Source organism: Desulfosporosinus metallidurans, assembly GCF_001936615.1.
Taxonomy (GTDB): Bacteria; Bacillota; Desulfitobacteriia; order Desulfitobacteriales; family Desulfitobacteriaceae; genus Desulfosporosinus; species Desulfosporosinus metallidurans.
This window is the reverse complement of record NZ_MLBF01000003.1, coordinates 57,672-173,014: the sequence shown is the minus strand read 5'-3', so window position 1 is coordinate 173,014 and position 115,343 is coordinate 57,672. Positions and strand designations below refer to the sequence as shown.

The 115,343-nt window shown below is 46.5% G+C and carries 108 protein-coding genes, 1 pseudogene, 1 riboswitch and 1 other annotated feature (2 of these 111 cut by a window edge); of the genes and pseudogenes, 105 read left to right on the top strand and 4 right to left on the bottom strand.

Annotation, left to right across the window (positions count from 1 at the left end):
- The 78 genes and pseudogenes from DSOL_RS03530 to DSOL_RS03145 all read left to right on the top strand — a co-directional run.
- A protein-coding gene (locus DSOL_RS03530; RefSeq protein WP_075363504.1) for a GNAT family N-acetyltransferase crosses the window boundary here: on the top strand, nucleotides 1–118 show its 3' end. The gene continues 404 nt to the left of window position 1, outside the view; 118 of the gene's 522 nt are visible here — the last part of the coding sequence; the start codon falls outside the window, past its left edge; its stop codon occupies nucleotides 116–118.
- Between the two features lie 260 nt (nucleotides 119–378).
- Nucleotides 379–1,872 carry a TldD/PmbA family protein gene (locus DSOL_RS03525; RefSeq protein WP_075363503.1) on the top strand — a complete coding sequence of 498 codons (1,494 nt, stop codon included), beginning with the start codon at nucleotides 379–381 and terminating at the stop codon, nucleotides 1,870–1,872.
- Nucleotides 1,869–3,188: a metallopeptidase TldD-related protein gene (locus tag DSOL_RS03520; protein ID WP_075363502.1), complete on the top strand. Its 1,320-nt coding sequence runs from the start codon at nucleotides 1,869–1,871 to the stop codon at nucleotides 3,186–3,188. The genes DSOL_RS03525 and DSOL_RS03520 overlap by 4 nt, the downstream gene beginning before the upstream one ends.
- Nucleotides 3,189–3,396: 208 nt before the next feature.
- On the top strand, nucleotides 3,397–4,158 hold the full coding sequence (locus DSOL_RS03515) for a histidinol-phosphatase HisJ family protein (RefSeq protein ID WP_075363501.1): 762 nt from the start codon (nucleotides 3,397–3,399) through the stop codon (nucleotides 4,156–4,158).
- Nucleotides 4,159–4,170: 12 nt separating this feature from the next.
- Nucleotides 4,171–4,662, top strand: coding sequence for a hypothetical protein (locus tag DSOL_RS03510; protein ID WP_075363500.1), 492 nt, complete (start codon nucleotides 4,171–4,173; stop codon nucleotides 4,660–4,662).
- 75 nt (nucleotides 4,663–4,737) lie between these two features.
- Nucleotides 4,738–5,433, top strand: coding sequence for a hypothetical protein (locus DSOL_RS03505; RefSeq protein ID WP_075363499.1), 696 nt, complete (start codon nucleotides 4,738–4,740; stop codon nucleotides 5,431–5,433).
- Nucleotides 5,434–5,526: 93 nt separating this feature from the next.
- Nucleotides 5,527–5,886, top strand: a complete 360-nt coding sequence (locus DSOL_RS03500) for a YlbF/YmcA family competence regulator (protein ID WP_075363498.1) — start codon at nucleotides 5,527–5,529, stop codon at nucleotides 5,884–5,886.
- A gap of 166 nt (nucleotides 5,887–6,052) precedes the next feature.
- Entirely contained in the window at nucleotides 6,053–7,225 is a 1,173-nt protein-coding gene (gene bshA, locus DSOL_RS03495; protein ID WP_075363497.1) for an N-acetyl-alpha-D-glucosaminyl L-malate synthase BshA, read from the top strand.
- Between the two features lie 88 nt (nucleotides 7,226–7,313).
- A complete protein-coding gene (locus tag DSOL_RS03490; RefSeq protein WP_075363496.1) occupies nucleotides 7,314–8,234 on the top strand; it encodes an AAA family ATPase in 921 nt (306 codons plus the stop codon).
- Nucleotides 8,212–9,567, top strand: a complete 1,356-nt coding sequence (locus tag DSOL_RS03485) for a vWA domain-containing protein (RefSeq protein ID WP_083642288.1) — start codon at nucleotides 8,212–8,214, stop codon at nucleotides 9,565–9,567. Before DSOL_RS03490 ends, DSOL_RS03485 begins: the two co-directional genes overlap by 23 nt.
- Nucleotides 9,568–9,883: 316 nt before the next feature.
- Complete coding sequence (locus tag DSOL_RS03480; RefSeq protein ID WP_075363606.1) at nucleotides 9,884–10,054, top strand: DUF362 domain-containing protein; 171 nt, start codon at nucleotides 9,884–9,886, stop codon at nucleotides 10,052–10,054.
- Between the two features lie 223 nt (nucleotides 10,055–10,277).
- Nucleotides 10,278–10,706: a Fur family transcriptional regulator gene (locus DSOL_RS03475; protein WP_075363494.1), complete on the top strand. Its 429-nt coding sequence runs from the start codon at nucleotides 10,278–10,280 to the stop codon at nucleotides 10,704–10,706.
- Between the two features lie 359 nt (nucleotides 10,707–11,065).
- Nucleotides 11,066–13,192 carry a glycoside hydrolase family 2 protein gene (locus tag DSOL_RS03470; RefSeq protein WP_075363493.1) on the top strand — a complete coding sequence of 709 codons (2,127 nt, stop codon included), beginning with the start codon at nucleotides 11,066–11,068 and terminating at the stop codon, nucleotides 13,190–13,192.
- A 33-nt stretch (nucleotides 13,193–13,225) separates the two neighbouring features.
- A complete protein-coding gene (locus DSOL_RS03465) occupies nucleotides 13,226–14,293 on the top strand; it encodes a methionine synthase (RefSeq protein WP_075363492.1) in 1,068 nt (355 codons plus the stop codon).
- A 139-nt stretch (nucleotides 14,294–14,432) separates the two neighbouring features.
- Entirely contained in the window at nucleotides 14,433–14,630 is a 198-nt protein-coding gene (locus tag DSOL_RS03460) for a DUF1858 domain-containing protein (RefSeq protein WP_075363491.1), read from the top strand.
- A gap of 404 nt (nucleotides 14,631–15,034) precedes the next feature.
- Nucleotides 15,035–15,526 carry a LysM peptidoglycan-binding domain-containing protein gene (locus DSOL_RS03455; RefSeq protein ID WP_075363490.1) on the top strand — a complete coding sequence of 164 codons (492 nt, stop codon included), beginning with the start codon at nucleotides 15,035–15,037 and terminating at the stop codon, nucleotides 15,524–15,526.
- Between the two features lie 334 nt (nucleotides 15,527–15,860).
- A complete protein-coding gene (gene lpdA / locus DSOL_RS03450; RefSeq protein WP_235838675.1) occupies nucleotides 15,861–17,243 on the top strand; it encodes a dihydrolipoyl dehydrogenase in 1,383 nt (460 codons plus the stop codon).
- Nucleotides 17,244–17,570: 327 nt separating this feature from the next.
- The gene (mraZ, locus tag DSOL_RS03445; RefSeq protein ID WP_170871429.1) at nucleotides 17,571–18,002 is read left to right on the top strand and encodes a division/cell wall cluster transcriptional repressor MraZ; all 432 of its coding nucleotides are present in this window, start codon (nucleotides 17,571–17,573) and stop codon (nucleotides 18,000–18,002) included.
- 16 nt (nucleotides 18,003–18,018) lie between these two features.
- On the top strand, nucleotides 18,019–18,951 hold the full coding sequence (gene rsmH / locus DSOL_RS03440; protein WP_075363489.1) for a 16S rRNA (cytosine(1402)-N(4))-methyltransferase RsmH: 933 nt from the start codon (nucleotides 18,019–18,021) through the stop codon (nucleotides 18,949–18,951).
- Nucleotides 18,952–18,980: 29 nt separating this feature from the next.
- A complete protein-coding gene (locus DSOL_RS03435) occupies nucleotides 18,981–19,463 on the top strand; it encodes an FtsB/FtsL family cell division protein (RefSeq protein WP_075363488.1) in 483 nt (160 codons plus the stop codon).
- 52 nt (nucleotides 19,464–19,515) lie between these two features.
- Nucleotides 19,516–21,570 carry a penicillin-binding transpeptidase domain-containing protein gene (locus DSOL_RS03430; protein WP_075363487.1) on the top strand — a complete coding sequence of 685 codons (2,055 nt, stop codon included), beginning with the start codon at nucleotides 19,516–19,518 and terminating at the stop codon, nucleotides 21,568–21,570.
- A gap of 104 nt (nucleotides 21,571–21,674) precedes the next feature.
- On the top strand, nucleotides 21,675–23,159 hold the full coding sequence (locus DSOL_RS03425) for a UDP-N-acetylmuramoyl-L-alanyl-D-glutamate--2,6-diaminopimelate ligase (RefSeq protein WP_075363486.1): 1,485 nt from the start codon (nucleotides 21,675–21,677) through the stop codon (nucleotides 23,157–23,159).
- Complete coding sequence (locus DSOL_RS03420) at nucleotides 23,140–24,561, top strand: UDP-N-acetylmuramoyl-tripeptide--D-alanyl-D-alanine ligase (RefSeq protein ID WP_075363485.1); 1,422 nt, start codon at nucleotides 23,140–23,142, stop codon at nucleotides 24,559–24,561. The genes DSOL_RS03425 and DSOL_RS03420 overlap by 20 nt, the downstream gene beginning before the upstream one ends.
- Nucleotides 24,562–24,576: 15 nt before the next feature.
- Nucleotides 24,577–25,584: a phospho-N-acetylmuramoyl-pentapeptide-transferase gene (gene mraY / locus DSOL_RS03415; RefSeq protein ID WP_075363484.1), complete on the top strand. Its 1,008-nt coding sequence runs from the start codon at nucleotides 24,577–24,579 to the stop codon at nucleotides 25,582–25,584.
- Nucleotides 25,585–25,616: 32 nt separating this feature from the next.
- Nucleotides 25,617–26,993: a UDP-N-acetylmuramoyl-L-alanine--D-glutamate ligase gene (gene murD / locus DSOL_RS03410; RefSeq protein ID WP_075363483.1), complete on the top strand. Its 1,377-nt coding sequence runs from the start codon at nucleotides 25,617–25,619 to the stop codon at nucleotides 26,991–26,993.
- Nucleotides 26,994–27,007: 14 nt separating this feature from the next.
- Nucleotides 27,008–28,102 carry a stage V sporulation protein E gene (gene spoVE, locus DSOL_RS03405; RefSeq protein ID WP_075363482.1) on the top strand — a complete coding sequence of 365 codons (1,095 nt, stop codon included), beginning with the start codon at nucleotides 27,008–27,010 and terminating at the stop codon, nucleotides 28,100–28,102.
- Between the two features lie 16 nt (nucleotides 28,103–28,118).
- Complete coding sequence (gene murG, locus DSOL_RS03400) at nucleotides 28,119–29,228, top strand: undecaprenyldiphospho-muramoylpentapeptide beta-N-acetylglucosaminyltransferase (protein WP_075363481.1); 1,110 nt, start codon at nucleotides 28,119–28,121, stop codon at nucleotides 29,226–29,228.
- Between the two features lie 140 nt (nucleotides 29,229–29,368).
- Nucleotides 29,369–30,229: a hypothetical protein gene (locus tag DSOL_RS03395; protein WP_235838674.1), complete on the top strand. Its 861-nt coding sequence runs from the start codon at nucleotides 29,369–29,371 to the stop codon at nucleotides 30,227–30,229.
- Complete coding sequence (gene murB, locus DSOL_RS03390; RefSeq protein ID WP_170871428.1) at nucleotides 30,144–31,016, top strand: UDP-N-acetylmuramate dehydrogenase; 873 nt, start codon at nucleotides 30,144–30,146, stop codon at nucleotides 31,014–31,016. Before DSOL_RS03395 ends, murB begins: the two co-directional genes overlap by 86 nt.
- 153 nt (nucleotides 31,017–31,169) lie before the next feature.
- Nucleotides 31,170–32,429: a UDP-N-acetylglucosamine 1-carboxyvinyltransferase gene (gene murA / locus DSOL_RS03385; protein ID WP_075363479.1), complete on the top strand. Its 1,260-nt coding sequence runs from the start codon at nucleotides 31,170–31,172 to the stop codon at nucleotides 32,427–32,429.
- A gap of 188 nt (nucleotides 32,430–32,617) precedes the next feature.
- A complete protein-coding gene (locus DSOL_RS03380; protein ID WP_075363478.1) occupies nucleotides 32,618–33,343 on the top strand; it encodes a cell division protein FtsQ/DivIB in 726 nt (241 codons plus the stop codon).
- A gap of 18 nt (nucleotides 33,344–33,361) precedes the next feature.
- Nucleotides 33,362–33,691 (top strand): small basic family protein, encoded by a 330-nt coding sequence (locus DSOL_RS03375; protein ID WP_075363477.1) that lies wholly within the window; start codon nucleotides 33,362–33,364, stop codon nucleotides 33,689–33,691.
- 219 nt (nucleotides 33,692–33,910) lie between these two features.
- The gene (ftsZ, locus tag DSOL_RS03370; protein WP_075363476.1) at nucleotides 33,911–34,975 is read left to right on the top strand and encodes a cell division protein FtsZ; all 1,065 of its coding nucleotides are present in this window, start codon (nucleotides 33,911–33,913) and stop codon (nucleotides 34,973–34,975) included.
- Nucleotides 34,976–35,050: 75 nt separating this feature from the next.
- Nucleotides 35,051–35,242: pseudogene (locus DSOL_RS03365) on the top strand (ATP-binding domain-containing protein); the annotation flags it as partial.
- A gap of 127 nt (nucleotides 35,243–35,369) precedes the next feature.
- A complete protein-coding gene (locus DSOL_RS03360; RefSeq protein ID WP_075363475.1) occupies nucleotides 35,370–36,344 on the top strand; it encodes an HlyD family secretion protein in 975 nt (324 codons plus the stop codon).
- A gap of 15 nt (nucleotides 36,345–36,359) precedes the next feature.
- Nucleotides 36,360–37,013, top strand: a complete 654-nt coding sequence (locus DSOL_RS03355; RefSeq protein WP_075363474.1) for an HlyD family secretion protein — start codon at nucleotides 36,360–36,362, stop codon at nucleotides 37,011–37,013.
- A gap of 15 nt (nucleotides 37,014–37,028) precedes the next feature.
- Nucleotides 37,029–38,654, top strand: coding sequence for a DHA2 family efflux MFS transporter permease subunit (locus DSOL_RS03350; protein WP_139314371.1), 1,626 nt, complete (start codon nucleotides 37,029–37,031; stop codon nucleotides 38,652–38,654).
- Nucleotides 38,617–39,087 (top strand): MarR family winged helix-turn-helix transcriptional regulator, encoded by a 471-nt coding sequence (locus DSOL_RS03345; protein WP_075363473.1) that lies wholly within the window; start codon nucleotides 38,617–38,619, stop codon nucleotides 39,085–39,087. The genes DSOL_RS03350 and DSOL_RS03345 overlap by 38 nt, the downstream gene beginning before the upstream one ends.
- 358 nt (nucleotides 39,088–39,445) lie before the next feature.
- Nucleotides 39,446–40,816, top strand: coding sequence for a methyl-accepting chemotaxis protein (locus DSOL_RS03340; RefSeq protein WP_075363472.1), 1,371 nt, complete (start codon nucleotides 39,446–39,448; stop codon nucleotides 40,814–40,816).
- A 273-nt stretch (nucleotides 40,817–41,089) separates the two neighbouring features.
- A complete protein-coding gene (locus DSOL_RS03335) occupies nucleotides 41,090–42,004 on the top strand; it encodes a sigma-E processing peptidase SpoIIGA (RefSeq protein ID WP_075363471.1) in 915 nt (304 codons plus the stop codon).
- A 2-nt stretch (nucleotides 42,005–42,006) separates the two neighbouring features.
- The gene (sigE, locus tag DSOL_RS03330; RefSeq protein ID WP_075363470.1) at nucleotides 42,007–42,732 is read left to right on the top strand and encodes an RNA polymerase sporulation sigma factor SigE; all 726 of its coding nucleotides are present in this window, start codon (nucleotides 42,007–42,009) and stop codon (nucleotides 42,730–42,732) included.
- Nucleotides 42,733–42,788: 56 nt separating this feature from the next.
- Nucleotides 42,789–43,562, top strand: a complete 774-nt coding sequence (gene sigG / locus DSOL_RS03325) for an RNA polymerase sporulation sigma factor SigG (RefSeq protein WP_075363469.1) — start codon at nucleotides 42,789–42,791, stop codon at nucleotides 43,560–43,562.
- A 199-nt stretch (nucleotides 43,563–43,761) separates the two neighbouring features.
- A complete protein-coding gene (locus tag DSOL_RS03320; RefSeq protein WP_075363468.1) occupies nucleotides 43,762–44,037 on the top strand; it encodes a YlmC/YmxH family sporulation protein in 276 nt (91 codons plus the stop codon).
- A gap of 170 nt (nucleotides 44,038–44,207) precedes the next feature.
- A complete protein-coding gene (gene pgeF, locus DSOL_RS03315; protein ID WP_075363467.1) occupies nucleotides 44,208–45,029 on the top strand; it encodes a peptidoglycan editing factor PgeF in 822 nt (273 codons plus the stop codon).
- Between the two features lie 68 nt (nucleotides 45,030–45,097).
- Nucleotides 45,098–45,787, top strand: coding sequence for a response regulator transcription factor (locus tag DSOL_RS03310; RefSeq protein ID WP_075363466.1), 690 nt, complete (start codon nucleotides 45,098–45,100; stop codon nucleotides 45,785–45,787).
- Nucleotides 45,788–45,793: 6 nt separating this feature from the next.
- Nucleotides 45,794–47,161 (top strand): HAMP domain-containing sensor histidine kinase, encoded by a 1,368-nt coding sequence (locus tag DSOL_RS03305; RefSeq protein ID WP_075363465.1) that lies wholly within the window; start codon nucleotides 45,794–45,796, stop codon nucleotides 47,159–47,161.
- Between the two features lie 17 nt (nucleotides 47,162–47,178).
- Complete coding sequence (locus DSOL_RS03300) at nucleotides 47,179–48,117, top strand: biotin/lipoyl attachment domain-containing protein (RefSeq protein WP_075363464.1); 939 nt, start codon at nucleotides 47,179–47,181, stop codon at nucleotides 48,115–48,117.
- A gap of 64 nt (nucleotides 48,118–48,181) precedes the next feature.
- Nucleotides 48,182–48,880: a YggS family pyridoxal phosphate-dependent enzyme gene (locus DSOL_RS03295; protein WP_427854371.1), complete on the top strand. Its 699-nt coding sequence runs from the start codon at nucleotides 48,182–48,184 to the stop codon at nucleotides 48,878–48,880.
- 27 nt (nucleotides 48,881–48,907) lie between these two features.
- Nucleotides 48,908–49,345 carry a cell division protein SepF gene (locus DSOL_RS03290; RefSeq protein ID WP_075363463.1) on the top strand — a complete coding sequence of 146 codons (438 nt, stop codon included), beginning with the start codon at nucleotides 48,908–48,910 and terminating at the stop codon, nucleotides 49,343–49,345.
- A 15-nt stretch (nucleotides 49,346–49,360) separates the two neighbouring features.
- Nucleotides 49,361–49,639, top strand: coding sequence for a YggT family protein (locus DSOL_RS03285; protein ID WP_139314370.1), 279 nt, complete (start codon nucleotides 49,361–49,363; stop codon nucleotides 49,637–49,639).
- A gap of 1 nt (nucleotide 49,640) precedes the next feature.
- The gene (locus DSOL_RS03280; protein WP_075363461.1) at nucleotides 49,641–50,438 is read left to right on the top strand and encodes a YlmH family RNA-binding protein; all 798 of its coding nucleotides are present in this window, start codon (nucleotides 49,641–49,643) and stop codon (nucleotides 50,436–50,438) included.
- 11 nt (nucleotides 50,439–50,449) lie between these two features.
- The gene (locus DSOL_RS03275; RefSeq protein WP_075363460.1) at nucleotides 50,450–50,911 is read left to right on the top strand and encodes a DivIVA domain-containing protein; all 462 of its coding nucleotides are present in this window, start codon (nucleotides 50,450–50,452) and stop codon (nucleotides 50,909–50,911) included.
- An 88-nt stretch (nucleotides 50,912–50,999) separates the two neighbouring features.
- Nucleotides 51,000–51,467 (top strand): hypothetical protein, encoded by a 468-nt coding sequence (locus DSOL_RS03270; protein WP_075363459.1) that lies wholly within the window; start codon nucleotides 51,000–51,002, stop codon nucleotides 51,465–51,467.
- A gap of 45 nt (nucleotides 51,468–51,512) precedes the next feature.
- Nucleotides 51,513–51,721 (top strand) — a binding site (T-box leader).
- 121 nt (nucleotides 51,722–51,842) lie between these two features.
- Nucleotides 51,843–54,614, top strand: a complete 2,772-nt coding sequence (gene ileS / locus DSOL_RS03265) for an isoleucine--tRNA ligase (RefSeq protein WP_075363458.1) — start codon at nucleotides 51,843–51,845, stop codon at nucleotides 54,612–54,614.
- Between the two features lie 127 nt (nucleotides 54,615–54,741).
- Nucleotides 54,742–54,848: riboswitch (glycine riboswitch) on the top strand.
- Nucleotides 54,849–55,022: 174 nt separating this feature from the next.
- Complete coding sequence (gene gcvT, locus DSOL_RS03260) at nucleotides 55,023–56,120, top strand: glycine cleavage system aminomethyltransferase GcvT (RefSeq protein WP_075363457.1); 1,098 nt, start codon at nucleotides 55,023–55,025, stop codon at nucleotides 56,118–56,120.
- 81 nt (nucleotides 56,121–56,201) lie between these two features.
- The gene (gene gcvH / locus DSOL_RS03255; protein WP_075363456.1) at nucleotides 56,202–56,588 is read left to right on the top strand and encodes a glycine cleavage system protein GcvH; all 387 of its coding nucleotides are present in this window, start codon (nucleotides 56,202–56,204) and stop codon (nucleotides 56,586–56,588) included.
- A gap of 1 nt (nucleotide 56,589) precedes the next feature.
- Nucleotides 56,590–57,930 carry an aminomethyl-transferring glycine dehydrogenase subunit GcvPA gene (gene gcvPA / locus DSOL_RS03250; RefSeq protein ID WP_075363455.1) on the top strand — a complete coding sequence of 447 codons (1,341 nt, stop codon included), beginning with the start codon at nucleotides 56,590–56,592 and terminating at the stop codon, nucleotides 57,928–57,930.
- Nucleotides 57,927–59,387, top strand: a complete 1,461-nt coding sequence (gene gcvPB, locus DSOL_RS03245; RefSeq protein ID WP_075363454.1) for an aminomethyl-transferring glycine dehydrogenase subunit GcvPB — start codon at nucleotides 57,927–57,929, stop codon at nucleotides 59,385–59,387. Before gcvPA ends, gcvPB begins: the two co-directional genes overlap by 4 nt.
- Before the next feature lie 105 nt (nucleotides 59,388–59,492).
- The gene (gene lipS1 / locus DSOL_RS03240) at nucleotides 59,493–60,374 is read left to right on the top strand and encodes a LipS1 family lipoyl synthase (protein WP_075363453.1); all 882 of its coding nucleotides are present in this window, start codon (nucleotides 59,493–59,495) and stop codon (nucleotides 60,372–60,374) included.
- Nucleotides 60,371–61,366: a LipS2 family lipoyl synthase gene (lipS2, locus tag DSOL_RS03235; RefSeq protein ID WP_235838673.1), complete on the top strand. Its 996-nt coding sequence runs from the start codon at nucleotides 60,371–60,373 to the stop codon at nucleotides 61,364–61,366. The genes lipS1 and lipS2 overlap by 4 nt, the downstream gene beginning before the upstream one ends.
- Nucleotides 61,363–62,175 carry a lipoate--protein ligase family protein gene (locus tag DSOL_RS03230; protein WP_075363452.1) on the top strand — a complete coding sequence of 271 codons (813 nt, stop codon included), beginning with the start codon at nucleotides 61,363–61,365 and terminating at the stop codon, nucleotides 62,173–62,175. Before lipS2 ends, DSOL_RS03230 begins: the two co-directional genes overlap by 4 nt.
- Nucleotides 62,176–62,305: 130 nt before the next feature.
- Entirely contained in the window at nucleotides 62,306–63,037 is a 732-nt protein-coding gene (locus DSOL_RS03225) for a 2-phosphosulfolactate phosphatase (protein WP_075363599.1), read from the top strand.
- A 230-nt stretch (nucleotides 63,038–63,267) separates the two neighbouring features.
- Nucleotides 63,268–63,846 (top strand): phosphate propanoyltransferase, encoded by a 579-nt coding sequence (pduL, locus tag DSOL_RS03220; protein WP_075363451.1) that lies wholly within the window; start codon nucleotides 63,268–63,270, stop codon nucleotides 63,844–63,846.
- Nucleotides 63,847–64,148: 302 nt separating this feature from the next.
- Nucleotides 64,149–64,508 (top strand): DUF5665 domain-containing protein, encoded by a 360-nt coding sequence (locus DSOL_RS03215; RefSeq protein WP_345788356.1) that lies wholly within the window; start codon nucleotides 64,149–64,151, stop codon nucleotides 64,506–64,508.
- A gap of 21 nt (nucleotides 64,509–64,529) precedes the next feature.
- Nucleotides 64,530–65,189, top strand: coding sequence for a TraR/DksA C4-type zinc finger protein (locus tag DSOL_RS03210; protein ID WP_075363450.1), 660 nt, complete (start codon nucleotides 64,530–64,532; stop codon nucleotides 65,187–65,189).
- Nucleotides 65,190–65,430: 241 nt separating this feature from the next.
- Complete coding sequence (lspA, locus tag DSOL_RS03205) at nucleotides 65,431–65,895, top strand: signal peptidase II (protein ID WP_075363449.1); 465 nt, start codon at nucleotides 65,431–65,433, stop codon at nucleotides 65,893–65,895.
- 28 nt (nucleotides 65,896–65,923) lie between these two features.
- Nucleotides 65,924–66,943, top strand: a complete 1,020-nt coding sequence (locus DSOL_RS03200) for an RluA family pseudouridine synthase (protein WP_075363448.1) — start codon at nucleotides 65,924–65,926, stop codon at nucleotides 66,941–66,943.
- Between the two features lie 176 nt (nucleotides 66,944–67,119).
- Complete coding sequence (pyrR, locus tag DSOL_RS03195; protein WP_075363447.1) at nucleotides 67,120–67,680, top strand: bifunctional pyr operon transcriptional regulator/uracil phosphoribosyltransferase PyrR; 561 nt, start codon at nucleotides 67,120–67,122, stop codon at nucleotides 67,678–67,680.
- A 216-nt stretch (nucleotides 67,681–67,896) separates the two neighbouring features.
- Nucleotides 67,897–68,832, top strand: coding sequence for an aspartate carbamoyltransferase catalytic subunit (locus DSOL_RS03190; RefSeq protein ID WP_075363446.1), 936 nt, complete (start codon nucleotides 67,897–67,899; stop codon nucleotides 68,830–68,832).
- Nucleotides 68,819–70,129, top strand: coding sequence for a dihydroorotase (locus tag DSOL_RS03185; protein ID WP_075363445.1), 1,311 nt, complete (start codon nucleotides 68,819–68,821; stop codon nucleotides 70,127–70,129). The genes DSOL_RS03190 and DSOL_RS03185 overlap by 14 nt, the downstream gene beginning before the upstream one ends.
- Before the next feature lie 59 nt (nucleotides 70,130–70,188).
- Entirely contained in the window at nucleotides 70,189–71,301 is a 1,113-nt protein-coding gene (carA, locus tag DSOL_RS03180; protein ID WP_075363444.1) for a glutamine-hydrolyzing carbamoyl-phosphate synthase small subunit, read from the top strand.
- Between the two features lie 2 nt (nucleotides 71,302–71,303).
- Complete coding sequence (gene carB / locus DSOL_RS03175) at nucleotides 71,304–74,477, top strand: carbamoyl-phosphate synthase large subunit (protein WP_075363443.1); 3,174 nt, start codon at nucleotides 71,304–71,306, stop codon at nucleotides 74,475–74,477.
- 112 nt (nucleotides 74,478–74,589) lie between these two features.
- On the top strand, nucleotides 74,590–75,414 hold the full coding sequence (locus tag DSOL_RS03170) for a dihydroorotate dehydrogenase electron transfer subunit (RefSeq protein WP_075363442.1): 825 nt from the start codon (nucleotides 74,590–74,592) through the stop codon (nucleotides 75,412–75,414).
- Nucleotides 75,401–76,321, top strand: a complete 921-nt coding sequence (locus tag DSOL_RS03165; protein WP_075363441.1) for a dihydroorotate dehydrogenase — start codon at nucleotides 75,401–75,403, stop codon at nucleotides 76,319–76,321. Before DSOL_RS03170 ends, DSOL_RS03165 begins: the two co-directional genes overlap by 14 nt.
- An 82-nt stretch (nucleotides 76,322–76,403) precedes the next feature.
- The gene (gene pyrF / locus DSOL_RS03160) at nucleotides 76,404–77,132 is read left to right on the top strand and encodes an orotidine-5'-phosphate decarboxylase (protein ID WP_075363440.1); all 729 of its coding nucleotides are present in this window, start codon (nucleotides 76,404–76,406) and stop codon (nucleotides 77,130–77,132) included.
- Between the two features lie 21 nt (nucleotides 77,133–77,153).
- Complete coding sequence (gene pyrE, locus DSOL_RS03155; protein WP_075363439.1) at nucleotides 77,154–77,771, top strand: orotate phosphoribosyltransferase; 618 nt, start codon at nucleotides 77,154–77,156, stop codon at nucleotides 77,769–77,771.
- 428 nt (nucleotides 77,772–78,199) lie between these two features.
- Nucleotides 78,200–79,681, top strand: a complete 1,482-nt coding sequence (locus DSOL_RS03150) for an alkaline phosphatase family protein (RefSeq protein ID WP_075363438.1) — start codon at nucleotides 78,200–78,202, stop codon at nucleotides 79,679–79,681.
- Nucleotides 79,682–79,699: 18 nt separating this feature from the next.
- Nucleotides 79,700–80,554 (top strand): DMT family transporter, encoded by an 855-nt coding sequence (locus DSOL_RS03145; protein WP_075363437.1) that lies wholly within the window; start codon nucleotides 79,700–79,702, stop codon nucleotides 80,552–80,554.
- A 132-nt stretch (nucleotides 80,555–80,686) separates the two neighbouring features.
- Here the strand turns inward: DSOL_RS03145 and DSOL_RS03140 are convergent, their stop codons facing one another.
- From DSOL_RS03140 to DSOL_RS03130, 3 genes are all read right to left on the bottom strand, one after another.
- Nucleotides 80,687–81,850 carry a phosphoglycerate dehydrogenase gene (locus DSOL_RS03140; protein ID WP_075363436.1) on the bottom strand — a complete coding sequence of 388 codons (1,164 nt, stop codon included), beginning with the start codon at nucleotides 81,848–81,850 and terminating at the stop codon, nucleotides 80,687–80,689.
- Between the two features lie 20 nt (nucleotides 81,851–81,870).
- The gene (gene serC / locus DSOL_RS03135; RefSeq protein WP_075363435.1) at nucleotides 81,871–82,953 is read right to left on the bottom strand and encodes a 3-phosphoserine/phosphohydroxythreonine transaminase; all 1,083 of its coding nucleotides are present in this window, start codon (nucleotides 82,951–82,953) and stop codon (nucleotides 81,871–81,873) included.
- A 589-nt stretch (nucleotides 82,954–83,542) separates the two neighbouring features.
- On the bottom strand, nucleotides 83,543–85,387 hold the full coding sequence (locus DSOL_RS03130; protein WP_075363434.1) for an Rqc2 family fibronectin-binding protein: 1,845 nt from the start codon (nucleotides 85,385–85,387) through the stop codon (nucleotides 83,543–83,545).
- Between the two features lie 151 nt (nucleotides 85,388–85,538).
- Here DSOL_RS03130 and DSOL_RS03125 point away from each other — a divergent pair, with 151 nt between their 5' ends.
- From DSOL_RS03125 to DSOL_RS03075, 11 genes are all read left to right on the top strand, one after another.
- Nucleotides 85,539–88,277, top strand: coding sequence for a calcium-transporting P-type ATPase, PMR1-type (locus tag DSOL_RS03125; protein ID WP_075363433.1), 2,739 nt, complete (start codon nucleotides 85,539–85,541; stop codon nucleotides 88,275–88,277).
- Nucleotides 88,278–88,414: 137 nt separating this feature from the next.
- The gene (dapF, locus tag DSOL_RS03120; RefSeq protein WP_075363432.1) at nucleotides 88,415–89,251 is read left to right on the top strand and encodes a diaminopimelate epimerase; all 837 of its coding nucleotides are present in this window, start codon (nucleotides 88,415–88,417) and stop codon (nucleotides 89,249–89,251) included.
- Nucleotides 89,252–89,291: 40 nt separating this feature from the next.
- A complete protein-coding gene (locus DSOL_RS03115; RefSeq protein ID WP_075363431.1) occupies nucleotides 89,292–90,464 on the top strand; it encodes an LL-diaminopimelate aminotransferase in 1,173 nt (390 codons plus the stop codon).
- 240 nt (nucleotides 90,465–90,704) lie between these two features.
- The gene (locus DSOL_RS03110; protein ID WP_075363430.1) at nucleotides 90,705–91,583 is read left to right on the top strand and encodes a YicC/YloC family endoribonuclease; all 879 of its coding nucleotides are present in this window, start codon (nucleotides 90,705–90,707) and stop codon (nucleotides 91,581–91,583) included.
- Nucleotides 91,584–91,596: 13 nt separating this feature from the next.
- On the top strand, nucleotides 91,597–91,872 hold the full coding sequence (gene remA, locus DSOL_RS03105; RefSeq protein ID WP_075363429.1) for an extracellular matrix/biofilm regulator RemA: 276 nt from the start codon (nucleotides 91,597–91,599) through the stop codon (nucleotides 91,870–91,872).
- Between the two features lie 9 nt (nucleotides 91,873–91,881).
- Entirely contained in the window at nucleotides 91,882–92,490 is a 609-nt protein-coding gene (gene gmk, locus DSOL_RS03100) for a guanylate kinase (RefSeq protein WP_075363428.1), read from the top strand.
- Nucleotides 92,487–92,693 (top strand): DNA-directed RNA polymerase subunit omega, encoded by a 207-nt coding sequence (gene rpoZ, locus DSOL_RS03095; protein ID WP_075363427.1) that lies wholly within the window; start codon nucleotides 92,487–92,489, stop codon nucleotides 92,691–92,693. Before gmk ends, rpoZ begins: the two co-directional genes overlap by 4 nt.
- A complete protein-coding gene (coaBC, locus tag DSOL_RS03090; protein WP_075363426.1) occupies nucleotides 92,694–93,890 on the top strand; it encodes a bifunctional phosphopantothenoylcysteine decarboxylase/phosphopantothenate--cysteine ligase CoaBC in 1,197 nt (398 codons plus the stop codon). It abuts the gene before it with no gap.
- A 163-nt stretch (nucleotides 93,891–94,053) separates the two neighbouring features.
- Complete coding sequence (gene metK / locus DSOL_RS03085) at nucleotides 94,054–95,244, top strand: methionine adenosyltransferase (protein ID WP_075363425.1); 1,191 nt, start codon at nucleotides 94,054–94,056, stop codon at nucleotides 95,242–95,244.
- Nucleotides 95,245–95,447: 203 nt separating this feature from the next.
- Nucleotides 95,448–96,734 (top strand): phenylacetate--CoA ligase family protein, encoded by a 1,287-nt coding sequence (locus tag DSOL_RS03080; protein WP_075363597.1) that lies wholly within the window; start codon nucleotides 95,448–95,450, stop codon nucleotides 96,732–96,734.
- Between the two features lie 14 nt (nucleotides 96,735–96,748).
- Entirely contained in the window at nucleotides 96,749–97,150 is a 402-nt protein-coding gene (locus DSOL_RS03075) for an ACT domain-containing protein (RefSeq protein ID WP_075363424.1), read from the top strand.
- A 252-nt stretch (nucleotides 97,151–97,402) separates the two neighbouring features.
- Here the strand turns inward: DSOL_RS03075 and DSOL_RS03070 are convergent, their stop codons facing one another.
- Nucleotides 97,403–98,650, bottom strand: a complete 1,248-nt coding sequence (locus DSOL_RS03070; protein ID WP_075363423.1) for a solute carrier family 23 protein — start codon at nucleotides 98,648–98,650, stop codon at nucleotides 97,403–97,405.
- 360 nt (nucleotides 98,651–99,010) lie between these two features.
- Here DSOL_RS03070 and priA point away from each other — a divergent pair, with 360 nt between their 5' ends.
- The 16 genes from priA to hslO form a co-directional block, all read left to right on the top strand.
- Nucleotides 99,011–101,281, top strand: a complete 2,271-nt coding sequence (gene priA / locus DSOL_RS03065; protein ID WP_075363422.1) for a replication restart helicase PriA — start codon at nucleotides 99,011–99,013, stop codon at nucleotides 101,279–101,281.
- A gap of 126 nt (nucleotides 101,282–101,407) precedes the next feature.
- Complete coding sequence (gene def, locus DSOL_RS03060) at nucleotides 101,408–101,860, top strand: peptide deformylase (RefSeq protein ID WP_075363421.1); 453 nt, start codon at nucleotides 101,408–101,410, stop codon at nucleotides 101,858–101,860.
- 106 nt (nucleotides 101,861–101,966) lie between these two features.
- The gene (gene fmt, locus DSOL_RS03055) at nucleotides 101,967–102,929 is read left to right on the top strand and encodes a methionyl-tRNA formyltransferase (RefSeq protein WP_075363420.1); all 963 of its coding nucleotides are present in this window, start codon (nucleotides 101,967–101,969) and stop codon (nucleotides 102,927–102,929) included.
- Between the two features lie 36 nt (nucleotides 102,930–102,965).
- Entirely contained in the window at nucleotides 102,966–103,655 is a 690-nt protein-coding gene (locus DSOL_RS03050; protein WP_075363419.1) for a zinc metallopeptidase, read from the top strand.
- A complete protein-coding gene (gene rsmB, locus DSOL_RS03045) occupies nucleotides 103,648–105,006 on the top strand; it encodes a 16S rRNA (cytosine(967)-C(5))-methyltransferase RsmB (RefSeq protein WP_075363418.1) in 1,359 nt (452 codons plus the stop codon). Before DSOL_RS03050 ends, rsmB begins: the two co-directional genes overlap by 8 nt.
- Before the next feature lie 21 nt (nucleotides 105,007–105,027).
- Entirely contained in the window at nucleotides 105,028–106,095 is a 1,068-nt protein-coding gene (rlmN, locus tag DSOL_RS03040; protein ID WP_139314369.1) for a dual-specificity RNA methyltransferase RlmN, read from the top strand.
- Nucleotides 106,096–106,097: 2 nt separating this feature from the next.
- Nucleotides 106,098–106,889, top strand: a complete 792-nt coding sequence (locus tag DSOL_RS03035) for an FHA domain-containing protein (RefSeq protein ID WP_075363416.1) — start codon at nucleotides 106,098–106,100, stop codon at nucleotides 106,887–106,889.
- Between the two features lie 23 nt (nucleotides 106,890–106,912).
- On the top strand, nucleotides 106,913–107,362 hold the full coding sequence (locus tag DSOL_RS03030; protein ID WP_075363415.1) for an FHA domain-containing protein: 450 nt from the start codon (nucleotides 106,913–106,915) through the stop codon (nucleotides 107,360–107,362).
- A complete protein-coding gene (locus tag DSOL_RS03025; RefSeq protein ID WP_075363414.1) occupies nucleotides 107,343–108,062 on the top strand; it encodes a Stp1/IreP family PP2C-type Ser/Thr phosphatase in 720 nt (239 codons plus the stop codon). The genes DSOL_RS03030 and DSOL_RS03025 overlap by 20 nt, the downstream gene beginning before the upstream one ends.
- A gap of 4 nt (nucleotides 108,063–108,066) precedes the next feature.
- On the top strand, nucleotides 108,067–109,350 hold the full coding sequence (locus tag DSOL_RS03020; protein WP_170871427.1) for an FtsW/RodA/SpoVE family cell cycle protein: 1,284 nt from the start codon (nucleotides 108,067–108,069) through the stop codon (nucleotides 109,348–109,350).
- A complete protein-coding gene (locus tag DSOL_RS03015) occupies nucleotides 109,350–110,765 on the top strand; it encodes a peptidoglycan D,D-transpeptidase FtsI family protein (RefSeq protein ID WP_075363413.1) in 1,416 nt (471 codons plus the stop codon). Before DSOL_RS03020 ends, DSOL_RS03015 begins: the two co-directional genes overlap by 1 nt.
- The gene (gene pknB / locus DSOL_RS03010) at nucleotides 110,765–112,549 is read left to right on the top strand and encodes a Stk1 family PASTA domain-containing Ser/Thr kinase (protein ID WP_075363412.1); all 1,785 of its coding nucleotides are present in this window, start codon (nucleotides 110,765–110,767) and stop codon (nucleotides 112,547–112,549) included. The genes DSOL_RS03015 and pknB overlap by 1 nt, the downstream gene beginning before the upstream one ends.
- Nucleotides 112,550–112,587: 38 nt before the next feature.
- A complete protein-coding gene (gene rsgA / locus DSOL_RS03005) occupies nucleotides 112,588–113,481 on the top strand; it encodes a ribosome small subunit-dependent GTPase A (protein WP_075363411.1) in 894 nt (297 codons plus the stop codon).
- Nucleotide 113,482: 1 nt separating this feature from the next.
- Entirely contained in the window at nucleotides 113,483–114,151 is a 669-nt protein-coding gene (gene rpe, locus DSOL_RS03000) for a ribulose-phosphate 3-epimerase (RefSeq protein ID WP_075363410.1), read from the top strand.
- The gene (locus tag DSOL_RS02995; RefSeq protein WP_075363409.1) at nucleotides 114,144–114,800 is read left to right on the top strand and encodes a thiamine diphosphokinase; all 657 of its coding nucleotides are present in this window, start codon (nucleotides 114,144–114,146) and stop codon (nucleotides 114,798–114,800) included. Before rpe ends, DSOL_RS02995 begins: the two co-directional genes overlap by 8 nt.
- A gap of 240 nt (nucleotides 114,801–115,040) precedes the next feature.
- A protein-coding gene (gene hslO, locus DSOL_RS02990; protein WP_075363408.1) for an Hsp33 family molecular chaperone HslO crosses the window boundary here: on the top strand, nucleotides 115,041–115,343 show its 5' portion. 579 nt of this gene lie beyond the right edge of the window; the window shows 303 of its 882 coding nt (coding positions 1–303); its start codon is at nucleotides 115,041–115,043; its stop codon lies off the right edge, out of view.

Sequence of the window (115,343 nt, the reverse complement as noted above, 5' to 3'; positions counted from 1 at the left end):
TCTTGGCCTAGCTGTGAGCAGTCATAATCTTAGAGCACTCCATCTTTATGAGAAGTTTGGATTTGCCGAGGAACGAAAGCTGATGGTCAAACAGCTTGAAATAACACACCTAAACTAAAAAAGCTTGCGACGATTTATTCGTCGCAAGTGAAGTAAAGAGAGGAGTGGGGAATGTAAAAAAGTAATGACTATTAAACTATTTAAATTGTGTCCCGTGGCTTTCCTATTTATACAAGCCTCGGGATATTTTTTTCTAATATCCTTCGGCCAAGGCTTGAGATAATACAGGCAAGGATTTGAGATCTCAACGACGTGTTAGGTTTATTCTCCTCGTGGTATAATAGCCATATTGCATTGTCGAGTACAAGGAGGGTTATTGTGGAACAGAAGGAAATTCAGGCGTTAGTCCGCCTTGTGTTGGCGGAGGCCCAGGATTTTGAGGGTTATATCGTCGTAAGGGCTCAGTCCCGTAGGGAGTGGGGTATGCGTTTAAGTAACGGAAAATTTGAACGGGTGTCAACAGGCGGGGATAGTGGTCTGGGCGTTCAGGCTTTTACGAAGGACGGGACTTCGGGATTTGCCACATCTGACGTTATAGAGGAAGGGGTCGGGCGTAGACTGGTTGAAAAGGCTATACGGTTAGCTCGTAGGAATGAAGGGATTGGGACGAAACAGAATCGTCGGATTTGGGAGGCCCCACTGCTGCAAGAGGAGGGGGTAAGTCCTGCCCAAAAGGTTTTCGGAGAAATTCCCTTGGTGGAAATTGAGGAGATGGTAATGACCTTGCACTCCAGTCTACGTGGTGTTTATCCAGAGGGAGTCTGGCAAACGAGTTATCGTCAAGTTGAAGAGGTGTGGTGTATTGGACGCACAGATGGGACACTGGTGTCGTATGTTGTTCCCAGAGCGGTATTGATGCATCAAGGTACGGTGCGGGATCAGGGTAAGGCTCAGAGCACTTTGATTCATCGCAGTGGGATGGACGCCACCGTGCTTTTTGAAGAGTTAGCGGATCATGCCTTAGAGAGAAAAGCGGTGGACCGGGCAGAATTTGCTAAAGCTGTCTGTGATGCGCCCCAGTTGCCGAGCGGTCATTACCCTCTCATCATCGATTATGGGCTAGCGAAGGGGCTGGCGCACGAGGCCTTTGGGCATGCCGTAGAGTCGGATCATATGAATGAGTCCGTACTGGGTGAAGAAGGAAAACTGCGTAAAGGCCTGCGAGTGGCTAGGCAGGGTGTCAATATTATTGATGGTCCCCTCGTCGGTGACTGGGCATATCAACCTTATTCAGCCAATGGACTTCTCAGAGAAACTGTAACTATTGTGCGGGATGGGATATTGGAAGCGGGTTTGGGGGATATTTTCTCGGCGGGTGAAGCAGGAATGCCTGTGACTGGAGCCGGGCGGGCGGAGAATTATGGAAATATTCCCTTGCCTCGAATGAGCAATATTCGCTTACTTGTTGACCGCATGCTTCCTCTATCTCCAGCGGAGCATCTGATGGATGAAGTGAAAACTGTGCGTGAAACCCTCTTAAAACACGGCGAGCTACGTGAGGGGGAGAAAAATCTGCTTCTTTTGGGGTATCGTGGTGGTCAAGTTAATCCTAAAACAGGAGATTTTGTCTTTCAATGTGACGGAATTATCGATGCATCTGATCCGAATTTGCCAATTTATCAGCCTTCAATTTTTAGTGGGAAAATTCTCTCCGCTTTAGAAGCGATTCGTGGGGGACTCGGTGAGGGGTGTTACGATGCCATAGGAACTTGCGGAAAAGGTGGACAATCTGTTCCGTCAAGCGGTGGAAGCCATCGTTACCTGTTAATGGACGCCGATCAACAAGTCAGTTTGGGAGGAGAACGCGGATGAAACTTGTCGCACAATTAGAGGATCTTCTCTACCAGTCTCAGCATGCCCCCAAAAAAGAAGAACTGCGGTTATCTGCCTGGCGAATTCTGGTTCATGAATCAGAGGCGGTGTCTCTTGGTATAAAGGATAATTCGCCGGGGGGTGTCTATACTCCACCAAGTTATCGTCAGGGCGAAAGCGGCGAGGTATTTCTAGTTTGGGCAGATGGAAAATGCAGTCAGTCTATGGTTCAGTTGGCAAGCACCAACGATTTGGGGTATTGGCAGCGTGAATTAGAACAGTGGAGGCATGCTTCCTATGAAGACCCCGATGGGGCGCATATTCCTCTTCCAGAATCATTGCCACTTGTAGCCGTTGAGGATCGGATAATACAAAAAATTATCGAAGGGGATGATAAGGTTTTATTTGATCAAGTCAAGCGTTGGTTGACAGATAAACCCTCAAAAGCTAAGATGACGGGAAGCATCCAAGCGGCATGGGGCTACAAGCATGTTAGAACTTCGACAGGACTAGCCGTTACATACCAACAATCTCAATTTGTATCGTGGTTTTCGTTAGATAGTTTGATTGGAAGCGGGTTTGCCAAACGGAGGCTTATTCGGCCGGAAGAAGAGTTGGGTTTATGGTCCCTTACCATGGAGCGGTATGAGGAATTGAAGAAAGAAGCTTCGCCGGTGGGCCCCCATACTCAAGTGATCTTTTCCCCTTCGATGACGGAGGAAATGTTAGGCCAGTTTATTTTACCGAATTTTTCTGGAAGTCGGGTGATCGAAGGGCAGGGTGCCTTTTCCAAGGAGAGTTTTCTTGAGCACACTAGGGTATTTCACCCGCAATTCTCCTTGACTATTGACCCACTTCGTCCCTTAGAATTGGGGTCGTATCTGGTTACGTCTGAGGGAGTACCTGCGGACCGCACCATGTTGGTGCGCGACGGACAACTTCAGACTCCTTTTCTGCGGGTTAAAGATGCGGTGCGCTGGGGAGCCAAACCTACAGCTCTTTCGCAAGGGACGGCGGGACTTTACCTCAAGCATCAGGCTGAGGTGCCCTGGCTGGATGCTTTACAGGGTGTGGATGATGGGGTTCTCATTTTATCTGTGCTAGGATTACATACACAAGATGCGGTCTCAGGGTCGTACTCTCTCAGTGCACCCCACAGTTTGCGTATAGTGAAGGGCCAAATCGTAGGACGAACGGATGTAAAATTAACGGGCAATTTCTTTGCTGATTTGGCTGCACCGACCACGAAAACGGCATTGTCTGACCTTGATACACATCCTTATCTGCTCATCGAAACGGGTGTACAAACTCTTTGATTTGACCCGCCGAGTGGTGAACGCTAGCACAAAAAGACGGTTCTACACGAGCGCATCCTCATATTAACAGCAGTGTACTCGTTTTAGCTAAAGCTGAACATCGAGACTTCAGTGGGGTTGTGCGAACAGGTGCGCCTCAGGACACAAATTCATAAGGTGTAAACGGGGAACCTGTCCCCTTGTTTCAGTAGGGAGGAATTAATTAGAGATGTTAGATTTGCATGTTCATCTTCTCGGGCATAACGATCGGGAAGCAAACCGGGAAAACATTCGAGCTTTTTTGGATGAAGCATCTAAGCGGAAATTAAAAGAAATTGGGTTCGCTGATCATGACTATTATTGGGATCAAATGAACTTTCCTTTGATCCGGGAAGTTGCAGAAGACTATCCTCATCTAGCCGTACGAATCGGTTTAGAGGCGGAATATCGTCCGAATGAAGAAGGAAGAATCAGACACTTACTTGAACAGTTTCCGTTCGATTTCGTCATTGGTTCAATTCACGAGATTGACGGATGGATTTTTGATATTCCAGAAGAGGAATATATGCATCGGAAGAAAGAAGCAGATGAGTTGTACAGCGGGTATTTTGACGTGGTGACGCGGGCCGCGAGAAGTGGTTTATTTACGACAATCGGACATTTTGATCTTATCAAAGTTTTTGGGGTTCGGCCAAGCACAGACATCTTAGTCCTTGCTGATGAGGCTTTGACTAGTGTTGCTGAGCATGGCTTAGTTTTGGAAGTAAACACAAATGGTAGGTATAAGCCGGTTCAAGAATTTTATCCGGAGCAACGATTGATGGAGGAAATTCAGCGGCGGGGGATTAATTTTACATTCGGTTCAGATGCCCATTGTGCAGCGGTTGTTGGTAGGGATATTGATGAAGCACGTCAGTTGTTGCGTCAGATCGGGGTCCGTTCGGTCGTCGGATTTGCAAGCCTAGACAAAGTAAGCTATCCATTGGATTAGGGGGGACGTGCTTTGTCAGATTTGCTCGACGAAAAATGGCTCATTGAAGAAAGTGCTGCTCTGGCGTTAGTAGAAACATTAAATCTCCAACAGGGGACGAACTATGAAATCTTAAAGCATGCGGATCGACCAGATATTGTGATTGAAAACAAGCTGGATGGTACACTCCTGGGTGTTGAGGTAACGCACCTTTTTTACGATTCAGAGGAAGCACGTTTGGTTTTCGGACGGTCTCGTGAACAGGGTCATCCCCCGGAATACATTGAGGAATATATTCGACGTCTGAATGCTTTGTTGCAACAAAAGAGCGAGAAAGCTAAAGGATATAATCACGAGTATCCCCTTGCCCTCTTAATTAGAGTAGTTTCGCCTGTTTTCCATATGTACGATTTTAAGGCTTATGCATCAAGAATTGTTGTGCCTCCTTCTGATTTTCAGATTATCTGGTTGTTGTTTTATGACTTTAGGAAGCGGCGTTGGACTCTGTTAGAACAGTTGCGCTGAGACTTGGGATAGACTTTACACTCCGGTGAAACACTAATTAAAAAGTGTGAGTCGGTTTGTGAAGGAGATATGCTCATGCCTTGGATTGAAATCGAACTTTCTCCTCGTGCAGAATGGAATGAAGATGGCCTTGAGGATTGGGCATTAGCCTTGGGAGCCTTTTTAACGGAAAAAGGGACTGGGTTAAATCCAAAGATCCGCATGTTGCCGGGGTATCATGTGCTTCAATTGGGGGAAGCGGGAATTGGAGAACTCACGTTATGCAGCTCTGAGCGGCTTGTTCTTTTGGACGGATTAGCGTTAAAGGGTAATGTTGAATGTGATTTTGCTCGTTTTGTGGTACGTTTCGCCTGTCAAATGGGGGCTGTTGGAGTTTGCGTCACCAGTGCTAGTTCTTCCGACAGAAACTTCTGGCGGAAGCTAGGCGGGATTATGAAGCCGGATCCTGTTCTATTAGAAGGGTCCATTCAGCAAGAGAAAGTTGCCATAAAACAGCTTGCGAAATTTAGTTTGCTGGTGACGTATGAGTGTAAGCCGGTACTTTGCTTAGAACCGATTGCATGTAATGCCCATGCTCCAGGGCCGATAAGCCTAGCGCAACGTCGATTGGAAAAAATATATGGCGGAAGTCCCCTGGGATTTGCCAGTCGCCTAGCTGTTCATTGCCCTTGGACTGTTAGTCGAGAGCAATGGAATGATTTGCTGTGTTTTAGTCGGTTACAGGCTTTTGATCTGTTGGAAAGGATGGTTAATCCCTTGCAGCCCATCTAAGTTTGGAGTGCGGTGATTTGTCTGACGACGTAAAATTTTATATAATGAAACAATAATTAGAGATAGGTTAGGGACAGAGGAGAGATAAAGGATATGGTTGCTAATGACTTGGCCCATGAATTGGCACGTACATTAAAGGAATCAGACGAATTCAAACAGTTTAATAAGTCCAAAGAAAAAGTAATGAGTGATACTAATAATCACAAGATGGTCCGCGAGTTTCAACTGAAACAATGGGAGATTCGCGAGGCACAAATGATGGAACATGAGATTAGCGAAGAAAAGCAGCAAGAGCTTGAACGATTATATAGTTTAGTAAGTATAAACCCAACGGCAAGGGAATATCTGGAGGCCGAATTTGAAGTTTCACGCATCGTCAATGATATTCAAAAAATTATTGGGGAGGCAATTCAAGACGCAATGCCGATTGGATTTGAGGAGCTTTCTCTCTGAACGTTAGCCTTTGGCTGGCACTCTTAGAAGAAGGTGAAACGTGTGCAGAATTGGAGTTATGATGTCATGGTCTTTGGGGCCCATCCGGACGATGCAGAAATTGGTGCTGGTGGCCAGTTGGCATCCACGATCTTTGGAATATCTAGATTAAAGAGGGTGCGAATAGATGAAAATCGGAATGGTTTGTTACCCGAGCTATGGGGGGAGCGGGGTTGTCGCAACCGAGCTAGGGTATGCATTGGGCGAGAGAGGGCATGAAGTGCATTTTATTTCCTCGTCTCGACCCTTTCGCTTACATCGATTTCATGAGCAACTATTTTTTCATGAGGTAACGGATGTAAGTTATCCATTGTTTAAAACAGCGCCCTATACATTGTTACTTGCCAATAAAATCGTCGAAGTAGCGAATTATGTCGGGTTGGATGTCATACATGCCCATTATGCAATTCCCCACAGTATTAGTGCGTATTTGGCCAAACAAATGATGACTAGGACGCTTCCATTGGTGACGACGCTGCATGGGACAGATGTCACTTTGGTGGGTGCGCATGAAGAGTTTTTTCAGTTAACTCGTTTGGCACTGCGGGTTAGTGATCGTATTACAGCTGTTTCCCATGCGTTGGCAAGAGAAACTGTAGAGACCTTTGGGACCGTGGATCAAGGGATTGAAGTTATCCCAAATTTCATTGATCCTAAAGTTTACTTTCCAACGGAAGGATTGTTGCGACGATGCAGGAAATATTTTGCTCCTCAGGGAGAAAAACTATTGGCTCATATTTCTAATTTCCGGGAAGTAAAAAGGGTTGTGGATGTTGTCAATATCTTTGCTCGGGTGGAGAAAGTCGTGTCCTGTAGGCTTTTATTGGTCGGAGATGGGCCGGAGATGAACCGGGTTGAACGGGAGGTGTTACGGCTCGGCCTGGAGGGAAAAGTTCAGTTTCTGGGAAAACAGGAGAGCGTTCAAGAGATTTTACAGATGGTAGATGTCTTTATTCTTCCTTCGGAACAGGAAAGCTTTGGCCTAGTGGCTCTTGAGGCGATGGCTTGTGGGGTTCCAGTGGTTGCCAGCCGGGTTGGAGGACTACCTGAAGTGGTTCAACACGGAAAGACAGGGTATTTGGCGGACGTCGGGGATGTCGAAGGAATGAGTGAGGCAGTGTTGAAATTATTGACCAATGACCTGCGGTACAAGGCCTTTTCTGAACAAGCTGTGAAATGGGCACGAGAAACATTCCCAGTTGAGCGCGCGGTGATAGGGTATGAATCTGTCTACCAAGAAGTATGCGAACACAGAAGTCTGAGGTCAGAGGCCGGAGGCCGGAGACCAGAAGGTGAATAAGATACAAGACACCTCGTGTGCCGTTCTTTTAGTTGCACGTATTTCTAGGAAAGTTTCTTTCTGACAGGTAAAATGGAGGAGGAGTTAGATGGCTAACCGGATGACGCTAGATCAGTTTGAACATGATTTAGAAGTAAGCGGCTATATTACGGAGCGGGATGATCGGATCGCGCTAACTGCATATTTAGCAACTGAGTTAGGCAAACCACTTTTGGTCTCTGGACCAGCAGGGGTGGGCAAGACGGAAATTGCCAAGGTGTTAAGTCAAAGTTTTGGCGCCCCTCTGATCCGCTTGCAGTGTTATGAAGGGCTAGATGAGACGAAAGCACTCTACGAATGGAACTATCAACGTCAACTTTTGAAGATTCAAATGGGACGGGAGCATCTGCAGGAGGAAGACCTTTTTTCTACAGACTATTTGCTACCCCGTCCTTTGTTACAGGCCCTGATGAGTGCAGAACGGACAGTGTTGTTAATTGACGAAATCGATAAGACGGATGCGGAATTTGAGGCTTTTCTTTTTGAATTTTTAGGGGAGTTTCAAGTGACTATTCCCGAGATGGGGGCGATCAAGGCCAAAGAGCGCCCGATTGTAGTTTTAACGTCCAATGGCGAACGGGAGCTTTCGGATGGGTTAAAGAGACGATGTGTTTTCCTTCATGTGGAGCCGCCTTCTGTCAATAAAGAAGTCCGCATTCTTCGAGCCAAAATTCCAGATTTGCCGGAACGATTAGCGTTAGAAGTGGCACGAGCGGTTAACGTGCTTAGGGAACGTCTCGCTTTGAACAAAATTCCTTCCGTATCAGAGACGATGGACTGGGCCAAGGCGTTGCTCGTGATGGGGAAGACTGGCTTAGATCCGGCTTGGGTCGAGGCGACATTGACTTTGCTGTTAAAGAGTCAGGATGATGTAGAACTTTTCTATCGGGAGATGGGGGCAGAACGTTTGCTTTTTGAGTCAAGCAAAGTGGGACAGGGAGAAAGGCATGTCCATGGAAAACAACAATGAAACGAGAGTAAGTGAATTAGATCGACACATCATAGAATTTGTTCAATTGTTGAGGACGGTCGGCCTTAAAGTCAGCCCTTCCGAAATTTCTGATGCGATGGAAGGAATTTCTCTGATTGGTTTGGTGGACAGAGATAGGGTTGAGGGTGTTCTGCAGGCGACATTAGTTAAAGACATTCAACACGTATCTGCGTTCAAAGAAGCCTTTCGAGCATATTTTGCGACACTAGAACAAAAAGAGGCGTGGCAGAAGGAGGTAGCCCAGAAAGCGACCCAATGGAATGAACAGATGGAACGTACACGCCAGGATCTGCGCTTTCAGGAAAACGAGTTGGATATTACTGAAGAACAGCGAGCTGTTTATGCCAGTCTCCCGGAGGAGGACAAACAACGGTTACGCGATTTTTTGGAAAAGTCGTCCAATGGGACTAGAAGCGGAGTTCCTGTGGATCGTTCTTATCAACCTATGGTTGAACGAGTTCTCCGTGGGTCTCTAGAGTATTGGCGTAAGAAGTTAAACGAAGATGATCCGATTCTATCTCCCGGGTCCACTGATGGTGTTTTCTCTGAAGTGGAACGCGCACTTCGCGAGAGGGAAGTTGAGGTCTTAGGTCGGGATTTAAAGAAGATTTCTCATGAAGAATGGCCGGAGGTCATACGCTTGATTCGTCGCCTCAGTCAACGACTTGCAAGTCAAGTGACGCGGCGCTACCGAGCTGATCGCAGGCGGGGTGGCTTGGATATGCGCTCGACATTACGAAGAAATTTACGCTATGGTGGGGTGCTCGTGGAGCGAAGCTATCGTAGCCGCCGCAAAGGACGTCCTAAAGTTATCTTGCTTTGCGATATTTCAGGGTCTATGCTCAAATACACGGAGTTTATCTGGCAATTTGTCTATGGACTTTCTGCCGTTGTCAGCGGGATTAAAACCTTTGCCTTTGGGGAAACTCTTATTCCGTTAAACGGGAAGTTTAAGAAAGGGCAAACCTTCGAAGCAATGGTTAAAGAAGCCCTCCTAGTGACGGGAAAAGAATGGGGGGGAGGGACTAATTTAGCGAATGCCTTGGAGGGCATGCAAAAGAAGTTTCCCGATACTCTTTCCAAACAAACTCTTTTGCTCATCGTCAGTGATGCTCAGACTCTGGAAGGAGAAAAGGCTGCAGCCTTATTGAGTGAAATCCATCGCCATGTCCGCCAGGTGCTCTGGTTGAATACACTTCCTGAGCGCCGTTGGCAGGAGACCCCCTATGTTAAAGCATTTCTTCCATCTTGCCAAATGTATGAATGCTACACTCTGGGTCACTTAACTCAGATTTTGAGCAAGCAATTCTAAAATAGATTGTGTTTATTTTCCGGCCCAAGTGAGCATACTATAAGTGTAAATTATTTGTACAGAAACACACAAAGTATGGGGGGAAGCTAATGCTAGAAAAATGTCGTGCTTGTGGTTTTGAACATGAAGATTTAGACCACATTATTTTTCGACGAAACCATGTGAGTAATCGCGTTTTGCCTTATTGCTCACATTGTCTGCGTCGACTTTATCAAGTTCCATATCGACCAGAACGGGATTTCTAATGATTTGCTTGCCTTTTCTCTGTAGCTTTGGTATATTGATTCCGAAGTTTGGAGAAAAGGGGATGTTTTACATGGCATATGTTATTAACTCGGAATGCATTAGTTGTGGTGCCTGCGAAGGGGAATGCACAGTTTCTGCAATTAGCGAAGGGGACGATCGATACGTTATCGATGCAGAACTTTGTATCGATTGCGGTTCATGCGCTAGTGTTTGCCCAGTTGAAGCACCAAATCCAGCGTAATCAATTAACTTGATATGCTCGTAAAAAAGGAGAGTTTAAACTCTCCTTTTTTAGTACCAATCCAACGGCTGGTCAGTACCACAGATGAATGAAGATAGTTGTTATAACGTCAAAAAAGAGGAAAATAATCATCTTTCGTTTTTCAGTGTTGACTAATTTCGTATTTTAATTTAAAATCTAATTAACAATTAGTTTAAATACAGACGATGAAAGGGATGCGGACATGGATGCAATTGGAATTCTTAAACAATTAAAGGATAAAGGCGTTCGTTTTACACCGCAGAGGCAGGCAATCTTGGAATTCCTGCTGGAAACTGAGTCTCATCCCACGGCAGATGAAATTTATCACCATGTAAAGGCAAAATTTCCTGGAGTGAGTCTGGGGACGATTTATAATACTCTTAAGATGCTAAAAGAGCATGGGCATCTTCTGGAGTTGTCATATGGAGATATGTCTAGCCGTTTCGATGGAAACCCTCAGAACCACTATCATATTGTATGTTCAAAGTGTGGTAAAGTGGCCGATTTCCATCGCCCACTCCTTGATTTAGATCAAGAAGTGACGGAAAAATCGGGGTTCTTAATAATGGGGCATCGCATGGAATTTTACGGAATTTGCCCAGAGTGCCAAAATGATGAACCCTTGAATTAGAAAGTAATTTTAGGTAACGCCCATTGGGTAACTTGGTTCTAGGCGCCAGTTCCCAGTGGGTTTTTTTATACCAAACAGAAAGTATAAATTTCGGGTGGCATAAGTGCAACTAAGGCGACCGCCTTCGCTAAGGCTGCAAGAAGACTAACTCGTGCGAAGACAGTGTCTGCAAGAAGGGCTAATCCGTGCGAAGACAGTGTCTTCGTGGGCGCTAGCCAAGTTTTCTATATGAACTGCAAGGATTTTCAAATTCTATCACGAATATATCTATAAAGTTTTAATTTGAAAAACAGCAATTTTCATGATCCATTTTTGTCCAAAGGGACATGGAAGTCTGATAAATAAAGAGGGGCCGTCTTATGTTCAATCGTCGGTTAATGATCATTATTGCATTATTTATAGTAACAATAGGAGCACTTTGGTGGTACTGGCAGACCCCTTCAGGAGAGTCTCTTCAAGCTGGACAGAGCGTGATCAGCACGACACGGTTCACCAAGAATTTGAATGGAAGCTGGGATCAGTTCTCTTCACTGCGCCAGGCTTGGACAACGGAATCTGAACGCGCTCAAGGGAAAAATGATCAATCCTTTTTAACAAGAGGGCGGTCGTTGAGCCTCCCTTCAAGTGAGAGATTTACAGTGGTTGCTAAACGGATACGGGTCCCGGGAGAATGGAGTTCTAGGACCATGCTGCTTACATTTAATGGAGTGTTAGGGCATGCGAATGTTTACTTGAATGGGATCGGAAGCAGTCAGAAAGTCGGTGAATTCGAAGGAAGCGGTGGTACAGACGGACTAGAGATTCCAGCCAAGGCGTTTCGCTATGGAGAGGATAACATTTTGGTGGTTGAACTGGCTGGGAGTGCAGGACAACGTGCCATGTTTTTGGGGTCCGCTTGGCCGACATCGGGGTATATTACGGGTGAAATTCGATTAGAAGCGGTGGTGGAAACGACATTAGCTCTACCACAAGTGAATGTTGCTTGGAATGAGACGACTGCGCAGGTAACGGTCAAGACAAATTTGATGCATCACGGTTTTTCGCAGGAGGGACCATGGACAGTCTATGGTATGCTCTCTGATGGTTCATCTGGGGTAGCTGAACAAACCCTTACGGTACAAGCTCAGGAAGATTCAGATCGTCAACCTGTGACGTTGACCTTTTCTGTTCCAGATGCTCGGCGTTGGACAATGCAAACCCCTTTTCTCTATCAGCTTAACTTAACGGTGACAAATAGTAAGGGGGACCTTGATGAGTTAGCACTGCCCTTGGGTCTCCGATCAATCGCTCTAACAGCTGGGAAGTGGGTCTTGAATGATCAAGTGATCCCAATCCATGGGGAGGCTTTAACCCCGCAAGAGGAATATCGGCTCCGACATGATGGACAGTTGGAATCTTGGTTACAATCGAAACGGAAAAAGGGGATAAACCTAATCTATTTTATTGGACAAATCCCTGATGAACTCTGGTTACAAGCTGCAGATCGAGTGGGTATGGGTTTATGGGCTGAATTACCCGTTGAGTTGATCCCTTCCAGCCGACTTCCTCAACCGGAAGCTTTTCAAAAAATTGTCGGCGAGAAAATGCTACACCCCTCGTTGTGGGCTTGGACTGTGGGCAAGGGGTTAGATACGGACCCCTTGGCCCAAACATATTTCCAGCAGTCTAAAAAAGAGGTTCAACCCGATTTGGCTTTTGCCCTTAGTACATCTCCTGCGGTTCTCACGGGACTCTCACCAGAGCAGTCACTTTATATTCAGGGAAACAAGATTCAAGGAGCATGGGGGCAAGTGACAGTCGAGAACCCTTTACCCTCAAAGGTTAGTTGGCTCAAGGAACCGATGGTTGCCAGGACGTGGGCTTCGCTCATGATTTTCCTGTTTTGGATGAATATTCGGTCGGTAACCTGGCGTTACAAAGAAATTTGTGCCAGAAAACCAAAACGCCAAGTACGTAGGGCATGGTTCTGGGATGGGTTGTTCGTATTGGCCCGCGAAGGAATGCTGGCTGGGTTGATTACTTCCGGAATCTTCCGCATCCCAATCCATTTTAGCCCCTGGTTCTCGTATCTATGGCCCGGGATTGAATTGATACAGGCGCAGTCCCCCTGGTTAATCTGGATGATGTTGGGTGTTCTGTTCATGCTTATTCGGTTGCTTCAGGTTGGTGTGGTAGCTCCACATATGCCGGATGCCCCAGATGCGGTCGGACTTGTTTATTGGTTGGAAAGGCGCTATCTCTTTGCTGTAATTATTGCAATTGGGTGGGCTTTGTTGCCCTGGGGGGTTCCGATCTATATTCCAATTCTCGGTTATATAGTTCTTGTGAGTTTGTTTCTGCCCATTCGCATTCGTGATATCCGGCGCGTTGGAGGGCATTACCTCCCATTCTTCTGGGTGCCCGGTATATTGGCTGGTATGCTATTGGTTTGGGTTTCTTTTCACTTTGCAGATTGGTTCTATTTGTGGCATATGTTAAGGCCTTAAAAGTTTATTTTATTAATAGGAAGAGGTTAAGTTATGCAAAACGAAGGTTTTAAACCTCATTTTCTCGCTACAGGGGTTGGTAGTGTACCTCAAACGAACGGTGAAGATGCTTTGGAGTTAATTTGGAAAAGTGTTCCGCTTGCCCCACATTGGCCTCAACTTCCAGGACTCGGAGCAGAAAGCTCGTTTGTGGGGCAATATCTCAACGCCCTGATTGAGACGGGAGCTATTGCCGATCTTGCAAATCCAAAGTTTCAAATCGAGGCGACGGATTGGGTAGAGCGGATGACGACGTTTTATACGCTCTATTTAGAAGCCATTGAGGGGGATGAACAAGCACTGGAACGTTTCGGGTTCAGCGCTCAGGGCGGAGAAGGGTTTGAGGCGTTCTGTCGTGACCTTGAACGTCATGGAACAAGGGATGCTGTGCTACTAAAGGGACAGGTCAGTGGTTCGTTGACACTGGGAATGCAAATCACGGATAAAAGCAGACGGTCATGCTATTATGATGATACCCTCAGAGATATGCTGGTTAAAACTCTTGCGGTGCATGCTGAGTGGCAGACTAAACGACTCCGGAAATTTGGGTTACCTGTGTTGATGACGATCGACGATCCAGGGCTTTATGCTTTTGGGGCATCAACTCATGTTACATTAAATAGAGAGCAACTAATCGCAGAGCTGAATACGATTATCGATGGGATTATCCGCCAGGGTGGAATTCCGGGGGTGCATGTTTGCGCGGGGATGGATTGGACACTTCTTTTTGACTCTAATATTCAGGTTGTGAATTTTGATGCGTACGATTACATGCAGAGTATGGTGGTTTTAGCAGAGCCATTAAATAGATTTTTAGCACGAGATGGAATCCTTTCTTGGGGGATTGTTCCCACGAATCCTGTAGCGTGGGAAGAAACCGCTCAAAGCCTTAAACTTCGTTTGGAAGGAAACGTAGCAGAACTCGTTAAACGTGGTGTCGACGAATCGCTTCTTCGCCAACAGAGTATGATAACACCGAGCTGTGGGACAGGAACACTTAAGGCTGAACTAGCAGACCATGTCTATAAACTATTGTTTCAACTTGCTTCTGAATATCGTTAAACGGGAATTCCATTCGCAAGAAGTAATAATAGGATGTCATGATTGTCCGAGATGTTTGGATAATACCTTGCTACTTTAATAAGTATGTTTTATAATAAAACCGAGTAGTTTACTGAGGAATCCTAAGGGGGAGTATGATATGTTAACTAAAGAGATGACAGTGGGCCAAGTGTTAAAATTATATCCGCAAACTGTTCAAGTTTTTCTAGAGCTCGGAATGCATTGTTTAGGATGCCCTTCTTCCACAATGGAAAGTATTGAAGGCGCTGCCTTAACCCATGGGCGGAATGTAGATGAACTGGTTGCACAATTGAACAAGGCAATAGCAGTAGTTTAATTCACAGTTGTTCACTATAATTCAGATATAAGCTGGCCAAGAAGGTCAGCTTTTTTTCTTTTAAAGAAAACTTGGCTAGCGCCCACGAAGACACTGTCTTCGCACGGATTAGCCCTTCTTGCAGACACTGTCTTCGCACGAGTTAGTCTTCTTGCAGCCTTGGCGAAGGCGGTCGCTTCTCGCCATCCTTGGCTTCAGCGACACTCGGCCATCCATGGCCAGCGGTTGCCTTAGTTGCACCTATGCCACCTGAAATTTACACTCTTTAATTTGGTATAAAAAATAAGTTATAAATTTTTAAGGTACAAACACACTACCTTTTAATTACCATATATTGTTAATAGATAAAGGGAAGAAAGCAAACTTCAAAATCACTTAATGCAATTTAAAGGAGGAAAATTATTATGGAATTACGTTCCGTTGCTTATAATCCAACCCAGGCCCCTGGAATGCAGGGAATGTCTGATATGTCAGGTATGCAAGGGATGATGCCGGGAATGCAGGGGATGATGCCAGGGATGCCAGGAATGCCAGGAATGCAAGGAGCTCCGATGGCTTGTGGGCCTGGAATGTATCCGCCAAGTGGATTAGTCAACCTTGATGTCGACGCGGATCCCGGTTTTGTTTCGCTTGATCTCGGTGGACCGATGGCTTGCTCGCCGTGTGGTGAACCTATGATGCAACAACATCTCTACCATTGCCCAATGCCAGCCCCTAAACCAGCACATGAAGTTTATGCGGTGAAAAAAGGGGATACGGTTTACAAAATTGCAAAACGCTATGGGACGACAATGCAGGCTATTATTCTTGGAAATAACTTGCGTAACCCCAATCTTATCTATCCAGGACAAATCTTATTTATTCCCGGAGTATCCACTGAAGAGTATTATGGCTAAAATGTAACCCTTATGTTTTGTGTAATATCTATAGTATAATCACTTAAAAGGACCTAAATCCTGAGCAGACACTCAGGGCTTAGGTCTTCTTTGTGCTGAAGGCTATGAGAAATTTCGCAGTATGCATTATGCAAAATGGATATACTAGAGGGATATCATTTCGAGTTTTCAATCGACGTTACATATAAAACTGTACGGAAACTAAAATTGAATGGAACAAACTTAAATACAAACAGGAACCACGATTTGGAAAGTGTAAGGAATGGATAAGTTAAGCAGGAAAAGGTTAACGATAGTCGAAATAATGGAGAGGGTATGGAAGGAGAGAGGTAGAGTGAATTATCAGGTCGGAATTCTTGGCGGGGGGCCTGGAGGATACGTTTGCGCATTAAGGGCTGCTCAACTGGGTTTATCAGTCGTAATTATTGAGGGTGAACGGCTGGGTGGTACTTGTCTCAACAGGGGGTGTATCCCTACCAAAGCGTTAGTGAAAAGCGCCGATTTATGGCGTGAAATGGGGCGTGCTGAGGAATTTGGTTTGTTTGTGGGCGAAAAACGTGTGGATTATGCTGCTGTGATCGCCCGAAAGGATCAAGTTGTTAAGGGACTCGTTGGTGGAGTTGAGAAATTGATGAAAGCGGCGAATGTGCGCGTAATCAAAGGCTGGGGAGAATTTAAAGAAGCTGGGCAGATTTCAGTGACCATGGAAAACGGTGTAGAACATATCCAAGTTGAGAATGTAGTGCTGGCAACAGGGTCTACGCCCGCACGTATTCCGATACCTGGCGCAGGCTTTCCAGGAGTTGTGACTAGTGATGAACTTCTCGAAGAACTAGAACTGCCAAAACGACTGGTCGTCATCGGGGGAGGGGTTATCGGTTTGGAATTTGCTTCAATATATGAAGCGTTTGGTGTTCAGGTTAGCGTGGTAGAGATGCTGCCAACCTTGTTACCTACTCTCGATGAGGAAATTCCTAAGCGGTTAACTCCTTTGTTAAAACGCAGTGGGATGGAGATTTCGACAAAGACTGCCGTTAAAGAGATCCGACAAACGGGGGAAAGTCTCATTGTCCAAGTTGAAGATGCTAAAGGGGTACGAGAAATTCCAGCTGACCGTGTTCTTCTTTCCACCGGCCGAAGGCCTAATTTACAGGGGGTCGATATTGATAAGCTGGGCTTAGAAACAGAAAAAGGGGCCATTAAGGTGAATGTGCAAATGCAGACTAATCTTCCCCACGTTTATGCGATAGGAGATGTAGTCGGGGGGATCATGTTGGCTCATGTGGCCTCTGCGGAAGGGATCGTTGCGGCTGAACATATCGCAGGCTGTTCAGTGGCCATGAGCTACAAGGCTATACCGAGTGCCATCTTTACGTATCCAGAGATTGCGACCGTGGGGTATGCGGAACAGGAACTCAAGGCTTTGGGGAAGGTTTATCGTATAAGCAAATTCCCGTTTTCGGCCAATGGTAAGGCTTTAGCCTTAGGAGAGAGCATTGGTTTAGTTAAGATCTTGGCAGACCAAGAGGGCGTTATCGTAGGAGCGAGTATCATGGGTCCACAAGCCAGTAGTTTGATATCAGAATTAGTGATCGCAGTGGAAAAGGGACTCAAGGCCGAGGAGGTTGCGCGGACGATACATGCGCATCCGACATTGCCAGAGACTATCATGGAAGCAGCGCATGGCATTGACGCTAAACCGTTGCATTTAGCGTGATCCTGTAATCCTGAAAGAAAGAAGATTGGAAAAAGACAAAGGGGACCGAAGACATAGAAGACAGAGGGCGGTTTTGGTGTCTCAGAAGTGAGATGTTAAAACCGTCCTCTGTCTTTTTCTTCTCCTGGTCTTCCCGTTCCACTCGCCCCTCGTTTTCCCGACTCGGTTTGTCCGACTTATGGGCATAAGAGTAGGACCTTCTACCTATTTTTGTATTTTATTTTGAAATTGACTATTTTTTAGCAGGATAATCTCGCTGAATGGAGAACTAGTGGGGTAATGTGGGGCGAAGTGGGGCGAGATGCCACAACGGTGGGGTGAACTACAATGTTCATGGGAGAATACATTCATACAATTGATGGCAAGGGTAGGCTGATTATTCCTGCCAAATTCCGAGAGGCCTTGGGAAAACAATTTATTGTGACCAAAGGCTTAGATCACTGTTTGTTTGTATACCCTCTCGGGGAATGGAACTCTTTGGAACAGAAACTACGCGCTTTGCCGTTCACCCAACCTGAAGTTCGTTCATTTGTCCGTTTCTTTTTTTCTGGGGCAACCGAATGCGAATTGGACAAGCAGGGCAGGATTCTATTGCCGGCTAATTTGCGGGACTATGCGCAGTTAGAGAAGGATCTGGTACTGGTTGGAGTGTCAAGTCGGGTTGAGATTTGGAGCGAGACACTTTGGACAGAATACAGTCAGCAAGCAGAAAGCGCTTATGCTAGTGCTGCTGAATCCTTGGTTCAGCTCGGAATATAGAAAGGAACGGATTCACTTGGATTTTCAACATATCACTGTTTTACTAGAGGAGACTGTCGATGCGGTCGTTACAAACCCGACTGGTATCTATGTGGATTGTACCCTTGGCGGGGCTGGGCATAGCCAAAGGATCTTGAAAAAACTCGAAGCCTCAGGTAAATTGATTGGTTTTGATCAAGATAGTCAAGCAATTCGTCATGCGGAAGAGATCTTTGGTCTGGATGATCGAATAACCTTAGTTAATCGCAATTTCGAATTTCTGGAGGAAACGTTACAAGAGTTGAAGTTACTACCTGTGAATGGTATTTTGTTTGATTTAGGGGTCTCATCCCCTCAATTAGATGAAGCCGAACGCGGTTTTAGTTATATGCAGGATGCTCCCTTGGACATGCGCATGGATCCTTCCGGCTCATTGAATGCTCGAGAAATTGTGAACACATGGCGCGAAGAGGAATTGGCCCAGATGATCTGGAACTATGGGGAAGAAAAATGGTCCAAACGGATTGCGCAATTCATTGTGCGAACACGCAATGAGCGGCCGCTGGAAACAACAGGTGAACTGGTTGAGGTGATTAAAGCGGCGTTGCCAGCAGCGGTCCGACGCAGTGGACCTCATCCTGCTAAACGTACTTTTCAGGCCATTCGGATTGCGGTGAACGATGAATTAGGGGTTTTGGATCGAGTGCTGGATCAAGCATGGCGTTGTTTGGATCAGGGGGGGCGAATCGGTGTGATTACCTTCCACTCGTTGGAAGATCGTATTGTGAAAGACAGAATGAAGTCCTGGCTTGGTCGGTGTACATGCCCTTCGGAATTACCGATATGTCGTTGTGGGGCCAAGGCTATGGCCAAGATACTAACGCGAAAACCTACTCTCCCGTCTGAAGTGGAAGTTGAGCAGAATCCGCGTTCCAGAAGTGCAAAATTGCGGGTTGCCGAGAAAATTTAACGTCTAAATGAAAAGGAGGAGGAATACCCTTGGTAGTGGCGCAGGAAAAGATTGATTGGCAGGAATCATTAACGCAGAACCCCGTTGCAAGAATCCCACGGCCCACAAGGAAAGGGAAACAATTTGCCAAAGGGAAAAGCATCTTAGCATTGGCTCTTATTGTCGGAATGACGGGTGCAATTGGGGTAGAAACGATTCAATTGACAGTTGTCAAGGGTGCACAAGTTCGCTCCTTGGAGAAGGATATTGCCGAGATTAAGGCGCAAAATGATCTTCTTCAAATGGAGGCAGATAAACTTCGTGCCGTGAGTCGAATTGAGAGTGTAGCACTATCGATGGGCATGGAAAAACCTGCGGGAATCGTGTATGTGGCAGGTGCTGTGCCTGCAGTCAAGAATCAAAAGGGGGCTCCGTCAACCCAAGTTGCCATGCAAACCAACGAGGCTAAACCCACAGCACTTCATCAATTTTCACAGTTATTTACAAGTTTTTTTGCATCCACACAACGTTAAGAGAATGGCGCTTTGGGTACGCGGAGACCCCAGAAAGTGGGGGTGAGGACTTGTGAGTCCTTTTGTTGTCATGCGTAAACGAATCGCTTTTCTTTTTTTGTGTGTTAGTGTTTTTTTAGTCGTCCTGATTGTTCGACTGGGTTTTGTGCAACTGAGTCAAGGGGCTGATTTGCGCAAAAAGGCGGATGATTCCCACTTTCGGGGTGTCCCGGTTGCACCTAAACGTGGAAATATCGAGGATCGGCAAGGGAACGTCTTGGCCATGAGCGTTAGTAGTGAAACAGTGTATGCCATTCCAGCAGAAGTTAGGCAGTCTGGCAGAGCCAAAGAGATGGCCTTGACTTTATCCCCGCTTTTAGGAAAAACTGCAGCGGAGATTGAAGCGCATATTACGAAACGTACGGCCTTGGAATATGTTCAAAAGCGGGTTAAACCGGAAGTGGCAGCGCAGGTGCGGGCGTTAGCGCTACCTGGAATAGGAACTACGGAGGACAGCCAACGGTATTATCCATTGGGCACACTTGCGTCTCATATCATCGGTTTTGCGGGGATTGACAATCAAGGTCTGGAAGGAATAGAGTTAACCAGAGAAACTGCCTTAAAAGGAATTCCGGGTAGTATCCTTCAAGAATTTGGAGCCAATGGGATTCCTCTGCCGCAGGCCGAGCATCAGTACTTAGCGCCGAAACAAGGAAATACTGTGCGCTTAACCATCGACAAGAATATCCAGTCTTTCGCGGAACGTGAATTGCAAAAGCTGATGTCTGGACAGGGTATAAACATGAATGGTCAGGCACCTAAGAATGCTTCGATTTTGGTGATGGATCCTAGTACGGGAGAAATGCTTGCCTTAGCTTCGGCCCCGAGCTTTGATCCGAATCAATATCAGCAAGCGGATCAAAGCACCAGGCGAAATATTGCGATTCAGAATGGGTATGAACCAGGGTCAACGTTTAAGATTATTACCTTGGCAGCTGCTCTTGAGGAAAAGAAGATTAAGCCGACAGAGCACTTTTTTGATAAAGGGGCTTATACTGTTTTGGGGAAAAATGTGCGTTGCTGGAAGGCTGGAGGACATGGCGATCAAACGTTTGTTCAAGTGGCTGAGAATTCCTGCAACCCCGGTTTTATTGAAATGGGGCAGCGTCTCGGTATGGACGCTTTCTATAAATATCTTCGGGATTTTGGTTTTGGGCAGAAGACGGGGATAGAGATGTCCGGCGAAGCACTAGGTATTTTGGCGAATAAGAAGAAGGCAACGGCGCTAGATTTGGCGACGATGTCCATCGGGCAAACGAATAACGTCACCCCTATTCAACTCTTAACGGCGGTTTCAGCAGTGGCCAATGGCGGAACATTAATGAAACCACAATTGGTTAAAGAAATTGTCGGTCCTAGTGGGCGAGTTGTTACTCCTTTCAAAAAGGAAGAAATTCGACGTGTCATTAGTGAGGATACTTCAAAGTTAGAACGGGAAATCCTTGAATCTGTTGTGACGAATGGCACCGGGCGACGGTCTTTTCTTCCCGGATATCGTGTGGCAGGAAAAACAGGGACTGCGCAAAAAGTAGCAAATGGAGGGTATATTCAAGGGGAATATGTTGCTTCATTTGTGGCTTTTGCCCCTGCGGATAAACCTCGGTTAGCCATATTGGCTGTGATCGACGGTGTTCCGTTTTATGGAGGGGTTGTCGCAGCCCCTGTGGTTCAGACTGTCATGCTTGATTCCCTAAGATACCTTGGTGTAAAACCGGATACCCAGGCACCGCTGACGCCTGGCAAACCTATGCCCGGCCTTGAATTTCCGCCGATTAAGAAGGCGGCTACTGTTCCTTCTGTCTTAGGTTTACCTTTAGCTGAGGCAGAAAAGGCTTTGACGGGGGCCGGATTTAAGGCCATGACGGAAGGTCAGGGTGAAATGGTTCTCGATCAAATCCCGCATGGGGATGCACAAGTGGAGGCTGGATCGAATGTTCTTATCTATTTAGGAAAGGATGCATCCACCCCGACGCTCGCTCATTGGTGGGAGGATGAGGATGAAGATATTGAAGCGATTAACAATTTCAGGGGGCGTGTACCAATCTCAGCCAGTCCACTTGGACATTGATGGATTTCTCAAGGTCTGCTAGAGGAGCAAATTGTCTATAATAACTATAAGTTGGCTGATATTAAGGCGTAAACTGGGAAAACATTGGAAGGGAATGGTTAGGAATGCCCACAGCGAAATCACTGTCAGAAATTTTGGAAGGAATCGAGATTATCTCCTCATCTGCGGACATTCAAGTCATCGTGCGGGGGATGTCAATGGATTCACGGCAAGTCCAACCGGGCGACCTCTATGTCTGCGTTCCCGGCTTTCAGGTGGACGGCCATGATTTTGCGGCAGCAGCCATTGCCTCTGGGGCTGTAGCATTAGTTGTGGAGAGGTTTTTACCTCTTGATGTACCGCAAGTGCTGGTTGCCAATGTGCGTCAAGTAATGGGGCTTTTAGCTTCTGTTGTTTATGATCGCCCGAGTGAACACTTGGAGTTAGTCGGGGTTACGGGGACGAACGGGAAGACAACGATTACTTATCTTATCGAGAAAATTGCGGCAAAACACGGTAAGAAAGTTGGTTTAATCGGAACGCTTGGTTCTCGGATCGATGGACGGGAACTTCCGGGAGAAAGGACAACACCCGAAGCTATTGATGTTCAAAAGCTTTTAGGAGAGATGGTTGCGGAAGGGGTAAGTCTGGCGGTGATGGAAGTGTCATCTCATGCCTTGGATCTTGGACGGGTTGCTGGGTGCGAATTCGCTGCCGGGATTTTTACAAATTTGACACAAGATCATTTGGATTATCATAAGACAATGGAGGAGTATCTTAACGCTAAATCTCGTTTGTTTTCCAATCTCAAAGGGAAGATACAGCCGAAGATTAGCATTTTAAATGGAGATGATCCCGCATTTTCTAAACTGAGTCAAGTTTCAGCCGCTCCGGTTGTGAGTTATGGGATTTACAATTCCGTAGATTACCGAGCTGAGAATGTCGAAGTGACCACTGAAGGAGTTCGTTTTAGGGTACGTTTCCGAGATGAGGTTCAGCAGATCTGGTATGCGACACCGGGGATTTTCAGTGTGTATAACGCTTTGGCTGCTTTTGTATGGGGGGTTGAACGGGGATATGATAAGGCGACTGTTGCGGAGGCCCTGACAGAGATTTCTGGGGTTCCGGGTCGCTTTGAGAGTGTTCGGCTTGGTCAGCCATTCCAAGTTATTGTTGATTATGCGCATACACCAGACGGTTTGGTCAATGTGGTACGAACGGCTCGGGATTTTACAAAAGGAAAACTTATTACAGTCTTCGGGTGTGGAGGAGACCGGGATCGAGGTAAACGTCCGCTTATGGGGGAGGCTGCCTCACAATGGAGTGATTTCGTCATAGTGACTTCTGATAACCCTCGCACGGAAGATCCGGATCAAATTATTCAAGAGATTCTAACTGGAGTTTCGGGAGTGGATTATGTCGCCTTGCGAGACCGACGGGAAGCCGTTTGGAGCGCTTGCCGTATGGCGAAAGCAGGAGATACAATTCTGATTGCGGGCAAAGGACATGAAACCTATCAGATTTTCGGGACTGAAGTTCATCCCTTTGATGATCGGGAAGTGGCGCGTGAAGCATTAAGGGGGTTAGGATATGCACAAGTGGACAGTTGAGACGGTTGCTCAGATTGTACAAGGGAGGGTGATTGGAAACTCTGACTTGGAGGTTCAAGGGTGCGTCATAGATAGTCGTCAAGCTAAGGGCGGGGAGATGTTTTTTGCCCTTCCAGGGGAACAGGTGGACGGCCATGATTATATTGAAGCCGCCTGGAAGAAAGGAGCGGTTCTTGCTATTGCAGAAGAAGCGCGCTTCAATGGGTCGGAAACTAAATTTTCAGTGCCTGAAGATAAAGCCCTTCTTCTTGTAGAGTCAGTGTTTTCGACATTTCGGGAGTTGGCAAAGGCCTGGCGTTTGGAACTGGGGGCTAAGGTGGTTGGAGTCACAGGAAGCAATGGAAAAACTACGACGAAGGATATGATTGCTGCGGTTCTGTCTCGACGTTTTCGCGTCTACCGCAACAAGGAAAACCATAATAATGAATTGGGGCTTCCGCTAACGGTCCTCAATGCGCCGTCAGGTACTGAGATTTTGGTACTAGAGATGGGAATGCGGGGCTTGGGTGAGATTAGAGCCTTGTGTGAGATTGCGAAACCGAATATCGGGGTGATTACGAATATTGGCACAACCCATTTAGAGTTATTACTGTCTCAGGAACGAATTGCTCAGGCGAAGTGGGAGTTAGTTGAGGCCTTGCCGGAGGATGGGATTGCCCTTATCAACGCTGAGGATTCATGGTCAGTCAAAAAGACGAGGAATGATACGCATCCTTTCCGTTTCTATGGCACTGAAGGAGAGTTCGCTCAGCCACAGATTATCGGGTCTCAACTCCGACCTTGGGGGGCCTTGGGAACGACGTTTGACGTAAACTTCCAAGGCGAAGAAACAACAGCAAATCTCCCACTGCCAGGTCAACACAATGTCTTAGATGCCTTGGCAGCATTAGCTGTAGGCACGGTTTTTGGGGTTTCGCTGGCGGATGGATGTGTGGGATTAAGCGAGTTGGAATTGTCTAAAATGCGCTTGGAAATTCGGCAAGGAGTTTCTGGAGCCACGCTGATAAGTGATGTTTATAACGCTAATCCAGTGTCGATGCAGGCTTCATTACAGGTTCTTAAAGAGCGAGCGAGTGGGCATAAGACTCTGGCCATTTTGGGCGAAATGTATGAGCTAGGAACTGCGGCAGAGTCAGGGCATCGCGAGGTTGGGCGAACCCTTGCTGAGTTAGGAGTTAGTGAACTCATTACCGTGGGCAAATTGGCAGAGGAAATTGCCTACGGAGCACGGTTGGCAGGGTACCCAGAAGATCATATTAAGGTGACGACTACCCGCGCAGAAGCAGTCACAAAAGCTCTGGATTTCCTTGCTCACTCAGGACCTGAAGTATGGGTCCTGATCAAAGGGTCGCGAGGGATGAAAATGGAAGAGATAACGATGAAACTTGAAAGATCAGAGTAAAGGATGGAATAACACATGTCTGAGCGCTTGGTCTTGGCGGCAGGATTAGCTCTTATCATCACGTTGGTCCTGAGCCCTTTCTTGATTCCGGTCTTAAGGATTCTTAAGTTCGGTCAAACTGTACGCGATGATGGCCCCAAAAGACACTTGAAAAAGGCCGGAACCCCCACAATGGGAGGCTTGATTTTTCTCGTCGGCATTATCGTTAGTGCTATGGTTGCGGCAGAACAACCCACTTCTTTGGAAATGGTGACGTTAGTGGGAATTACCCTGGGATTTGGGTTAATTGGATTCATTGATGATTTTATTAAAGTTGTGATGCACCGCTCCTTAGGATTGCGGGCCTATCAAAAACTTATTGGACAGTTTAGTTTGGCCTTTATTCTCATGTGGATTTCCGTTCGTTGGTTGGGACGAGGAACGGATGTTGCTATCCCTTTCACGTCCCTGCATTGGGAGTTGGGTTGGTTTTACTATGCCCTGATTTCATTAGTGATTGTGGGAATGACAAATGCCGTAAATTTAACGGATGGGTTAGATGGCTTAGCTGCGGGCAGTACTATGTTTTCAGGAGCGAGCTATATCGTGATTGCCTTATTGGCCGCGATTCAAGGGGGTGGGGTTGCAGTTTTGGCACACGAGACAGATATGGCAGTATTTGCAGCCGCCTTGGTTGGTGGATGTCTTGGGTTTTTGCGGTTTAATACCTATCCTGCCCGTGTATTTATGGGGGACACTGGGTCTCTAGCCTTAGGCGGGGCCTTAGCAAGTCTTGCGGTACTCACGAAAAGCGAATTAGTGTTTCTAATCATCGGGGGATTATTCGCGGTGGAGGCACTTTCGGTGATAATTCAGGTTATTTCATTTCAAACGACGGGCAAACGGGTCTTTCGGATGAGTCCGATTCATCATCACTTTGAACTCGGGGGCTGGAGTGAATGGAAGGTGGTCATCGTCTTTTGGACTGCCGCGCTGCTTTGTGCGCTTGTGGGAATTATGGCGTATATGCCTACTTTGGGGTAGAGATTAATTTTATGTAACGGAGGATTACTTACGTGGAATGGACGAAGAAACGTGTTTTGGTGATTGGTGCAGGTTTGAGTGGGCAAGCGGCTGTTCGGAAGCTTCGGCGTTTGGGTGCGGAGGTTTTTCTGACGGATAGTAAGGGGATGGAGCAGCTCGCCGGGGTTGAGGAGCTGGGTCTTGATTCGGGGCATTTGTTGGTTGGTGGTGTACCGGAAATTGCGGGGATTAGATCTGAACTGATCGTTTTATCTCCGGGGGTATCTCCCAAACTATCCCTCGTTCAGGAGGGAATTTCCCAAGGGGTTCATGTGTGGAGCGAAGTTGAGTTGGCGATGCATGATTGCCCTGCTCTTTGTATTGGCGTTACTGGCACGAATGGGAAAACGACGACCACGACGTTGATTGGTGAATTAGCTAAGCGAACAGGTCGGCCAACGACTGTGGCTGGAAATATTGGAGTCGCTTTAAGTGGGCAAGTTGAAGGGATGGATGAGAGCAGTATTGTTGTTGCTGAACTTTCTAGCTTTCAACTGGAGTTTATTGACAATCTTCGTGTCCATGTGGCAATTTTATTAAATATTACCCCAGACCATTTGGACAGGCATGGCACTCTTGAAAATTACCTTCTGGCTAAAGCCCGGATTTTTAAGAATCAAACTGCAACAGATCTGGCGATTTTAAATTGGGATGACCCTTTAGTGCGAAATTTGGGGGCGAACTTAAAAAGTCGGGTTCTGTATTTTAGTCCGACATCTTTTTTGCCAGATGGAATTAGCCTGTGGCACGATCAAATTGTTTACGCTGAAAAGGAAAAAAGGACTATGATTCCCATTATATCCCGCAAGGAACTTCAACTCCGCGGGGCTCATAATTTGGAAAACGTTATGGCTGCGGCTGGAGCAGCGAGAGCGGTAGGACTTTCTTGGACTGAGATAGCAGAAGGGCTTCGTCACTTCAAAGGGGTAGAGCACCGAGAAGAACTTGTGGGGACGTTTGAGGGGATTCTTTTTGTGAATGATTCCAAAGGGACTAATACGGATGCAGCCATCAAGGCTTTGTTAGCCTTTGATGAACCGATGGTTTTGATTGCTGGGGGAAAAAACAAAGGCCTTGATTTCCATGAGTTTATGAAAGTCGTACGGGATAAGGTCAAAAGCCTTGTTCTCTTAGGGCAAGCAGCCGATGAAATGGAGCAGGCTGCTCGAGATGAAGGGGTCCAGACGATTATCAGAGCGACAAGCTTTGAGGATGGGGTAGAGAAAGCAATCGCTGAGGCGGTGCCGGGTGATGTTGTTTTATTGTCTCCTGCTTGTACAAGTTGGGATATGTTTAAAAGTTATGAAGAAAGAGGGGAATTGTTTAAGGAGTTAGTGCGTAGGCATTATAGGGAACCCATTCAACAATAAAGGGGGAACTATACATGCGCAGGTTTCACCGACCGGATTTGGTCTTGCTGGGAGCAATTTTGGCTCTGTTGGGGATAGGGTTTGTTATGGTTTATAGCTCTAGTGCTGTTAGAGGGTACATTCAGTTTGACGATCCCTATCACTTTTTCAAGATGGAAATTTTATGGGCTGTTATGGGGCTCACGGCGATGATCTTGAGCATGTTGGTTGATCTGAGATTGTTACGAAGATTTGTTAAGCCGGCTCTGTATATTGCGATTGCCTTGCTTGTTGCGGTTAAAATACCGGGAATTGGGCGCAGAGTCAATGGCGCTGATCGTTGGATAGGTCTTGGGCCGCTGTCAATTCAGCCTTCTGAAGTGATTAAGCTTTCCATGGTGTTGGTGATGGCCCACGTATTAGCTCTTAACCCTCATAAGATTCAATCGTTTCGCAAAGGGGTTCTGCCCATTCTCGGTTTGCTTGGGGTGATTGCAGGACTGATTATGCTCCAACCGGATCTGGGGACGACCTTGGTCATCGCGGCTACGACGTTTTTCATGTTGATTGCCGCAGGAGCACGGGTTAGTCATATCGCTGGGTTAGCAGGGACAGGACTTGGTTTGGTGGTTGCAGCGATTGCGGCTGCTCCCTATCGAATGCGGCGTATTTTCGCTTTTTTGGATCCCTGGGCTGACCCTTTGGGCAATGGATATCAGACGATCCAAGCGCTTTTGGCGTTGGGTCCGGGTGGACTGTTTGGTTTGGGTTTGGGGCAAAGCCGGCAGAAGTTTCTTTATTTGCCAGAAAACCATACCGACTTTATCTTTGCTATGATTGGAGAGGAACTCGGTTTTATCGGGGCATCGTTAGTAATTTTGCTCTTTTTCCTTTTTGCTTGGCGTGGCTTTCGGGTGGCCATGAGGGCCCCAGATGCTTTCATGGGTTTTTTGGCTGTGGGATTAACCGCTATGGTGTCCATTCAGGCGATGATAAACATGGGGGTTGTAAGCGGGGTATTGCCAGTTACAGGAATCACCTTGCCGTTTATTAGTTATGGGGGCACGTCGCTCGTCTTTACCATGATTGGCGTTGGAGTGCTGCTGAATATTTCCCGGGAAGTAAGGTAAGGAAGGGGTATTTGAGGTGCGTGTAATTTTGACTGGTGGTGGAACAGGTGGGCATATTTATCCAGCTTTGGCCATTGCCCAAGGATTATTGGCGCGAGATGCTGAGACACAAATACTCTATGTGGGAATCCGAGATGGAATGGAAGCGCGTTTGGTGCCCGAGGCGGGCCTTGCTTTTGCTGGAATTTCTGGCAAAGGACTTCCGCGTAAATTAAGTCTCGATATGATAAAAGTCTTAGGTAAAAGTGTCAAAGCCCTCTGGGAGACAAAGAATATCTTGCGTGAGTTTCATCCGGATCTTGTGGTTGGAACTGGGGGATATGTCTCAGGCCCAGTTGTTTTAACAGCCTCTCTTTTTAATATACCGACATTGCTCCATGAGCAGAATGCGTTACCTGGAATTACGAATCGTCTATTGGCCCGGGTGGTACGACGTGTGATGGTGACCTTTCCCGAGAGCATTGCGCATTTTGGGGTTAAGAAAAAACTGGAACTGGTTGGGCTCCCGGTTCGTCCGGAAATCGGAAAGGTTTCCCGTGAAATCGGGGCAAAGCACTTTGGATTACGTCCAGATCGTATGACGTTACTGGTGACGGGTGGGAGCAGAGGGGCGCGTACGTTGAATCAGGCCATGACTACAGTTTTAGAATATCTCGCCCAACACTCGAATATTCAGGTGATTTGGGCAACTGGAAAGATAACGTATGGGGAAACTATTGAAGAATTTGAGAAGAGAGGAATATCCTGGAAACGTCCTGGGTGGCGCATCTTGGAATACTTAAACGATATGCCAGAGGCCTTGGCTTGTTCAGATCTCTACATTGGACGCGCTGGAGCAGCCTCTTTGGCAGAGTTGATGGTTGCAGGCATGCCAAGCTTGTTAATTCCCTACCCGTATGCAGCGGAGAATCATCAAGAACATAATGCTCAGGCCCTTGTTCAGGCAGGTGCAGCTCGAATTATTTTGGATTCAGAGTTAGATGGAGGACGCTTAGGGAAAGAGGTAAATGAACTTATTTCCAAACCCACTCTGCTCGCTAAAATGGGTGCTGCTGCTCGGACGTTAGCTCAACCTCAGGCCTTAAATAAAATTGTGGATCTCTGTAAGGCCACAGCTTGGCACTAAATCGATGCACGATGCACGATGCACGAGAGTTGGTTTCTGATTTCGAACCTCGAACCTCGTGCATCGTGCCTCGAATTCGCTCACACCTTTTTACTCCAATGCATAGCATATGGCAGAAGCATTGGAAAGGAGTGAGCGTGGTGTGGCCAAGACGAAAAATACAATTGGTAGCATCGTCTACTGCTTACGGGATAGACGGAGTTCGGGCTATGCTGAAAGAGATCCAGCTTGAATTTTCTGAAGTTGAACCGGCAAAGGAAGGGTTAAGTGAAGGGTTAAGTGAACGTTGGTGGGAGGTTCCTTCTGATGGTAAGTTCCTATCTGAGGAATTAGGACTCGCAACGGAATTGGTATTTTGGCCAGAGGTAACAGAAGAGGACGTCTGTCGAGCAAGGGCACTGGCGCTAGGAATGAACCAGCAATCGATTCAATCTTTTCTACATAACTTCTTTGAGGATGAACTTATCTTGCTGGATTCTGAACCAACCGTTATCATAGAAGGACGCCCCTTGTTAGGACATATTTTAAATAAAGCTGGGTTTGAACCATCTATACTTTGGCCGACAGCAGACGGAGAATGGCAATGCGAAAGAAAGCAGGGCATACATTGGTTATTACCTGATTTTTGGCTAAAGGGGTTTGCGGAAGCAAGTTCTTGGGGAAGAGACGCTAAACGAGTCGAAGAAAAATCGACGTGGGTGGTTCGGAAAACGGAACTCGATTTTTATCGTGCACCAGAGGGACTGAAATTTGTGGGGCATTTGCCGAGGTGGCCGGAACCGAAGCAAGAGCAAGTGGCCTGTCAGACCATAGCACGGTGTATTGATCTTGGAGTTTCTTGGTTGGATATTAAATCGGCTCTTAGCTCTCTTTGGAAGAACAAAATAAGTGCAGATAACTTGAGGTGGAACATCGATGATTTTGGATGGAATGGCGGGACGAGTGGAGAAAAATTATCCGCTCTCTCAATTGACCACATGGAAGATTGGTGGTCCGGCTGAGACTGTGTATTGGCCCCCAACAAAAGAGGATTTGTTGATCGCTTGGCAGCGTGCGCAGCAGGCGAAAATCCCAGCCTGGCTGATTGGGCGGGGTTCAAATTTGTTAATAGCTGATGAAGGGCTTCCGGGCATTGTGTTGATGACCACGGCGCTGCGCGCGATTCAATGGGGGGAATATAGGGTACAGGTTGAAGCAGGGTACTCATTAGCTCGGTTAGCCCAAGAAGCTGGAGAACGAGGATGGAGTGGACTGGAATTTGCTCGGGGAATCCCTGGGTCTGTAGGCGGTGCAGTTATTATGAACGCTGGTGCCTACGGTGGGGAAATGGCTCCTCTTATTCGGAATGTAACCGCGCTTCGGGCCGATGGAACCCTTAAGAAGTTCGAACGCTCTGAACTAGAATTTGCCTATAGATCGTGTTCTTTGCGCGGTCAGGCGTGGGTATTGGAAACTCAGCTTGAGTTTTCAGCAGGGGATCGTGAACAAATTTTAAATATAATGAAAGAGAACTTAAGTAGAAGAACAACCTATCAACCACTTGAAAAACCCAATGCAGGGAGTGTTTTTCGGAATCCACCGGGTGATTCTGCTGGTCGCTTGATTGAAGCGGCGGGTTGGAAAGGGAAAAGTATAGGCGGGGCTCAGGTTTCGACTAAACACGCGAACTTTATAGTCAATACGGGTAACGCCAAGGCTAAGGATGTGCTCGCTTTGATGGAGGATATCCAGAGAGATGTGCAGGTGAAATTTGGGGTTACCTTGCAAACGGAAGTGGCGTACTTATAACGATGCGCGAGGCACGAGGGACGAATCGAAGGCGAACAAAGTTCGCAGAATGATTAATCTCTCCGAGTTCAATTCGTACTTCGATTCGCAGAATCGAATTCACAAATCGGACATCGAGCCTCGAACATCGAACATCGAAGAGGGGGCAGGATTATGGCGATGGATCGCTATGTTATCACTGGGAAACAGCGGTTAGAAGGAACTATCAGGGTAAGCGGGGCGAAGAATTCATCCCTTCCCTTACTGGCAGCGACCTTACTGGCTGAAGGGACATCAGCGTTGCTTGAGATCCCGGCGTTAGCTGATATTACTCATATGATCGAGGTACTTGAACACCTCGGTTGTGGGGTAAGGCGCCAGGATGAGACGTTGCTTATTAATGCCGGAGCGCTAGAATCCTGGGATGTGGATGAAGGTCTTATGCGGCAAATGCGTGCTTCTAATCTGATTTTGGGTCCATTACTAGCTCGGCATGGACGAGTGAAGATCTCTAGACCAGGAGGGTGTGCCATTGGTTCTCGCCCCATGGATCAACACATTAAGGGGCTTCAACAACTTGGGGTAAAGGTTAAAGAAAAACATGGGTATATTGAAGCTTGGACAGATCAGTTACGGGGGGCCGATGTCTATCTCGATGTCCCAAGTGTAGGCGCGACAGAAAATATTATGATGGCCGCAGTTTTGTCGAAAGGGATTACAGTGATTCGCAATGCGGCACGAGAACCTGAAATTGTTGATTTGCAGAATTTCCTAAATAAAATGGGAGCAAAAGTGCGTGGAGCAGGTATGGATGTCTTGAGAATCGACGGAGTCGATGTGCTCCACCCCGCGGAACATACTGTGATATCGGACCGAATCGAAGCGGGTACGCATATGATTGCAGCGGTAATGACTGAAGGAGATGTGGTAATTGAGAATGTTGTTCCTGAACATCTGGAACCTGTGATTGCAAAATTACGCCAAGCAGGAGCGAATATTACCCTTCTTGATGATTCAGTTCGTGTTCAACAGCGGGGAAGAATTAAGGGGGTGGACATCAAAACAATGCCATACCCAGGATTTCCAACAGATATGCAGCCTCAGTTTATGGCCATGCTCTCGTGCGCAGAAGGAACCAGTATCATCACTGAAACGATCTTTGAAAATCGTTTTCAGCATGTCGATGAGTTGCGGCGCATGGGAGCGCAAATTACGATTGAGGGAAGAACTGCTGTCATTCGCGGGGTGGAAACTCTTGAAGGGGCCTTCGTTGAAGCCACTGACCTACGGGCTGGTGCAGCACTCTTCCTTGCCGCATTAGCAGCGGAGGAAGCAACTGTACTTGAAAAAGTTGATTATATCGATCGTGGCTATGAAAATTTAGAAGAGAAATATCGGCGGTTAGGAGCGAGGCTTCGGCGTGTTATTCAGTAAGAGTAACTAGGGTTGCCAGCATTGATGTTTGCAAATAATAACGAATTGTACTTTCAGTATGACTATAGCAAGCATAGTTACCGAGTATAGATAGATATAATGGAGCATTTTGTCAAGAGAAGTCTTCCGAAAAGGCATGACAGAATAGGACTGTATTCGTTATACTTGGGATAAGGAGGAAAAGCGAAATGCAACCCAAGAAAATGAATACGTCCTTTCTCAATGTCGCTGTTTTAACAATTTTACTTGCCCTAGGTTTGACTCTTTTCTTCCGTTCCAGTGCATTTACGATTCAACATGTGATCGTACAGGGGCTTAAGATAATCCCGGAAAGTCAAATTCTGAAATTAGCCAATGGAGTTCAGGGACAAAATTTATTGCTGTTTGATCAAGAGACGCTTAGAACTAAAGTTTCATTGCATCCGCTTGTTAAAAGCGTTCAGTTTCAGCGTAAGCTTCCCCAGACGCTTGTCATTCAAGTAACTGAACGGAGTCCGGTGGCCTTAGTAGCTGTTCCAAAAGGAGTCTTAGAGGTGGATGAGCAAGGCACCTTTCTACGCCGTTTGGAAAGTTGGCCTCAAACGGACCACCCGGTGATTACTGGAATTAACCTTACGGATACGGTAGGGCCAGGTCAGAATTTAAGCAACCCTTCCCTAACTGCTGCGCTTAACCTACTGGGACAAGCTCCCCCGGAATTGATTGTTCATATCGGGGAAATCCATGTCAATGCTGTTCAGCAAATAACGTTATTTCTAGACAGCGGAGTGGAAGTTCGATTAGGACAAGCCAATAGCTGGAAGGATAAATTAAATGCACTCTTTCAACTTATCAACGATAAAGAGTATAAATCGTTTCAACAAGGGGTACGCTATATCGATTTTACGGCGGCCAAACCGGTCATCGGTCGCTGATTCAGGGAGGATAAGACTATGTGGTTGCCGCTTTTAGGCTTAGTTTTGGGTTTGGCGATCGGGTATGTAAGTCCGTTTTCAGTCCCGATTGAATATGCTAAATATTTATCCGTTGGGATTCTTGCAGCTCTGGATTCCGTCTTAGGTGGGATACGATCCGCACAGGAGGATCATTTCGACAGCACAGTGTTCTTGTCTGGTTTTTTTAGTAACATGCTCCTTGCCGCCTTCTTGGCGTACGTTGGAGATCGTATTGGGGTTGATTTATATTTGGCAGCCGTTGTCGCTTTTGGCGTGCGCTTATTCCAGAATTTAGGAAGTATTCGTCGCCATCTCCTGAAAAAGTAGTTTAGACTCTATTTGCCGAAGAGGTTGGAAACTTTACTGAAAGTTTTTTGCAAAAAAAAGGTAAAAAGCATGACCATATAGAATTTGTTACGTCGTGTGCAATTAATAATGTATCGTTTTCGCACAACCATACAATTAACATTCATTGGACAGTATAGTTAAATGATAATTATGAACTGAATTTACTTGGTAGAATGAAGCGAGGGGGTTAAAGCCTAAATGCTAGAATTTGATACGGACTTAAATCAATTTGCCGAGATTAAGGTTATTGGAGTCGGCGGTGGAGGAAACAATGCGGTCAATCGTATGATAACCGCTGGATTGCAAGGGGTAGATTTTGTTACTGTAAATACTGATTCCCAGGCCCTACAGCTTTCCCATGCGGATCAGAAAGTGCAAATAGGGATAAAGTTAACGAAAGGTCTAGGTGCAGGAGCAAACCCGGAGATTGGGGCCAAAGCAGCGGAAGAAAGTCGTGAAGAAATTGCTAGGGTCTTAAAGGGCGCGGATATGGTTTTCGTCACGGCAGGAATGGGAGGCGGAACCGGAACGGGAGGCGCCCCTATCGTAGCAGAAGTAGCTAAGGAAATGGGAGCACTTACAGTAGGGGTAGTGACACGCCCGTTTACCTTCGAAGGTCGCAAACGAGCCATGCAGGCTGAAAAAGGAATTGCGGATCTTAAAAGTAAAGTGGATACACTCATTACGATTCCGAATGATCGTCTGTTGCAAGTGGTGGACAAGCATACTACGATCCATGAAGCTTTTCGTATTGCGGATGATGTCCTGCGACAAGGGGTACAAGGGATTTCAGATTTAATTGCGGTTCCAGGCCTGATAAATTTGGATTTTGCCGATGTTAAGACAATTATGTCAAATACAGGGTCTGCACTGATGGGCATTGGTTTAGCAACTGGAGAAAATCGTGCAGGTGATGCTGCCCGTAAAGCAATTTCAAGTCCACTACTGGAGACGTCGATTGAAGGAGCTAAAGGTGTGCTTCTCAACATTACTGGTGGGTCTAATTTAACTCTCTTTGAAGTGAACGAGGCTGCAGGCATTATAGCGGAAGCCGCTGATCCCGAGGCTAATATAATCTTTGGTGCGGTTATTGATGAGAACCTCAAGGAAGAAATAAGGGTCACTGTCATCGCCACCGGATTTGATCAGCATTGGGCCGGTTTTGGCCCCGCACAAGGAAAAGTTCAAGAAAACGTTATTAAACCCGTAGCGGCTACGGAAGTCGATGTTGACATTCCGGAGTTTTTGAGACGTCGGCGTTAAGAGGTTTTTAAGCATGAAGTTGAGATTTCAAAGGGTCCCTCTCTAAGAGGGACCCTTTGGTGCGTTGGCTTGGCAATAATCATTCCGTCCTATATGGCGAAGGGATTAGAATTTGATGTGGTGATCGTTTATGGTGGAAATGAGGAACACTACTCGAGTGACCTTGATAAAAAATTATTGTATATCGCTTGTACAAGAGCACTCCACCAGCTCGTGATTTACTATGTGACTAAAGAAAATTCGCTTGCGCACAAGGTCAAAAAATAAAGTAGCAATTCTTGACTTGAACCGGATTTAGGGTATTGACATAGTAATTAAATGACGATAAATTATAAAGCATGACTTACAAAGTACGCATGCGAACGGTTGCTGTACAAACATAAGGGGGATTGCAATGAAAAGGATTGTTCTGGCTATTTTGGCAATGGTTATTGTGCTTACAGGCTGTGGTGCAACAGGTCAGACTGACAAGAATCTAACTTCAAGTTCTAATGTTCAGGCGAGTAATCCGGTCTTTGTGATGGCGGGTATCATTGACGCCAATGATAAAGCGGGGATCACCTCCAAAATTTCGGCAAAAGTCGCAAGTATCAATGCTGAGGTTGGCACTGTTGTAAAAAAGGGAGACACGCTTATCTCGTTTGACACCAAAGATCTTGAAGCCCAGGTCGCACAAGCGCAAGCGGGGGTTAATACTGCCCAGGCGAATTTAGCGAAGATGCAGGCTGGAGCGCGACCGGAGCAGATTGCTCAAGCTCAGGCTATGTTGGACAGCGCCAAAACGAGTTATTTGAATGCGAAGAATAACTACGATCGGAACCAACAGCTTGCTGCTGCAGGTGCAATATCCCAATCTCAGTTAGAAACCATGCAGACCCAGTTGGCTGCTTCTCAAGCTCAGTACAAATCTGCGCAAGACCAGCTGGATATGTTGACCAAAGGGGAAACACAAGAAACCTTAAATGTTTTGCAAGCACAAGTTAAACAAGCCCAAGCTGCGTTAGAGCTAGCAAAAACTCAACTTTCCTATGGGACGATCGTTTCTCCTATTTCTGGAACAGTTAGTGCAAAAAATATCAATGTAGGAGAACTGGCCTCGCCAGGAGTCACACTGGTTTCAGTCGTTGGTGTTGACACGTTATACATCAAGGCTTCACTTCCTGATGGACTTATCGGCAGTGTGAAGGTTGGTCAGGCGGTCGTTGTGAAAGTAGCCGATATTCCTGATAAGGAATTCACGGGGGAAATTTCGGTTGTGGATCCTGTGATCGATTCGCGCAGTCGAAGTGTTTTAGTGAGAATTAAACTTGATAATCCTGATTCAATTTTAAAGCCCGGGATGCTGGCAGAGATTGGCCTTAAAAAATAAGGACAGGTGAGAAATATGATTAAAAATCGGAAAAAGCTTATTATGTTCATTGCTCTTGTGATGGTCGTTGTCTTTGCCGGTATTGGATCCTACTATTGGTATGAAAATGATTATTTTATTTCCACAGAGGATGCTAAGGTAATGGGTGATCTTGTAAGCGTGAGTCCCCAGATTTCCGGAAAACTTCTGGAATTGAATGTTAGCGAGGGGGACACAGTCGTTAAGGATCAGATCCTTGGCCGTCAAGGAATCAGTAACCCTCAGGAAACGAACATAGATCAATCAGTTTTTAGAGCACCTATTAATGGTATTGTTATCAAGAAGCAGGGAACTGTTGGTGAGATCGTTTCTCCAGGACAAACGATTGCGATGATTATTGATCCCAATAAGCTGTACATCACGGCTAACATTGAAGAAACAAAACTAGCAAAGGTAAGGCAGGGGCAGAAAGTAGATATCACCATCGACCAATTTTCTAATAAGACCTTTTCCGGAAAGGTTAAATATGTCGGGCGAGCATCCAATTCTACGTTTGCGCTGCTTCCCTCGTCAACAAGTGGTACTTTTACTAAAGTCATTCAAAAGATTCCGGTTAAAATTGAATTTGATAAAAGCGATGCAACGTTGCTGCCTGGAACGAATGCGGTTGTCAACATTCATATTAAGTGATGAGGTGAATTGCGTATGACTGGACATGACATTCAGGAAAGTGCAGGTGACAGTTTATATAAGTGGTCTGCCTTGTTGGTTGTTGTTATAGGTACGTTTATGGTTATGTTAGACAGCAGTATTGTTAATATCGCGATTCCCAAAATGATGAATGTCTTTGGATCTGATTTGGAAGCCGTAAAATGGATATTAACGGGATATACCCTCACGATGGGCGCGGTAGTGCCGATAACAGGGTTCTTAAGTGATACCTTCGGGATTAAAAAACTATTTATTTTTGCCTTGGGGTTCTTTACCCTTGGTTCGTTTCTGTGTGGCTTTGCTTGGAGTACTAATACTATGGTTGTATTCCGCGTTATACAGGCGCTTGGCGGGGGTGCTATTATGCCCGTCGGGATGTCCTACATTATGCAGATCTTTCCTATTAATGAACGAGGTAAGGCCCTAGGCTTTTGGGGTATTGCTTCAATGGCTGCGCCAGCCATTGGACCTACTCTGGGTGGATACATTATTCAATATTTGGATTGGCGCTTCATTTTCTATGTAAATGTCCCGATTGGGGTCATCGGTGTTATTGTTGCAAGTATCTTACTGAGAGAAACATCGGTAAAACCCTACACAGGGAACTTTGATTTCATAGGATTTTTCTCCTCAAGCATAGGGATCGTCAGCCTTTTATATGTTCTGGGAGAAGGAAATACTATTGACTGGAGTAAGGTTGAATTTCCACTGCTTCTCGCCTTAGGATGTTTCAGTATCCTAATATTTATTGCAAATGAATTAACCCATCCTGACCCTTTGTTAGAATTAAGGGTGTTTAAAATATATAATTTCACCCTGAGTCAAATTATTACTGGTGTCACAACCTTGGCTATGATGGGAGGAATGTATGTACTCCCTCTGTTTTTGCAAAACTTAAGAGGGTATACAGCCATGGAGACGGGTTTAATACTTTTCCCCTCCGCTATCGCTTCGGGCTTGATGATGCCGATCAGTGGGGCTCTTTTTGACAAGTTTGGGGCAAAGGTCGTCACGGTCCCTGGACTTTTAGTAGTGGCGTTTGCTACGTATAAAATGGCATTGTTTAATCTAGACACACCGAAAGCTACTATTACTTTGATTGCAACTATAAGGGGCCTCGGACTTGGATTTGCCATGATGCCAGTTAATACGTCGGGTATGAATGCGGTACCAAGGCATCTCTTCGGGAAGGCAACGGCATTGTCGACTACGGTTCGAAGTATCATGAGTGCCATAGCGATTACTTTTATGACAACCATGATTTCAAATAAATCGAGTTTTAACTACGCCAGACTCACTGAACAAATAACTCCATTCAACCAAACTGCCGGCGCTATTACAAAAGCGTTGCAAGGGGTTTACATGAAATCGGGATTATCCCAAGGGGATGCTCAAGGTAATGCCTTCATGACCTTGGGGAAGATAATTTATGGTCAGGCTTATCTTGATGCCATCAATTATACGATAGCGATTACAGTTTTTGCGGTTTTTGTGGCGATTGTTTTAGTTCTGATGATGCGTAATAATCAAAAGCCAAAGACTATCGAGCCAGATAAGAACTTGGCAAAGGAGGCGGTTCCGGATGGATCAGAAGTCGGAGTTGCCGCAGTCGTGGAATGATCCGACTGAGAGAGTTGTGTTCCTCTTTAAGTCTATTCAGAAGATATATAAAGATCAACTTTACAAAAAGTCTAGACAATTTGGTTTTACGGGACCTCAAATCGGTTTAATTATCGGCTTGCATAAAAACCCTTTTTCCACTTTGAATGACATGAGTGAATGGTTAGGCTTGTCTAAGAGTACGGTGTCAGGGATTGTGGATCGGTTGGTTAGGCAGGGAATTGTCATCAGAGAGGTTCCAGAAGATAATCGCCGAATTGTGCAACTATCACTATCGCCAGAATTCCAAAAGAATAATATTATAAAAAATTTTATGAACGAATTTATCACCAATATTTTTAAGGATATCGATGGAGAGGATCTAGAGAAAATCACGATTGGTTTGGAACTGTTGTATAATCTAGTGAAAAAGGATGAAGGACCGTCGTTATAGTAGGATTTCAATACGTATAAAGGCTTAAATCTATTATTCGGATAGGTTTAAGCCTTTTATGTAACAGGAAATTATGGTTTTCCTTTAAGGTACGTATCAACATTTTTTGAAATAATCTTATTCCGGACAAGTAGGATGAAGGAAAATAGAAACCGAACAAAGAATAAGGACGTAATAGAACGTAATAAATCATAATAGTCCTAGATGTGTCGATAAAGCGATGATGAGGAAGGATATTGGACCAGAATGTGATGTGGAAGGGGGCGACTATTTACTAGGTAGCATCAATGAAGGGGCTAGCTTCTTACTCAATAATTGTTTTTTAGAAATTTGTAAAGACTACATAAGGAAGTGCAGTATGACATTTTTCAAACGAGATACCTCACCTAGTCTGCCAGATAATTCCGACTGCGAGAAGATGTATCAATGTTTAACTCAGTGCGATTTCACGAAACCCATTGAAATAGACATTGCCCCATCAAGCCCGTTATATCCTATGGTTGAAATACTTAATCGAGTTATTTCGGAACGTCAGGTAGCCGCTTCAGCCACGCTGGGAGATTTAGATAATGCCGTGCAGCAGCTGACTGGAATGACTTCCATTCGAGAAATGCTCATTAAGATTTCGGAGCAGACGGATCATTTGGCGAATCTGGCGGCTCAGTCCGAAGAATTGGGAGCATCCTCCAGCCAAGTTGCTAATTCAGCTACCAACTCAGCGAGTTTTGTGGAACAAGCGACGACAGCAGCCGTTGCAGGTGGGGAAAAAATCCAACAGGCCATTCATTTCGTAGAGCATTCTTATGATGAATTCGCCAAGGTCAGTCAGCAAGTTCAAGGTGTACTACGTTCCATGCAGGAAATCGAGCAAATCGTGGGGGTAATCGCAGGGGTGGCTGACCAGACCAACCTACTCGCTCTCAACGCTGCCATCGAGGCGGCGCGTGCGGGGGAGCAAGGTCGAGGGTTTGCCGTCGTTGCTGATGAGGTTCGTAAACTGGCTGAACATACCAAGACGTCTGTGACGCATATACGTCAAAAAATTGAAGGAATGAGCCAAAATTCCACGGAAACAACAAATAGTATCGTCTCTCTAGCACAAACGATGCAAAATGGAAAAGGGATTATGCAGGAAGCTGCGGAGTCGTTGCAGGGAATCATTCATAACTTCGGGGCCATAACTGAGGATATTCAAAATATTGCTGCCAGCAGCCAAGAACAAAGTGCTGCAGTCCAAGAATCCGCTAGTAGTGTCTCGACTATGGCCTTATCGGCAGAAGAAATTGATCAAATCGCCAAAGTGACGGGTCAGGGTATTTACGTCATTAGCCAGGCTTTGCAAACGATACGGACGGAACAAATTGGACGAGTACATGAATTGGCGACTCATCAAGCCTTGGAGTTATACAAGACAGATCACCTGCTCTGGACGTGGCGGATCTACAATTTGCTGCTGGGTTTTGAGCAGATGAAGGCTAGTGAAGTGGGCACTCACCATGAATGTCGTCTGGGGCAATGGGCTGAAAGTAGGAGCTCTGAGCGCTGCCGTTCGCTACCGGCCTTTAAGGAATTGGAAGAGCCCCACAAAAAAGTGCATGATCTTGCTCATGAGGCCGCTCTGGCTATCGAACAGGATAATAAGGTTAAGGCGGGACAACTCTTGGAAAGTATGGCTCAAGCATCCCAAGAGGTCGTGGCTATTTTACAAGAATTACAAAGAGAGTGCTAAATTGCACTTGAATCAATATGAAGTTGAAAGCCTGTCATGGATAGATAATCAAGTCTATTCTTGACAGGCTTTTTGTTGTTTCCTATGTAGTCTAAAAATTTATCTTGCACATAAGTTAGTACATCTTGTCGACCTTCACGCGTCATTGAAGATAATCTACACTACTCGCACTTGTTCTCCTAAAAAATACCATTATAACCCACTCAATACGACAGCTTTTACCCCCTTCTTTAGATATAATTTTGAGAGAAGCGAATTGAAAGGATGCACCAGATGAGCGCAGTAGAGACTTATCTTGATCTGGATATTCTTATTAACGGAGGGATGGATACTTTTCTGCTCATGCTTATCGGCCGGATCATCCACCTCCCCGTTCTACCAAGTAGAATTTTGGTGGGGGCTCTGCTCGGTGAAATTCCGGTGGTATTAGCATGTTATTCTACTTCACCGTGGACCACGTTAAGCAAATGGGCTATTCCGTTTCTTATGGTCGGAGCCGCCTTCCCAACACGGAGTCTCTCTACTTTTGTCAAAGCGTCGGTTGGGTTTTGGCTTTTTTCGACTGGACTTGGTGGCTTTGTGTATGCCTTGTGGGGATGGGCGCAATTTGATAACAGGTTAGGTGGAGAAATCGTTTCACTGGCTTTAAACAAGGTCTGGATCCTTCCGTTGCTTGCGCTGGTGTGGTGGTTGATGCAGCGGTTCTGGCAGGGCTGGCTGGAAAGAAAATCTAGTCTCGAGCAAATCATTTACGATCTGGAAATTGACTTTGGCGGTGAAAATAACGGGGTTGTTCGCATTAAGGCGATGCTAGACACTGGGAATCAGTTGCGAGACCCGTTGACAGGGTTCCCTGTTATTCTGCTGGAAGAGGAGGTTGCGGCCACGTCGTTGCCGGATCATGTACGGTCCTTCTTAAAAATTCCATGGAAAGATTGTGCCGACCCTTGGCCGTTGTTATGGAAGGTCGATCCCAGTTTAGTAAAACGACTTGTTTTCATCCCTTTTCGAGCCATTGATCGTCAGAGTTGGCTGTTTGGGATAAGACCGGAACGAGTGACGTGTTTTGATACGAAGGGATCCCGAGAAATTCATGCAACGGTGGCACTGGTTAGTCAAGTGTTTAGTTCAGAGGGTGAATATCAAGCGTTACTACACCCAGAACATGTGCAGAAAGGTGGAGAATGATAATGAAGTGGTGGAGTAATGTTCAAAATAAGATTAAACACTTATGGTTAAGGCTTCTTCAGAGAATCAATGGAGTTCGTGAGATTTATTATGTTGGAAGCAGTGAAGCCCTTCCACCACCACTCAACTCGGATGAAGAAGGAGTCCTCTTAGAACGTCTGGAAATGGGGGATCCGTCCATTCGGGACATTTTAATCGAACGAAACTTGCGCCTTGTGGTGTATATTGCACGGAAATTCGAAAATACGGGAATAGGGATCGAAGATCTCGTTTCCATTGGGACGATTGGGTTAATTAAAGCGGTTAACACATTTGATCCCCAGAAGAAAATTAAACTGGCAACTTATGCTTCCCGCTGTATAGAAAATGAAATTTTAATGTATCTTAGACGCAACAATAAAACTCGTTCAGAAGTATCGTTCGATGAACCTTTAAATATTGACTGGGATGGAAATGAATTGCTCTTATCCGATGTTTTGGGAACGGAAAATGATATTATCTCCAAGCCTATTGAAGAACAGGTCGACCGTCAACTGTTGCATCTTGCAATGGGGAGGCTGACCAATAGAGAAAAGGTGATTATGGAATTAAGATTCGGGTTGGATAACGGAGTGGAGAAGACCCAAAAGGAAGTAGCAGATCGACTTGGTATTTCACAATCCTACATTTCACGACTCGAAAAAAGGATTATTCGAAGATTACGGAAGGAATTTTGTCGATTGGAATAACATAAACTGTGTTAGGGTATACTTCCCAACAGAATTAGCTGGGGAGGTGCTCGTGTTTGGCATTAAATAAAGTTGAGATTTGTGGAGTGAACACCTCAAAGTTGCCTGTTTTATCTAGCGTGAAAATGAGAGAACTGTTTGTGATTTATCAGGCTGGAGATCGTAGTGCTCGCGATAAACTTATCCATGGTAATCTCCGTCTCGTTCTCAGTGTAATTCAACGATTTACGAATCGGGGGGAATATGTCGATGACCTTTTTCAGGTTGGTTGTATCGGGTTAATGAAAGCGATTGACAACTTTGATCTCGGTCAGAACGTTAAGTTTTCCACGTATGCTGTCCCAATGATCATAGGGGAAATTCGCCGTTATTTGAGAGACAATAACCCAATACGGGTTAGCAGGTCACTGAGAGATATTGCTTATAAAGCACTTCAGGTGAGAGATCAACTGGTCTGTGAATGCTCACGTGAACCAACCGTGGCCGAGATTGCGAATAAACTTTCTTTGCCACGAGAAGACGTGATCTTTGCCTTAGATGCAATTCAGGAACCGATTTCGTTGTTCGAACCCATTTACCATGATGGGGGAGATCCAATCTTTGTCATGGACCAAATCGGAGATGATAAACAATCGGACACGGGTTGGATTGAAGGGCTTGCCGTTCGGGAAGCTTTGCGACGTCTCGGTGAACGGGAAAAGCTTATTTTGTCGTTGCGGTTTTTCAATGGTAAGACACAGATGGAGGTTGCCGATGAAATTGGGATTTCTCAGGCTCAGGTATCCCGTCTTGAAAAAGCTGCAATGCTCCATATGCGCAAGTATGTGTGAACTACGATGCACGATGCACGAGACGCGAAGCATGATATTCAAAGTGATGCATCACATAAGTAATTATGTGTAAACTTCAGGCTATTTTATGACTCTCCCTCATATGATGAAATATGAAGCACGATGCGCGATGCACGAGAGGTGTGATATTCGAACCTCGGAACTCGTGCCTCGGACCTCGGATAAGGGAGGGTCAACTATGCGGGTCTCAGATTTGCGCTTATTGGATGTTGTGAATGTTAAAGATGGACGAAGGTTAGGGCCTATTAAAGACCTTGATTTGGATCTCGAACGGGGGGGCGTAAAAGGGATTATCGTAGCGGGGCCCTCGCGAAGTTGGGGACTTTTCGGCAGTGGCAAATCGGAGGATTATGTTGTTCCGTGGGATAGGGTTAAGAAAATTGGGGTGGACGTCATCTTAGTGGATGCTCAGGATCTTCCCGAATTTGATACAGAAAACGATGATCGTCGTTAAATGTAACAAAGGATTTTAACATAGGAATTCAATAGACATAAACCCCGCCGTTTCTGAAAATGACAAGGGTTTATGTTTTTTATTACATTGAAACTATTTAGGACCTTCGGCAGGTTTGTTCTGAAGGGTAGAAAATGGTATATTTAGAATAAATCAAAGGAGTTAGAGGGATGAACTGGAGATGGCGAGAAAATGGAAGTTTAACCTTCCTGACTATTCCGAAATGGCAAGCTGAAGGAATTGACATGGGCTTCTCAACTCGAGTTGGGGGGGTCAGCCAGGTTCCCTATGATACACTTGATTTAGGGCTTCACGTAGGGGATAATCCCACCGCGGTTTTGGAAAACAGGAAACGTTGGTTAAATCAATGGGGAGTTTCTTGGTCTGAAGGTGTAGTGGGTGAACAGGTTCATGGGACGAATGTGCTATGGGTCGATAAGGAAAACGGGGGTCAGGGAGTTCGCGAATTGGGGACCGCAGTCCCTGCTGTGGACGGGTTCGTAACGCAAAGCGAAATTGGACTGATGGCATTTTTTGCAGACTGTGTCCCTCTTTTCTTCTATTATCCAGATCTTAAAGCAGTGGGAATTGCCCACGCTGGTTGGAAAGGAACTGCTCAGAAGATTGGGCAAAAGGTTTTAGAGCGTTTTGAAGAAGCTGGAGGGCGAACAGAGGAGGCCTGGGTCGCGATTGGGCCAAGCATTGGTCCGTGCTGTTATTCAGTGGATGAGCGTGTAGCCGTGCAGTTTCGAGCGAATTTCGGCGAGACACCGTTTTTACAAAGGCAAGAGAATGGGCACTATCTCCTGGATTTATGGGAGGCCAATCGGATATTGCTCTTGGAAAAAGGGGTTCGTCCAGAAAACATCGAGGTGGCTTCGATCTGTACAGCGGACAATCCTGAATGGTTTTTTTCTCATCGACGGGATGGGGTGCGGACAGGACGGATGGCAGGGTGGATCAAGATACGAAGCGCGATGCTCGAGGCATGATGCACGAGGGGTACGCAATATTCGAACCTCGAGCATCGTGCATCGAACCTCGATTAGGGAGGGATTAGGTGGTTACAATTTTAGTGGTTGATGATGAGGAGCCGATTCAAGAACTCCTTAGGTTCAATTTGGAAAAGGAAGGTTATCGAGTTTGTGTTGCCAAGGACGGTCAGGAGGCCATGGAACAGGTGGAAAAGGAACAACCAGACCTTCTTGTACTTGATGTCATGCTACCGGGGATGAGTGGTGTTGAGGTCTGTCGCAGGCTACGACTGATTCCTAAGTATCAACAGACTCCGATTATTATGTTAACCGCGAAGGGCGAGGAGATTGACAAGGTTTTAGGACTAGAACTTGGGGCAGATGATTATATGACCAAACCGTTTAGCCCACGTGAATTGTTAGCCCGAATCAAAGCATGTTTGCGGCGTCTGAATAATTCGTCGGAGGAAACGGATGTTCAGATTATCCGTGGAGAATTGAGGATTGACGTCACTGGGTTTCGGGTCCAAGTTCGGGGAGAGGAAACCGAGTTGACACCCAAGGAATTTGAACTTCTGCGTGTGTTTGCAACTCATCCGAGAAAGGTATATTCTCGGGACGAGCTTCTGGAACGAATTTGGGGGTATGAATATGACGGAGATACCCGAACGGTTGATGTTCATGTACGTCACCTGCGTCTGAAAGTGGAAAAGGATCCTTCCAACCCCGAATACATTGAGACCTTACGCGGGATCGGTTACCGGTTTAACGGGTAAACGCACATGAGCATTAAATGGCGCTTAACCGGACTTTTTGTAGGAATGACAGGGCTAGCCCTACTTCTGTTTTGGGTTGGACAGAGCGCTAGACTTGGACCTGCTGGGCTGCAGATTGATTTTGGGGTTGTCTTCCTCGCTCTGTGCTTTCCAGTTGTGGCCGTTTATTTATACTCAAGTCAACTATCTCATCGACTTGAAAAGCTCCATTTCGCCACGCAGCGGATTTCTGGAGGAGATTTTGAAAGCGTTGATTATTCCGATTCGACAGATGAAATCGGGGAATTTACGGCGCAGCTCAATAGTCTTTCACGCCATGTGGAAATGATTGTTCAAAATGGTACACAGGAAGCACAAAAGATGGAAGCAATTTTAGCAGGCATGCAAGAAGGGGTTGTAGCGGTCGATCAAGTGGGACGGGTCGTTTTAGTGAATGCTGCAGCCGAGAGGATTTTCGAACGCCAAGGAACGGAACGCGAATTGAACTATCTTTTGGAGCTGACGTATGATTCCGAATTAGAGCATTTAATTCGCAAGGTGCTTTCAGGGCAGCCTTCAGCTACAAGAGAAATGCATATAGCTCAAAGGACAGTTGAAAGCCAGGTTAACCCAATTTCAAGTGAGCTGGGTCAGCCAATAGGTGCAGTGATTGTCTTTCATGACGTGACTGAGTTGCGGCGACTCGAACGAATGAGGACAGAATTTGTGGCCAATGTTTCTCATGAATTAAGAACTCCATTGACCTCTATTAAAGGGTTTGTAGAAACCCTTCTGGACGGTGCAGCAGATGACCCTTCCCTGCGGGATCGATTCCTTAAAATTATTCAAGCAGAAACTTTGCGCTTGCAACGACTCATTGAAGATCTGCTGACCTTAGCTCACATCGAAGGACGGGAGAATCGGGTTGGAGTGAGTTCTGACAAAGTGAGCTATGCTCATAAAGCTTATGAAAAGATCAAACCGGTAATTGATAGTTTTGCTCTGGCCAAAGGCATTAAGGTAGAGGTCGATCTTGCGGACGATCTACCACCGATTTTGATAGGAGAAGATTTGCTGAGTCAGCTTCTCTTGAATTTGCTAGAGAATGCGGTTAAATACACAACAGAGGGGCGTGTATGGCTCACTGCACGAGTGGATGAGGAACATATCCGCCTAGAATTTGGAGATACGGGTTGTGGCATCCCGGAGGAGACTTTGTCACGAATCTTTGAGCGTTTTTATCGAGTGGACAAGGCTCGATCGCGTGAACAAGGGGGAACGGGGCTAGGACTAAGTATTGTGAAACACATCGTGGAAGGCATTGGCGGTGAAATTAACGTTACTTCTCAGATGGGAGTTGGAACCGTCTTCACGTGTGATTTACCACGAGCTTAATCACCAAGGAGGGTGTAATGGAGGGGAAACGGAGAAAACTAATCCATGGATTGTTTTGGGGTAGTCTATTCATAGTGCTCATTGGTGGAATCCTGTGGTCCTATCGCTCTTATTTCAGCGAGGGGGCTATAAAATTTGCGGTGGCCCAAACAGGAACGATTACTCATGAACGTAAAGTTGTGGCAATTTTTGCCAATCAGGAATTACCAATACTTTCTCCAATCTCGGGAAAGATTCAATTTATTGGTGTTGATGGACAACGCTTTCGGCGGGGTGAGCCTGTGGCAAATGTCAAACCAGATGGCGCAGCGCCTGGAACACAACAGGTGCAGGCTGCGAATCAATCGATTCAAGCAGGGATGGGGGGGCTCTTTTTTCGCCAAAGTGATGGCTTGGAATCAGTTATAACCAGCGAAAACCTCAGTTCGATGGATTTGAATAAATTATTGGCTCTGACGTCCAACGTGAGAACTGCGGGAGCAACGGTACAAGCGGGAGAAGTTGTAGGCATCATGGTGAATAACCTCCTTCCGACCCAAGCATTCATTGAACTGCCGAGTATTGATGGGCTCACTGTCGGAAAGTCCCTAAGACTAACGGCGGGAACTCAAACGGTCAATGCAAAAATTCTGCGCAAATCAGATAAGCCTAAGGGAGTTATCGTCCAGTTTCCACATTATGTGGACGGGTCAACGGCCAAAAGACATCAAGATGTGACCTGGATCTATCTTCCCCCAACCAGCGGGGTTCTCGTTCCCAAAAGTGCTTTGTGGACGCAAGGAGAGGAACTTGGCATCTTTCTTTGGGGTGAGGGGGTTGTGCATTTTAAGAAGGTGAAAGTCCTTGATCAAGATGACAACCAAGCCTGCATTGAGAATTTGCCGAGTGGTATTCCCGTTGTGACAACCCCTCGTAACGGACTAGAAGGGTTAGTTGCCAATGTAAAAAATATCTAGGTTTTGACTTCAGAAGCAGGAAACGACGAGATGGCGTAGAATTCATTGCGAAGGGGATATTCTGATGTTGACAGATGTGAGCATTGAGCAAAGCTTAGTTGAGGTTCGTCAGCGGATAGAGCAGGCTGTAGCACGAAGTAATAGAGACCCGGGTGCTGTCCGATTATTGGCCGTGTCTAAGACCCAACCAATTTCGTCTTTGGAGGCGGCTTATCAGGCTGGACAACGAGCCTTTGCGGAAAATCGCGTTCAAGAATGGTTAGAGAAAGCTACTTCTCTGCCCAACGATTGTGAATGGCATCTTATAGGAAGGGTGCAGACCAACAAAGTCAAGTATTTAGACCCAAAGATTTCAATGATTCATTCGCTCGATCGGTTTTCGTTATTGGAGACCCTTAATGAGCAAGGCGAACGGCGTGGTATGGTTTGGACGACGCTTGTCCAAGTGAATATCGCTCGGGATCCTGCAAAAGCAGGGCTTATGCCAGAAGAAGTTTCAGACTTTTTGAATTCAGTTGGGGATTATCCTCATGTCCAGGTTCAAGGGTTTATGACCATCGGGGCGTTGGAGGCTAGCCCAACGGAAACCCAAGGATTCTTCCGGCAGCTTCGTGTCCTTCGTGATACGTTGCTCACTCAAACGTGGCCCGGAGTTGATTTGCGCCATCTTTCGATGGGAATGAGTCGAGACTTCGAGCTGGCTATTGAAGAAGGGGCGACCCTTGTTCGTGTTGGACATCAAGTTTTTGGAGAGCGTGGGTAATGACATTAAAGGGAGTGGTACGAAGATATGGCCAAATTAATTGACAAGATGATTGGAATTATGGGATTTGCGGATGAGGAACTAGAGGAAGACATTTTCGAAGAAACTGATAGAGAAAAGAATGTACAAGAAGAGGTGCGCAACAGCCGAAAAAGCGCCCAAGTTGTAAGTATACACACGCAAAAGCAAATGCGTGTCGTCGTGATGGAACCGAATTCCTTTGAAGAAGCCCAAAATATTGCCGATCAGCTGAAATCTCGTCGACCAGTAATTGTTAACCTAGAGAACGCAGAAAAAATGTTAGCCAAACGCATTGTTGATTTTATTAGTGGAACAACGTATGCTCTAAACGGTAACATGCAAAAAGTGGGGAATGGAATTTTCTTATTTGTGCCAAATAACGTCGATATTTCGGGTGAGATGCGCGACGAACTGAGAGACAAGGGATTGTTCTGGCCAAAATAGGGAGGGATTCTTAACGTGATTTCTCTAATTGCTCAAGTTATAGATAAAGTGATAACGATCCTTATTTTTGCGATCGTGATTCGAACATTTCTTTCTTACATACCCCATTTGAGATCCAATCAACTCATTAGTCTACTTTATGATGTGACAGACCCCCTACTTAAGCCGTTTCAACGATTTCAAATTGGTGGGGCGGCAATGGCGTTGGATTTTTCTCCAATCATTGCAATTATCGTTCTAAACTTGATTCAGTCTTGGATTGTGAGACCTTGGATTGTGAGATCTTTTTTCTAATATGAAACATAGAAGTGATCGCGGAGTACTCGGATTTTGGAGCGATAAAGAAGCGCGAGTGGAAGCAGCCCATTTTTTAGATGTAATCGATGCGGTGTTAATGAGAGAATCAAAGCAACTGACTCCTTTCTTGAGCTTAGCAATGCGGGAATGGGCAGAAACCGTACTTTCCAAGGAACATCTTGTGTACCTGGTCGAGGGAGGTTTCCCAGAGGCAGAGCGTGAGCGGATTATTTTAGCCCCTTGGGGAGAACAATTAGATCCTAAAGATGCGGACATTTCGATCCTTAAGGTGCACCCCAAAAATTCTCGGGCACAACTTGAGCATCGCCAGATTTTAGGTTCCCTTCTTGGGTTGGGCTTTAAACGAGATGTCTTGGGGGATATTCAAGCGGGGCAAAATGGATATTATGTCGCAACTACGGCAGAGATCACCCCGTTTTTATTAGATCATTGGACACAGGCCGGGCGTGAAAAAATCGAGGTTTCACTTAATGTAGACAAACTTGACTTGTTTGCTGAGCGAGGTGAAGAGCGTCGAATCACGGTTAATTCTTCACGTCTAGATACCATAATTGCCAATGCCTTTCGAGTTTCAAGGTCTTCTGCACAGGAATGGATTATTCAAGGTAAAGTCAGACGAAGTGGCCTTGTGGTGAGCAAAACGGACACAGAAGTGCAGCCCGGTGACATTATTTCTTGTCGTGGGCAGGGTCGTGTAAAGCTTTTGGAACATTCCCAGACCCGCAAGGAACGGTTAGCCTGGCAAATCGTACTTTTTAGGTCACAAAGGCATTAGGAGGGAATAAGATGCAGATGACGCCTCTTGATATTCGCAATAAAACGTTTCACAAAGGGGTGCGAGGTTATCAGTGCGTGGAAGTAGAGAAGTTTCTCGAAAATCTAAGTCAGGAATTTGAATCCGCTTATAGCGAGAATTTCGAATTGCGCGAGAAGACCAAAGGGTTAGAAGCTGAAATTAACCACTACCGCCAAATAGAGAACACTTTGCAACAGACTCTGGTTTTGGCTCAGCAAACTGCAGAAGAGGTTACGAAGGCAGCGCATCATGAGGCGGAGCTCATCTTAAAGGAAGCAGAACAGAAAAAGTTGAGCAAGGTGTCTGAAGCTCAGAAAAAGTGGGAAGAAATACAAGAAGAAATTCAGGAACTTTCTAGAAATCGCGATTTACTACGCACTCAATTGAAGTCTTTTCTACTTGCACACTTAGATTTAGCAAATTTGCAGGAGCGAAATGAAGGCATAGCATGACGGGCTAGAGTGCCCAGATGTTGCGAATCAGTTCAGTTTCGTGGTAAAATGATCTGCAGAGAACTTTGAAGGAGAAGGATTGTCATCAATGAATAGAATTATTAGCGAGATATCTCCTGACTTTCTCATTCAAGGCCTTGGATTGCATCAGGATGAGAATCAGATTTACATTGGGAAAGTAGGGGGAAAAGAAGTTCAACTCTTGCCTTCCATCGATAATTGGAAATCGGATGAAAAGGACCTAAGAATCTTTAGTGTTGGGTTTGCTGAAGCGAGCCATAATTTTCGTCCTGGGGATGTTCTGATGACCGGGAGCGATGACTTGCTCGATCGTGCGTTTCAAGCCATGGATGAAATGGAGCAACGTGGCGTGGTCGTCAGCTTAGTGCCCTCTCAAGATTCAACGCATTTATACATTTCTAAGGAACAAATGGATCCCTTTGTTCAGGAATGGAGGAGCCGGAAGCTTTCTTATCTATGTCTGTGGATGGTAGATCCGGTCGAGTCGGAGGGACAGGCAAAGCTTGTTACCATCTTGCGCAAAGTCATTTTATAGGTTAATATACTCATTTGAACTATTTTCATTTTAAATTTTATTATGTAGAACACATTGAAAAGGACAGTCTTTGTCAATAGCCTTTAAAGCGAGCGGGAAGTGGTGTGAGCCCGTGAGGAGTGACTTAGAAAATCCCCTTGGAGTGAAGGGCTGAATTAATAGTAAGCTTCGTTCGGTTTGTCCCCGTTACAAGACACCGAGTGGCTAGTTTTGGCGACAAGGGTGGTACCGTGAGTAATAATCTCGCCCCTTTTAGGAGGGACGGGATTTTTAATTATATCCGTAACAGGTAGAAGCCTACTAAACGTCCCCATCTTGCATTCGAGTTGGTTTTGTAACCATAACCCTATCTATCTTACAAGGAGGAAATCATCAATGGACTATCGCAAGACACTTAACTTACCCGAAACAGATTTCCCAATGCGGGGAAATCTTCCCCAAAGGGAACCGGAAATCCTGAAGTTTTGGGAAGAAGAAAAGCTTTACGAAAAGGTACAGAAAGCACGTGCAGGACGACCGAAATTTATTCTTCATGACGGTCCACCGTATGCTAACGGGGATATTCATCTTGGACATGCCATCAATAAGGTATTGAAAGATGTCATCGTCAAATACAAGACCATGATGGGCTTTGATGCGCCTTATGTCCCGGGATGGGATACCCATGGACTTCCTATCGAACAACAAGTCATTAAGAAATTGGGAGTAAACCGTCATGCGGTATCTGCACTGGAATTCCGGCAGAAATGTAAAGACTATGCGGAGAAATATGTGGGGATTCAGCGTGAGGAATTTAAGCGGCTTGGAGTACGCGGGGATTGGGAACATCCTTACCTGACCCTGCAAAAGGAGTATGAGGCAGCTCAAATCGGGGTTTTTGGTGATATGACCAAAAAAGGCTATATTTATAAAGGATTAAAACCTGTCTACTGGTGCCCTTCCTGTGAGACGGCACTGGCCGAGGCAGAAATTGAATATGCGGATAAACCGGCCACGGCAATTTATGTTAAATTTGCGGTACGCGATGGGTTGAACGTCCTTGCCGAAGAGAATACCTTCGTGGTCATTTGGACGACAACTCCTTGGACCTTGCCAGCAAACCTCGCGATCAGTGTACACCCAGAGTTAACGTATGCCGTTGTCACCGCCCAGCAAGAACATTGGGTGGTCGCTGAGGGGATGTTGGAGTCCTTACGCTCCCTATGGAAGCTAGAACTTCCAGTTGAAAAGACTCTCTCAGGCAAAAAACTTGAAGGTGTGATTTGTCGAAATCCGCTCATGGACCGCGACTCCGTGGTAATTTGCGGGGAACATGTTACCTTAGAAGCCGGTACAGGCTGTGTTCATACCGCACCAGGCCATGGGGAAGATGACTTTTTGGTTGGGAAGAAATATGGGTTACCCGTCTTATGTCCCGTTGACCATCAAGGAAAATTTACGTCGGAAGGCGGGGTGTATGTCGGTCTTAAAACTGGAAAGGCAAATCCTGTGATTGTGGAGGACCTCAAGAAAACCGGAGATCTTGTGCTTGAGGAAACGATTGAGCACAGTTATCCTCATTGTTGGCGTTGCAAGAGCCCGATCATTTTCCGAGCAACAGAACAATGGTTTGCCTCCATTGATGGATTTCGCCAAGTAGCTTTAGATGAGATTGAGAAGGTTCGCTGGATTCCCGCTTGGGGAAGAGATCGGATCTATAACATGATAGCAGACCGAGGAGACTGGTGTATTTCCCGGCAAAGAACTTGGGGGGTTCCTATTCCCATCTTCTACTGTGAGGATTGTGGAAAAGTGTTGGTGAACGACCAAACCATCGCAAAAGTCCAGGATTTTTTCCGTCAAGAAGGGTCAGATGCCTGGTTCGCCCATTCTGCTAATGAATTATTGCCAGAAGGGACCTCTTGTGACTGTGGTGGTACGAAATTCCGCAAAGAGACGGATATCATGGACGTTTGGTTTGATTCCGGTACAAGCCATGCTGGCGTCTTGAAGCAGCGGAGTGAACTTTCTTGGCCAGCAGATCTCTACCTAGAAGGTTCAGATCAACACCGCGGTTGGTTCAATTCTTCTCTATCTACGGCGGTAGCCGCCTTTGGTCAAGCTCCTTATCGTAGCGTACTGACCCACGGCTTTGTGGTCGATGAGCAAGGGCGCAAGATGTCTAAATCGCTGGGTAATGGGGTTGATCCTCTCAAAGTTGTACAAGAATTGGGTGCAGACATTTTGCGGCTTTGGGTTAGTTCTGTAGATTATAAGAATGACGTGGCCGCTTCTCCGCGCATTATGAAGCAAATGTCTGAAGCCTATCGTAAAATCCGTAATACCCTGCGTTTCTTGCTGAGTAACCTCAATGATTTCGATCCTTCTAAGGATAAAGTGACGTATCAAGAGCTTCAGGAAATTGACCGGTGGGCATTGCTTAAGCTTTCTAAAGTGGTTGAACGCGTGCTCCTTGGGTATGAGACTTACGAATTCCACTGGGTTTACCATACGATTCATAATTTCTGTACCATCGAGTTAAGCGCCGTTTATCTGGATATAGTTAAGGACAGACTTTATGTTGAAGGAAAAACATCACTCCTTCGTCGCTCCGCCCAGACGGTCTTATACGAAGTCCTTGATGCCCTGGCTCGTCTCTTAGCTCCGATCTTGTCGTTTATGACTGAAGAAATCTGGCCGTATATTCCTGGAGATAAGAACGCAGAGAATGTCCAAATCTCAGAAATGCCAAAGGTGAATTCTGAATGGATGAACGAGAAGATAGCTGATCTTTGGGATCAGATCTTGGAGTTGCGGGCGGATGTTTCCAAAGTATTGGAAAAGGCGCGTCAGGAAAAATTGATCAATCATCCGTTAACTGCTCAGGTGGATCTTTATCCGACAGAAACCCAGTATGAATTCTTGCAAAAAGTTCCGAATCTCGCAGAAATCTTTATTGTTTCCAACTTAACTGTGCATGGACCCCAGGAAGAAAGGCCAGAAGGGGTACAACCAGCGGAAGTTCACGAGGGTTTGGGGATTCTTGTTCAACCAGCCAAAGGGGAAAAATGCGAGCGTTGCTGGATGTTTCATGAGGATGTCGGAAAGAATTCAGAACATCCGACGATTTGTCCGCGTTGCAGTACCGTGGTTAGCAGCCTAACTTAGATCCGAGTTGCGAAGTGCGAGGATAGAAAAGTAAGTTTTTCTTAATATCTTAGAAATTTGCAAAAAGTCAGTAGACTAATCAGTGGAAAAAGCATATTATATTGAATAATGATATAACTCATATCGGATGAGACTAGTAGGAGAGAGCTGGGAAAACCAGACGCCGAAGGAGAAAATCCCTTGAATCGCCTTTCAAGGGGGGAAACTCTCAGGCAAAGGTACTACTAGATGACGATACTCTGGAGAGTTTCTCTTAAATGAGAACACCAAAGGGGAAGCCGGTTACGGCGAATCTCTCAGGTTAAAGGACAGAGAAGGTGCGATAATGCACCTTCTCTGTCCTTTTTTATGCATCCACTCTGGGGCATAAGGGCAAACGCATGTGACAAAATTAAGGAGGTGCCACTAATGGTTGAACCAAAACGAACTCCGCTTTATGAAGAACATCTGGCAGCTAAGGCTAAACTTATTGATTTTGGCGGATGGGAAATGCCTGTCCAGTATGCTGGCGTGATTGACGAACACCATGCGGTTCGGACAAAGGCAGGGTTATTTGATGTTTCTCATATGGGAGAGATCGATGTTCGCGGGAAAGAAGCACTGGCCTTTGTACAAATGTTAATTACCAATGATGCCAGTAAGCTTGTAGATGGAAAAATTCTCTACTCTCCTATGTGTTATCCAAATGGTGGAATTGTGGACGATCTGCTTGTTTATCGCTATAATCAAGAACATTTCTTTATCGTTGTGAATGCATCCAACGCAGATAAGGATTACGCTTGGATGGTTGAACAAACTGAAGAATTCGACGTGGTTGTGGAGAACGTTTCCGATCAGTACGCGCAACTTGCTCTTCAAGGTCCACTAGCTGAAACAATTTTGCAACGTATTACAAACGTTAATCTGGCACAAATTAAATATTATGGGTTTACTCATGGAGACGTTGATGGTGTACCGTGTCTAATCTCCCGCACAGGGTATACGGGAGAAGATGGGTTTGAAATCTATGTTTCTCCGGAGTATGGCAGACAATTATGGCGGAAGGTTTTAGAAATCGGTGCACCAGAAGGCGTACAGCCCATTGGTTTGGGCGCTCGTGACACGTTGCGTTTTGAAGCTCGTCTACCCTTGTATGGCAATGAATTAGGGCCAGAAATTTCTCCGTTAGAAGCAGGCCTTGGTATCTTTGTCAAATTAGATAAAGCCGCTTTCATTGGAAAGGACGCACTCCTAACTCAAAAAGAACAGGGGGTACCGCGCAAGTTAGTAGGCCTTGAAATGATTGGACGGGGAATAGCTCGTTCTCATTACCCACTACAAAAAGACGGAGTAGAAATCGGATTTGTCACATCAGGTTCATTCTCCCCGACTCTCAATAAAAACATTGCTTTGGGGCTGATTCGCTCGGATTTGGCCGTTCAGGGGGATGTTTTAGATGTGATGATCCGCGGGAAAGCCGTGCAAGCCAAAATGATTCCCACTTTATTTTACCAACGAGGAAATTAATCGAGGCACGAAGTCTGAGATTAGTAGATGTATCTGTATACCCAAGGGCAAGATAACAAAAATATTAGGAGGATGATTTTAATGAATCCAGTAGAATTAAAGTATAACAAAGAGCATGAGTACGCCAAGGTCGAGGGAAACATCGTGACGTTGGGGATTACTGATCATGCGCAGGAAAGCCTTGGGGATGTTGTGTTTGTCGAACTTCCTGATGAGGGCGCGACGGTGACGGCCGGAAAATCCTATGGAACGGTGGAGTCTGTGAAAGCAGTCTCTGATCTTACGGCTTCAATCAGCGGAAAAGTCGTGGAGGTGAATTCGTTAGCCTTGGAAACCCCTGAGTTGTTGAACACTGATCCCTATGGAGAAGGTTGGTTGATTAAGGTTGAAGTGGACGATTTATCCCCTCTTAAAGGCATGATGACGGTTGACGAATATGAAGCCTTTCTCGCAGAGGAGGAACATTAGAATGAATTTTGTACCGAATACCGAAAGTCAACAGGAGAGGCTTTTAGCCCGTATCGGAGTTAAGTCGGTTGAGGATCTTTTTGCGGATATACCTGAGGAAATTCGCATGCAACGTCCGCTTGCGATTCGTGGAGGAATGTCAGAGCAGGAATTGGTTAAGCATGTCAAAGGACTGGCGAACCTTAACAAAACAGTGGAGGACTATAGTTCTTATCTTGGAGCAGGAGCTTATGAACATTACATCCCCAGCTTTGTGGACCAATTATTGCTGCGTTCTGAATTTTACACAGCCTATACACCTTACCAACCGGAGATTAGTCAGGGGACACTACAGGCCATCTATGAATATCAGACTTTAGTTTGCGAATTAACCGGGATGGATGTGGCCAATGCCTCTATGTATGATGGGGCTTCGGCTTTGGCAGAAGCTGCTCTTATGACCTGTGATGCGACACGACGGGAAAAGGTGCTCGTCTTGCAAACCGTGCATCCGGAATATCGCGAAGTACTCAAGACTTATCTACCACCCCGAGGTGTGGAACTCATAGAAATTCCTTATAAGGACGGTGCCCTAGATCGATCAGCCCTTGAAGCAGCGCTTCAAGAAGATATTGCGGGTGTCCTTGTTCAGAATCCGAATTTCTTTGGACGGATTGAAGCGGCGGAGGAAATCATAGAACTTGCTCATGCCAAAGGAGCTCTTGTGGTCATGGCGGTCAATCCTGTCTCTTTGGGGTTATTAAAGTCTCCGGGAGAATGTGGCGCAGATATTGTGGTGGGCGAAGGGCAAGCCTTCGGTAATTCTCTTAATTTCGGGGGCCCTTATCTAGGGTTTTTGGCAGTTCGTGACAAGTTTGTCCGGCGGATGCCAGGGCGAATTGTAGGGGCGACCACGGACAAAAGCGGGAGAAAGGGCTATGTGTTAACCCTTCAGGCTCGCGAACAGCATATCCGACGGGAAAAGGCCACGTCCAACATTTGTTCCAATGAGGCACTCTGCGCACTGGCTTTCACCATGCATTTGAGTGCGCTCGGAAAAACAGGGGTCATTGAACTAGCGTATCTCAATTTGCAAAATGCTCACTATGCTGCTCGGGAAATTACCAAAATTCCGGGGATGCGGTTGGCCTTTGCGGGGCCGTTCTTTCATGAATTTGTGATTGAGACGACAATTGAACCCGCTAAAATAAATGCCCTGCTCCTGAAGGATAAGATTATTGGCGGACTTGATCTTGCGCGGTTCTACTCGGAACTGGATCATCATCTCCTTTTCTGTGTGACGGAGACGAAGCGAAAAGTTGATATTGACCGGCTTGTGGCCAGATTGGGGGAAATCCAATGAAAGCATTAGAATTGCTAATTTTCGATCTCAGTGCCGATGAGCGAACTGCGGTCAGCTTACCTGCTTGTGATGTCCCGGAGGTTCCAGTCGAAATGCTTATTCCCGATTATTTACTGGCGCAGCAGGAACCCAATCTCCCGGAGCTTTCGGAAGTGGATGTAGTTCGTCACTTTACACGTCTTTCCACGTTTAACCACGGTGTGGACACTGGATTTTACCCCCTAGGATCATGTACAATGAAGTATAATCCAAAAGTCAATGAAATGTTAGCACGCCTCCCTGGCTTCACAGCTCTTCACCCCTACCAACCTGAAACGTTGACTCAAGGGGCTTTGCAACTTATGGCGGAACTTCAAGAGGATCTCTGTGAATTAGCAGGAATGGATGCTTTTACTCTCCAACCGGCTGCTGGTGCTCACGGAGAAATGACGGGTATGTTAATTATTAAAGCCTATCATAACCACCGTGGGGATAATAAACGCACAAAGGTGATTGTTCCCGACTCAGCTCATGGGACGAATCCCGCGACTGCGGCGATGGCAGGGTATGATATAATTCAGGTACCTTCCAATGAACGAGGCGGGGTTGATCTGGAGGAGTTGAAAAAGGTTGTTAACGACGAGGTTGCGGCCCTCATGCTGACAAATCCTAATACGGTGGGTCTCTTCGATGAAAATATCTTAGAAATTACGAAGCTGATTCATGATGTGGGAGGATTATTATACTACGACGGAGCGAATACCAATGCAATTATGGGTCTCGCACGCCCAGGGGATATGGGTTTTGACGTTGTACACCTCAATTTACACAAAACGTTTGCTACACCCCATGGGGGTGGAGGCCCGGGAGCTGGTCCAGTTGGAGTCAAAGAATTTCTGACCCCGTTTCTGCCGAAGCCGATGGTAATCCGGTGTGAGGATGGGACATTCAAACTGGAGGAGAACCTACCACTTTCCATTGGTCGAGTACGCTCGTTTTATGCCAACTTCTCTGTTTTGGTTAAGGCCTATGCCTACATACGAGGCCTTGGCGGAGAAGGGTTGAAGTCGGCATCGGAAAATGCGGTTATCAATGCTAATTATCTGATGAGCATTCTCAAGGAACACTATTTCCTGCCGTTTGACCGTGTTTGCAAGCATGAATTTGTGATTACTCCAAAAAGCCTGAAAACTACGGGGGTTCATACCTTAGATATCGCCAAGCGTTTGTTGGATTATGGCTATCATCCACCGACCATATATTTCCCGATGATTGTTGAAGAAGCTATGATGATTGAGCCCACGGAAACCGAAAGCGTTGAAACGCTGGATGAATTTGCACAGGTCCTCATCAAAATAGCGGAGGAAGCTCGAAATAATCCCGATCTTGTTAAGAATGCACCTTATACCACGTTGGTGACTAGGTTAGATGAAGTGGGTGCGGTACGGAAGCCGAATTTGCGTTGGAGGAAAGAGTAGTAAGGCGGACGACGGGTAAACAGTCTGTAAGCTAAAGTACTAAAAGTAATAAGTAAAATGCCGCTCGCAAAGGGCGGCTTTTTCCAAATGAGTGAGGAATAAGAGATGGATCAATATGATGCAAAAACCTTGGTTCAACAGGCTTGGAAGGTCCGGAAGGCACATTTTGCAGACGAAATAGTGTTTGAATATCCGACTCAGACGGAGAGTATTACCCTAACTGGTCAGTCCTGTGCCTTGAATTGTGCTCATTGTGGGGGACACTATCTTAAGGGTATGCGCACCGTAGGTGAAATTCAAATCCATGGAGACCTTAATTCTAGCTACCCCTTTCGCAGCGCACTTGTAAGTGGTGGGTGTACTTCCGAAGGGAAAGTCCCATTTGCTCAACACTTAGAATTTCTACACAAACTTAAACAAGACGTACGTTTGAATTTTCATGTTGGGTTACTGGATCGAGATGAAGTCGCCCTATTGAAAGGTTTAGCGGACGTCGTTTCGTTTGATTTTGTCGCAGACCGAGCAACGATTCAGGAGGTCTATGGACTTCAACAGGGGCCGGAAGATTATCGTCGCGTTTACCTTGGGCTGCGAGAAGTCGTGCCAGTCATGCCGCATTTAACCCTGGGTCTGAAAGGGGGAGAATGGTGCGGAGAGGAAAAGGCCTTAGATGCGCTTCAGGAGTTAGGATTCGATGGCCTGATTTTTAATGTTTTTATCCCAACTCCCGGGACACGCTACGCCCAACGGCAACCGCTTCCCGCAGAGGAAGTGGTTCGCTTTTTGGCTCAGGCCAGAATTCGTTTTCCTGACGTACCTCTAGCCTTAGGATGCATGCGACCGAAGGGAAGGTATCGTCTAGTTTTAGATGAAGCGGCAGTTGCCCTAGGAATAAATCGGCTCGTCATACCGACTCCGGGGGCGCGCCGCGTGGCGGATGAATTAGGATTAAGAGTGATTCGTGGAGAGGAGTGTTGTGCGTTATGATGATCCGCTGTTCTATGGGTACGGCTAAAGTATTAGGGTTAAAAAAGCTTAAAGTGGATGCCTTGCCGACAACCGCCTACCTGATGGTCGGGGAACGTTGCCGTTTCAACTGCGCCTTTTGTACGCAAGCTCGTGAGAGCAGTGCTCGCGCAGACCTTCTTTCAAGGGTCAGTTGGCCAAAATTCGAAGATGAAGAGGTTCTTCAAGGGTTAGCCTATGCTGACAGCCAAACCGTGTTGCAGCGAATTTGCTTTCAAGTTGTCCAGGACAAGGCCGCTTTAGAGGAAACGAAGGAATGGGTTAAATCCGTGCAAACTCAAACCCATCTTCCCATCTGCGTTTCAGCCGGTCCACGCACCCTTGAGGAAGTAAAAGAACTTCTTGATCTCGGGGTTGATCATATTAGCATTGCTTTAGACGCAGCAACTCCGGAAATCTATGCTCAAAGTAAAGATGGATCATGGGAGGAGCGCTTTGCTTTATTGAGTGAGTCCGTAAAAAAATTCCCCGGCCATATGGCGACACACTTAATTGTTGGATTGGGAGAAAGTGAAGAGGAAATGGTCACGTGCCTTCAGTCCATGTATGACCTAGGAATAACCGTGGCACTATTTGCTTTCACACCCGTCAAAGGGACACGAATGGAAGGGCGTAAACAGCCTGAGATGTCGCTTTACCGAAGGGTGCAGGTCGCCCATGATTTGATCCGGCATGGTTTGGCGAGGACGGAACAATTTGGATTTCAAGACGGTAAACTTATTCATTTTGGTCTCGATGTGAACGAGCTTCAGGTAAAGAGGGGTGGGGAACCGTTTCAAACGTCCGGTTGTTCGGGTTGCAATCGCCCGTATTATAACGAAACTCCAGGAAAAGAACTCTATAATTACCCTAGGACATTGACCCCGGAAGAGATCGAACAGGCATGGGCACATGTCGAAGAAACGGGATCGAAGGAGTCTGATGAGACTAAGCGAGGAGGGGAAGGAGTATGACGACCTGGCGTTATTTACCTTATAATGTGTTTTCTGGAGCAGAGAACATGGCCATTGATGAAGCTCTATTATTAACCATGGCCAGCATGGTGAATCCCCAACCCTTGCTCCGGTTTTATGGCTGGAAACCAGCGACCCTTTCGCTAGGGTATGCTCAGAGTTACCATAGAGAGGTCGATGAAGAGGCTTGTCAGTTGGAAGGAATTGATATTGTTCGCCGAACAACAGGTGGAAGGGCTGTTTTGCACCAATACGAACTGACTTACAGTCTTATTGCTCCAGAGCATGATCCGAATGTTTCTGGAACAGTAGTACAATCTTACTTAAAAATTAGCCAAGCTTTGTCAATGGGACTTCAGAATCTGGGAGTTCCTGCTGAAATGGTGGCTTCCGGTGGAACTGGAGGAGCCACTTCTTCAGCGTGTTTTGATGCCCCTTCTTGGTATGAACTGGTGGTTGGAGGGCGCAAGCTTGTGGGAAGTGCCCAGATGCGGAAAGAGGGGATGCTTTTGCAGCATGGTTCTATCCTTCTGCATATGGATTCAGATCTTCTCTTTCGGCTTCTGAAGTTTTCCAGTGAAGAAATCCGTCAGAGATTACTAACAGGATTTAAGGCCAAAGCCTGCGCATTAGATGAAGTTTGGACGCGTCCGATTGCGAGGGAAGAGTTGGAACGGGAAATCTGTGCTGGATTCTGTGCCATTATGGGAATCGATTTCCTGCAAAGTCAATTGACGGATCTGGAACAGACGATGATGGAAGAAGTACTTTCAAAATATCAGTCCGAGGCTTGGACTAAAAAGCGTTAGGAAGATTGTAATTTTTTGAACAACTTGCAGGACTTCTAGATAAAAAGTTGAATCTTAAGGGTAAAAGGGGAATTTCTAGGTGTAGAACTATGGGTAATGCTTTTAGAGTACGATGGATGGGGGTAATCACATACAAATTGAAGTACTACCGAGTGCGGGATCACCGCGAATACCTTACCTTGAAGATAAATTAGTCATTGTGATTGATGTTTTGAGAGCCACAAGTACTATGGTAACAGCATTGGCCAATGGGTGTCAGGCCATTATTCCGGCGCTTACGCCTGAGGAAGCTTTGGAAAAACGTTTAACCCTTCCTGGATCATTATTGGGGGGCGAGCGCCATGCGCTGCCAATAGAAGGGTTTGATCTAGGCAATTCACCCTTTGATTATGTTCCGGAAAAAGTGGGTGGCAAAAGAATTGTTATGACGACGACCAACGGTACAAGGGCAATACGAGATGCAAGCGCAGCGCCTTTGATCTGGATGGCTTCTTTTTTAAATATGCAGAGTATCGTGTTGGCTATCTTACGTCAATTTCAAACTGACTGTAAATTTCAAGGGATTGTTGTGTTTTGTGCGGGTACAGAAGAACGGTTTGATCTTCCAGATACGCTTTGCGCGGGAATGATGATCGAAGCTTTAGGTACCAATGTTGTTCTCAATGATTTAGGAGAAGCAGCACGAATTTTATATCGCAGTTCAGAAAATCAGCTTGTAGATATGATTCGCAACTCGGCTCACGGACAAAGGCTCATGTCTCTAGGCCTCGAACGTGATTTGGTTTATTGTTCCACCCCGAATATTTTGCCAATTATCCCAGTCCTTGAAGAGGGAGAAATTGTTTGGTTGACGAAGGGATAAACGATGGGGGAGGAAGTGGCTTTGCCCATAATTATTTGTAAAAAAGGACAAAATTAATGTCGTTTTTCGACGAAATGGAGTATACTACAAGCAACGCATTGTTTGTACCAAACAGAAAGTATAAGTTTCGGGTGGCACAGGGTGCAGACAAAGTGAACGCTTGGCGCACAAGTCAAGTTTTCTTTATTTTGTTCGGTAGTATACTATCGAATAGGGAGGTTGATGAAATCATGGCAAGTTTTAAAGTTTCCGTAGGAATTTCGAACCGACACATTCATTTGTCCCAAGAACATATTGAAGCTCTTTTTGGGCCCGGATACACTTTGACCAAAACTAAAGACCTCAGTCAGCCGGGCCAGTTTGCTTGTGAAGAGACAGTAACGCTTATCGGACCTAAAGGTACGATGCCAGGTGTTCGAATTTTGGGACCTGCAAGGAAAGCTTCGCAAGTGGAGCTTTCTGCAACGGACACCTTCAAAATAGGGGTGAAACCACCTGTTCGAGATTCAGGAAAGCTAGAGGAAACCCCAGGAGTGGATGTTGAGGGTCCGAAGGGGCGCGTTCACTTGGATCAAGGGGTGATTGTTGCCGCTCGACATATTCATATGACTCCAGAAGAAGCTGCAGAGTATTCCTTGAAGGATGGGGATCATGTCCGAGTCGCAGTCCCAGGTCCAAGGGGAGGTAGCCTGGACCATGTACTGGTTAGAGTTAACTCTAATTATGAATTAGATCTGCATCTTGATACGGATGAAGGAAACGCTTTTGGTTTGAAAAATGGCCAGCAACTTGAAGTCTCAACAGATTGAGGAATTTATTTTTTACCTATTGGGGTGAAGGAATCTTCATAAATGATGATTTAAAGAGAATTAAGGGCTTTCGCGGGTTGCGCGAAGGCTCTTTTCTTTTTTATACCAGTCAGAAAGTATAAGTTTCGGGTGGCATAAGTGCAACTAGGGCGACCGCCTTCGCCAAGGCTTGGCGTTAGCCAAGTTTTCTTTATGGGCATTCGGCCTTCTGATGACGTGGAAGGAATAAGTCGAGATTTTTGTTAAATTACAGTGTAAATTCTACAACTGATGGGAACACTGAAATGGAGTTTTAATACGAGGTGAATAAGGTGACCGCTTCTGATGAACAAGATAAAGTCATAACATTTCAGTCTGCGAGTGCCGAAAAAACCATTTCCTTGAAAGTTCAGGAGTGGATCGACCTAAGGCATCAGGTCACATTATTGGCAGAGACTCTAGAAAAGATGAGATTGGCTGAATACATCGCGTATCTGAATCGTCCAGGACGTCTACTTTGGTATAATTTCCTTACCGGTCTTGTGCGGGGGCTGGGAACGGCCTTAGGAGCTGGGGCTCTTGCAGGAGTCGCTTATTTCCTATTAAAACGAATAGTTGTGCTGAATTTACCGGTCATTGGAGGGTTTATTGCAGAACTGAGTAAGTACGTTCAACAGCCTTAGATACGATAGGAGGGCGAGTTTATGAAAGAACAGATGAGTTACACTAAACTAATCGATACTCTCCGCGAAGAGAGAAAAGATTCGATCGAAACCGCGACTGAGCTTATTAATGGAGATATGAGAGAGTCCTTGGGTGAATTGTCAGTTTTAGACAATCATCCTGCAGATATTGGCACAGAGGTTTATCAGCGGTCTCAGGATGTCGCTGAACATGATCGTCTGCTCCACAGAGTTGAAGCGATTGACGCTGCATTGGAACGCTCCAAAAAGGGAGAATATGGTATATGTGAACATTGTGGGCGCGAAATCCCCTTTGAACGACTCGAAGCCTTGCCCTACACTACCGTATGCACTGAATGCAGTCGCGAGGAGGAGAAGGAAGAGCAACACTCGTTACATCGCGAACCGGTAGAGAACGAAATTTTGAATCGCCCCTTTTCAAGAACTTTCAACGATGGCACGGATCGGGTAGAATTTGATGGTGAAGATTCTTGGCAGGCAGTGGCCCGTTATGGAACCTCAGATACTGCTCAAGATTTAGGGACAAATAGAGATGTCTCGGATCCAAATGACGTATACGAAGATGCAGATGAAGTGATTGGGGCAGTACAATATATTGAAACCCTTGAAACTGAAAGGGAACCGGAAGGACGGGGGAATACAATTCACTATAGCAAGTAGGAAGCACGGGGACGGTTCTTCTGCTTCGTTCATCGGGGGAGGAAGTGTCTTAGTCTGTTCACACACGCTCCATTGCTATTCGCTTGGCACCACACCACCCTTATTGTCATTCTTGCTGGTGCTGAGCCAGCAGGGAGGTCTGGCCTGGAAATTGATGCTAGACAGTGTTTAAAAAATGAATAGTTTGCCCTGCTTCGTGCCCTGTGTTAAGATGAGGAAAAGAGCAGGGGAGGTTAGTCAGGTGGTGGTTTGGCTTGCTATGATCGGGGTGTGGATTCTTGATCGCTTATTCAAAGTGTTGGTTCAAACGCACTTTATTCCGGGTGAGACACTGATAGTCATCCCCAAAGTATTTCATCTGACGTTTGTTTTAAATCCAGGCGCGGCATTCGGCTTGATGGCCGGTCGGACCTGGATTTTTGTCGTTACCGCGTTGATAGTGGTTGGCGGGGTAATATATGGACAGTTTCGTATTCCACGCAGTGAAGTGCTTATGCGTCTGTCTTTAGGAATGATAGGAGGCGGGGCACTAGGAAACTTGTATGATAGACTCGTTATTGGGCGTGTGGTGGATTATCTGGATTTCCAGATCTGGCCGTTTGTCTTCAATTTTGCGGATAGTATGATAGTTGTAGGCGTAGGATTACTTATTTTCAACTTATATCAGCAAGAAAAGGCTCAAGCTAAATCTGTATCAGAAAAATAAACGGTTGAAGAATTGGCGGGGTAAGTGAATGGACGAAATACTAAATGAAGTAGCTCTGGAGGATCTTGAATTAGACGAACAAGTTTTTGATGAGAGAAATTCGTTTGTAGGTGTTGATCTATCGTCTGAAAAGGAGACGTTTGAACTTCCCGAAGGAATTCGCCTAGACGTTGGGGTGACTGATGTTCTGGGAAAGAGCAGGTCTTTTGTTCAAGGAATCATTGCTCAAGAATGTATAAAAGTTAATGGCTCAGCCAAAAAAGCGAATTATAGGGTGCGCCTGGGTGACAAGATTGAAGTGGAGCTTCCTTCTGCAAGCAAGTCAACGGCCGAACCGGAAAATATCCCGATCGAGATTCTGTATGAGGATGAAGATGTTTTGGTTGTGAATAAACCCCAGGGTATGGTAGTTCATCCGGCACCGGGGGCATGGTCGGGAACCCTGGTTAATGCCTTGTTATATCATTGTCATAATCTTTCGGGTATTAACGGGGTATTACGTCCAGGGATTGTACATCGTATTGACAAAGATACATCGGGGATTTTGGTGGTGGCTAAGAATGATGTCGCCCATCAAGGGCTCGCTGCTCAACTTAAAGAGCATACTATGAATCGGAAATATTTGGCGTTAGTCCACGGGGTGGTATCCGAACCTTCTGGGACTGTAGACGCGCCCATTGGACGAGACCCATCGGACCGTAAGCGCATGGCCGTGGTGATGCTTCATTCGAAATCTGCCGTCTCGCATTATACTGTATTAGAACGTTTTAATGAGAGTACCTATCTGGAAGTGCGTTTAGAGACTGGTCGGACTCATCAGATCCGTGTTCATATGGCCTATGTCAAACATCCAGTTCTCGGGGACCCCGTGTATGGGCCGAAAAAGAATAGGTATGGCCTACAAGGGCAAATGCTTCATGCTGCACATTTGGGATTTGAACATCCGCGCAGTGGGGTATGGATGAAGTTTGATGCCCCTGTGCCCGAAAGATTTGCAGCCCTCATTGAAAAGTTGAGGAGGAGTGGGGCATCTTGCATTGACTTTTAGACTATCCTGAAGTAAACTTAGTGAAAGTGTTATGGCCTTTAATGAAGTCCTGAGAGGCTTGGGAAGGCAGACGGAAGTTAGGGAGACTGTCTGCTATTCAGACAGTTTTTTTGTACATTTCTTTCAAATCTGCGGACCGAAGGATAAGCCATAGGGGGAAAGGAGATAGTTGAGCCTTGGAAGGAATCGTTAAAAGTAAAATTTTAGATGCTGATGGGATTCGACGAGCGATTACCCGTATTGCACACGAGATCGTGGAAAAAAATAAAGGGACTGATAAACTGGTTTTAGTGGGGATTCGTCGTCGAGGGGTGCCTTTAGCGGAGCGAATTCAACAATACATTGAGGAATTTGAAGGAGTAAAGCTTCCTCTCGGAATTCTGGATATCACACTTTATCGTGATGACTTAAGTACTATTGATATTCATCCTGTGGTTCACGAAACGGATGTTCCTGTGAGCATTGAAGGGAAATGTGTAATTCTGATCGATGATGTGCTCTATACTGGGAGGACGGCTCGTGCAGCATTAGATGCGACGATGGATTTAGGAAGGCCAGAGCGCATACAATTGGCAGTTCTAGTGGATCGAGGACATCGGGAGTTGCCCATACGTGCAGATTATGTCGGCAAAAACCTTCCCACGTCAAGTCGGGAAATTGTAGCGGTTCGTTTGCAGGAAGTAGATGGGGACGAGGATGTACTCTTACTGGAACGGGAAGATAAAAATCCAAGTTAAATAATACAAACGAACAAAATGAGACTTTACCCTTTAAATGCTATCCAGAGAGATAGTCAAGGGGCGAGTGGATATAGGTTTTAAGCCTATTTTAACTCCTCTCCCTCTTGGGACGAGGATTTTTTTAATGTCCCCATACTTGCGTACTTGCACACTTGGGATTTAAGCACAAATTATAAGAGATAATAAGAGTGAAAGAAGTTAGGGAGGGTTACTATGAAGTGGCAGCGTAAAGATATTCTAGCGATAGAAGATATGAGCGTGGAGGAAATTCGTCAGATTCTGCATACTGCAAAAGTAATGAAAGAAATATTAATGCGCCCGATTAAGAAGTTGCCCACGTTAAAAGGGAAATCCGTGGTTAATCTCTTCTATGAAGCAAGTACTCGAACACGAACCTCCTTTGAAATGGCTGGAAAGGTTTTGGGGGCCGATACGACTAGTATCGCAGTTGCCCAGAGTAGTGTGAGTAAAGGGGAAAGTTTGTATGACACCGCCAAGACGATCCAAGCGATGCGCGCTGATCTGGTGATCCTTAGGCATCCCAGTTCAGGTTCTGCAAACTTTTTGGCGGATATTCTGGATGCGGGGGTCATTAATGCCGGAGACGGTCAGCATGAACATCCAACCCAAGCTTTACTGGACATTTTTACGATGGAGGAGCGTCTCGGTGCCATAGAAGGCAAGAATGTTGTTATCGTTGGGGACGTTTTGCACTCTCGGGTTGCTCGGAGCAATGCTTGGGGGCTTCAGAAACTTGGTGTGAATGTGACTTTGGTGGGTCCTCCAACTCTACTTCCGGTTGAGATGGAGGGGCTGGGTGTGAAAATGTCTCATAATCTTGACAGCGCTTTACTGGGAGCAGATGTCGTGATGGCACTTCGCCTCCAACTTGAACGGCAGAAAAGTGGGCTATTCCCGAGCCTTCGTGAGTATAGTCATCTCTATGGTTTGACGACTGAACGTCTAAAGAAAACAGGAAAACAGAGTATTGTGTTACACCCTGGTCCGATGAACCGGGGTGTAGAAATCTCGGATGATGTGGCTGATGGTGTAGACTCTTTAATTGAGAGGCAGGTTACGAACGGGGTAGCCATTCGTATGGCTCTTATATATTTACTGATAGGAGGAGCTAGCAATGTGGTGGCTTAAAGAGGTAAGGGTTATTGATCCGAGTCAAACGATTTCTTCTCCCCGCGATGTTCTAATCAAGAGCGGGAAGGTGTTAGAAATCTCTTCCTCAATGACAGAGGCTGAGGTTTTAGAAAAAGCGCAGGGCGAAGCAGTGGAAACTATCGATGGTCAAGGAAAGTTCCTTTTTCCGGGGCTAATTGATGTCCACACTCATCTGCGTGAACCGGGTCAAGAGGACAAAGAGGATATTTTGAGTGGTTCACGAGCTGCAGTGCGCGGAGGATTTACAACCATTCTGGCCATGGCGAACACGCAACCGGTGATTGACAATCGAGCTTTAGTTGAATTTGTACGCTTGCAGGGTGAACGTGCAGGGTATGCCCATGTATTGCCGATTGGGACGGTTACCAAAGGGATGCAGGGGATCGAGCTGGTCGAAATGGCAGATATGAAAGAGGGCGGAGCTGCGGCCTTTTCCGATGACGGAAAAAACATTCAAAGCGCAGAAGTGATGAGGCTCGCTTTAGAATATGCCAAACTGACAGGGCTGCCAATTATTAGTCATTGCGAGGATAAAGACTTGGCCGGAGATGGTCTGATGCGCCGCGGGGTGGCGTCAGGTCGGATGGGCTTAAGAGGTATCCCAGCCAGTGCAGAAAGCGTGATTGTAGCTCGGGATTTGTTACTGGCTGAGGAAACAGGCGGAAAACTTCATCTCGCCCATATTTCGACCACAGAGAGTGTCGACTTGATTCGTAGAGCTAAAGCCCGTGGGGTAGATGTCACGGCTGAAGTGAATCCTCACCATTTGATCTTTTGCGATGAAGAGATAAAACTTACGGATACCGTACTTAAAGTGAATCCTCCTTTGGGTTCCCGAGAAGACCGAGAGGCCCTTATTGAAGGGCTTCGTGATGGCACCCTCGATATGATCGCGACGGATCATGCTCCCCATACCCAGGCGGAAAAAGCTCGACCCTTTGCGGAGGCACCGTTTGGCATTGCGAGCCTAGAAACTGCCTTGAGTGCAGTGTGGCAAAATTTGGTGTTGCCCGGACGCTTATCCCTAGATCGGGTGATCGAGGCCTGGAGCGTTTCTCCGGCACGACGGTTCGGTTTGCTCGGGGGAACTCTAAAACCCGGATCGCCAGCAGATATGGTGCTCTTTGACCCGGATTTTTCGGAAGTCATCGACCCGGCCAAGTTGGTTTCGAAAGCACGAAATACCCCGTTCTTGGGAAAAACCCTACATGGCTTTCCAGTTATGGTGTGGGTGGAAGGCAGACTGGTCCAGAGAAATCGGACAGTACAATAAAAACACCAGTAGAGAGACTTTGCAAATAGAATTTGAGAGATAGAGAGGAAGTGTTGAAGGTGGCTTATCTCGTTTTTAAGGATGGGACGGCCTTTGAAGGGGAAGAATTTGGGTCCTGGCTGAAGAGCTCGAACGCAGTGACAGAGCAGGAAGTGGTCTTCAATACCTCCATGAGTGGCTATCAGGAAATGGTCACGGATTTGTCCTATGCGGGGCAGATTCTCGTCCTGACTCAACCGCAAATCGGAAATTATGGCTGGCACCATGAAGAAAATGAAGCGGCTAAAACTCGTCTGCAGGGACTTGTTGTGCGGGAGCTTTCCGAGGGAGAGGGGAGTTTGCATGGTGAGGGATCGTTGGAGGACTATTGCCAGCAATATGGTGTACAGGGATTAAAGGGCGTGGATACGCGGGCCTTGACAAGGTATTTACGACAATTCGGCACATTACCAGGCGTACTGGTTCAAACTCAGGAGGAGGCGCTGGAGTTCTGGGCGAATTTCCAAGGAAATGACGCAACAAAGGAGAAAAGCGAACATTGGGTCTATCGCTCGACGGTCAAAGAAGCCTATGAGATACCAGGTTCAGGCCCGTTAATCGCTGTACTCGACTTTGGCGTCAAACGAAATATTATTCGTAACCTTCAGGAGAGAGGATTCAGAATCATGGTGTTCCCGGCTGGGTCAACCCCAGAAGAAATTCTCAGACAGCGACCCAGCGGAGTGGTTCTAAGCAATGGTCCTGGAGATCCTGGCGAATTGTTGGAATGTGTGGCTACGGTGCGCAGGCTGTATGATAAGTTACCCGTCCTGGGCATTTGTTTAGGGCATCAACTCTTGGCTTTAGCTGCGGGTGGGGCAACCTACAAGCTACCATACGGGCATCGTGGGGGAAACCATCCGGTCATCGATTTGCGTTCGGGAAAAGCTACCATGACGTCCCAAAACCACGGGTATGCTGTGCAGGAAGAATCTTTAAAGGGTTCAGGTTTTGAAGTGACGTTGCGTAATCTTAATGATGGAACCGTTGAAGGGATGGAGCACCTAACCTATCCTATCTTATCCGTGCAATTTCATCCGGAAGGCGCTCCAGGGCCGGAGGAGAACGCTGAAATTTTCGACAGGTTCAAGGAACTGGTCGAGAGTGGTTTATCTAGAAAGGGGAGAAGATAGGAATGCCCAAAAAAGAGTGGAAAAAGGTTCTAGTGATCGGATCTGGCCCCATCGTGATTGGGCAGGCAGCCGAGTTTGACTATGCAGGCACACAGGCCTGCAGGGCTCTGCGCGAAGAAGGGGTAGAAGTAATCCTCGTCAATTCCAATCCCGCAACGATTATGACAGATCGGGAAACGGCGAACCGAGTCTATATTGAACCTTTGACGGTTGAATCTGTGGAACGAATTATTGAGCGAGAAAGGCCAGATGGCTTGATCCCTACGATGGGAGGGCAAACCGGTCTGAACCTGGCGTATCAACTTGCCAAACGAGGGGTTTTGGAACGCTGTGAGGTCACTCTGATGGGAACTTCCTTGAAGAGCATCGATCAAGCGGAAGATCGGGAAAGTTTTCGGACCTTGATGCAGGAGCTGGGTGAACCAATTCCTGAAAGCAAGATTGTATCCGAGGTCGAAGAGGCACTCGCCTTCGCCCAAGAAACGGGATACCCACTTATTGTACGTCCAGCCTTTACCCTGGGAGGAACTGGGGGAGGGATTGTGCGCAGTGCTGAGGAAATGGTGCAGATTGCAGCAAGTGGTTTGCAGGCCAGCCTCATTGGTCAGATCTTAGTGGAGCGCAGTGTGGCTGGTTGGAAAGAAGTTGAGTTTGAAGTCTTACGGGATGGAATCGGAAACTGCATCACAATTTGCCACATGGAAAACATGGATCCTGTCGGAATTCATACCGGGGATAGTATTGTTGTTGCCCCTTGTCAAACCTTGACCGATCGGGAGGTTCAGATGTTGCGCAGCTCTTCACGGAGGATCGTGAATGGTTTGGGAATTGAAGGGGGCTGCAATGTCCAGTTTGCGCTTCACCCTTCGCGCATGGAATACGTGGTGATTGAGGTCAACCCCCGTCTCAGTCGTTCTAGCGCTCTCGCTTCCAAGGCCACAGGATACCCGATAGCTAAGGTTGCTGCCAAAATAGCCTTGGGTTATGCGCTGACAGAACTTAAGAATGCTGTCACAGGGAAAACCTCGGCTTGTTTTGAACCAGCCTTGGACTATGTAGTGGTCAAAATTCCGCGCTGGCCTTTTGATAAATTCTCAGAGGCAGACCGGCGTTTGGGCACTCAGATGAAGGCCACGGGCGAAGTGATGGGCATCGGTCGGAACTTGGAAACTGCCCTCCTCAAAGCCGTCCGTTCTCTCGACATCAAGGTGTACGGAGTCCGCTTGCCGGAACTCGAGGGACTATTGGATGCCGAACTTAAAACCGCTTACCTTAAGCCGGATGATCGACAGCTCTTCGTTTTGGCTGAAGCACTGAGGCGCGGCCGGACGGTGGATTCGCTGGCAGAGGAGACAGGCTGGAATCGGTATTTTTTGGTGATAATCAACCGCTTGGTGGAGAACATAGCCTTATTAGAAAAGGCACCGTGGGATCAGAAAATGTTACTTCGGGCTAAGCGGCTTGGGTTCGCTGATCGGGAAATTGCAGACCTCTGGAAAAGCACGGAAGATGAGGTCTACCGCTTCAGAATTGAGCAGGGTTTGTGCCCGGTTTTCAAAATGGTTGATACCTGTGCAGGTGAGTTTGAGGCCACAACCCCCTACTTCTATTCCAGCTATGATGTTGAGGACGAAGGGGAGGTTCATAAGCGGCCCAAAGTGGTCGTCTTAGGATCAGGCCCGATTAGGATCGGTCAGGGGATTGAATTTGACTATTGTTCTGTGCATGCGGTCATAGCCCTGCGCAAGGCCGGGTATGAAAGTATTATTATTAATAACAATCCTGAGACAGTCTCCACGGACTTTGACACGGCCGATCGGCTTTATTTCGAACCCTTAACCCTGGAGGATGTCTCGGCGATTCTGGACAAAGAACAGCCTGATGGCGTGGTGGTTCAGTTTGGGGGACAGACCGCGATTGGCTTGGCTAGTGGGCTAGCTGGGCGTGGATATCGTATTTTAGGTACGTCTGTGGAAGACATTGATCGAGCGGAGGAACGAGGGACTTTTGATCGCGTTCTGCAAGAACTTGGGGCCAAACGGCCACGCGGAGGTGGCGCCACGAATATGCAGCAAGTTCAACGTGTGGCCCAAGAGATCGGATTTCCCTTAGTGGTTCGCCCTTCCTATGTGTTGGGTGGGAGAGCCATGGACATTGTCTATGAAGAAAAGGAATTAGAGACCGTTGTCAGGCGAGCCCTGTCGGCCTCCTCGGACCAGGAGATCTGGATGGATCAGTATCTGCTCGGGACAGAGGTAGAAGTGGATGCGATCTCTGACGGAGAAAATGTCTTCATCCCTGGGATCATGGAGCATCTGGAGCGAGCAGGCGTGCACTCTGGGGATTCTATTGCGGTCTATCCGCCTCAAACCTTAGATTTGAATATGCAAGAGCGCATTATTGCATTGACAGAATCCTTAGCAAGGTCTTTAAAAATAAAAGGGCTGCTGAACATTCAATATGTGATTTATCAGAAAGATCTTTTTGTTCTCGAAGTTAACCCTCGCTCAAGTCGCACCGTTCCTTTTCTGAGTAAAGTCACCGGGGTTCCAATTATCGATTGGGCAACTCAAGTGATCTTGGGCAGGAAATGGGAAGAGATTAAGATTCCACGCGGCCTCTGGCCGACCGGGGATCGGGTGGCCGTCAAAGCTCCCGTGTTCTCTTTTTCCAAGCTTCAACGAGTCGAACCCTCTTTGGGCCCAGAGATGAAATCCACCGGCGAAGTGATGGGAATGGATCGGACCTACGAAAAGGCTCTCTTCAAAGCGCTTCAAGGAGCGGGTCTCTCCTTTACAACGTATGGTTCCGTGTTCGTGACCTTGGCAGATCGTGATAAAGCGGAAGGGTCTGCCCTCGCTCGGCGCTTCGCTGAACTTGGGTTTCGCATTTTAGCGACAGAGGGAACGACGCGCTATTTGAAGGACGAAGGATTAAGAGTGGAAAAGATTGCTAAGCTGCATGATGGCTCGAACGAAATTATTGACGGAATTCGGAAACAAATAATCCAATATGTCGTCAATACAACAACCCATGGGCGAGTTCAGGAAAGTGATGGATTCGCAATCCGCAGAGCAGCTGTGGAACATGGAATTCCTTGCTTCACGAGTCTCGATACCGCCGCGGCGTTGCTCCAGGTGCTGGAGAGCATTTCACCAGGTCTCTTGCCGCTGTAGGATGCGCGAAGCACGAACTGTGTTTTTAGTATCGGATATAGTAAACTTACCTCAACAGAGGTTTACTAAGAACTTAATATGGGAATCGCGAACCACGAAAGGAGAGGGTGCCATGCTTACGGAAGGACAAGTCGTTGTTCATGAGAGGTTGGGAGCTGAAGATCAAAGGCTCAGGCGATTGGTTTTAAAAGGACCGATGGCCCTAACCGCGAAGGCCGGACAATTCGTGGCCATCCAAGTTCAGGATCTTGCGCTTTCTTCATTCGATCCCTTATTGCGACGACCCATTAGCATAGCAGGGATTTCTCAAGAACGTGATGAGATAACCTTGCTTTACCGAATTGTGGGTCGAGGAACTGAAATCTTAGCACGAGCAATGTGTGGGGATCAGCTTAGTGTTATGGGGCCTTTGGGAAATGGCTTTTCTTTGCCTGAAGAAGGAGAATTGTGGCTGGTTGCCGGAGGAATCGGTGTATTTCCGCTTTATGCCCTAGCACAAAGCGCACTCGCTCGGGGTCTGAAGGTGCGTTTGTTTTGGGGAGGAGAAAATCAATCTTTTCTAGAGAGTGCGGGACTTTCCTCTTGGCAAGCTCTTGGGATTCCGAACTACCTCAGTACCTTAGATGGAAGTTTAGGACAAAAGGGTCTTGTGACTGAACAGGTACAGGAACGATTATCTCAAGCGACGAGCGGCGGCAAGATAAGCGTAGCCACTTGTGGTCCTAAGAAGATGATGCAGGCGGTTGCGGAACTGTGCGTGAACTTTGGAGTCCCTGTGGAAGTTTCACTGGAAGAACGCATGGGGTGTGCTGTTGGAGCCTGTTTAGGGTGTGTGTGTACGCTTAGAGATGAAATGGGTAATCTGATCCATAAAAAGGTCTGTCAGGATGGACCGGTTTTTCGGGGCAAGGAGGTTGTTTGGGATGAGACCTGTTGATTTTACAACCCAGCTTGCGGGTATTAGTTTAAGAAATCCGGTCCTTACGTCCTCGGGGACCTATGGGTTTGGCGAGGAGTATGCCGCTTATTGTCCCGTCGAAGCTTTAGGGGGAATAACTCTGAAGGGGATTACCCCCTTGCCACGGTTGGGAAATCCAGTTCCTCGGCTTGCGGAAACGCCAGCAGGTCTACTAAACTCAGTCGGTCTGGAAAATCCGGGCTTAGAAGAATTTCTAAAATCCTATCTGCCCAAGGTGCGAAAATTACCCACTGCGGTGATTGCCAATATCTCTGGCTTTTCTCTGGAGGACTATGTACAGATAGCTCGTGCGTTGCAACGGGATTCAGGGTTAGCCGCCCTAGAAGTCAACATTTCCTGCCCAAATGTCAAACATGGTGGGATGCATTTTGGCACGGATCCTGGGAGCGCCGAAGAAGTGATTGCGGCAGTTAAGGTAGAAACTGATTTGCCGATTATCGCCAAGCTCTCACCGAACGTCACAGATATTGTAGGGATGGCTCGAGCTGTCCAGCGTGGGGGAGCGGATGCTTTATCGCTCATTAACACGCTTTTAGGAATGCGCATTGATCTTGACCAACAACGTCCTGTCTTAGCCAATACGTTCGGCGGGCTTTCCGGACCCGCTATTCGACCAGTTGCTGTGCGTATGGTTTGGCAAGTGGCCGAAGCTGTGGATTTACCCATCATAGGAATGGGTGGGATCACTACGTGGCAGGATGCTGTGGAATTTCTCTTGGCGGGGGCAACGGCTGTAAGTATTGGCACCGGAAACTTTGTCAATCCCCAGGCTCCACTAGAGATCCTACAGGGAATTCAAGATTACTGCGAGAAAAGAGGGCTAGCGTCCGTGCGGAAATTAGTCGGACTAGCGCATAAGGCGTAACGTGTCTATCTGACCAAGTTAGTCTCTATGTGAGTCCGTAGGCGATAAGCATAATTCGACAAGTCGTCCCAAGAACTTAGAAATGGAGGGTTATCGTTTGGATGTGACATTGAATAATCGTCGGGTCATGGTGGCTCTTGATGTGCAAGGGCGCGAAGAAGCATTAGTCTTTGCTAAAGCACTTCAAGGCAGTGGGTGTTGGCTTAAAGTGGGCCTAGAACTGTATGCCTATACTGGGCCCGCGATGATCCATGAACTGAAAACTTTGGGATTTCCCATTTTTCTGGACTTGAAGCTTCACGATATTCCCACAACGGTGGAACGGGCGATTCGCGGATTTGTTCAGTGTGGTGTGGACATGATCAATGTCCATTGCAGTGGCGGTTATGACATGATGGCGAGGGCTGCCCATGCTGTGCAGGAAGCAGGAAGCAAGCTGTCAAGCATTCCGAAAGTGATTGGGGTTACGGTCCTCACAAGTATGTCAGAAGATCAATTTAGACAAGAGATGGGAGTAGAGCGAAAACTCCAGGAGCATGTGGTTGAACTTGCAAAACTTGCTGAAAGGGCAGGGCTCGACGGAGTAGTTGCTTCGGCGAGAGAGGCGAGGGAGATAAGACAAAGCACCAAGCCTGGTTTCCTGATTGTTACACCAGGGATTCGTCCGGCCTGGAGTGAAGCGCAGGACCAAATGCGGGTCCTAACCCCACATGCAGCCTTAGCTGCGGGAAGCTCATATCTCGTGGTCGGGAGGCCGATTACTCGCGCTGAGAATCCTCGCCAGGCCTTGGAACGACTATGGATACTGTAGGAAAAGGAGAGAAATAAGGATATGAATAACGAATCAAACAACAGATTAAACAAAGGTAATGCACCATTAACTTCTGATGAATACCTTGACGTCTTTAGAAAAAGCGCAGCTTTACTGGACGGTCATTTTCTGCTCACCTCAGGAAAACATAGTGCACAGTACATGCAGTGTGCCCAAGTACTTCAATACCCAGACCGAGCAGCCATTCTAGCAGAGGGACTCGCCGCATCATTCCGCGACATGGACATTCAAACCGTTATCGGTCCCGCCATGGGGGGGATTTTGGTAGCCCATGAAGTCGCTAAGGCCCTCGGGGTACGGGCCTTATTTACTGAACGGGAAAACGGAATTATGCGTTTGCGCAGAGGGTTTACGCTTTCCCCTGGAGAACGCGTGTTGGTCGTTGAGGATGTGATCACGACTGGTGGATCCGTTCGAGAGGTATTATCAGTGGTCAGGGAATTGAAGGCTATTCCGGTGGGCGTTGGTGTGCTTGTGGACAGAACAGGCGGAATAGTGGATTTTGGGTTGCCGCAGAGTTCAATTATACAGCTAAACATTCAGGCTTTCGAAGCACAGGAATGCCCGCTTTGTGCTCAAGGGATTCCAGCAATTAAGCCCGGAAGTCGGAAAGTCTAAAAATAAAAACACGCTCTTTAAGTACGAGCGTGTAAAAAACAAGAACCAAGGTCAAGCTTGAATATCAATTTTATAGTTGTTGTAATTGTTGGAAACAGAGATCGTTGAGGGCTGTGTTACTTGTTAACCTCCTCGTTAGATAGATTTACGGTAAAAAGATCTCGAATTTCACTTAATCAATCTATCGAATTGAACTCTTGGAAATACCTTTGAGTTTAAGAACTTTGCCAATCAATACAAAATTATATAGTTAGTATATACCAAGAGATCAGATGAATACAACTTTATCGGATCTCTTGTGCTAGCTTGGTATGACGATGAAGAGTGGTAAAAAACCTTTGTTAATATGAATAATATAATCAAATCGTGACATTAGCTAGATATTTGATATAATTAACCAAATAATGTAACGAGAAGGGAGCCGAGTCATGAAAAAAGTAATACTATTTGTGATCGACTCTCTTCATCCTGTGGTCTTGGGAAGGATTCTTGCGGAGGGTAATGCTCCGGCTCTCGGCTTTTTAGCTAAACACGGAAGATACTTCGAGCACACTGTCTCTTCTTTTCCAACTATGACCCCGGTTGCCACGAGTTCTATGATCACAGGAACTTGGCCTGACCGGCACGGAGTTCCGGGTTTTATCTGGTATAACGAGGAAATTCGGAAAATCGTGGATTACGGAGCAACTTGGCAGGGCGTTTTGAAAAATGGTCCAGACAAAGTTATTCGCAATTTACTCTTGAAGCTCAATGCAGAGCATCTTGCTCTGGAAACGCCGACACTGTATGAAAAATTAGAGGCCTCGGGCTACAGTACGGGGAACATTAATCTTTTTATGCATCGAGCTACACACCAGTACCAAGCGAAACTTCCGTTTTTGATCGCTTTAGCGACAGGTTTTCGTCTTAAAGAAGAAAAGGTATCAGGACCTTCTCATTTGACCTTAGGTCAGCTTATCCACCCGCCTTTCTCAGGTCGGTTAACAACTTACCCGAGAGGGGTTTTTCATCGCTTTGGCTTTAATGACGCCTTTTCTGGAAAAATAGCTGCTCAGCTTGTTCGTGAGGGTAAACAACCGGATTTCACGGTCGTTTATTTTCCGGATAATGATAAAAACTCACATCTCTTCGGCCCTTTGCGCACAGGACCTTCTATTGAACGTACGGATCAGCAAGTGGCTGCGGTTCTGGATGAATTTGGTTCCTGGGAGAAAGCTCTGGAACAAAATTTAATGATTGTGACGGGGGACCATTCCCAGTCGACGGTTGGATTGGGCGAAGAATACCTCATTGATTTAGATCATTCTCTCAAGACCTTTAAACGATTAAAGGCCACAGAAGAGGCAAATGGAGACAAGAACAAAGAGATTGCTATTTGTCCGAACGAACGAATGGCCTTTATTTACCTCCTCCAGCGGGAGAACGAAATTTTACCCGAAGTCGTAGGGATTATGGCTAAAGATCCACGCAATGCCCAGATCGCTTGGAAGGTTTCCGAAAATAGATATTGTGTTATCCAAGGCGGCACGGAAAAACAGCTCTCTTTTTCACGCATTGGCCTTTATCGAGACGTATATGGGCAAAGCTGGTCCTTCGAAGGAGATTTGACTGTGGTCGATGCCCTGGTTATAGACGAGCAAAAACTTGAATTTGGGAAGTTTCCGGATGCGTTTACTCGTCTGATTTCAGCCCTTGAAGCACGAAGCGGAAGCCGAGTCGTTGTTTCTGCAGCAAAGGGGTATGAGTATTTTGCGGAAGGGGCACCCATTCATCCTGGTGGGGGGAGCCACGGATCTCTTGAAGAAGAGGATTCGACGGTGCCTATGATCGTTGCTGGAATGCCGGTAAGGTTAGAACATCCGAGAATTATTGATTTGTATCCAATGATTCTCGGGCATTTTGGGTTATAGAGAGAGAGGATTTCGTTTATGAAACGCGCAGTTGGACTCTTGGTGCTTGCAACGATCCTTTGGAGTGGTAATTATATTTGCGGCCGCTTTTTAGCGACTGCTTTACCGGCAACGTTACTGAATACAATTCGGTGGGCCATTTCTACAGCCATACTTTTCGGAATACTAGCCATCAACAAAAAAGAGATACCCATTTTTACAAGGTGGAAGGAATTTTTGATCCTAGGGTTCTTCGGTATATTTGCCTTTTCAACTCTGAATTACATGGGTTTAAGATTGATCAGTGCATCTCAGGCCGGAATGATTTCAGCAGGTACTCCGGTGGCGATACTCCTGTTTACCTCTCTTATACTTGAAGAACATATTAAAGGAAAGTCTTGGCTGGGTACCATTGTTTCCTTAATAGGCGTTGTTCTCTTGTTTATGGGAAAAAAAGGAGATGCGTTCAATGGATCATGGCTTGGAGGCCTTGAAACCCTTCTCGCGGGTTGCACGTGGGCTCTCTATACCGTATTTGGGAAGAAGTTCGGTAAAAACACGGATCCGTTAACGATGACAGCGGGGGCAGCCTTCTATGGTACGCTCTTCAGTGCTCTGAGCTGTATCGTAACGGTTCAACCGAATATGATTCATATGACGGCAAGTGCTTGGCTTGCAGTGATCTATGTGAGTACTTTGGCATCTGTTGGCGCTTTTTACGCCTGGAACGCGGGTGTTAAAGTTCTTAGCGCGAGTAAAGCCGCTCCTTATCTTAACTTGCTGCCAGTGTTCACGGTTGTTCTTGGTGTTCTCGTATTAAAGGAACAAATTTCCGGGACCTCATTTGTAGGAGGCGTAATTACTATTTTGGGAGCGATTTTGGCAACGCTTTGATACCTTCTCTCGACAAGCTACATTCATCCAAGATTCGTAGTTTCTTGAATTGCTTTTGTACCAAGACGTAAGGGGAGCCCTCCGGTGAGACGAAGGACTCCCCTTTTTGAATTATTGGGAGTTGTGAGAAACTCATTTAATAACCCTAACCTTTAGAACTCCATTAATCTCTCTGATTTTCTTAACTATACAGTCACTTGAAGATGATTCAATATCAATAAGGGTATAGGCCCATTGTCCTTTACTCTTATTCGTCATGTCGGAAATATTAATGTTTTCTTGAGCAAAAGCTGAAGTGAATTGGCTGAGCATGTTGGGTATATTGCGATGATTAATGGCTAGACGTCCTGCTAGAGTACATACTCCCATGTCACAGTTTGCATAGTTTACGGAATTTTTTATATTTCCATTTTCAAGGTAATCCATTAATTGTTCTACAGCCATTATTGCACAGTTATCTTCTGATTCATTCGTCGAAGCTCCCAAGTGAGGAATAGCTATGACTCCTTGGACTCCGCACACCTTGGGATTAGGAAAATCCGTGACATATCTATGAACTTTTCCAGACTTCAATGCTTCAATCATATCGTCATCATTGACCAACGAATCTCTTGAGAAGTTTAAGATACTCACTCCATCCTTCATAATTGCCAAAGTTTCTTTGTTGAACATTTCCTTGGTTTTATCCGTTAAAGGTACATGAACCGTAATAAAATCACATTCCTGATAGAGCTCTTCTAGAGATTTTGTAGGCTTAATATATTTTGAAAGTTTCCAGGCAGCATTCACCGAAATAAAGGGGTCAAAGCCGTAGACTTCCATCTCGAGTTTATTCCCTGCGTTAGCAGCTAAAACACCAACAGCTCCAAGTCCGATGACGCCAAGTTTCTTTCCTTTGATCTCTCTTCCTGAAAACTTTGATTTGTTTTTTTCAACGAGTTTAGCGACCTCGGGATCTTCTTTAACAGAATTCACCCAATTAATTCCGCCGATAATGTCACGAGCAGCCATCATTAATGCAGCGATCACAATTTCTTTAACCCCGTTGGCATTCGCACCCGGAGTATTAAAGACGACAATTCCATTTTCGGCACATTTATCTAGAGGAATATTATTGACTCCAGCTCCAGCTCTGGCTATAGCCTCAATAGTACGGGGTAACTCTTGATCATGAAGACTTGAACTTCTTACGAGTACTGCATTTGCTTCATTGAAGCTATCAACCATTTCGTAATTATCGGTGAACAGGTCTAGTCCCACATTTGCAATTTGATTTAAACAGTTTATTTTAAACACGATACACCACTCCTTAATTCCTATTTGTTTTCTGCTTCAAAGTTCTTCATAAATTCAACTAAAGCCTTAATCCCTTCGACGGGCATAGCATTGTAGATACTGGCTCTCATACCACCAACCGTTCGGTGTCCTTTTAAGTTCTCAAAACCAGCAGCTTTTGCTTCTTTGACAAATTTAACATCTAATTCCTCTGAACCCGTAACAAAAGGCACATTCATTAAAGAACGGTCCTTCTTGACGACTGTTCCTTTAAATAGCTTACTTGAATCCAGGTAATCATATAAAATCGCGGCCTTTTCCTCATTCCTTTTCTTCATTGCCTCGAGTCCGCCTAATTTCTTAACCCACTTAAATACTTTACCGCAAATATAGATGCCATAGGCCGGAGGAGTATTATAAAGTGATTTGTTATCGGCATGGGTTTTATATTTCAACATCGTTGGCGTACCAGGCAGTACATTATCCGTAATCAAATCTTCACGAATGATGACCACAACCACACCTGCGGGACCAATATTTTTTTGAACGCCAGCAAAAATAAGACCATATTTCGTGACATCAACGGGTTCAGAGAGGATATCCGAAGACATATCAGCGACTAAGATCTTGTCGCCGGTTTCGGGCAATTCATGGTATTTTGTTCCATAGATTGTATTGTTATGGCAGATGTAGACATAGTCCGCATCGTCAGAAATCTTTATAGTTTTGAGATCGGGTATATAGGTGAAGGTCTTATCTTCAGAAGATGCAAGAACATTAATCTTCCCATATAATTTACCTTCAGAAATCGCTTTCTTAGCCCATTGTCCTGTGTTAATGTGGTCAGCTACTTTATTTTTCATTAAGTTCATAGGAATCATGGCAAACTGCTGGGATGCTCCGCCTTGGAGAAAGAGTACCTTGTAATTATCAGGTATATTCATCAAATCTCTTAAGTCTTTTTCAGCATCAGTGATAATTTGTTCGAAAGCTTTCGAACGGTGGCTCATCTCCATAACGGACATCCCCGTGCCATTGTAGTCTAACATCTCCTCCGCAGCTTCTCGTAGCACCTCCTCTGGTAATACCGCTGGTCCCGCTGCAAAATTAAATACTCTTGCCATTAAAAAATCCTCCTTTAATATTTTCTTGCTTCGTTTATCCAATCGTGAGACTCCCGCCTCTTGTAAGTGGGAGTGGTACCCCGTACTCTCCTTCTATCGATGGCGAACTATATGCCGGTTATAAGGATGGTGTTTCATACACTAATAATCCTTCCTTTATAGTCTTTTGTTAATATGTTTTATATTGGATATCTTGAGAAAAATAAAACCCGCCCCCAAGTTTGGGGCGGGAAATTCCGCGGTGCCACCCAAGTTTTAACCGATAAAAGGTATAGGAATACAGACGCTTGAAAATAAACAAAACCCCTCGTCCTATTAAGGACGAGAGGTTATTCCCGCGTTGCCACCTATGTTGCCAAATCGGCCAACTTATGTCCGCGCTATCGGGCGGAACCCGTCACAATTCATCATTGGCCACTCCAGGATGGAATCCTTAAGCTTGTTAGACTGACTTGCACCAACCGCCAGCTCTCTATACTAAATGAGCTTAGAACTTCCCTTCATCGTGTTTAAGTATTAATCAGTTATTGTTATAGATTCTAACCGATTTGGATCAAGGTGTCAAGACTCTTTTATTCTATCTTTTTTATTATAGTTCCTCTTCTCTAGCCAGCAATTGCTCTAAGACCTCCGGTTTAGGCGTGAGGTATAAGGTCCAGTTCTGATCGTAGATCACCATTCCAGGCTTGGCCGAATTAGGTTTCTTGAGCTGTTTGACATGCGTGTAATCCACGGCCACTTGAGAAGAACCGCGAGACTGGCTGTAATAGATCGCTAGGGCGGCCGCTTCTTCAAGAGTGGCGTCGTCTGGAAAATCTTCTCCATCTTCGAGGGGGACTAGGACGTGGGAACCGGGGATTTGTTTGACGTGAAGCCAAAGATCGTTGGGTTTGCCTTTGCGCAAGGACAACCAATCGTTTTGAATATTATTTTTCCCGACAAAGATAGTTCGGCCTTGGCTCGAACGATAGACCCGAGGGTGGACAGCTTCCTTGGGAGCTTTTACTTTCGTTTTGGCCTTCGACTTCGTATTAGGACGACCTTTTTTAGGTTTAAGGTTATCCTTTTTCAAATGCTTTCCAGCCACATACCCTTGACTTACAAGTTCGACATGGATTTCATCAAGTTCCGAAAGAGTGAATGCCTGATCCAAACTGACTCGTAAGGAATCTAGGTAGTTCACTTCTTCGAGTGCGGCTTCTTTGAGTGGCTTTGTTTTGAGTAAGGTGGCCTTCGCTTTGTTATAGAGCTTGTAATAGCGCTGAGCGTTATCAATGGCACTAATATGGGGATTCAGGGGAATGAGCACGGAAGATAGTGAAGGGTCATAATAATCTTCAACCGTGACTTCAGCCACTCCAAGAGGAATACGATGAAGGTTAGCAGTAAGAAGTTCTCCCCATTTTTGATAAGCAAGACTGGAAGTGGCGCTGGTCATGGCTTCGTCATAGAGTTTAAGTTTCTTGCTGAAATGGGCGCGCTGTTCTTGAACAATTTTCCGCAGAGAGCCCCTTTTCGATTCAAGCGTGTTGTTAGAGGATTTCGACTGATAAAAGCTTGTGATGGCGTCATTTAATGTGGGCGTGGTTTCCTTTCTTAACTCTTGGTATTGCTGAAAGGGAACAAAACTAAAGGCCACAGGGGAAGTTTGGGGGGCATGATTATAATAGAGGCAAGGTTGAATTTCAAGAACTCCTTCAGGATTACATAACCTACGATAAGCTTGGAAAAGCCGTGAAACATCAATATCTCCGCAATGATGAAGGAGACTTTCTATGTTCAAGCCAGCTTGAACTACAATTTCACGCGCCAACTCAGGGCTAATGCCGGCAAAACGGGCGAGTAGTAGGCTGGTAATGGGACGGTCGAGATCTTCTTCGTAAAGGGCCTGTCGCCATTGTTCTTCGTCCTCTAAAGGAGGCTGTTTTCCCTGAGAGGGGGGAGCTAGATAGGTTCTTCCGGGTAAGACCTCGCGATAGCGGCTTGTGGCATGTGAATAGCGCTTCAGACCGTCAAGGATTGTACTAGTCGTCGGATCAACCAGGATGAGATTACTGTGCTTGCCCATGATTTCTAAGTGAAGATGCAGGGTGACTAAATCCCCACGGTCGTTGTAATTTTGAACTTCAAAGGTCACGACGCGTTCTAGTTCTTTTTGCTGTAAGCCAACGATTTTGCCACCCTCGAGGTGCTTACGTAAAATCATACAAAACATGGGAGGAGATGGAGGATTCTTCTTGTTTTCTTGGGTGAGGTGGAAGCGGGGGGAGGTGGCGCTGGTACTAAGTAAGAGGCGCTTAGAACCTTGCTGCAGCCGCAATTGGAGGTGGATTTCCTCCTTTTCAGGTTGGGAAATTTTATCGATACGTGCCCCGCTTAGTAGGGGAGCAAGTTCGTTCACGAGATAGGCGAGGGTAACACCGTCTAAGGCCATGGGAGGAACTCCTTTCATCACTCTCAAATTGTCTTTTTAGTATAACACACTTGTTCTGCCGAGGCATTTTTCGACCCCTTTGGGAATAAGCATGTACTACAAAAGGGACAAAGCCTTTTATTAACTGCTACAACAAAGGAGGAGAATAGGTATGCGGCAACAGGCATGGCATGTTTTGCCTTGGCTGGATGTGGCCAAGGCCTTGGACGTACATCCGGGCAAAGGGTTAAATGTTAAAGAGGTTCGTCGAAGATTGCAAGAGGTCGGCAAAAACGTCCTAGCGGTCAAAAAAGGGGTTCACCCTGTGTTCTTGTTCCTAGGTCAATTTAAAGATTTTATGGTTTTAGTCTTACTGGCGGCCACGGTAGTCTCTGGACTTCTAGGGGAAATAGCAGATGCCATCACGATCTTGGCGATTCTTATCATCAATGCTATTCTCGGTTTTGTTCAGGAGTTTCGCGCGGAGCGTTCCATGGAATCCCTTCGTTCCCTTACTGCTCCTGAAGCACGGGTGTTACGGGAAGGGACCGAGCAACGGATTCCGGCTGCAGACGTTGTGCCGGGAGATATTGTGCTACTTGAAGCTGGAGATCGTATACCAGCAGATGTGCGTTGGATTCAGGCTGCCAATATTCAAGTGGAAGAGTCCGCATTGACGGGGGAATCCCATCCTGTGGGCAAAAGTATTTCACCGCTCCAGGAAGAACTTACACCCATGGCGGATCGCAAAAATATGGGGTATATGGGAACCTCAGTGGTTAACGGTCGGGGCGCTGGTGTTGTCGTGGCCACTGGTATGGAAACGGAGATGGGCGTCATCGCCGGAATGATCCAAAGTGTGGAGGAGGAAGAAACTCCTTTGCAGAAGCGTTTGGCTGAACTCGGTAAATGGTTGGTTTTGATCAGCGTGCTTGTCTGTGTCGCTGTGGTGGTTACGGGTATTTTGCGGGGAGAGGATTTCTATAAAATGTTCTTCACCGGAGTGTCGTTAGCAGTGGCAGCCATTCCCGAAGGTTTACCGGCGATCGTCACTGTGGCTTTGGCGGTAGGGGTGCAACGGATGGTGAAGAGGCAAGCGATCATTCGGAAACTTCCTGCAGTGGAAACGTTGGGGTGTGCGACGGTGATTTGCTCCGACAAGACGGGGACTCTGACTCAAAATGAAATGACAGTACGCCAGATTTACTCGGATGGACGAAAGATTACTGTTTCTGGGCAAGGGTATGATCCTAAAGGGGAATTCCAGGGGGCTGATCCGGAGAAAGAAAAGGATCCCCTCAACGCGGCTTTAAAGATTGCAGCACTGTGTAACAATTCCACGTTGACCAAAAAGGGGGTTCAAGTTGCGGGGCTGTTTCGTTCTAAGGGAAAGGATGCTCCTTGGGGGATTGAGGGAGATCCGACAGAAGGGGCGATTCTAGTAGCTGCCGCAAAGGCGGGAATATGGCGTGAGGTCTTGGAACGGAAACAAGAGCGGATTGGAGAATTGCCGTTTGACTCGGACCGCAAGCGAATGAGTGTGGTTTATCAGACGAAACAGGGGCGGAGAGCCTATGTCAAAGGGGCTCCGGATAGGGTTTTGCAACTTTGCCAACAGGAGTTGACAGCCAATGGGGTAGTGGAATTATCCCCTGCACGCAAGCAAAGCATTATGCGAGCCAATGATGAAATGGCACGGCATGCTCTCCGCGTTCTGGCTGTTGCTGAAAAACCGTTGTCAGATGCTGAGCCACTCGATGAGCATGTTGAGCGGGGGTTGACGTTTGTCGGACTCTTGGGAATGATTGATCCACCGCGCCCCAGTGCCATTAAAGCGATTAAAATTTGTCGGCAGGCGGGTATTAAACCGGTCATGATAACGGGGGATCATCGCTTGACCGCTGAAGCCGTCGCTCATGAGTTGGGGATTTTACGAGGAATGGGCGGCGGGGTGGTTTCAGGAGAAGACCTGGAGCGGATGTCGGATCAGGATTTAAGCGAAAGGGTCATGGATATTTCCGTATATGCCCGTGTGACTCCAAAAGATAAATTGCGAATTGTGCGCGCCTTTAAAAGACGTGGGCAAGTGGTTGCCATGACGGGTGACGGGGTTAACGATGCTCCGGCGGTCAAAGAGGCGGACATCGGGGTAGCTATGGGCCTAACAGGAACAGATGTAACCAAGGAAGCTTCGTCGATGGTTTTGGGGGATGATAATTTTGCGACGATTGTAGCCGCCGTGGAAGAGGGCCGGGGGATTTACGATAACATCCGCAAGTTTATACGTTACTTACTTTCTTGTAATTTGGGAGAGGTTCTAACCATGTTTTTGGCGACACTCGTGGGTTTACCACTTCCGTTACTTCCGATTCAAATCCTTTGGGTTAATCTTGTCACAGACGGCTTACCTGCGATGGCGTTGGGAGTCGACGGAGCAGAACCGGGCATTATGAATCGTCCCCCTAGGGCGCCGGGAGAGAGTATCTTTGCGCGCGGCTTGGCCCGAAAAATTGGGGTGCGGGGGACCATGATCGGACTGGGAACGCTTTTGGTGTTCGTTGTTGGGCTCTTGATGGGGGTCAACATGTTAGGTGCTCGGACTATGGCCTTTACAACGCTGGTATTTTCTCAGTTGTTCCATGTCTTTGATTGTCGGTCTGAAGAGCGAGGGATCTTCGAAGTGGGTCTCTTCACAAATCCCTATCTTGTTGGAGCAGTGCTGGTTTCGACGATCATGCAGCTTAGCGTCATTTATCTCCCGCCGTTACAAGTAATCTTTAAGACTGCACCTTTACAAAGTTGGCAATGGGTTTTTATCCTGTGCGTAGCTGGAGGACCGTCTGTTTTGATTGGATTTGCTCGGCTCCTTAAAACTAGCTGGCAAGGAAAACCGTCTCTAGCCAAGGGATAAACGTTTATTAAACGGGTATTATGTATAACTCCCTCTCTCCTCGTGTATACTTGGTTCAAAAGGTTGACCCACTTCATCCGGCGTAGTATCCTTTTAAGGAGATAATACGTAGGATATTGAAAACTGGGGGGAGCACGATGGAATTCATTAAAATGCATGGTCTGGGGAATGATTTTGTTTTCCTAGACCATTTTTCTGTTTCAGCCGACGTGGATTATCCGAAGTTGGCCCAAAAGCTCTGCCACCGACAGTTTGGCATCGGCGGAGATGGGTTAGCCGTAATACTCCCTTCGAAAGCCGCAGATGCTCGGATGCGCATCTTTAATCCAGACGGATCCGAACCAGAAATGTGTGGGAATGCTTCACGCTGTTTTGCACGGTATGTTTACGATCAAGGGATTATCCTACATAACCCAATGCGTGTTGAAACTCTTGCTGGGGTCTTAACCTTAGGACTTAATATCCAAGAAGGCCAGGTTCAAGGAGTGCGGGTGGATATGGGTGAGCCTATTTTACGGGCCGACCTTATTCCTGTTCTGGGCCAAGCAGAACCGGTGGTTGGGCAGCCACTCGAAGTATTTGGGGAAACCTTCCAATACACGGCAGTTTCCATGGGGAACCCGCACTGTGTCATCTTTGTGGAGGATTTTGATACGCTTGATTTTGAACGTATTGGTCCGGCGATTGAAAAACATCCGTTGTTTCCTCGTAAAACCAATGTTGAGTTCATTCGTATCGATTCCCCTCGTGAAATGACCATGAAAGTATGGGAGCGGGGTGCTGGACCGACGCTGGCCTGCGGTACGGGTGCATGTGGCGCTACGGTAGCCGCGGTGCTCAACCAGAAGACAGAACGTGCCGTGACCGTTCATTTGCCGGGTGGAGATTTATTTATTGAATGGGGACCAGACAATCACGTCTATATGACAGGTCCTGCTACTTATGTGTTTAAGGGTATGTGGTTGGAATCTTAGATCTAGTTTGATCAAAGCATCGAAGGAGGATTTTCTGATTATGGAAGAAGCACAACGAATTCAGGCGTTGCCCCCGTATTTATTTGCCCGGATTGACGAAAAAATAGCAGATGCAAAGGCCAAAGGGGTGGATGTCATTAGTCTGGGAATTGGGGATCCTGATCTTCCAACTCCGGATCATATCATTGACAAGTTGATAAAAGCAGCACACAACCCAGAGAATCATCGTTACCCTTCTTATGTAGGCATGTTAGAGTTTCGCTCAGCGGTGGCGGAGTGGTATAAACGACGTTCGAATATTGAACTTGATCCGAAAACAGAAGTGGTTACTCTGATCGGATCTAAAGAAGGGATTGCCCACATCGCGTTTTGTTACATTAATCCAGGAGATATTGCCTTGATTCCTGATCCTGGTTATCCAGTCTATGCCGTTGGGACCTTGCTGGCGGGCGGAGTTCCGTATACTATGCCGCTCAAGGAAGAAAACGGTTTCTTGCCTGACTTAGACGCGATCCCAGCAGAGGTGGCTCAAAAGGCGAAACTGATGTTCTTGAATTATCCCAATAACCCCACCGGTGCCATTGCAGATGAAAGCTTTTATTTAAAAGTGATTGCCTTTGCTAAGAAATATGACATCATTGTTTGCCATGATGGTCCTTACTCGGAAATTGCTTTTCAGGGGTACAAGCCTTTGAGTTTCCTAGAGGTTCCAGGGGCCAAAGAAGTTGGGATTGAGTTCCATTCAATGTCCAAAACTTATAATATGACGGGCTGGAGAATTGGTTGGGCGGCAGGAAATGCAAGGGTCATTGAAGCTTTAGGTCGTATCAAATCGAACATTGACTCGGGAGTTTTTCAAGCAATCCAAGAGGCTTCGATTGAAGGACTTTTGGGAAATCAGGACATTATCGAGGAAATTCGCAAGATCTATCAGGAACGACAAGATATCGTTATTGAAGGACTGACTGCACTCGGATGGAAGGTGGAACGGCCTAAGGCTACGATCTATGTTTGGCCCAAAGTACCTAAAGGGTTTAGCTCAGCTTCTTTCTGCGAGTTAGTCTTAGATAAGACGGGTGTGGTACTTACTCCTGGCAATGGCTATGGGGAATATGGTGAGGGTTACTTCCGTATTTCGTTGACGATTAGTACAGAGAGACTTCGGGAAGCACTGAGGCGCTTACAGGATAACCTTGGGAAATTCGAATTTTAGGCAAGAATAAGATGATAGTAGTTGGTTAATTATTGTGTTGCAAATAGCAAGAGCCTTTCACAAACGTGGAAGGCTCTTTGCTGCTTCTGGGCGAAGCTGCGGTGAAAGGAAATTACTTGCCCGATCTGTTATACTATAGTTAGGCATGTCTATCCAAATTAAAAGGCAAAGCTTAAAGGATCTTAATAAATTACAAAGGGGTGAGCAACCCGGTTGTTAGGTGGTTAAACCGGGTGATAAATGGCAAATAGTATGACAGGATTCGGGCGGGGAGAGGCGAGTGGGAACGGTTATCAGTTCTCAGTAGAGCTTAAATCCGTTAACCATAGATTCTTAGAGATTGTTGTAAGGTCTCCACGTAATTTTGTGGGGTTTGACGGACGGATACGCAAAACCATACAAGAAAAGTTTCAACGTGGACGAATAGAAGTGTTTATCAATGTGGTGGAAACTGAAGGAAGAAAGAGATTGGTGAAGGTTGACAAAGAATTAGCGCTGTCGTATGATAAGTCATTGAGGGATCTTGCCTCAGCCATAAATACTCCGTATGAAGCGGATATTTACCGTTTAGTTGCTTTACCGGAGGTTCTTGCGGTTGAAGAGCCAGAAATTGAGCTTGATGTTTTATGGGGGACTTGTGCTGAAGCACTTATGAAGGCCTCCGATGGTTTCGAGCAAATGCGCCGTACTGAAGGAGAAAAGCTAACGATCGATCTATTACAAAGGCTTGATCTCATTACTGAGTTTCTACAGACGATTGCCGAGCGTGCACCTTTGGTCGTAACAGAGTACCAAGAACGCCTGCAGGAACGCATTCAAACCCTCTTAGGCGGGGTTGAATTGGATGCGGCTCGACTTACGAATGAAGTGGTCTACTTTGCGGAGCGCACATCAATTACAGAAGAGTTGGTACGTTTTGACAGCCATTTGGCTCAATGTCGTGACGCCTTGCAAAGTTGCGAACCAGTGGGGCGCAAACTGGATTTTTTAGTTCAGGAATTGAACCGAGAAATTAATACCATTGGATCAAAAGCAAATGATTTAGGGATTGGTCAAATGGTGGTTAGTGTGAAAAGTGAATTAGAGAAGGTACGCGAGCAAATTCAAAATTTAGAGTAATGGAGGACTCACCTTGGACATTAAACTCATTAACATTGGGTTTGGCAATATAGTATCTGCCAACCGAATTATCTCCATTGTAAGCCCGGAATCCGCTCCAATCAAACGCATCATTCAAGAAGCGCGTGACGCGGGCATGCTTATAGATGCAACGTATGGTCGGCGTACACGTGCTGTGATTATCTGTGACAGTCATCATGTAATTCTTTCTGCAGTTCAACCTGAAACAGTGGCTCATCGTCTTTCCAGCAAAGAGCCCAGTACACACGCAGAAGACCCAGCAGATTAGGGGTGTAGCGTGGAAAAAAGTCAAGGCTTACTAATTGTACTATCAGGTCCTTCTGGAGCGGGTAAAGGAACGCTTTGTCAAGAATTGCTGCGTCAAATGCCCAGTCTTAGATATTCTGTCTCATTGTCAACACGATCCCCGCGCCCTGGGGAAGTGGAAGGGATCCATTATTATTTTGGTACGAGGAATGAATTTGAATCCATGATTGCTCGTGACGAATTGCTGGAATGGGCCGAGTTCTGTGATAATTACTACGGGACGCCACGATTCGCTGTCGAACAAGCGCTCCAGGAGGGCCTGGATGTTATTTTAGAAATTGAAATCCAAGGCGCATTGCAAATCAAAAAGCGGTTTCCTCAAGGTGTGTTTACCTTTATCGTACCACCTTCCCTGGATGTTCTCTCTGAACGCATCCACAAACGCGGAACAGAGACTGAAGAAGTCATTCAGAAGCGATTAGCCAAAGCAATTCAGGAGCTGGAATATGTGAGTGAGTATGATTATGTTGTTGTTAACGATGAAGTTCCTGTTGCTGTCGATAAACTAAAAAGTATTCTTGTCGCTGAGAAATGCCGAGTAAAACGGAAACCGTTTGTTTTTAAGGGGGAGTCTGTATGAAACAACCTTCACTCGATCGCTTAATGGATAAGGTGGATAGCAAGTACACGTTGGTCCTTGTGGTTGCCAAACGGGCGCGTATGATCATGGAAGAAGCAAGGCATGAGGATTTAGCGAAAGGCGTGAAGCCGGTAAGCATCTCCCTCGAGGAGATTTCTCATTCTCAATCAACGTATGAATGTACTCCAGAAGAGGATTTGTAAATGTTAACGGGCAAAAAAATCCTCGTTGGACTTACTGGTGGGATAGCAGCTTACAAAGCAGCGGAAGTTGTTAGCCGCTTGCGTAAGTTGCACGCCCAAGTCCACGTGGTGATGACCAAGTCGGCAACGGAGTTTATTGCTCCGCTTACACTTCAGAGTCTTTCAGCAAATCCTGTGTATGTAGATCTGTTTGATGAACCTAAACTGTGGAATGTTGAACATATTGCTTTAGCTGAGCATATTGACGTAGCTCTTGTTGCTCCAGCCACAGCCAATATATTAGCAAAGATGTCGCTAGGGTTGGCGGATGACTTTCTATCGACGGTTCTATTAGCGACTCGCGCACCGATTTTTGTGGCACCGGCCATGAACCATGCGATGTATCATCATCCGGCGACTCAAGACCATTTAGTGCATCTTCAAGAACGTGGGGTTCAGATTATTGGACCTGACACAGGCTTTCAAGCGTGTGGATCCGAAGGGGACGGACGTATGAGCCAGCCGGTGGACATCGTGGAATCCTTAGCGAGGTTTTTCGCTGGGGCGGATTGGTTAAAAGGTAAAAAGGCGCTTGTGACTGCGGGCGGAACACAAGAACCACTTGATCCGGTTCGTTACCTTGGCAATCGAAGTTCCGGTCGGATGGGGTATGCTATCGCGCAAGCGTTACAGGAAGCCGGAGCTGAGACCATTCTTGTGAGTGCGCCCACCGATCTGGCAGTTCCAGCTGGAGTGACCTGTATACAGGTGCAAACGGCCCTTGAGATGTATGATGCTGTCTTGACGCGGTTTTCCGAAGTGGATGTTGTCATTAAGGCTGCGGCCGTTGCGGATTATCGCCCAGCGGTTCAAGCCGAACAGAAAATTAAAAAAGATGGGACAAGTCGCACGCTGGAGTTGATTCCGAACCCTGATATATTAGCTGAACTTGGACGTCGGAAAACGTCCCAGGTTCTCGTTGGATTTGCAGCTGAGACGGAGAATCTCTTGGCGAACGCACAGGATAAGATGCACAGGAAGAATGTGAATCTCCTGGTGGCTAATGATGTGACTAAGTTGGGAGCAGGCTTTGGGAGCCTTACAAATATCGTCAGTTTTCTCTTTCCAGATGGAAGAAAAATAGATTTTCCTCAGATGAGCAAACATGAGGTTGCACAACATCTTGTTCGCGAGGTTGCCAATCTCCTCGGGGTATAAAGAAAACCTGGCTTGCGCCAAGCCGCAGGCGACGGCCAAGGATGGCCAAGTGTCCCTGTAGCCATGGATGGCGAGAAGGGACCGACGGCGGAAGTCTTTGGTTGCACTTATGCCACCCGAAACTTATACTTTCGGACTTGGTAGAAACAAAGGAGTGAACTAAATGGTTAGAAAATTATTTACATCAGAGTCTGTGACTGAAGGGCATCCAGATAAGATCTGTGATCAAATTTCCGATGCCATTCTGGATGCGATTTACGCTCAAGACCCTAATGCTCGTGTGGCTTGTGAAACGACTGTTACGACAGGCTTGGTTCTGGTCAGCGGTGAAATCACGACCACATGTTATGTTGATATTCCTCATGTTGTACGGGAAACAATTCGCGGGGTAGGTTATACGCGGGCTAAATATGGCTTTGATGCGGATACCTGTGCGGTCTTGACCTCGATAGGGGAGCAATCTGAGGATATAGCGCTGGGCGTGAACCGTGCTTTGGAAGCGAAAACTGGCGAAATGACGGATCGTGATATTGAAGCGATCGGAGCCGGTGATCAGGGCATGATGTTCGGCTATGCGACGAATGAAAGTGAAAGCTTCATGCCGCTTCCGATTGATTTAGCACACCGATTAGCACGCAAACTCAGTGAGATGCGGAAATCTGATTTTTTAAGTTACCTTCGCCCAGATGGTAAAACTCAAGTTACCGTGGAATACGAGGATAACAAACCGATCCGTGTGGATACCATTGTAATCTCCACTCAACATCATCCGGATGTTACACAAGACCAAATTCGCCGGGATTTGCTGCAATATGTTGTCTATCCGACCGTTCCTAAAGAGCTTCTAGATGAGGATACGAAGTATTTCATCAACCCAACTGGACGGTTTGTCATCGGTGGTCCCCAAGGGGATTGCGGTCTCACAGGACGTAAGATTATTGTCGACACTTATGGCGGGATGGCACGACATGGCGGAGGTGCGTTTTCTGGTAAGGACCCCACAAAGGTTGATCGTTCGGCAGCGTATGCGGCGCGTTATGTGGCAAAAAATGTCGTTGCTGCGGGATTGGCTGAACGGTGTGAGCTACAAATCGCTTATGCCATTGGCGTAGCCCGTCCAGTATCCGTCTCTGTTGAGACGTTTGGAACAAGTAAGATTGCTGATAATAAAATCGTTGACTTTATACTGCAGACGTTTGACCTTCGGCCAGCAGGCATCATTAAGGCTTTGGACCTTCGACGCCCGATTTACCGTCAAACAGCAGCGTATGGGCATTTTGGCAGAACGGATCTCGACCTGCCCTGGGAAAGAACGGACAAAGTTGAAGCCTTGAAAAAACTTGCGGGGCTGTAAATTTAATTAGCTTATTGAGTCCCCTTGATCACAATGTGATTTAGGGGACTCTTTTCTATGAGCTTTCTACCTTGACAAGCAGCAGATAATTTAGGTATGATAACCAAAACTGTAGTATATTAGATCTGGTAATTGAGATTTAGATGAAACGTGTTATAGAGGTGGAAACTGCACATAAAATTATGGTAGGGAGAGATGGGGAGATGGACAAAGTAGATCATGAAGATACTAAAGCTGAGCGTACAGAGGAATATTGGCTGAAGAGTCTTCGGAAAACGGTAGAGAGAGTATTGCCTATTCCCCACTATCGAGAACGATTTGGAGCGATAGGAATCACCCAAGCAGAGGATGTTCAGACTCTTGAGGATTTCCAGAGGCTTCCTTTAACCACGAAAGAAGATTTACGCAAAAATTATCCCTTTGGGCTTTTTGCTGAACCAATGGACAACATTGTACGCCTTCATGCCTCTTCAGGAACAACGGGCAAGCCAACTGTTGTGGGGTATACACGCCAAGACATACTTCTTTGGGCAAAGATCGTGGCCAGAGGACTAGAGAGAGCAGGCGTAACTAAGAAGGACATCGTCCAAATTGCTTATGGCTACGGCTTGTTTACGGGAGGGATGGGACTACACTATGGCTGCGAAGAACTGGGTGCCGTAGTGGTTCCTATATCCGGTGGAAATACAGCACGCCAACTCATGCTTATGCGGGATTTTGGTACAACTGTGTTAGCATGCACGCCTTCTTATGCATTGTTTTTAGCGGAAAGTCTCGAAGAATCGGGGATTGCAAGAGAGGAATTAAAATTAAAAATTGGCATCTTTGGTGCAGAGCCTTGGACAGAAGGAATGAGGGAACAAATTGAAGCGCGCTTGGGCATAAAAGCGTTCGATATCTATGGACTTAGCGAAACTATGGGACCGGGTGTTGCCCTAGAATGTCAGGCTCACCAGGGATTACATATTGACGAACATTTCTATCCCGAAATTTTGGATCCTGAAGGAAATCCACTACCTGTTGGAGAACGAGGGGAGTTGGTCATTACCAGTTTGGACAAAGAGGGGTTTCCGGCTTTGCGTTATCGGACAAAGGATTTGACCACGTTACATTATGGAATGTGTCCCTGCGGCGAGGTTGGCTGGACAATGGAACGTGTCTCGGCTCGGGTGGACGATATGTTAATCATCCGAGGGGTAAATGTCTTCCCCAGTCAAGTCGAAGAGGCGATTCTTTCCTTGGGAGGGTTTGAACCGCATTATCTGCTTGTCGTATACCGAGTTGGGAATTTGGATCAACTAGAAGTCCAGGTGGAAGTCAATGAAACCAGCTTCTTTGACGAAGTGCGAGAGTTGGAAGGGCGTCAAGAACGCCTAAAACAGAGAATTGAGGAGATTCTGGGTATCTCGATTCGCATTCGGTTGGTAGAACCCAAGAGCATTCCAAGGAGTGAGGGGAAAGCCGTTCGGGTTATCGACAAACGCCAATAGGGAGGAGTAATTGTATGTTGCAATTATCAATTTTTCTTGAGAATGCCAAGGGACGGTTGGCTGAGGTCATTAATTTACTCGCCGAACTAAAGGTAAATTTGCGGGCCTTGTCGTTGGCGGATACCAAAGATTACGGAGTGCTACGGATTATCGTGGATGAGCCTGAAGCGACAACGGAAAAATTACGAGAACACAAAGTCGTTGTTTCCTTAACCAAGGTCTGGGTCCTTAAAGTTCCTGATCGCGCTGGTGGATTGGCAGAGATGCTCAATCAACTCGTTAAAGAAGATGTCGTCGTGGAGTATATGTATGCCTTTGTGGAGAAAGAGAATGAGCAAGCTCAGGTTGTTCTCCGAGTACAGGATCAGGATATCATGGTGAAAGCGATGCAGAAGATTAATTCGCCTATAAAGTAGGAGGAAGTGACTTAGCCCGTTCGCACACGCTGCATTGCTCGCCTCGTCTATCACCATCCTGGGTGGACGAGGCACTCGACACATCCTGTGTCAGCGTTCCCTTCATACTGCGGCTAAAGCACATAACCTCTGGGTCTACTGGTCGAATGCTATGCCCTCCATGGCGATGCTCTATCTTTGAATGCATTGCGAGAGGGAAATAACGCAAGAGGCTATTGTCAAACAATAGCCTCTTGCGTTATTTCGTTTAATTTACCTTACCTTACTTTGTTTCTTCACAGAGCTTGAAACTTTGACGTTTTCGGTATGACCTTTTAGCACAAGGTTTAGAGTAATTCCGACGATGGTTGCCCATGCTACGCCGTGGTCTGGTAACCCAATACCAAGGGCGAAGATGACGGAAGCAATGATGAGGTTTTTCGTTTCAGAAAAGTCCACTTTAGCTTCGATGAGAGTGCGTAATCCTGCCGTGCCGATCATCCCGAAGAGGAGGATGGTAACCCCACCCATCACGGCTGTGGGAATGGACATGATCGCAGCTTGCAACGGGTTAAACATACTAAAGATGATGGCTATGATCGCGGCCATCCAGATGTTAAAGGTACTGTAAACCTTTGTCACAGCGAGCACGCCGATATTCTCACCATAAGTGGTTACTGGAGGACCACCGAGAAAACTGGCCACAACGGTGGCTAGGCCATTACCGAGGAGGACTCGGTGAAATCCGGGGTTTTCTATCGGATCGGAATGTGTGATGTTGCCGAGAACAATCATATGTCCTAAATCTTCAATGATTGTTACTAAGGCGAGAGGGGCCATCGCTAACATAGCTACTTTATCTAAGCTGGGCAGTCGGAAGTCACTACCGAGCTTTACAGGGAAAACAAAAAGTGTATTCAAAGAGGCATAGAGGGGTTTGAAATCAACAAGACCCATGATTGTGGCGACGAAATAGCCGGCGATGATGGCTATAAGGATCGGAATAATCTTGAGGAAGCCTTTGGCATACACTGAAAGCAAAGCCGCCAAGGCTAGCGTGAAAGCGGCGATCGGCCAATTGTTAGCGGCCATGCTTATGGCCGTAGGGGTCAGACTTAAACCGATGATGGCGACGACCGGTCCGGCAACGATGGGGGGGACAATCTTGTGAATCCAACGGGTTCCAAAGGCAGCCATAAGAAAATAGATGATAACATACACCACGCCGACGGCTAGAACCCCACCCATAGCTGAGGAAGGATTATGTTGCCCCTTAACAAAAATTGTTAAGGCCGCAATGTAGGCAAACGATGAACCAAGATAAGCTGGAACTCGACTTTTCGTTAACAAAAGGAATATTATCGTGCCGATTCCTGAGGAAAGGAGAGCCACCGATGGGCTGAGTCCGGTCAAAAAAGGGACAAGAACAGTCGCGCCAAACATGGCAAAGACGTGTTGTAAACCGAGAGGGATCGCCTGGGCAAGGGGGAGTCTTTCGTGAATTTGAACTTCTGTAGACATGGTATTCCTCCTCTTTCTAAACAAAAAACCTCTTCCCTGCCCGCAAGCAAGAAAGAGGTGTCCATGTTTAACTCATGGTGCGCCATTCCCTTCTTAGTCTCACGGGACTAATTTAAAGGTGCAAGGATTTAACTTGTTCTGAGCATACCATAATTTATTCTAGTTTGACAAGAGGCTAATAACTTTTTGTGTTTTAATAAGCATTTGACCCTGAAAAACCACCTATCTTTGATTATTCAAGCTGGACGGGCTATGATAAAATGAAGTCGCATGAAAAATTTGATATAATGTTATCAACCAATATTGTCAATTAGCGCAACTGTAAATAGTATTGATTTAGTCTAATAAGGAGGCGTCATTGTGTTTCGCTATGCTGAAGTATTGGTTGATGTAGCAAATCGTCGCCTAGATAAAAGCTATCATTATTTAATTCCAGAATATCTTACCTTAAGCATAGGAATGCGTGTGCTCGTTTTTCTGCAACACCGCAAGGTTCAAGGACTTGTTGTAAATGTGACGAATGAGCTACCAGAAGAACTAACGTCTGTAAACCTCAAGCCTGTATTAGAAATTGTAGATGAAGACAGTCTGGTTCCTCAGGAATTAATCGAACTGGCCCATTGGTTAGCACAAACGACGATTTGCTCGGTTGCGCAAAGCTTACATACGGTCTGGCCACTTCTAAAAGGAAAAGTAGAAGAGTGGGTCACTCTCATGGTATCTGTCAAGGATCCAGATGTTCAGACCCTACAGTGGCTCGATTCGGAAGCCTTCCGAGCGATCGCGGTGCTTAGCCGGGCACGGAGCAAATCGATTTCCCTGAAGATTTTCTTGAAGCGAGCGAATATTTCGGAAGGGACGCTTGCTAAACTCCTCCAACAGGGTTGGGCGAAAAAGGAAACGCGCTTTGTCACGACAGGGGCGGGGTCCAAAAGGAAGGCATCATGTTGTGAAGGTTCTTTAGTCGAGGATCATAAGTTAACTTCGGGTCGGACTTACGAATTAACCGTAGATCAAGCCACAACTGTGAGAAATGTTTGGGCTGCTTTAGAGGAAGGTTCCCCTCAAACCGTTTTATTACACGGCGTGACAGGAAGTGGAAAAACGGATGTTTATCGTGAATTGATCGCGCAAGTATTAGTGCAAGGCGGAGATGCCATTCTTCTTGTGCCAGAAATCTCCTTGACTTCTCAAGTTGCCCGGTACTTCGAAACCCAATTTGGCGATAAAGTCATTATTTTGCACTCAGGTCTACAACCAAGGGAAAAAATGAAAGCCTGGGAAGACATAGTGTCTGGGCAGAAACGGATCGTCATCGGGGCGCGTTCAGCCGTGTTTGCACCCCTGCCAAATTTGCGTCTCATTATTCTGGATGAGGAACATGATGGCGCGTATAAACAAGACGAGAATCCCAAATACCACGCGCGAGATGTCGCCCGCAAGCGGATGGAACAGCGGAAAGGTGTCGTCTTGCTTGGGAGTGCGACCCCTTCCTTGGAAGCCTATGCCGCAGCACAATCAGGTAAAATCCGCTTGCTAACCATGACTCGTCGGGTCGGGGAGAGTGTTTTGCCACCGGTTGAGATCGTGGATATGCGGGAGGAATTGGCACAAGGAAACCGAAGTATGTTTTCTCGGTTGCTGCAGCAAAAATTGCGCCTAAGACTAGAACGGGGCGAGCAAACCATGCTTTTTTTAAATCGCCGAGGGTATTCCACCTTTGTGGTTTGTCGGGAATGTGGTTATGTGGTTAGTTGTCCAAACTGTGATATTGCCCTCACCTATCATAGCCAAGGGCAGGCTATGCGTTGTCATTATTGTAACCATAGTGAGCTTCCACCGCATACCTGTCCGCAATGCGAGAGTAGATATATCCGGTTTTTTGGACAGGGAACACAGCGCGTGGAGGAAGAGCTACAGGGTCTCCTACCGGAGGCCCCAATATTGCGCTTAGACTATGATACGACACGATCTGGCGAGGCCCATCGCACGATCTTGGAACGATTTCGCCGTCAAGAAGCCGCCATTTTGGTAGGGACGCAAATGATGGCCAAAGGATTGGACTTTCCCAATGTCACGTTAGTTGGGGTGATTGCAGCAGATCAAACGCTTAATATGCCAGATTTTCGATCTCGAGAACGGACGTTTCAACTCCTTACTCAAGTGGCTGGTCGAGCGGGTCGGAGTAAGACGCCTGGTGAGGTCGTGATTCAAACGTATACTCCGGCAGAGGGTGCCATTGTGAGGGCGGCCCACCATGATTTCCAGGGATTTTTCTGGGAAGAGATTCGCTATCGTAAAGAACGAAGGTATCCACCGTTCACTCACATCATTCGTGTCCTTCTCCTTCATGAAAAAGAGGATCGGGTTATTAAAGGGGCCCAAGATTTAGGGGCCTGTCTGCAACGAGGAATACAGGATCCTAAATTTGGAAATACTGAATTAGATCTTCTTGGGCCTGCGCCTGCCATTCTATCCAGACTTAAGAATCAATGGAGATGGCAAGTTTCGGTCAAAGGGAGACATCTGGAGCAACTCAGGGCATTTTTGCATCAAGGGGTTCAAAGCTTTTTTAAGAGTTCGGCTAGCAATGGTATTGTTCTGAACATTGAGGTCGATCCACTTTCCTAAGGCAACGTGGAGATCAATCAATCATGAAAATTGCTAGTTACTTAATTATAGGATATAACAGAGAGAACGATACATCAGGGCAAATGACTTGGAGTTATGGGTTCTTATTGAAAGGAGTAAACGAAAATGGCTGTTTATAAGATTGTGGAAATAGGTGCAGAGATACTGCGCGAAAAGGCAAAAGAAGTTAAAGAGGTTAATCCTTCGATCATAAAACTCCTAGATAACATGCTTGATACTATGCTTGCCGCCGAAGGGGTGGGGTTGGCAGCTCCTCAAATCGGGGTATCAAAGCGGGTTGTTGTTGTTAAGGTGGACGATGAACTCGTTGAACTTATTAATCCTGTTATCTTGGAAAAAGAGGGAGCAGCTACCGCGGAGGAAGGGTGCCTTAGTATTCCGAATGTGACGGGAGATGTCGTGCGGGCTGCTAAAATTCGTGTCCAAGGGTTAAACCGACAAGGGGAAATGATGGACATTCAGGCCGATCGTTTGTTGGCGCGCGCTCTACAGCATGAGATTGATCACCTTGAGGGAATACTATTTGTCGATGTGGCCAAGAAAACTTATCGGGGCTAACGGCGATGCACGATGCACGAGGCGCGATAATACGAAAATAGGACTACGGGCTTCGAGTTCGAGCATCGAACCTCGCGCTTCGAACTTCGAATAAAGGAGAATCAGCATGCGTATAGTTTTTATGGGTACACCTGATTTTGCCGTACCTGCTTTACGAGCCTTGGTGAGCGGAGGGCATGACGTTGTAGGCGTCTTTACACAACCTGATCGGCCAGCTGGACGCGGGAAGAACTTAAAACCTAGTCCAGTAAAGGTAGCAGCTGAGGAATTAGGTTTGCCTGTTTTCCAACCTGCAATGATAAAAACACCGGAGGGGATCCAATTGTTACGGGCCTTAGCCCCGGATAGTATTATTGTGGTCGCCTATGGACAGATCTTATCTAAGGAAATCTTGCAGTTACCCTCCAAAGGATGCATTAACGTCCACGCTTCGTTGCTCCCAGCTTACCGTGGGGCAGCACCGCTTCATTGGGCAGTCATGAAGGGGGAAACCCATACAGGAGTGACTACCATGCTGATGGATGAGGGTTTGGATACAGGGGACATGTTACTAAAACGAGAAGTTCCGATTTCCACTGAAGCAACAACGGGTGAGATTCACGATGTCTTAGCAGTCCTCGGAGGAGATCTTTTAATAGATACTCTAGGCGCATTGGAAAAGGGGACTTTGATTTCGATTCCCCAAACAGGAGAATCGAATTATGCACCCCTTCTGAACCGTAACCATGAACGTCTCGATTGGTCTCGTAGGGCTAACGAACTGCATGATCAAATTAGGGGGTTAAACCCTTGGCCCGGTGCGTTTGCGACGTTTCGAGGGGAAAACCTTAAGATCTGGCGAAGCACACTTTCTCGACAACCAGATAAAGCTGCTGAGACGGAAGTTGTTTCTAGGGAGTCGACGGTTGAACCAGGTCAAATTATCCGGATTATAGGGGACGGTTTGCTGGTTCAGACTGGCGAAGGAGTCCTTGAAATCTTAGAGGTCCAACCCGCGGGAAAACGCTCTATGTCAGCTCGGGACTTTTTTAATGGCCGACATGGTCAGGTCGGGGAAAGATTAGGTTAAGGAAATTAAAAGATTCTTTTATACGGAGGTTAAAGTATGTTTTTTTGGGATCCTACAATGGTTCTCTTAATCCCAGCAATATTACTCTCGTTATATGCACAATTTAAAATTTCCACATCCTACAAACACTACTCCCAAATCCGTTCCCAGTCTGGGCTTACTGGAGCCCAGGCTGCGCGCGCAATCTTGAATAGTAACGGACTTTACGATGTCCGTGTGGAACCGATCCGAGGACATCTTTCCGATCATTATGATCCGCGTACCCGGGTTATTAAGCTGAGTGAAGACGTTTATCAGGGAACTTCCCTTTCATCCGTGGCAGTTGCGGCTCATGAAACCGGACACGCTTTACAACACGCCTCTGGGTATTTTCCGATGCAACTCAGATCATCCTTTGTCCCTGTCGCTAATTTTGGCAGCGGGGCGGGTACAATGCTAATCATGGTAGGCCTTTTCGTACCACAATTTGGCTTGATTCTCCAGTTAGGAATCCTAGCCTTTACGTTTGCCGTGCTTTTTCAGATCATTACCCTTCCAGTGGAATATAACGCAAGTCACAGGGCCCTTACCCTCTTGCAGGAAGGCCGAATGCTTGGAGGGGAGGAAGTACGTGGCGCACGTGCTGTACTGAATGCAGCGGCCTTAACCTATGTGGCTGCAGCGTTGGCTGCTGTGCTTCAGTTAGTACGGTTTATCTTAATTGCTCGAGGTAGAGATGATGATTAAAGAAACGGCCCGTGGCATGGCAGTCCATATACTGACAAGGGTTGAAGCAGAAGGGGCCTATGCCAATGTCTTGCTGCAGAAAACGATCGGAAGGTTAACGGATTCTAGAGATCGTCAATTTGTGACGTTATTAGTGAATGGTGTGCTCAAGCATAGGCTGACCCTGGATTATGCGTTGCGTTTGCATTTAAGCAAGCCAATGTCGGCTCTGCCCCATGAAGTTAGGGCTATTTTACGCATTGGGGCTTTTCAACTGCTTTATGTGGATAAAGTTCCGGACGCAGTTGCGGTTAACGAAAGCGTGGAACTAGCGAAACCATTTCCTAAATTTACGGGATTGGTAAATGTCGTCTTACGGAAAGTTTTGGAGAAGGGGTGGGAGTTTCCTTGGCCGGATTCGAAACGGGAAACCGTGCGCTATCTTTCAGTGCGCTATTCACATCCCGAATGGATGATTCAGCGCTGGCTGAAACGCTGGGGCCTTGAGGAAACTGAAGGATTGTGTCGAGCCAACAATGAACCGGCTCAAACTTGGATCCGGACGAATACCCTCAAGATCTCACGTGAAAATTTAGTGGATCGACTTACACAGGAGGGAATTACTGTTGAACTAGGAACTCGGGTACCGGAAAGCCTGAGAATCCAAAACTTTGGTGCCTTAGACCGCTTGGAGAGTTTCAGAGAGGGGCTTTTTACGGTTCAGGATGAAAGCTCCCAACTGGTTGCCCATGTGGTTGATCCGAAACCGGGACAATGTGTTTTGGATGCCTGTAGTGCTCCGGGGGGGAAAACGACGCATTTGGCACAAATGATGCACGATCAGGGAGAAATACAGGCGTTTGATATCCACTCGCATAAGCTCGAACTTATTGACCAGTTGGCCCAAAGATTAGGGATTGGGATAATCCAACCTCAGTTGGGTGATGCTCGGGATTTACCTGGAGTAAAACTAAACTCCCAACAGCGCGTGTTGGTTGACGCTCCTTGCTCTGGCTTGGGCGTTCTGCGACGCAGAGCGGATCTGCGCTGGCAGAAAGAAGAACAAGATCTTAAGGATTTGCCCCTGCTTCAATTAGCAATCCTAGAACGGGCAGCGTCTTGCGTGGAAATCGGTGGAGATTTAATTTACTCAACCTGCACGATCGAACCAGAAGAAAATTTTGAACTAGTCAAGAAATTTCGCTTTGCACATCCGGAATTTGAAGCGGTCAATTTGGTGGGGTTGTTACCCTTTGCTCTTGAGGATGAGCGAGATATTCGACAAGCGAGTAAAGGGATGCTTCAGCTTTTACCGCATCGCCATGGGATGGACGGATTTTTCTTAGCAAAATTCCGACGTAACGAAGTTTAACTGGAATGAATTGGGTGAATAATAAAAGGTATGGAAAGTATTGAATTGCGCGGTTGTTCACTTGACGAACTGATCGAGATTTGCCAGGAGATGGGTTTAAAACGGTTTCGGGCGATCCAATTGTTCCAATGGGTCCAGCAAAAGGCTGTGCGTAGCTGGGATGAGATGAGAAACATTGGAGAAGTCGACCGACAAACTTTAAGTTCTCACTTGCACTTTCATCCTTTGGAACGAGTCCGCGAACAACGCTCAAAGGATGGCACACGAAAGTATTTGTTCCGTCTACATGATGGGGAAACAATTGAGTGTGTCTTAATGGATTACGCGCGGACGATGACACGAGATCGTCATACGATTTGTCTCTCAACTCAAGTTGGATGCGCGGTGGGTTGTGCGTTTTGCGCAACCGGGTTGGAAGGATTTCGACGGAATCTTAGCACGGGAGAAATTGTGGGCCAAGTCTTGGACATCACCCATTATGTGCGTCAAGAGGATCCGGATTTTCAGGTAACCAACATTGTCTTTATGGGTATGGGGGAACCCCTTCTCAATTATGAGCAAGTTCTTAAGGCTATCCAACTTTTGAATCACGAACAAGGGCAAACGATTGGCATGCGCCGGATGACAATTTCTACCTGTGGAGTCGTACCAAAGATTATTCAATTGGCTAAAGATAATCCTCAGGTGGGATTGGCTATATCCCTCCATGCAGCTCAGGATAACGCGAGAAATCAGTTGGTCCCCATGAATCGTCGCTATCCGTTAGCCTCTCTTATGGAGGCCTGCGAAGAGTACACACAAATCACGCATCGGCGTGTCACCTTCGAGGTGGCCTTGACCTCAGAGAATGCGAGGCAAGAGGAGGCTGAGGCCCTTGTCAGATTGCTTAAGGGGCAGTTAGGACATGTCAATTTAATTCCGGTTAATCCGGTGGTGGGAACTGGAATGGAGCGCCCCACCTCGGAGCAGATCAAGAGGTTTGCCCAAGTGTTAGAAGATGCTGGGATGGCCGTTTCTTCGCGTGAAGAACGGGGGACGGATATTGACGCAGCTTGCGGTCAACTTCGTCGACAATGGGAGGGTGAGTGATAATGAGCCTATTGGCCCGATTTGAGGGGATGGCTGAATTTCTATTTACTGGGGCGTTCAAGAAGGGGGGAGTCCGACTTCAACCGGTGGAAATCGCCAAAGAACTTGTGAAGGCAATGCTTAAAAATAAGCAGGTCAGTATTTCACAGGTGTACGTGCCGAATAGTTACCGGGTTTACCTCCATCCCAGTGATTGGGGGCCCTTGGCGAGTTTTGGGGACGTTTTTCTCATTGAACTATCGAAATATTTGTTTGCGGAAGCTGAACGCAACGGGTATACGTTTTTATCAAAACCAGCTATTGAATTACATGCAGATGAGACGGTAAATCCCCGTGAGATGGTTGTTGAAATTAATTTTGATGACTCTATTGATGTTGACTGGGGAGAGGAAGAAAAAGAAAATGATGCCACAAATGAATCGAATTGGCGTGAAAGCACAACGATCTTTAGAGAACGTGTCAAGACAAACTCACTTGCCCAGGACGTGGCAGGAAGGAATTCGGATTACTTTCTCGAAATCATAGAGGGACCAGATGTTGGTCAGACGTTTTCGCTGCAGGAGGCGGAAGTATTCATCGGTCGCCATGCGCAATGTGACTTGGTGCTCCACGACCCAGAGGTCTCACGGCGGCATCTAAAGATTGCGTCCGAAGAAAACGGTTGGTGGTTGGATGATTTGGGAAGCACGAATGGTTCTTTTGTTAATGGTCAAAGAATTACGCATCAGACGACCGCTCCTGGTGACCGTATTCAAATCGGACAAAGTGTTTTGGTCATCCAAAAGTCACTATAATTGGAGAGTGTGCGGAGGGTTATATGCAATTTGTTTTGGTCCTTGGACGGCTTGTGTTTGTCGCCCTTATCTATCTATTTATCTTTCGAATTTTTACGGCACTCTTAGCAGATCTTCAACTCAAAGGAATTTTTCAACGTTCAACTCCTGAATTTGGACGTTTGGAGGTCCTTACTGGGTCAGAAACGCTTGCCAGAGGACGTGTTTTCAAAGTAGATGCAAAAGGGCTGCGTTTAGGACGTGGTAAGCATAATGATATCGTCTTGCCGGATCACTTTGCTTCCATTGACCATGCTGTTTTTCGCCTGCTAAAAGGGCAGGCTATTGTGGAAGACCTTGGAAGTACGAATGGAACTTGGGTTAATGGTGAGCAAATCCATTCTCCAGTTCAACTGGTTGCTGGGGATTATGTGAAAATTGGAAGCATTACCTTCCAATACTCGAGGTGGCAAAATGAGAGTACTAAGTTTTAGTGAAAAAGGGTGTATTCGTAAAAACAATGAGGATTCTTTTCTAGTGTTACCTGGAGAAGGGCTTTACGCTGTGGCCGATGGGATGGGTGGGCATAGAGCTGGGGAAGTGGCTTCTTCGACGGCATTACATGTCTTGGAAAAAGAGGTTCTTAAGCTTGTAGGACTCGAGGATCAGGCCTTGGAAGAGGGGTTGTCAAAGGCCTTTAGTCAAGCAAATCAAGTTATTTATGAATCGTCAACATCTGATCCGGAAAATGCCGGGATGGGGACTACTCTGACAGTTTTACTGGTTCGCAGTACGGCGGTTGCTATTGCTCACGTTGGAGACAGTCGGGCTTATCTATGGCGCGATGAGATGTTAACTTCCTTGACCATGGATCATTCGTTGGTTGGCGAACTTGTGCGGTTAGGAGAGATCTCTCTTGAAGAAGCGGAGAAACACCCCCAACGACATGTGCTGATGCGTGCTGTGGGAGCGGACCCAGAGGTTGAAGTGGATTGTCGGAGTATAAGGTTACAGACAGGAGATGTTTTCCTTTTGTGTACGGATGGTTTTTCCAATATGATTAGCAATCAGGAACTTGCGCAGGAATTTCTTGAACCGGACTCATGGGAAGTACGATTTGAACGATTACGGCAGCTTACCCTAGAACGGGGTGCACCTGATAACTTTACAGCCTTGTGCTGTATTTTGGACTAAGCCGATGATTCAACGAATTACCTCCCGCGTTTTGATTTTAGGAATGATGTGGTTAGGACTTAGCCTGCTGAAATGGGACGGGAACAAAAACCAAATTCTTTGGCAAGCGCTTGTTTTCACAGGCATAGTACTTCTAGGGAGCTTGATGGAGGAAATTCTCCATTATCAGGGAGATCCCTATATTCTGCCTGTAGTTCAGGTCATCATGGCTTTGGGTCTTGTATTTTTGGTGCGCATTAGGCCAGAAGTAGGACTGCGTCAATTCTGGTGGGCAAATATTGGGCTTTTGATCTTTTACGTGGTTTTATGGGCGATTCGGGATTATCGTCAGTTAGGAAGTTTTAGATACCTTTGGGGGCTCTTAGCGGTAGGATTGCTGCTGGTGACCTTAGTTTTTGGCTATTCGGCTGGAGGAGCAACGAGTTGGCTGCATATCGGAGGAATCGGGATTGAACCCGAAGAATTTGTCAAACTAGCTCTGCTTTTATTCATGGCAACGTATTTGGAAGAAAATGAAGAGTTATTGCGTATAGGGACAGTACAGTTGGGAAGTTTCTCGATACCAGACTGGCGGACTTTGGGTCCGTTTATCGTAATGTCAGCTTTTGCACTTGGCCTTTTAGCCGCTCAGAAAAGCCTCGGAACTGCCTTGGAGTTTTACGCGCTCTTTGTGCTCATGCTTTATGTTGTGACTGAACGGACCCTTTATCTATTGATTTCCCTTCCAATTTTTTTTCTGCCGGGAACCTTAGGATATATGCTCTTTACACATGTACACGTCAGAGTTGCGGTGTGGTTGAATCCTTGGCAAGATCCCACAGGTGGGGGGTACCAAATTGCCCAATCATTGTTTGCTATTAGTGGCGGGAAGATTCTGGGGACGGGGTTAGGCAATGGTATTGGGGCATCGACCGTACCTGCGGCCAGCACCGACTTTATTTTTTCTGTCATAGCCGAAGAACTCGGCTTTGCCGGGGGCATGGCGATACTAGTTCTCTTTCTTATTGTAGTTATGAGGGCCTTTGCCGTAAGTCTTAGGGCTAAAGACCGGTTTGGACAAATTTTAGCGGCTGGAATTGGGATTCTTCTAGGCACAGAAACATTAATTATTCTCGCTGGGGTCACTAAACTACTTCCTTTGACAGGCATTCCTCTTCCTTGGGTGAGTTATGGTGGAAGTTCGCTTCTTGTTCACTTTATCTTGCTGGGCGTGTTGCTGAATATCTCAAACGCCACGGCGGTGGGTTCTCTCAGTACCAAGAATAAGGGAAGGGAGTATGCAACATAATGCGAGGGGTACGTCGAGTAGCACTTGGAATGGCGTTCAGTTTTTTTATTCTTAGTCTTGGTTTAGTCTATTGGCAAGTAGTTCAAGCGGATACGTTACTGGAAAACCCAGCCAATCGTCGCTTAATTCTCATGGAAAGCCGTGTGACTAGGGGAGGAATTTTTGATCGCAACGGCGAAATAATAGCGCAAACTCAGACTTCCCAAGGCAAGAAGGTTCGGGTGTATCCTAAGGGGGAATTGTTTGAGCCTGCCCTCGGTTATTCAACGGTAAAACTGGGTGCTTCCGGTCTGGAAGGAAGTTTGGCAGATTGGTTGCTAGGAATCAAGAAGGCTACGCCCACCCAAACGATTCAGCAGCTCTTTGCCCTTCCCCGCCAAGGGGATGATGTGGTGCTCACCCTAGATTCACGCTTGCAGAGCATTGCCTATAATGCGCTCAAAGGGAAGATGGGGGCTGTTGTTGCCATCGATCCACGAACTGGAGAAATTTTGGCTTTGGTAAGCCAACCTAGTTTTGATCCCACAAATCTTGACCAAAATTGGAATACTGTCATTAGTCGTAAACAGGACAGACCCCTGGAAAACCATGCTTTTTCCCTCTTCCCGCCAGGTTCGATTATGAAGGTGGTTACCTCTGCTGCGGTATTACGAAGTGGGATAAATACCACGGATTTATATGATTGTAAGGGATCGACTGTTATTAATGGGCAAGTTATTCCGGAACAAAATGACAAGGCACATGGCTGGGTAAACTATAATATGGCTTTGGCCGACTCCTGTAACACGTATTTTGCGACGTTTGGGGTCAAGGCAGGGGATAATAATTTCCTTTCAGCTGCCAAAGGGTTCGGTTTTGGGCAAAAAATCCCTTTTGAACTGAATGTACCTATGAGTTCGATTACGAATGCTGCAAAAATTCCTGCTAAGTTAACTACAAATCTTCTTGCGGCGAGTACGTTTGGGCAAGGCGAAGTTCTAGTCTCACCCTTTCATATGGCGTTGATCACCGCCGGAATAGCCAATCATGGGGTCATCATGACCCCGCATCTTGTGGAACGTGTTCTAGACCCCTCCCAAACGGTTCTGTATGAACAGAACCCTCAGCCTTGGCTGACCGCGCTTTCTAAAGAGGAAGCAGATAAGATCACGAGTGCGATGGTAACCGCAGTGACTGATGGAACGGCTGCGCCAGGGGCCTTGGCAGATGTTCAAGTTGCTGCCAAGACGGGTTCAGCAGAACCAGGAGGAAATGTTTCGACGCATGCTTGGTATATAGCCTTTGCGCCAGCGGAGGCACCACGGATTGCGGTAGCCGTTATTGTGGAACATGGTGGAACCGGAGGGGGGGCAGCCGCTCCGATTGCCCGACAAATTATGCAAGAAGCGTTGAGCCAGAAAGAAGGTGGCAAATAGTGAGTAAAATCTTCGGAGGACGATATGAGGTTTTGGAGCGAATTGGTGCCGGTGGCATGGCGATTGTCTACAAAGCTAAGGATATTTTGCTGAACCGTGTTGTAACCATCAAGGTGCTTCGAGAACAGTTTATTGCAGATGAAGACTTTATTCGTCGTTTTCGGAGGGAAGCCCAGTCTGCAGCGAGTTTGTCTCATCCCAACATAGTTTCGATTTATGATGTTGGTAAAGATGGGGATACTGAATATATCGTAATGGAGTACGTTGAAGGGCGTAATCTCAAAGAAATTATTCGTGATTATGCTCCGCTGTCCACAGACCAATCCATCAACCTGGCTCGGCAAATTACAAGTGCTATACAAAATGCTCATGAACATCACATTATTCATAGGGACATTAAACCCCATAATATTTTGGTGACAGCGGATGGGCGTGCGAAGGTCACGGATTTCGGTATAGCACGGGCAGTATCTTCGGCTACTGTGACCCATACTGGAGATATTATAGGTTCGGTTCATTATTTATCGCCCGAGCAAGCTAAGGGACTTCAAAGTAATGAACAATCAGACATTTATTCTTTAGGAATTGTTCTCTATGAATTGCTCACGGGCAAAGTTCCTTATGATGGTGAAACTCCTATTGCCATAGCGCTTAAACACCTGCAGGAACAGCCCGTGCCGCCTAGCAAACTAAATCCTCGAATCGAAAAGGAATTCGAAGCAGTCATCATGCGTGCGATCTCTAAGTCACTGGAGAAGAGATATTTGTCGGCTAAAGACCTGTTGGAAGATCTAAACCACATTCAGGCAGGCAGGCCGATTGCACGCTTGGAAAACTTCGAATCCGTAGATCCTGAAGCGACTCAGACTCACAAAGGAATGAGCAAGGTTCTGGCACCGATTGTTGCCAAAGATCCTTTATCAGGAAAGAATCCTCCTCCAAGAACTATAGAAAATCAGAAACGCAAGCGTTGGATGGTGGGTGGAATAGTGCTTCTATTCCTCTTGATTGGGGGAGGGATGGCGTGGGCAGTGAAGAGTTATATTTCAGTAGGAACAACAAAAGTTCCTAATTTAGTCGGGCAGACAGTTCCTGTGGCAGGGGACTATATAAAACAGGCCAAACTGAGGCTCAGTCCGGATGTTACCTATGAGTTCAGCGATAAGGTCGAGAAGGATCGTATTGTCGATCAGAATCCGAAAGCAGATGTCGTGGTGAAAGTCGATCGGGAGATTCAAGTCGTAGTTAGTAAAGGCTCAGATACGGGGAAATTCCCTGATGTGACTACTGGACAGATGTCCAAAGTAGATGCTGTGAACTTGATACAGAATGCAGGATTTACAGGCAAGATAACTTCTGATACCAAAGCAAGTGATACTGTGCCTAAAGATTATGTGGTTGGACAGGATCCTGCGCCGAATGCTACTTGGCCGAAAAACGGGGATATTCATTTGATCCTGAGTGCTGGGCCTCAATTTGTAACGATCAACATGCCTTATGTCATCGGCAAGACATCCTCTGAGGCCAAGGCAATATTGGAACAGAACAAATTAGTTGTTCTGGTTGAAACCCAGGATTCGACGACTTCCCCGGTAGATGTGGTGATGAGCACGACTCCTAATCCAGGAGAAGCTCTTCATCAAGGAGATCAAGTTACGATGGTTGTTTCACGTGGGCCTGGACCGCTCGCCCAAGGAATTGAGCAGCAAGCTGCAATCATTGCTCAAATCCTTGGTATTCCCTCGAAGAACGGGAAATCCCATGGTAAAGGTAAAATCAAATAAATGATCATCACACATAAGATGATTAGTGAGGAAAAGCTATGACCGAAGGAGTTTTGCTCAAAGGATACGGCGGATTTTATTATGTCTATGCGGAAGACCGAGTGTGGGATTGTTCCCTGCGCGGTCGCTTTCGTATTAAAGACCAAGATTTTTTGCCCGGAGATCGAGTGAAAATTCTACCGAAAGAGGATAACAAGGCGACGATTGAGGGGGTAGAGCCACGACGCAACGCTTTGACCCGTCCGGCGATTGCCAATGTGGACCTGGCCCTTCTGGTTTTTGCCTTGACTTCCCCTAAGCCTGATCTTAATCTTCTAGATCGGCTCTTGATCCAAGTGACGGTCGCGGAAATCGAACCCATCATTGTTTTCACCAAGCTAGATAAATTCAATGAAACCACATCAACAATTATCGGCTTTGAGGAACATACAATTACGGATGTCTACCGCAAAATAGGATACACTGTGTTTGAAGTCTCCAACGAAACTGGGCAGGGAATAGATGAAGTTAAACTCCAGTTAGCGGACAAGGTCAGTGTGCTGGCGGGGCCGTCTGGTTCTGGGAAATCTAGTCTCTTCAATGCTCTATCTCCAGGAAAAGAATTAAAAGTAGGGGAAATAAGCACAAAGTCTAAGCGAGGTCGCCACACCACTCGTCATGTTGAGTTGATGGTTTGTGCCGGGGGGTTGGTGGCGGATACACCGGGATTTTCTTCCCTTTTTTTACCTAATATTAAACGTGCGGAATTAACGGACTTTTTTCCGGAATTTAATGAACGTCGTCAACAGTGCCGGTTTAACAGTTGCCTCCATGATAAAGAACCGGATTGTGCGATTAAAGCAGCCTTAGAAAGCGGAGAAATTTCCGCTTCTCGTTACGAACACTATCGAATATTCCTACAAGAAGTCATTGAAGCTGAGAGGAGATATTAAAGTGATTCAGATTGCCCCTTCTATTTTATCCGCTGATTTCTCTCGTCTAGGAGATCAGGTGCGTTTAGTTGAGGACGCTGGCGCGGAAGTCTTACATATTGATGTCATGGATGGGCACTTTGTCCCTAATCTTACCTTTGGACCCGCTCTGGTTCAATCGATCAGGGCGCACTCCCATATGCGTTTCGACATTCATCTTATGGTTGAAGAACCGGAGCGTTTTATTGCGGATTTTGCTGCTGCTGGGGCTGATCATATCACCTTTCATTTAGAGACGTCCCGTCACGCGCACCGTGTTATTCAACAGATTAAAGAACAAGGGATGACCGCTGGAATTGCTCTCAATCCTGCGACTCCATTGGATGGCATCAAGTATATTCTCGAAGATTTAGATATGGTCCTGTTGATGACAGTCAACCCTGGCTTTGGGGGACAAAAATTTATTTCCAATGTTATTCCGAAAATCCAAGTCCTCCATCAGCATCTTGAACAAAAGAAGTTTAATTGTTTGATTGAGGTGGACGGGGGAATTAATCAGGAGACGGCGCCTGTGGTTGCAAAAGCAGGAGCTCATATTTTGGTGGCAGGGGGCGCTGTTTTTGCTCAGCCTGATCCCAAACAAGCGGTGAAAAAGCTGCGGCAAGCAGCAGGTTCGATGAAGAGTGAGTAAAAGGAAGATTGCAGTACTTGCTAATGGTTCTTGGGATTCAGTTTGGGGAGAACAAGTCCTTAAAGAGGTCGATTTCCTAATATGTGCGGATGGGGGCGCAAACAATGCCGCTTTATCGGGACGTATGCCCGACCTTTTAATCGGAGACTTGGACTCGATTTTAGTTGAAAATCTATATCAATGTAAAAAAATGGGTTGCGCCATTGAGCGTTTTCCTTGCGAAAAAGATGAAACGGATCTTGAATTGGCACTTTCTAGGGCTGAGGAACAGGCCAGATTTGTTGGTGAACGGGATATTTGGCTATATGGTGCGACTGGTAAACGAATTGATCATTTCTTGGGTAATTTAGCTCTGATGCTCGCATACGCCCGCAAAGGGTATAGGGTCCGCTTAGTTGACCCTGAGCATGAGATGTGGATTCTGCAAGGTCGCGAAGAGATAACGGGGTCACAAGGGCAGGAAGTATCTTTGATCGCCTTGTCAGATCGAGCGGTGGTTACGACGGAAGGGTTGTATTATCCACTTCAACATGGTGTCCTGCTTCAGGAATCGCCGCGCGGGATTAGCAATGTGTTTCTTGGGGAGAAAGCTGTGGCCGAGGTTCACGAGGGGTGGGTTTTAGTGGTCTTGCCCGGGTCGACGGGATGAAGTGAAGTTTCTTTGCTCACCCACAGCGCCGTCGCTATCACGCTTGATCACGAGGTGAGCGTGGCGAACCTCTGGGTAGCGTCATAAGTGATCCACTGCTGTGTTGACGCAGAGTCTAAGCGCGGTTGACGTGACTCTGTCGGATGGGTTCGCTCCGCTCTCAACTGCACTGTTGACGCTTTGTGTTTTTGGACAGATGACAGATAGAATAATAAGATTTTGATAAAAGGAAGACGATTTATGCAACAGGATGAATTATGGATTGGAACGATGCTTAAGGGTCGGGCGCGTTGGGTTGTGGCTAGGACGACGGATACGGTTGAGGAGGCCCACCGGCGTCATGGGATGTCGCCGGTTGCTACGGCGGCTTTGGGGCGGTTGATGACTGGGACTCTTATTTTGGCTAGTTCACTTAAGGGAGAAGAATCGATCACATTGCGATTGTTGGCAGACGGTCCGTTAGATGGTGTTGTGGCCGTGGGTAATCCGCAGGGTGAAGTTCGGGGGTATGTGGGGGAACCTTTGGTGGATTTGCCGTTAAAG

Excerpts from the sequence above, each read along its gene's own strand:
- DSOL_RS03520 (WP_075363502.1), top strand. The coding sequence starts at position 1,869 with ATGAAACTTGTCGCACAATTAGAGGATCTTCTCTACCAGTCTCAGCAT.
- DSOL_RS03515 (WP_075363501.1), top strand. The coding sequence starts at position 3,397 with ATGTTAGATTTGCATGTTCATCTTCTCGGGCATAACGATCGGGAAGCA.
- DSOL_RS03505 (WP_075363499.1), top strand. The coding sequence starts at position 4,738 with ATGCCTTGGATTGAAATCGAACTTTCTCCTCGTGCAGAATGGAATGAA.
- DSOL_RS03500 (WP_075363498.1), top strand. The coding sequence starts at position 5,527 with ATGGTTGCTAATGACTTGGCCCATGAATTGGCACGTACATTAAAGGAA.
- bshA (WP_075363497.1), top strand. The coding sequence starts at position 6,053 with ATGAAAATCGGAATGGTTTGTTACCCGAGCTATGGGGGGAGCGGGGTT.
- DSOL_RS03490 (WP_075363496.1), top strand. The coding sequence starts at position 7,314 with ATGGCTAACCGGATGACGCTAGATCAGTTTGAACATGATTTAGAAGTA.
- DSOL_RS03485 (WP_083642288.1), top strand. The coding sequence starts at position 8,212 with ATGTCCATGGAAAACAACAATGAAACGAGAGTAAGTGAATTAGATCGA.
- DSOL_RS03480 (WP_075363606.1), top strand. The coding sequence starts at position 9,884 with ATGGCATATGTTATTAACTCGGAATGCATTAGTTGTGGTGCCTGCGAA.
- DSOL_RS03475 (WP_075363494.1), top strand. The coding sequence starts at position 10,278 with ATGGATGCAATTGGAATTCTTAAACAATTAAAGGATAAAGGCGTTCGT.
- DSOL_RS03470 (WP_075363493.1), top strand. The coding sequence starts at position 11,066 with ATGTTCAATCGTCGGTTAATGATCATTATTGCATTATTTATAGTAACA.
- DSOL_RS03465 (WP_075363492.1), top strand. The coding sequence starts at position 13,226 with ATGCAAAACGAAGGTTTTAAACCTCATTTTCTCGCTACAGGGGTTGGT.
- DSOL_RS03460 (WP_075363491.1), top strand. The coding sequence starts at position 14,433 with ATGTTAACTAAAGAGATGACAGTGGGCCAAGTGTTAAAATTATATCCG.
- DSOL_RS03455 (WP_075363490.1), top strand. The coding sequence starts at position 15,035 with ATGGAATTACGTTCCGTTGCTTATAATCCAACCCAGGCCCCTGGAATG.
- mraZ (WP_170871429.1), top strand. The coding sequence starts at position 17,571 with ATGTTCATGGGAGAATACATTCATACAATTGATGGCAAGGGTAGGCTG.
- DSOL_RS03425 (WP_075363486.1), top strand. The coding sequence starts at position 21,675 with ATGCCCACAGCGAAATCACTGTCAGAAATTTTGGAAGGAATCGAGATT.
- DSOL_RS03420 (WP_075363485.1), top strand. The coding sequence starts at position 23,140 with ATGCACAAGTGGACAGTTGAGACGGTTGCTCAGATTGTACAAGGGAGG.
- mraY (WP_075363484.1), top strand. The coding sequence starts at position 24,577 with ATGTCTGAGCGCTTGGTCTTGGCGGCAGGATTAGCTCTTATCATCACG.
- spoVE (WP_075363482.1), top strand. The coding sequence starts at position 27,008 with ATGCGCAGGTTTCACCGACCGGATTTGGTCTTGCTGGGAGCAATTTTG.
- murB (WP_170871428.1), top strand. The coding sequence starts at position 30,144 with ATGATTTTGGATGGAATGGCGGGACGAGTGGAGAAAAATTATCCGCTC.
- murA (WP_075363479.1), top strand. The coding sequence starts at position 31,170 with ATGGCGATGGATCGCTATGTTATCACTGGGAAACAGCGGTTAGAAGGA.
- DSOL_RS03380 (WP_075363478.1), top strand. The coding sequence starts at position 32,618 with ATGCAACCCAAGAAAATGAATACGTCCTTTCTCAATGTCGCTGTTTTA.
- DSOL_RS03375 (WP_075363477.1), top strand. The coding sequence starts at position 33,362 with ATGTGGTTGCCGCTTTTAGGCTTAGTTTTGGGTTTGGCGATCGGGTAT.
- ftsZ (WP_075363476.1), top strand. The coding sequence starts at position 33,911 with ATGCTAGAATTTGATACGGACTTAAATCAATTTGCCGAGATTAAGGTT.
- DSOL_RS03360 (WP_075363475.1), top strand. The coding sequence starts at position 35,370 with ATGAAAAGGATTGTTCTGGCTATTTTGGCAATGGTTATTGTGCTTACA.
- DSOL_RS03355 (WP_075363474.1), top strand. The coding sequence starts at position 36,360 with ATGATTAAAAATCGGAAAAAGCTTATTATGTTCATTGCTCTTGTGATG.
- DSOL_RS03350 (WP_139314371.1), top strand. The coding sequence starts at position 37,029 with ATGACTGGACATGACATTCAGGAAAGTGCAGGTGACAGTTTATATAAG.
- DSOL_RS03345 (WP_075363473.1), top strand. The coding sequence starts at position 38,617 with ATGGATCAGAAGTCGGAGTTGCCGCAGTCGTGGAATGATCCGACTGAG.
- DSOL_RS03340 (WP_075363472.1), top strand. The coding sequence starts at position 39,446 with ATGACATTTTTCAAACGAGATACCTCACCTAGTCTGCCAGATAATTCC.
- DSOL_RS03335 (WP_075363471.1), top strand. The coding sequence starts at position 41,090 with ATGAGCGCAGTAGAGACTTATCTTGATCTGGATATTCTTATTAACGGA.
- sigE (WP_075363470.1), top strand. The coding sequence starts at position 42,007 with ATGAAGTGGTGGAGTAATGTTCAAAATAAGATTAAACACTTATGGTTA.
- DSOL_RS03320 (WP_075363468.1), top strand. The coding sequence starts at position 43,762 with ATGCGGGTCTCAGATTTGCGCTTATTGGATGTTGTGAATGTTAAAGAT.
- pgeF (WP_075363467.1), top strand. The coding sequence starts at position 44,208 with ATGAACTGGAGATGGCGAGAAAATGGAAGTTTAACCTTCCTGACTATT.
- DSOL_RS03305 (WP_075363465.1), top strand. The coding sequence starts at position 45,794 with ATGAGCATTAAATGGCGCTTAACCGGACTTTTTGTAGGAATGACAGGG.
- DSOL_RS03300 (WP_075363464.1), top strand. The coding sequence starts at position 47,179 with ATGGAGGGGAAACGGAGAAAACTAATCCATGGATTGTTTTGGGGTAGT.
- DSOL_RS03295 (WP_427854371.1), top strand. The coding sequence starts at position 48,182 with ATGTTGACAGATGTGAGCATTGAGCAAAGCTTAGTTGAGGTTCGTCAG.
- DSOL_RS03290 (WP_075363463.1), top strand. The coding sequence starts at position 48,908 with ATGGCCAAATTAATTGACAAGATGATTGGAATTATGGGATTTGCGGAT.
- DSOL_RS03280 (WP_075363461.1), top strand. The coding sequence starts at position 49,641 with ATGAAACATAGAAGTGATCGCGGAGTACTCGGATTTTGGAGCGATAAA.
- DSOL_RS03275 (WP_075363460.1), top strand. The coding sequence starts at position 50,450 with ATGCAGATGACGCCTCTTGATATTCGCAATAAAACGTTTCACAAAGGG.
- DSOL_RS03270 (WP_075363459.1), top strand. The coding sequence starts at position 51,000 with ATGAATAGAATTATTAGCGAGATATCTCCTGACTTTCTCATTCAAGGC.
- ileS (WP_075363458.1), top strand. The coding sequence starts at position 51,843 with ATGGACTATCGCAAGACACTTAACTTACCCGAAACAGATTTCCCAATG.
- gcvT (WP_075363457.1), top strand. The coding sequence starts at position 55,023 with ATGGTTGAACCAAAACGAACTCCGCTTTATGAAGAACATCTGGCAGCT.
- gcvH (WP_075363456.1), top strand. The coding sequence starts at position 56,202 with ATGAATCCAGTAGAATTAAAGTATAACAAAGAGCATGAGTACGCCAAG.
- gcvPA (WP_075363455.1), top strand. The coding sequence starts at position 56,590 with ATGAATTTTGTACCGAATACCGAAAGTCAACAGGAGAGGCTTTTAGCC.
- gcvPB (WP_075363454.1), top strand. The coding sequence starts at position 57,927 with ATGAAAGCATTAGAATTGCTAATTTTCGATCTCAGTGCCGATGAGCGA.
- lipS1 (WP_075363453.1), top strand. The coding sequence starts at position 59,493 with ATGGATCAATATGATGCAAAAACCTTGGTTCAACAGGCTTGGAAGGTC.
- lipS2 (WP_235838673.1), top strand. The coding sequence starts at position 60,371 with ATGATGATCCGCTGTTCTATGGGTACGGCTAAAGTATTAGGGTTAAAA.
- DSOL_RS03230 (WP_075363452.1), top strand. The coding sequence starts at position 61,363 with ATGACGACCTGGCGTTATTTACCTTATAATGTGTTTTCTGGAGCAGAG.
- pduL (WP_075363451.1), top strand. The coding sequence starts at position 63,268 with ATGGCAAGTTTTAAAGTTTCCGTAGGAATTTCGAACCGACACATTCAT.
- DSOL_RS03210 (WP_075363450.1), top strand. The coding sequence starts at position 64,530 with ATGAAAGAACAGATGAGTTACACTAAACTAATCGATACTCTCCGCGAA.
- DSOL_RS03200 (WP_075363448.1), top strand. The coding sequence starts at position 65,924 with ATGGACGAAATACTAAATGAAGTAGCTCTGGAGGATCTTGAATTAGAC.
- DSOL_RS03190 (WP_075363446.1), top strand. The coding sequence starts at position 67,897 with ATGAAGTGGCAGCGTAAAGATATTCTAGCGATAGAAGATATGAGCGTG.
- DSOL_RS03185 (WP_075363445.1), top strand. The coding sequence starts at position 68,819 with ATGTGGTGGCTTAAAGAGGTAAGGGTTATTGATCCGAGTCAAACGATT.
- carB (WP_075363443.1), top strand. The coding sequence starts at position 71,304 with ATGCCCAAAAAAGAGTGGAAAAAGGTTCTAGTGATCGGATCTGGCCCC.
- DSOL_RS03170 (WP_075363442.1), top strand. The coding sequence starts at position 74,590 with ATGCTTACGGAAGGACAAGTCGTTGTTCATGAGAGGTTGGGAGCTGAA.
- DSOL_RS03165 (WP_075363441.1), top strand. The coding sequence starts at position 75,401 with ATGAGACCTGTTGATTTTACAACCCAGCTTGCGGGTATTAGTTTAAGA.
- pyrF (WP_075363440.1), top strand. The coding sequence starts at position 76,404 with ATGGAGGGTTATCGTTTGGATGTGACATTGAATAATCGTCGGGTCATG.
- pyrE (WP_075363439.1), top strand. The coding sequence starts at position 77,154 with ATGAATAACGAATCAAACAACAGATTAAACAAAGGTAATGCACCATTA.
- DSOL_RS03150 (WP_075363438.1), top strand. The coding sequence starts at position 78,200 with ATGAAAAAAGTAATACTATTTGTGATCGACTCTCTTCATCCTGTGGTC.
- DSOL_RS03145 (WP_075363437.1), top strand. The coding sequence starts at position 79,700 with ATGAAACGCGCAGTTGGACTCTTGGTGCTTGCAACGATCCTTTGGAGT.
- serC (WP_075363435.1), bottom strand. The coding sequence starts at position 82,953 with ATGGCAAGAGTATTTAATTTTGCAGCGGGACCAGCGGTATTACCAGAG.
- DSOL_RS03130 (WP_075363434.1), bottom strand. The coding sequence starts at position 85,387 with ATGGCCTTAGACGGTGTTACCCTCGCCTATCTCGTGAACGAACTTGCT.
- DSOL_RS03125 (WP_075363433.1), top strand. The coding sequence starts at position 85,539 with ATGCGGCAACAGGCATGGCATGTTTTGCCTTGGCTGGATGTGGCCAAG.
- dapF (WP_075363432.1), top strand. The coding sequence starts at position 88,415 with ATGGAATTCATTAAAATGCATGGTCTGGGGAATGATTTTGTTTTCCTA.
- DSOL_RS03115 (WP_075363431.1), top strand. The coding sequence starts at position 89,292 with ATGGAAGAAGCACAACGAATTCAGGCGTTGCCCCCGTATTTATTTGCC.
- DSOL_RS03110 (WP_075363430.1), top strand. The coding sequence starts at position 90,705 with ATGGCAAATAGTATGACAGGATTCGGGCGGGGAGAGGCGAGTGGGAAC.
- rpoZ (WP_075363427.1), top strand. The coding sequence starts at position 92,487 with ATGAAACAACCTTCACTCGATCGCTTAATGGATAAGGTGGATAGCAAG.
- coaBC (WP_075363426.1), top strand. The coding sequence starts at position 92,694 with ATGTTAACGGGCAAAAAAATCCTCGTTGGACTTACTGGTGGGATAGCA.
- metK (WP_075363425.1), top strand. The coding sequence starts at position 94,054 with ATGGTTAGAAAATTATTTACATCAGAGTCTGTGACTGAAGGGCATCCA.
- DSOL_RS03080 (WP_075363597.1), top strand. The coding sequence starts at position 95,448 with ATGGACAAAGTAGATCATGAAGATACTAAAGCTGAGCGTACAGAGGAA.
- DSOL_RS03075 (WP_075363424.1), top strand. The coding sequence starts at position 96,749 with ATGTTGCAATTATCAATTTTTCTTGAGAATGCCAAGGGACGGTTGGCT.
- DSOL_RS03070 (WP_075363423.1), bottom strand. The coding sequence starts at position 98,650 with ATGTCTACAGAAGTTCAAATTCACGAAAGACTCCCCCTTGCCCAGGCG.
- def (WP_075363421.1), top strand. The coding sequence starts at position 101,408 with ATGGCTGTTTATAAGATTGTGGAAATAGGTGCAGAGATACTGCGCGAA.
- fmt (WP_075363420.1), top strand. The coding sequence starts at position 101,967 with ATGCGTATAGTTTTTATGGGTACACCTGATTTTGCCGTACCTGCTTTA.
- DSOL_RS03050 (WP_075363419.1), top strand. The coding sequence starts at position 102,966 with ATGTTTTTTTGGGATCCTACAATGGTTCTCTTAATCCCAGCAATATTA.
- rsmB (WP_075363418.1), top strand. The coding sequence starts at position 103,648 with ATGATTAAAGAAACGGCCCGTGGCATGGCAGTCCATATACTGACAAGG.
- DSOL_RS03035 (WP_075363416.1), top strand. The coding sequence starts at position 106,098 with ATGAGCCTATTGGCCCGATTTGAGGGGATGGCTGAATTTCTATTTACT.
- DSOL_RS03030 (WP_075363415.1), top strand. The coding sequence starts at position 106,913 with ATGCAATTTGTTTTGGTCCTTGGACGGCTTGTGTTTGTCGCCCTTATC.
- DSOL_RS03025 (WP_075363414.1), top strand. The coding sequence starts at position 107,343 with ATGAGAGTACTAAGTTTTAGTGAAAAAGGGTGTATTCGTAAAAACAAT.
- DSOL_RS03020 (WP_170871427.1), top strand. The coding sequence starts at position 108,067 with ATGATTCAACGAATTACCTCCCGCGTTTTGATTTTAGGAATGATGTGG.
- DSOL_RS03015 (WP_075363413.1), top strand. The coding sequence starts at position 109,350 with ATGCGAGGGGTACGTCGAGTAGCACTTGGAATGGCGTTCAGTTTTTTT.
- rsgA (WP_075363411.1), top strand. The coding sequence starts at position 112,588 with ATGACCGAAGGAGTTTTGCTCAAAGGATACGGCGGATTTTATTATGTC.